The sequence below is a fragment of the Salmonella sp. 2020_1459 genome, assembly GCF_043847915.1.
Taxonomy (GTDB): Bacteria; Pseudomonadota; Gammaproteobacteria; order Enterobacterales; family Enterobacteriaceae; genus Salmonella; species Salmonella enterica.
The window spans coordinates 229032-344374 of record NZ_JBCMFA010000004.1 but is presented as its reverse complement, the minus strand read 5'-3'; the positions used below and the strand labels follow the sequence as shown (position 1 = coordinate 344374).

Annotated in this window: 102 protein-coding genes and 3 pseudogenes (1 of these 105 only partly in view); 51 read left to right on the top strand and 54 right to left on the bottom strand. The window is 52.0% G+C overall.

The genetic code is table 11. The annotated features are described in order from the left end of the window. Together ACH0VJ_RS13450 and yicI are read left to right on the top strand one after the other, a co-directional pair. Nucleotides 1-400, top strand: partial view of a glycoside-pentoside-hexuronide family transporter gene (locus ACH0VJ_RS13450; RefSeq protein WP_000834256.1) — the 3' portion only. It extends 983 nt beyond the left edge of the window; only the last 400 of its 1383 coding nucleotides appear in the window; its start codon lies beyond the left edge, outside the window; the stop codon is at nt 398-400. An 11-nt stretch (nt 401-411) separates the two neighbouring features. Continuing rightward, nucleotides 412-2730 (top strand): alpha-xylosidase, encoded by a 2319-nt coding sequence (gene yicI, locus ACH0VJ_RS13445; RefSeq protein WP_000703003.1) that lies wholly within the window; start codon nt 412-414, stop codon nt 2728-2730. Between the two features lie 102 nt (nt 2731-2832). Here yicI and ACH0VJ_RS13440 read toward each other — a convergent pair whose 3' ends face one another. Continuing rightward, nucleotides 2833-4542: an AsmA family protein gene (locus ACH0VJ_RS13440; RefSeq protein ID WP_000766665.1), complete on the bottom strand. Its 1710-nt coding sequence runs from the start codon at nt 4540-4542 to the stop codon at nt 2833-2835. Nucleotides 4543-4662: 120 nt separating this feature from the next. After that, on the bottom strand, nt 4663-6054 hold the full coding sequence (gene xanP, locus ACH0VJ_RS13435) for a xanthine/proton symporter XanP (protein ID WP_079833521.1): 1392 nt from the start codon (nt 6052-6054) through the stop codon (nt 4663-4665). A gap of 227 nt (nt 6055-6281) precedes the next feature. On the opposite strand from xanP, the gene gltS reads away from it, so the two are divergent. Next, nucleotides 6282-7487 carry a sodium/glutamate symporter gene (gene gltS / locus ACH0VJ_RS13430; RefSeq protein ID WP_395193035.1) on the top strand — a complete coding sequence of 402 codons (1206 nt, stop codon included), beginning with the start codon at nt 6282-6284 and terminating at the stop codon, nt 7485-7487. Between the two features lie 35 nt (nt 7488-7522). Here gltS and recG read toward each other — a convergent pair whose 3' ends face one another. The 5 genes from recG to gmk are packed head-to-tail and all read right to left on the bottom strand — an operon-like array spanning nt 7523 to nt 13387. Beyond that, nucleotides 7523-9604: an ATP-dependent DNA helicase RecG gene (recG, locus tag ACH0VJ_RS13425; RefSeq protein WP_000016742.1), complete on the bottom strand. Its 2082-nt coding sequence runs from the start codon at nt 9602-9604 to the stop codon at nt 7523-7525. 5 nt (nt 9605-9609) lie between these two features. After that, entirely contained in the window at nt 9610-10299 is a 690-nt protein-coding gene (gene trmH / locus ACH0VJ_RS13420) for a tRNA (guanosine(18)-2'-O)-methyltransferase TrmH (RefSeq protein ID WP_001068436.1), read from the bottom strand. Nucleotides 10300-10303: 4 nt separating this feature from the next. Then, nucleotides 10304-12415, bottom strand: a complete 2112-nt coding sequence (gene spoT / locus ACH0VJ_RS13415) for a bifunctional GTP diphosphokinase/guanosine-3',5'-bis pyrophosphate 3'-pyrophosphohydrolase (RefSeq protein ID WP_000280481.1) — start codon at nt 12413-12415, stop codon at nt 10304-10306. 18 nt (nt 12416-12433) lie between these two features. Beyond that, on the bottom strand, nt 12434-12709 hold the full coding sequence (rpoZ, locus tag ACH0VJ_RS13410) for a DNA-directed RNA polymerase subunit omega (RefSeq protein ID WP_000135058.1): 276 nt from the start codon (nt 12707-12709) through the stop codon (nt 12434-12436). A gap of 54 nt (nt 12710-12763) precedes the next feature. Next, the gene (gene gmk, locus ACH0VJ_RS13405) at nt 12764-13387 is read right to left on the bottom strand and encodes a guanylate kinase (protein ID WP_000046966.1); all 624 of its coding nucleotides are present in this window, start codon (nt 13385-13387) and stop codon (nt 12764-12766) included. A gap of 256 nt (nt 13388-13643) precedes the next feature. Here gmk and ligB point away from each other — a divergent pair, with 256 nt between their 5' ends. Then, complete coding sequence (gene ligB, locus ACH0VJ_RS13400; RefSeq protein ID WP_001241840.1) at nt 13644-15329, top strand: NAD-dependent DNA ligase LigB; 1686 nt, start codon at nt 13644-13646, stop codon at nt 15327-15329. Here the strand turns inward: ligB and ACH0VJ_RS13395 are convergent. Next, nucleotides 15326-15943, bottom strand: a complete 618-nt coding sequence (locus tag ACH0VJ_RS13395; protein WP_000924334.1) for a trimeric intracellular cation channel family protein — start codon at nt 15941-15943, stop codon at nt 15326-15328. The genes ligB and ACH0VJ_RS13395 overlap by 4 nt on opposite strands. A 250-nt stretch (nt 15944-16193) precedes the next feature. Continuing rightward, a complete protein-coding gene (locus ACH0VJ_RS13390; RefSeq protein ID WP_001082979.1) occupies nt 16194-17075 on the bottom strand; it encodes an HARLDQ motif MBL-fold protein in 882 nt (293 codons plus the stop codon). 73 nt (nt 17076-17148) lie between these two features. Between ACH0VJ_RS13390 and ACH0VJ_RS13385 the strand changes: the two genes are divergently transcribed. After that, nucleotides 17149-18051: a LysR family transcriptional regulator gene (locus ACH0VJ_RS13385; RefSeq protein ID WP_001050866.1), complete on the top strand. Its 903-nt coding sequence runs from the start codon at nt 17149-17151 to the stop codon at nt 18049-18051. 49 nt (nt 18052-18100) lie between these two features. Here ACH0VJ_RS13385 and ACH0VJ_RS13380 read toward each other — a convergent pair whose 3' ends face one another. Further along, nucleotides 18101-18964, bottom strand: coding sequence for a YicC/YloC family endoribonuclease (locus tag ACH0VJ_RS13380; RefSeq protein WP_000621352.1), 864 nt, complete (start codon nt 18962-18964; stop codon nt 18101-18103). 125 nt (nt 18965-19089) lie between these two features. Here ACH0VJ_RS13380 and rph point away from each other — a divergent pair, with 125 nt between their 5' ends. Next, entirely contained in the window at nt 19090-19806 is a 717-nt protein-coding gene (gene rph, locus ACH0VJ_RS13375; protein ID WP_001247078.1) for a ribonuclease PH, read from the top strand. Between the two features lie 78 nt (nt 19807-19884). Beyond that, entirely contained in the window at nt 19885-20526 is a 642-nt protein-coding gene (gene pyrE / locus ACH0VJ_RS13370; protein ID WP_000806167.1) for an orotate phosphoribosyltransferase, read from the top strand. 77 nt (nt 20527-20603) lie between these two features. Here the strand turns inward: pyrE and slmA are convergent, their stop codons facing one another. The 3 genes from slmA to coaBC form a co-directional block, all read right to left on the bottom strand. After that, nucleotides 20604-21200 (bottom strand): nucleoid occlusion factor SlmA, encoded by a 597-nt coding sequence (gene slmA / locus ACH0VJ_RS13365; RefSeq protein WP_000818607.1) that lies wholly within the window; start codon nt 21198-21200, stop codon nt 20604-20606. 107 nt (nt 21201-21307) lie between these two features. Further along, the gene (gene dut / locus ACH0VJ_RS13360) at nt 21308-21766 is read right to left on the bottom strand and encodes a dUTP diphosphatase (protein WP_000976078.1); all 459 of its coding nucleotides are present in this window, start codon (nt 21764-21766) and stop codon (nt 21308-21310) included. Beyond that, entirely contained in the window at nt 21744-22964 is a 1221-nt protein-coding gene (gene coaBC / locus ACH0VJ_RS13355; RefSeq protein ID WP_000050176.1) for a bifunctional phosphopantothenoylcysteine decarboxylase/phosphopantothenate--cysteine ligase CoaBC, read from the bottom strand. Before coaBC ends, dut begins: the two co-directional genes overlap by 23 nt. 175 nt (nt 22965-23139) lie before the next feature. Between coaBC and radC the strand changes: the two genes are divergently transcribed. From radC to mutM, 4 genes are all read left to right on the top strand, one after another. Next, on the top strand, nt 23140-23805 hold the full coding sequence (gene radC / locus ACH0VJ_RS13350) for a DNA repair protein RadC (RefSeq protein ID WP_000380129.1): 666 nt from the start codon (nt 23140-23142) through the stop codon (nt 23803-23805). 217 nt (nt 23806-24022) lie between these two features. Further along, nucleotides 24023-24259, top strand: a complete 237-nt coding sequence (gene rpmB / locus ACH0VJ_RS13345) for a 50S ribosomal protein L28 (protein WP_001519051.1) — start codon at nt 24023-24025, stop codon at nt 24257-24259. Nucleotides 24260-24279: 20 nt separating this feature from the next. Further along, the gene (gene rpmG, locus ACH0VJ_RS13340; protein ID WP_001051798.1) at nt 24280-24447 is read left to right on the top strand and encodes a 50S ribosomal protein L33; all 168 of its coding nucleotides are present in this window, start codon (nt 24280-24282) and stop codon (nt 24445-24447) included. Between the two features lie 97 nt (nt 24448-24544). Next, nucleotides 24545-25354, top strand: a complete 810-nt coding sequence (gene mutM / locus ACH0VJ_RS13335; RefSeq protein ID WP_001114507.1) for a bifunctional DNA-formamidopyrimidine glycosylase/DNA-(apurinic or apyrimidinic site) lyase — start codon at nt 24545-24547, stop codon at nt 25352-25354. Between the two features lie 27 nt (nt 25355-25381). Here mutM and coaD read toward each other — a convergent pair whose 3' ends face one another. Continuing rightward, nucleotides 25382-25861, bottom strand: a complete 480-nt coding sequence (gene coaD / locus ACH0VJ_RS13330; RefSeq protein WP_001171884.1) for a pantetheine-phosphate adenylyltransferase — start codon at nt 25859-25861, stop codon at nt 25382-25384. Nucleotides 25862-25869: 8 nt separating this feature from the next. Next, a complete protein-coding gene (gene waaA / locus ACH0VJ_RS13325) occupies nt 25870-27147 on the bottom strand; it encodes a lipid IV(A) 3-deoxy-D-manno-octulosonic acid transferase (protein WP_000891582.1) in 1278 nt (425 codons plus the stop codon). A gap of 408 nt (nt 27148-27555) precedes the next feature. Between waaA and rfaQ the strand changes: the two genes are divergently transcribed. The 10 genes and pseudogenes from rfaQ (at nt 27556) to ACH0VJ_RS13275 (ending at nt 36926) form a co-directional block, all read left to right on the top strand. Next, complete coding sequence (gene rfaQ, locus ACH0VJ_RS13320) at nt 27556-28626, top strand: lipopolysaccharide core heptosyltransferase RfaQ (RefSeq protein WP_001526672.1); 1071 nt, start codon at nt 27556-27558, stop codon at nt 28624-28626. Continuing rightward, nucleotides 28623-29747: a glycosyltransferase family 4 protein gene (locus ACH0VJ_RS13315; protein WP_001261582.1), complete on the top strand. Its 1125-nt coding sequence runs from the start codon at nt 28623-28625 to the stop codon at nt 29745-29747. The genes rfaQ and ACH0VJ_RS13315 overlap by 4 nt, the downstream gene beginning before the upstream one ends. Further along, nucleotides 29740-30537, top strand: coding sequence for a lipopolysaccharide core heptose(I) kinase RfaP (gene rfaP, locus ACH0VJ_RS13310; RefSeq protein ID WP_000229825.1), 798 nt, complete (start codon nt 29740-29742; stop codon nt 30535-30537). The genes ACH0VJ_RS13315 and rfaP overlap by 8 nt, the downstream gene beginning before the upstream one ends. Nucleotides 30538-30592: 55 nt before the next feature. Next, nucleotides 30593-30754, top strand: a pseudogene (locus ACH0VJ_RS13305) (glycosyltransferase family 8 protein); the annotation flags it as partial. 117 nt (nt 30755-30871) lie between these two features. Continuing rightward, nucleotides 30872-31951, top strand: a complete 1080-nt coding sequence (gene waaB, locus ACH0VJ_RS13300; RefSeq protein WP_000683981.1) for a lipopolysaccharide 1,6-galactosyltransferase — start codon at nt 30872-30874, stop codon at nt 31949-31951. A 5-nt stretch (nt 31952-31956) separates the two neighbouring features. After that, complete coding sequence (gene waaO, locus ACH0VJ_RS13295; RefSeq protein ID WP_000088477.1) at nt 31957-32970, top strand: lipopolysaccharide 3-alpha-galactosyltransferase; 1014 nt, start codon at nt 31957-31959, stop codon at nt 32968-32970. 17 nt (nt 32971-32987) lie between these two features. After that, on the top strand, nt 32988-34001 hold the full coding sequence (gene rfaJ, locus ACH0VJ_RS13290) for a lipopolysaccharide 1,2-glucosyltransferase RfaJ (protein ID WP_000376871.1): 1014 nt from the start codon (nt 32988-32990) through the stop codon (nt 33999-34001). Between the two features lie 22 nt (nt 34002-34023). Next, nucleotides 34024-34722: a lipopolysaccharide core heptose(II) kinase RfaY gene (gene rfaY, locus ACH0VJ_RS13285; protein WP_000582819.1), complete on the top strand. Its 699-nt coding sequence runs from the start codon at nt 34024-34026 to the stop codon at nt 34720-34722. 149 nt (nt 34723-34871) lie between these two features. Next, on the top strand, nt 34872-35681 hold the full coding sequence (waaZ, locus tag ACH0VJ_RS13280; protein ID WP_000536017.1) for a 3-deoxy-D-manno-oct-2-ulosonate III transferase WaaZ: 810 nt from the start codon (nt 34872-34874) through the stop codon (nt 35679-35681). Nucleotides 35682-35780: 99 nt separating this feature from the next. Continuing rightward, on the top strand, nt 35781-36926 hold the full coding sequence (locus tag ACH0VJ_RS13275; protein WP_000591830.1) for a lipopolysaccharide N-acetylglucosaminyltransferase: 1146 nt from the start codon (nt 35781-35783) through the stop codon (nt 36924-36926). A gap of 56 nt (nt 36927-36982) precedes the next feature. Here the strand turns inward: ACH0VJ_RS13275 and rfaL are convergent, their stop codons facing one another. Genes rfaL through rfaD form a run of 4 tightly spaced genes read right to left on the bottom strand, consistent with a single transcriptional unit; the run spans nt 36983 to nt 41171 of the window. Beyond that, nucleotides 36983-38197 carry an O-antigen ligase RfaL gene (gene rfaL / locus ACH0VJ_RS13270; protein ID WP_000958471.1) on the bottom strand — a complete coding sequence of 405 codons (1215 nt, stop codon included), beginning with the start codon at nt 38195-38197 and terminating at the stop codon, nt 36983-36985. 39 nt (nt 38198-38236) lie between these two features. Then, nucleotides 38237-39190: a lipopolysaccharide heptosyltransferase RfaC gene (rfaC, locus tag ACH0VJ_RS13265; RefSeq protein ID WP_001264617.1), complete on the bottom strand. Its 954-nt coding sequence runs from the start codon at nt 39188-39190 to the stop codon at nt 38237-38239. Then, nucleotides 39190-40236 carry an ADP-heptose--LPS heptosyltransferase RfaF gene (rfaF, locus tag ACH0VJ_RS13260; RefSeq protein ID WP_000699196.1) on the bottom strand — a complete coding sequence of 349 codons (1047 nt, stop codon included), beginning with the start codon at nt 40234-40236 and terminating at the stop codon, nt 39190-39192. Before rfaF ends, rfaC begins: the two co-directional genes overlap by 1 nt. A 2-nt stretch (nt 40237-40238) precedes the next feature. Then, entirely contained in the window at nt 40239-41171 is a 933-nt protein-coding gene (rfaD, locus tag ACH0VJ_RS13255) for an ADP-glyceromanno-heptose 6-epimerase (RefSeq protein ID WP_000587771.1), read from the bottom strand. Between the two features lie 202 nt (nt 41172-41373). Between rfaD and kbl the strand changes: the two genes are divergently transcribed. From kbl to ACH0VJ_RS13240, 3 genes are all read left to right on the top strand, one after another. Beyond that, nucleotides 41374-42570, top strand: coding sequence for a glycine C-acetyltransferase (gene kbl, locus ACH0VJ_RS13250; protein WP_001213800.1), 1197 nt, complete (start codon nt 41374-41376; stop codon nt 42568-42570). Between the two features lie 9 nt (nt 42571-42579). After that, the gene (gene tdh / locus ACH0VJ_RS13245) at nt 42580-43605 is read left to right on the top strand and encodes an L-threonine 3-dehydrogenase (protein ID WP_000645973.1); all 1026 of its coding nucleotides are present in this window, start codon (nt 42580-42582) and stop codon (nt 43603-43605) included. A 493-nt stretch (nt 43606-44098) separates the two neighbouring features. Continuing rightward, nucleotides 44099-45133, top strand: a complete 1035-nt coding sequence (locus ACH0VJ_RS13240; protein WP_000798193.1) for a glycosyltransferase — start codon at nt 44099-44101, stop codon at nt 45131-45133. On the opposite strand, the gene ACH0VJ_RS13235 is transcribed toward ACH0VJ_RS13240, so the two are convergent. From ACH0VJ_RS13235 to gpmM, 3 genes are read right to left on the bottom strand one after another with little or no spacing between them, the layout of a single operon-like run. Beyond that, nucleotides 45120-46082: a divergent polysaccharide deacetylase family protein gene (locus ACH0VJ_RS13235; protein ID WP_001135518.1), complete on the bottom strand. Its 963-nt coding sequence runs from the start codon at nt 46080-46082 to the stop codon at nt 45120-45122. The genes ACH0VJ_RS13240 and ACH0VJ_RS13235 overlap by 14 nt on opposite strands. Before the next feature lie 3 nt (nt 46083-46085). After that, nucleotides 46086-47345: a murein hydrolase activator EnvC gene (gene envC / locus ACH0VJ_RS13230; protein WP_232456357.1), complete on the bottom strand. Its 1260-nt coding sequence runs from the start codon at nt 47343-47345 to the stop codon at nt 46086-46088. 33 nt (nt 47346-47378) lie between these two features. Then, nucleotides 47379-48923 carry a 2,3-bisphosphoglycerate-independent phosphoglycerate mutase gene (gene gpmM, locus ACH0VJ_RS13225; RefSeq protein ID WP_000116576.1) on the bottom strand — a complete coding sequence of 515 codons (1545 nt, stop codon included), beginning with the start codon at nt 48921-48923 and terminating at the stop codon, nt 47379-47381. 247 nt (nt 48924-49170) lie between these two features. Between gpmM and ACH0VJ_RS13220 the strand changes: the two genes are divergently transcribed. The 5 genes from ACH0VJ_RS13220 to cysE all read left to right on the top strand — a co-directional run bounded on the left by ACH0VJ_RS13220 (nt 49171) and on the right by cysE (nt 52368). Then, entirely contained in the window at nt 49171-49602 is a 432-nt protein-coding gene (locus tag ACH0VJ_RS13220) for a rhodanese-like domain-containing protein (protein WP_001156179.1), read from the top strand. An 85-nt stretch (nt 49603-49687) separates the two neighbouring features. Beyond that, a complete protein-coding gene (gene grxC / locus ACH0VJ_RS13215; RefSeq protein ID WP_001273795.1) occupies nt 49688-49939 on the top strand; it encodes a glutaredoxin 3 in 252 nt (83 codons plus the stop codon). Nucleotides 49940-49982: 43 nt separating this feature from the next. Continuing rightward, nucleotides 49983-50450, top strand: coding sequence for a protein-export chaperone SecB (gene secB, locus ACH0VJ_RS13210; protein ID WP_000003370.1), 468 nt, complete (start codon nt 49983-49985; stop codon nt 50448-50450). After that, nucleotides 50450-51469 carry an NAD(P)H-dependent glycerol-3-phosphate dehydrogenase gene (gpsA, locus tag ACH0VJ_RS13205; protein WP_001076596.1) on the top strand — a complete coding sequence of 340 codons (1020 nt, stop codon included), beginning with the start codon at nt 50450-50452 and terminating at the stop codon, nt 51467-51469. Before secB ends, gpsA begins: the two co-directional genes overlap by 1 nt. Before the next feature lie 77 nt (nt 51470-51546). Next, nucleotides 51547-52368, top strand: coding sequence for a serine O-acetyltransferase (cysE, locus tag ACH0VJ_RS13200; RefSeq protein WP_001112114.1), 822 nt, complete (start codon nt 51547-51549; stop codon nt 52366-52368). Between the two features lie 82 nt (nt 52369-52450). Here cysE and ACH0VJ_RS13195 read toward each other — a convergent pair whose 3' ends face one another. Together ACH0VJ_RS13195 and ACH0VJ_RS13190 are read right to left on the bottom strand one after the other, a co-directional pair. Beyond that, entirely contained in the window at nt 52451-53761 is a 1311-nt protein-coding gene (locus ACH0VJ_RS13195) for an MFS transporter (protein WP_001092104.1), read from the bottom strand. Between the two features lie 73 nt (nt 53762-53834). Further along, entirely contained in the window at nt 53835-55031 is a 1197-nt protein-coding gene (locus ACH0VJ_RS13190) for an L-talarate/galactarate dehydratase (RefSeq protein WP_001218249.1), read from the bottom strand. 318 nt (nt 55032-55349) lie between these two features. On the opposite strand from ACH0VJ_RS13190, the gene ACH0VJ_RS13185 reads away from it, so the two are divergent. After that, the gene (locus ACH0VJ_RS13185; RefSeq protein WP_001537635.1) at nt 55350-56354 is read left to right on the top strand and encodes a LacI family DNA-binding transcriptional regulator; all 1005 of its coding nucleotides are present in this window, start codon (nt 55350-55352) and stop codon (nt 56352-56354) included. Nucleotides 56355-56420: 66 nt separating this feature from the next. Here the strand turns inward: ACH0VJ_RS13185 and trmL are convergent, their stop codons facing one another. From trmL to ACH0VJ_RS13150, 7 genes and pseudogenes are all read right to left on the bottom strand, one after another. Beyond that, nucleotides 56421-56894, bottom strand: a complete 474-nt coding sequence (gene trmL, locus ACH0VJ_RS13180) for a tRNA (uridine(34)/cytosine(34)/5-carboxymethylaminomethyluridine(34)-2'-O)-methyltransferase TrmL (RefSeq protein ID WP_000932335.1) — start codon at nt 56892-56894, stop codon at nt 56421-56423. A 64-nt stretch (nt 56895-56958) separates the two neighbouring features. Beyond that, a complete protein-coding gene (gene lldD / locus ACH0VJ_RS13175; RefSeq protein WP_000586991.1) occupies nt 56959-58149 on the bottom strand; it encodes an FMN-dependent L-lactate dehydrogenase LldD in 1191 nt (396 codons plus the stop codon). Then, a complete protein-coding gene (lldR, locus tag ACH0VJ_RS13170) occupies nt 58146-58922 on the bottom strand; it encodes a transcriptional regulator LldR (RefSeq protein ID WP_000636696.1) in 777 nt (258 codons plus the stop codon). The genes lldD and lldR overlap by 4 nt, the downstream gene beginning before the upstream one ends. Beyond that, a complete protein-coding gene (lldP, locus tag ACH0VJ_RS13165) occupies nt 58919-60574 on the bottom strand; it encodes an L-lactate permease (protein WP_001055309.1) in 1656 nt (551 codons plus the stop codon). The genes lldR and lldP overlap by 4 nt, the downstream gene beginning before the upstream one ends. Before the next feature lie 298 nt (nt 60575-60872). Further along, complete coding sequence (gene sadA, locus ACH0VJ_RS13160; protein ID WP_001079610.1) at nt 60873-65258, bottom strand: trimeric autotransporter adhesin SadA; 4386 nt, start codon at nt 65256-65258, stop codon at nt 60873-60875. A 43-nt stretch (nt 65259-65301) separates the two neighbouring features. Beyond that, nucleotides 65302-65985, bottom strand: a pseudogene (locus tag ACH0VJ_RS13155) (hypothetical protein). Nucleotides 65986-66473: 488 nt separating this feature from the next. Then, a complete protein-coding gene (locus ACH0VJ_RS13150; RefSeq protein ID WP_000665687.1) occupies nt 66474-66836 on the bottom strand; it encodes a YibL family ribosome-associated protein in 363 nt (120 codons plus the stop codon). Between the two features lie 289 nt (nt 66837-67125). Between ACH0VJ_RS13150 and ACH0VJ_RS13145 the strand changes: the two genes are divergently transcribed. After that, on the top strand, nt 67126-67335 hold the full coding sequence (locus tag ACH0VJ_RS13145) for a hypothetical protein (protein WP_001062558.1): 210 nt from the start codon (nt 67126-67128) through the stop codon (nt 67333-67335). 9 nt (nt 67336-67344) lie between these two features. Here the strand turns inward: ACH0VJ_RS13145 and mtlR are convergent, their stop codons facing one another. The 3 genes from mtlR to mtlA form a co-directional block, all read right to left on the bottom strand. Beyond that, nucleotides 67345-67935, bottom strand: coding sequence for a mannitol operon repressor MtlR (mtlR, locus tag ACH0VJ_RS13140; RefSeq protein WP_000193201.1), 591 nt, complete (start codon nt 67933-67935; stop codon nt 67345-67347). After that, nucleotides 67932-69080, bottom strand: coding sequence for a mannitol-1-phosphate 5-dehydrogenase (gene mtlD / locus ACH0VJ_RS13135; protein WP_023196722.1), 1149 nt, complete (start codon nt 69078-69080; stop codon nt 67932-67934). The genes mtlR and mtlD overlap by 4 nt, the downstream gene beginning before the upstream one ends. Nucleotides 69081-69310: 230 nt before the next feature. Further along, the gene (gene mtlA / locus ACH0VJ_RS13130; protein WP_000093290.1) at nt 69311-71227 is read right to left on the bottom strand and encodes a PTS mannitol transporter subunit IICBA; all 1917 of its coding nucleotides are present in this window, start codon (nt 71225-71227) and stop codon (nt 69311-69313) included. 533 nt (nt 71228-71760) lie between these two features. Between mtlA and ACH0VJ_RS13125 the strand changes: the two genes are divergently transcribed. From ACH0VJ_RS13125 to selB, 5 genes are all read left to right on the top strand, one after another. Then, the gene (locus ACH0VJ_RS13125) at nt 71761-72123 is read left to right on the top strand and encodes a DUF3302 domain-containing protein (RefSeq protein WP_000479641.1); all 363 of its coding nucleotides are present in this window, start codon (nt 71761-71763) and stop codon (nt 72121-72123) included. Between the two features lie 2 nt (nt 72124-72125). Next, on the top strand, nt 72126-73262 hold the full coding sequence (locus ACH0VJ_RS13120; protein WP_000364909.1) for an HlyD family secretion protein: 1137 nt from the start codon (nt 72126-72128) through the stop codon (nt 73260-73262). A 97-nt stretch (nt 73263-73359) separates the two neighbouring features. Beyond that, the gene (locus ACH0VJ_RS13115) at nt 73360-73968 is read left to right on the top strand and encodes a glutathione S-transferase (RefSeq protein ID WP_000766677.1); all 609 of its coding nucleotides are present in this window, start codon (nt 73360-73362) and stop codon (nt 73966-73968) included. Between the two features lie 98 nt (nt 73969-74066). After that, the gene (selA, locus tag ACH0VJ_RS13110; RefSeq protein ID WP_000200187.1) at nt 74067-75458 is read left to right on the top strand and encodes an L-seryl-tRNA(Sec) selenium transferase; all 1392 of its coding nucleotides are present in this window, start codon (nt 74067-74069) and stop codon (nt 75456-75458) included. Beyond that, on the top strand, nt 75455-77305 hold the full coding sequence (selB, locus tag ACH0VJ_RS13105; RefSeq protein ID WP_000582393.1) for a selenocysteine-specific translation elongation factor: 1851 nt from the start codon (nt 75455-75457) through the stop codon (nt 77303-77305). Before selA ends, selB begins: the two co-directional genes overlap by 4 nt. A 247-nt stretch (nt 77306-77552) precedes the next feature. Here selB and ACH0VJ_RS13100 read toward each other — a convergent pair whose 3' ends face one another. Further along, on the bottom strand, nt 77553-78434 hold the full coding sequence (locus ACH0VJ_RS13100; protein WP_001188268.1) for an ROK family protein: 882 nt from the start codon (nt 78432-78434) through the stop codon (nt 77553-77555). Nucleotides 78435-78602: 168 nt separating this feature from the next. Between ACH0VJ_RS13100 and aldB the strand changes: the two genes are divergently transcribed. Continuing rightward, complete coding sequence (gene aldB, locus ACH0VJ_RS13095) at nt 78603-80141, top strand: aldehyde dehydrogenase AldB (RefSeq protein ID WP_000183988.1); 1539 nt, start codon at nt 78603-78605, stop codon at nt 80139-80141. A 117-nt stretch (nt 80142-80258) separates the two neighbouring features. Here aldB and ACH0VJ_RS13090 read toward each other — a convergent pair whose 3' ends face one another. Beyond that, complete coding sequence (locus ACH0VJ_RS13090) at nt 80259-82214, bottom strand: glycoside hydrolase family 127 protein (protein WP_001101500.1); 1956 nt, start codon at nt 82212-82214, stop codon at nt 80259-80261. Between the two features lie 263 nt (nt 82215-82477). On the opposite strand from ACH0VJ_RS13090, the gene ACH0VJ_RS13085 reads away from it, so the two are divergent. Then, nucleotides 82478-83293 carry a helix-turn-helix domain-containing protein gene (locus tag ACH0VJ_RS13085; protein WP_000891816.1) on the top strand — a complete coding sequence of 272 codons (816 nt, stop codon included), beginning with the start codon at nt 82478-82480 and terminating at the stop codon, nt 83291-83293. 160 nt (nt 83294-83453) lie between these two features. Here ACH0VJ_RS13085 and araD read toward each other — a convergent pair whose 3' ends face one another. From araD to yiaK, 10 genes are all read right to left on the bottom strand, one after another. Further along, nucleotides 83454-84149: an L-ribulose-5-phosphate 4-epimerase gene (gene araD, locus ACH0VJ_RS13080; RefSeq protein WP_000893174.1), complete on the bottom strand. Its 696-nt coding sequence runs from the start codon at nt 84147-84149 to the stop codon at nt 83454-83456. Beyond that, nucleotides 84143-85003, bottom strand: a complete 861-nt coding sequence (locus tag ACH0VJ_RS13075) for an L-ribulose-5-phosphate 3-epimerase (RefSeq protein WP_001244035.1) — start codon at nt 85001-85003, stop codon at nt 84143-84145. Before ACH0VJ_RS13075 ends, araD begins: the two co-directional genes overlap by 7 nt. Then, a complete protein-coding gene (gene ulaD / locus ACH0VJ_RS13070) occupies nt 84996-85658 on the bottom strand; it encodes a 3-keto-L-gulonate-6-phosphate decarboxylase UlaD (protein WP_000089535.1) in 663 nt (220 codons plus the stop codon). The genes ACH0VJ_RS13075 and ulaD overlap by 8 nt, the downstream gene beginning before the upstream one ends. Continuing rightward, nucleotides 85655-87151: an FGGY-family carbohydrate kinase gene (locus tag ACH0VJ_RS13065; protein WP_000074079.1), complete on the bottom strand. Its 1497-nt coding sequence runs from the start codon at nt 87149-87151 to the stop codon at nt 85655-85657. The genes ulaD and ACH0VJ_RS13065 overlap by 4 nt, the downstream gene beginning before the upstream one ends. Before the next feature lie 3 nt (nt 87152-87154). After that, nucleotides 87155-88141: a 2,3-diketo-L-gulonate TRAP transporter substrate-binding protein YiaO gene (gene yiaO / locus ACH0VJ_RS13060; protein WP_000766341.1), complete on the bottom strand. Its 987-nt coding sequence runs from the start codon at nt 88139-88141 to the stop codon at nt 87155-87157. 11 nt (nt 88142-88152) lie between these two features. Then, complete coding sequence (gene yiaN, locus ACH0VJ_RS13055; protein WP_000301822.1) at nt 88153-89430, bottom strand: 2,3-diketo-L-gulonate TRAP transporter large permease YiaN; 1278 nt, start codon at nt 89428-89430, stop codon at nt 88153-88155. Nucleotides 89431-89432: 2 nt separating this feature from the next. Continuing rightward, nucleotides 89433-89906, bottom strand: a complete 474-nt coding sequence (gene yiaM, locus ACH0VJ_RS13050; protein WP_000832316.1) for a 2,3-diketo-L-gulonate TRAP transporter small permease YiaM — start codon at nt 89904-89906, stop codon at nt 89433-89435. 138 nt (nt 89907-90044) lie between these two features. Then, complete coding sequence (locus ACH0VJ_RS13045; protein ID WP_000794968.1) at nt 90045-90977, bottom strand: DUF4862 family protein; 933 nt, start codon at nt 90975-90977, stop codon at nt 90045-90047. Between the two features lie 23 nt (nt 90978-91000). Beyond that, nucleotides 91001-91465, bottom strand: coding sequence for a YhcH/YjgK/YiaL family protein (locus ACH0VJ_RS13040; protein WP_000576102.1), 465 nt, complete (start codon nt 91463-91465; stop codon nt 91001-91003). 11 nt (nt 91466-91476) lie between these two features. Then, entirely contained in the window at nt 91477-92475 is a 999-nt protein-coding gene (yiaK, locus tag ACH0VJ_RS13035; protein WP_000861182.1) for a 3-dehydro-L-gulonate 2-dehydrogenase, read from the bottom strand. A 229-nt stretch (nt 92476-92704) separates the two neighbouring features. Here yiaK and yiaJ point away from each other — a divergent pair, with 229 nt between their 5' ends. Continuing rightward, nucleotides 92705-93505: an IclR family transcriptional regulator YiaJ gene (yiaJ, locus tag ACH0VJ_RS13030; RefSeq protein WP_000081340.1), complete on the top strand. Its 801-nt coding sequence runs from the start codon at nt 92705-92707 to the stop codon at nt 93503-93505. Between the two features lie 116 nt (nt 93506-93621). Further along, a complete protein-coding gene (locus tag ACH0VJ_RS13025; RefSeq protein ID WP_001078810.1) occupies nt 93622-94095 on the top strand; it encodes a 4Fe-4S dicluster domain-containing protein in 474 nt (157 codons plus the stop codon). Nucleotides 94096-94131: 36 nt separating this feature from the next. Here ACH0VJ_RS13025 and avtA read toward each other — a convergent pair whose 3' ends face one another. Continuing rightward, entirely contained in the window at nt 94132-95382 is a 1251-nt protein-coding gene (gene avtA, locus ACH0VJ_RS13020) for a valine--pyruvate transaminase (RefSeq protein WP_000144379.1), read from the bottom strand. A gap of 173 nt (nt 95383-95555) precedes the next feature. Beyond that, nucleotides 95556-97583 carry an alpha-amylase gene (locus tag ACH0VJ_RS13015; protein WP_000761306.1) on the bottom strand — a complete coding sequence of 676 codons (2028 nt, stop codon included), beginning with the start codon at nt 97581-97583 and terminating at the stop codon, nt 95556-95558. A gap of 315 nt (nt 97584-97898) precedes the next feature. On the opposite strand from ACH0VJ_RS13015, the gene ACH0VJ_RS13010 reads away from it, so the two are divergent. After that, nucleotides 97899-98723, top strand: coding sequence for a protein bax (locus tag ACH0VJ_RS13010; RefSeq protein WP_001575119.1), 825 nt, complete (start codon nt 97899-97901; stop codon nt 98721-98723). A 60-nt stretch (nt 98724-98783) separates the two neighbouring features. Here ACH0VJ_RS13010 and xylR read toward each other — a convergent pair whose 3' ends face one another. Beyond that, nucleotides 98784-99962, bottom strand: coding sequence for a D-xylose utilization transcriptional activator XylR (gene xylR / locus ACH0VJ_RS13005; RefSeq protein ID WP_000459824.1), 1179 nt, complete (start codon nt 99960-99962; stop codon nt 98784-98786). Between the two features lie 362 nt (nt 99963-100324). Here xylR and xylA point away from each other — a divergent pair, with 362 nt between their 5' ends. The 3 genes from xylA (at nt 100325) to ACH0VJ_RS12990 (ending at nt 103729) form a co-directional block, all read left to right on the top strand. Further along, nucleotides 100325-101647: a xylose isomerase gene (xylA, locus tag ACH0VJ_RS13000; RefSeq protein WP_001149561.1), complete on the top strand. Its 1323-nt coding sequence runs from the start codon at nt 100325-100327 to the stop codon at nt 101645-101647. 99 nt (nt 101648-101746) lie between these two features. Continuing rightward, nucleotides 101747-103201 carry a xylulokinase gene (gene xylB / locus ACH0VJ_RS12995; RefSeq protein WP_000275308.1) on the top strand — a complete coding sequence of 485 codons (1455 nt, stop codon included), beginning with the start codon at nt 101747-101749 and terminating at the stop codon, nt 103199-103201. Between the two features lie 174 nt (nt 103202-103375). Beyond that, nucleotides 103376-103729 carry a YiaA/YiaB family protein gene (locus tag ACH0VJ_RS12990; protein ID WP_000340935.1) on the top strand — a complete coding sequence of 118 codons (354 nt, stop codon included), beginning with the start codon at nt 103376-103378 and terminating at the stop codon, nt 103727-103729. 22 nt (nt 103730-103751) lie between these two features. Here the strand turns inward: ACH0VJ_RS12990 and ACH0VJ_RS12985 are convergent, their stop codons facing one another. Then, complete coding sequence (locus tag ACH0VJ_RS12985) at nt 103752-104747, bottom strand: acyltransferase (RefSeq protein WP_001182573.1); 996 nt, start codon at nt 104745-104747, stop codon at nt 103752-103754. Between the two features lie 165 nt (nt 104748-104912). Here ACH0VJ_RS12985 and ACH0VJ_RS12980 point away from each other — a divergent pair, with 165 nt between their 5' ends. The 4 genes and pseudogenes from ACH0VJ_RS12980 to ACH0VJ_RS12965 form a co-directional block, all read left to right on the top strand. Then, the gene (locus tag ACH0VJ_RS12980) at nt 104913-105215 is read left to right on the top strand and encodes a YsaB family lipoprotein (RefSeq protein WP_000605591.1); all 303 of its coding nucleotides are present in this window, start codon (nt 104913-104915) and stop codon (nt 105213-105215) included. A 138-nt stretch (nt 105216-105353) separates the two neighbouring features. After that, entirely contained in the window at nt 105354-106265 is a 912-nt protein-coding gene (gene glyQ / locus ACH0VJ_RS12975; protein WP_001168551.1) for a glycine--tRNA ligase subunit alpha, read from the top strand. A gap of 9 nt (nt 106266-106274) precedes the next feature. Then, nucleotides 106275-108344 (top strand): glycine--tRNA ligase subunit beta, encoded by a 2070-nt coding sequence (gene glyS, locus ACH0VJ_RS12970; RefSeq protein WP_001291742.1) that lies wholly within the window; start codon nt 106275-106277, stop codon nt 108342-108344. A 464-nt stretch (nt 108345-108808) separates the two neighbouring features. Next, a pseudogene (locus tag ACH0VJ_RS12965) lies at nt 108809-109237 on the top strand (transposase); the annotation flags it as partial. Between the two features lie 198 nt (nt 109238-109435). On the opposite strand, the gene ACH0VJ_RS12960 reads toward ACH0VJ_RS12965, so the two are convergent. After that, nucleotides 109436-110206, bottom strand: a complete 771-nt coding sequence (locus ACH0VJ_RS12960; protein WP_000456879.1) for a DUF3800 domain-containing protein — start codon at nt 110204-110206, stop codon at nt 109436-109438. A gap of 1026 nt (nt 110207-111232) precedes the next feature. Between ACH0VJ_RS12960 and ACH0VJ_RS12955 the strand changes: the two genes are divergently transcribed. The 3 genes from ACH0VJ_RS12955 to ACH0VJ_RS12945 all read left to right on the top strand — a co-directional run bounded on the left by ACH0VJ_RS12955 (nt 111233) and on the right by ACH0VJ_RS12945 (nt 113144). Continuing rightward, on the top strand, nt 111233-112261 hold the full coding sequence (locus tag ACH0VJ_RS12955; RefSeq protein WP_023196719.1) for an HNH endonuclease signature motif containing protein: 1029 nt from the start codon (nt 111233-111235) through the stop codon (nt 112259-112261). 122 nt (nt 112262-112383) lie between these two features. Next, the gene (locus tag ACH0VJ_RS12950) at nt 112384-112671 is read left to right on the top strand and encodes a DUF1778 domain-containing protein (protein ID WP_000965889.1); all 288 of its coding nucleotides are present in this window, start codon (nt 112384-112386) and stop codon (nt 112669-112671) included. Beyond that, entirely contained in the window at nt 112659-113144 is a 486-nt protein-coding gene (locus ACH0VJ_RS12945) for a GNAT family N-acetyltransferase (RefSeq protein ID WP_000533909.1), read from the top strand. The genes ACH0VJ_RS12950 and ACH0VJ_RS12945 overlap by 13 nt, the downstream gene beginning before the upstream one ends. 371 nt (nt 113145-113515) lie before the next feature. Here ACH0VJ_RS12945 and cueP read toward each other — a convergent pair whose 3' ends face one another. The 3 genes from cueP to ACH0VJ_RS12930 all read right to left on the bottom strand — a co-directional run bounded on the left by cueP (nt 113516) and on the right by ACH0VJ_RS12930 (nt 115018). After that, complete coding sequence (gene cueP, locus ACH0VJ_RS12940) at nt 113516-114055, bottom strand: copper-binding periplasmic metallochaperone CueP (protein WP_000042973.1); 540 nt, start codon at nt 114053-114055, stop codon at nt 113516-113518. A 172-nt stretch (nt 114056-114227) separates the two neighbouring features. After that, on the bottom strand, nt 114228-114440 hold the full coding sequence (gene cspA, locus ACH0VJ_RS12935) for an RNA chaperone/antiterminator CspA (protein ID WP_000014594.1): 213 nt from the start codon (nt 114438-114440) through the stop codon (nt 114228-114230). A gap of 287 nt (nt 114441-114727) precedes the next feature. Then, complete coding sequence (locus ACH0VJ_RS12930) at nt 114728-115018, bottom strand: HTH-type transcriptional regulator (RefSeq protein ID WP_000455790.1); 291 nt, start codon at nt 115016-115018, stop codon at nt 114728-114730. Nucleotides 115019-115343: the final 325 nt, after the last annotated feature.

Genomic DNA, 115343 nt, shown 5'->3' with positions numbered 1-115343 from the left:
TGGCGTGTTGCACCAGTTAGTCACGCCTATCCAGTGGGTGATGATGTCTGACACCGTCGACTATGGCGAATGGTGTAACGGCAAACGCCTGACGGGGATCAGTTTTGCCGGCACGTTGTTCGTGCTGAAACTGGGTCTTGCCCTCGGCGGGGCGCTGATTGGCTGGATGCTGGCAGGCGGCGGTTACGACGCGGCGGCGAAAACGCAAAACAGCGCCACGATCAGCATCATCATCGCTCTGTTCACTATCGTTCCGGCCATCTGTTATCTGCTGAGCGCCGCGATCGCTAAACGCTACTACACCCTGAAAAGCCCGTTCCTGAAAACCATTCTGGAACAACTGGCGCAGGGCGCACACCGCAACGAACAAGAATTTACCCATAAAGAATTGCAGAACTAAAGGAACAGACTATGAAAATTAGCGACGGAAACTGGCTGATCCAGCCTGGCCTTAATTTGATTCACCCGGTTCAGGTGTTCGACGTTGAACAGCACGGGAATGAGATGGTGGTCTATGCCGCGCCGCGCGATGTCCGCGAACGAACCTGGCAACTGGATACCCCGTTGTTTACCCTGCGCTTTTTCTCGCCGCAGGAAGGAGTGATAGGTGTACGGATGGAACACTTCCAGGGCGCTTTGGATAACGGCCCACATTATCCGCTCAATGTCTTGCAAGATATCAACGTGGAGATGCAGAACAACGCCGAATTTGCCGAACTCAAGAGCGGCAGCCTGAGCGTGCGCGTCACCAAAGGCGAGCTCTGGTCTCTGGATTTTCTGCGCAACGGTGTACGTATCACCGGTAGCCAGTTGAAGAATAACGGCTATGTGCAGGACACCAATAGCGGGCGCAACTACATGTTCGAGCGTCTGGATCTCGGCGTGGGCGAAACCGTCTACGGGCTTGGCGAGCGTTTTACCGCGCTGGTGCGTAACGGTCAGACGGTGGAGACCTGGAACCGCGACGGCGGCACCAGCACCGAGCAATCGTACAAGAATATCCCGTTCTATATCACCAACCGTGGCTACGGTGTGCTGGTGAATCATCCGCAGTGCGTGTCGTTTGAAATTGGCTCCGAGAAAGTCTCCAAAGTTCAGTTCAGCGTCGAGAGCGAGTATCTGGAATACTTCGTCATCGACGGCCCGACCCCGAAAGACGTGCTGAACCGCTATACCCAATTTACGGGTCGTCCGGCGCTGCCGCCCGCCTGGTCGTTTGGCCTGTGGCTGACCACCTCATTCACCACCAACTACGACGAAGCGACCGTTAACAGTTTTATCGACGGTATGGCCGAGCGCAATCTGCCGCTGCACGTCTTCCACTTCGACTGTTTCTGGATGAAGGCCTTCCAGTGGTGCGATTTTGAATGGGACCCGGTGACTTTCCCCGATCCGAAAGGGATGATTCGCCGCCTGAAAGCGAAAGGGCTGAAAGTCTGCGTGTGGATTAACCCCTACATCGGCCAGAAATCCCCGGTTTTCCAGGAGCTGAAAGAGAAAGGGTATTTACTTAAACGCCCGGACGGCTCCTTGTGGCAGTGGGATAAATGGCAGCCGGGACTGGCGATTTACGACTTCACCAACCCGCAAGCCTGCGAATGGTATGCCGACAAGCTGAAGGGCCTGGTGGAGATGGGAGTGGACTGCTTCAAAACTGACTTCGGCGAACGCATTCCAACGGATGTGCAGTGGTTTGATGGTTCAGATCCACAGAAAATGCACAACCATTATGCCTACATCTACAACGAACTGGTGTGGAACGTGCTGAAAGAGACCGTGGGCGTTGAAGAGGCGGTGCTGTTCGCCCGTTCCGCCTCGGTGGGCGCGCAACAGTTCCCGGTGCACTGGGGCGGCGACTGCTACGCCAACTACGAATCGATGGCGGAAAGCCTGCGCGGCGGGCTGTCCATCGGCCTGTCAGGGTTTGGCTTCTGGAGTCATGATATTGGCGGATTCGAGAATACCGCGCCGGCGCATGTCTACAAGCGTTGGTGCGCATTCGGCTTGCTCTCCAGCCACAGCCGCCTGCACGGTAGCAAATCCTACCGGGTTCCGTGGGCCTATGACGACGAGTCCTGTGACGTGGTGCGCTTCTTCACCGAACAGAAGTGCCGGATGATGCCGTATCTGTATCGGGAAGCGGCGCGCGCCAACGAAGCCGGTACGCCAATGATGCGGGCGATGATGCTGGAGTTCCCGGACGATCCGGCGTGTGATTATCTTGATCGCCAGTACATGCTGGGAGATGCGGTCATGGTAGCGCCGGTATTTAGTGAAGCGGGCGACGTGGAGTTCTACCTGCCAGAAGGCCGCTGGACGCACCTGTGGCGCAACGATGAAGTGCAGGGCAGTCGCTGGCATAAACAGCAGCATGACTTCCTGAGCCTGCCAGTGTATGTGCGTGACAATACACTACTGGCGCTGGGCAACAATAGCCAGAAGCCCGATTACGCCTGGCATGAGGGTACGGCCTTCCAGTTATTCCATCTGGATGACGGCTGCGAAGCGGTCTGCGAAGTCCCTGCTACGGATGGTTCGACAATCTTTACGCTGCAGGCGAAACGCACAGGCAATACCATTACGGTGAGCGGCGAAGGCGAGGCGCGCAACTGGACGCTGTGTCTGCGTAATATTACGCAGATTAGCGGTACCAAATGCGGTTCATATGCGGGAAGTGAACTGGGCGTAGTGGTCACCCCGCAGGGAAATGAAGTGGTAATTACGCTTTAAATCTGAATCGCCGGATGGCGCCGTGAGCTGCGCTTATCCGGCCTACAAATGAGCAAGAACCGTAAGCCCGGTAAGCGCCATCGCCACCGGGCAAGCCCTCAATTACAGCGCTGGCTCCGTTGACGTAACTTCCCCGCCGGACACCACGCCCGCTTGCATCGTCTGTGTTATCTGCTGCTTTTGTGCGTTGACCGCGTGTAATTGCCCGTTTACCGTCGGTTTCAACGGCGCATCGGCCTGAATATTGCCGCTGGCTGTGAGCTGAATATTGCCATCGCCAGCAATCGGTAATGCCGGCCAGCCCCACTGTTGTAGCACATCCATTGGTACGCCGCGTCCGTTCAGGCTGATTTGCGTCTGACGCTGCGGCAGTTGCGATACGCTGGCAGTGGCTTCCAGTATCCCTTTTCCAGTAAACGCGCTCAGATCGCTGATGTTGACCGTGCTGGCATTAGCCGTCAACGACAGCGACGGGCGGCGCACGTCCACACGGTTAAAGGTTGCCGCTGCGGCGTTGAGGGTCGCATTGCCGCTCCAGACGCCCCATTGATGATGTTGTACCAGCTCCAGGTTTGCGCCGTAGCCGTCCAGGGCGGTGATTTGCCACGGGAAGGCCGGGTCGATATCAATCACCAGATTGCGGCTGGCGCTGAATTTTTTCAGCGTCAGGCTGTTCAACCAGTCGGGCAACGGCTTCATCCATAACTGCTTCCAGTTTTCCGGCAGCGTATACTCCAGCCCGGCGATAGCGGTATCGTCCAGAATAAGCGCTTTGCCTTCGCGTAACCAGGCGCCGGAAGTTCTGACCATACCGCCTTCCCAGCGGGTGGTGAACTGGCGTAGCGCAACGCCCTGTGGTGAAAATTCGGCGTTCAGGATTGGATCGAGCAAGTGCAGTGAGCCGTAAATAAACTCGCTGGCGTTCATCGATAATTTACCTTCCTGACTTTGCCAGTCTTCTTTGCGCAGAGTCAGATTGCGCAAACTCAGGTCAAGATCGGTGACTGCCCAGTCTGGTCCTTGCAGGCTGGAGTCCGTCACTTCAAGACGACCAATCTGCAAAGATGGAACCGTAGTCAGCGGCGCGAAAAACTCGCTCAGGGATTTATCGCTTTGTAACCGAATATCATTCAGCCGCAGATTTTCAACGACCCAACTACCATCAGCGTTACGTCGGGCGACGCCGGTTAACGCTCCGCGCGCCATATCGGCGCCGACGGTGTTTAACATCACCTGATTATGGTCGATACTGCCTTCAATAAGCACATTAGTGGCGGGAACGTCGTTTAACGTCAGCGAACCGGCGCTCAGTTGGATCTGGGCTTTATTGCCCAATACCCGACCGGCTTCGGGGCGCCAGGGCATAACGCCGCCGTTAACGCGCTGGGCGCTCAACCGCCATTCGCTGCCGGGACTATTGAGCGCCATATTGCGAAGTTGCAGGCGGTCGGCCTCAAACGGGAAAGGGGCGGTTTGCACTGAAATATTCAGCGTGCCGTCCTGTAACAGAATCGTGTCGACATGCAGCGGCGCGGTTAACTGGCGAATGCTCAGACCGATATCTACGGTTTTCGCGACCAGGGTAGCAGGCTGACCATCACGACCAAAGGTCACATTCTCCAGTAAAAGATGGGATGGGGCGGAAAAACGATGATCCATCACGTCGAATGTGAGGTGATAGCCGCTGTTCTCTGATACCCAGTTGCTGACATGATCTGCGCCCCAGCGCGTTTGCAGCAGAAAATAAAAGCCGAAAATCACCACTAAACAGGCGATCAGCACGTAGAGAAGCAACCTCCCAATCAATTTCATGGTCTTCCATCCCGTGAAATGTACATAGGGGATTTATGCACGATTTGCGTGCAATCCTCAAGACAGGAATGGTGAAAGAGCGTTACAGCAGCGGCGAATCGTGTCGCCGCCGCAGGGTTTTTACGGTTTTTCCGGCGGGAGAATCAGGTTCAGCACGATAGCCGTGATGCCGCCAGCGGCAATTCCGGATGAGAGCAGATTTTTCACCCATTCCGGCGCGAACTGCAGGATCTGCGGCTGTTGCGAAACGCCAAGACCCACGGCCAGCGACAGGGCGATGATCAGAATCGCGCGGCGGTTCAGCGGCTCACGCGAGACAATACGCACCCCGGAGGCGGCAATGGTGCCGAACATCACTAACGTGGCGCCGCCGAGCACCGGTTCCGGGATATGCTGCACAAAACCGCTTACCGCCGGGAACAGGCCGAGCACAATCAGCATCAGCGCGACGACAAATCCCACATAGCGACTGGCGACGCCGGTCAACTGAATGACGCCGTTGTTCTGACCGAAACAGGAATTAGGGAACGTATTAAATACCGCTGAAACAAATGAGTTCAGGCCGTTAGCCAGTACGCCGCCCTTTAGCCGTTTCATGTACAAGGGGCCGGATACCGGCTGCTCGGAGACATCAGAGGTGGCGGTGATGTCGCCGATGGTCTCCAGCGACGTAATCATAAAGACCAGCATCAACGGCAGTAACAGGTTCCAGTCAATGCCCAGACCATAATACAGCGGGGTCGGCACCATCAGGATGTCCTGTGAGACCGGCGCGTTATTCTCAGGCAACATGCCCATAAACCAGGCCAAAAGATAGCCTGCCGCCATGGCAATAACCAAAGAAGCCACGCGCAGGTAGGGATTACGCTGCCGATTCAGCAGGATAATAATGGCCAGGACGACGCCGGCCAGCAGCAGGTTTTTCGGTGCGCCAAAGGTGTTGTCGCTCATGGCGGCATAGCCGCCGCCGATGGAGGTTAGCCCCACCTGAATCAGCGACAGGCCAATAATCATCACCACTACGCCGGAGACTAACGGCGTGATAATCCGGCGCGCCAGATGTAGAATGCGAGAAAGCACCATCTCGGTGCAGCTTGCCAGCATCAGCGTGCCGAACAGCGCCGCCATCATCGTCGGGACGTCCGCGCCGCCGGTTTTCAGCGCGGTACCGCCCATAATCAGCGGGGCGACAAAGTTAAAACTGGTTCCCTGGACGGATAACAGCCCCGATCCTACCGGCCCCCACGCTTTGATTTGAATAATAGAGGCTACGCCGGAGGCGAACAGCGACATGCTGATAATGTGCTGCGTATCCTGCGCCGGTAAACCCAACGCCTGGCAGATTAACAGCGCTGGCGTGATTACCGCGACAAACATGGCCAGCAGATGCTGACAAGCGGCAAAAAGGGTTTGAGGGAGCGGCGGGCGATCTTCAAGACGGTAAATTAATTCGCTGTTTTGCGTCTGCGCAACCGGTTGCGCATCTGCCGGCTCGATGGCGTTAACGGACATCAGGGACATTCTCGTGGTGGAAAAGCGGTGATTTTATCTGACCAGATGGTAAAAGCAAACGATTGCGAGCGAATATTCTTAATATTTAAAAAAGATAAATGCACCTTTTTATATAACTTTTTGCCTTTTTCTGCTTAAAATCCATGCCGAAGACTCGCAAAGAGCTAAAAAACTGACTCAGGAAATGATTTGTGCGCACGTGTCACAGCGCACTACAGGAGCTTTAAATGTTTGAACTCGATACCTTATCGACCCTTGTCGCCGCCACGCTGGTGCTGCTACTGGGTCGCAAGCTGGTCCAGTCTGTCTCCTTACTGAAGAAATATACGATTCCGGAGCCGGTGGCAGGGGGGTTACTGGTCGCGGTTGCTCTGCTTGTGCTGAAAAAAAGCGTCGGTTGGGAAGTCAACTTTGATATGACCCTGCGCGATCCGTTGATGCTGGCGTTTTTCGCGACGATCGGCCTTAACGCTAACCTTGCCAGCCTGCGCAAGGGGGGACGCGTTGTTGGCGTCTTCCTGGTCGTCGTGGTCGGATTACTGCTGATGCAGAATGCCATCGGTATCGGCATGGCGAGTCTGTTGGGGCTGGACCCGTTAATGGGGCTGATTGCCGGGTCAATTACGCTGTCCGGCGGACACGGTACCGGCGCGGCGTGGAGTAAACTGTTTGTCGAACGTTATGGTTTTGCCAATGCCACCGAAGTTGCGATGGCATGTGCAACCTTTGGCCTGGTGCTGGGCGGGTTGATTGGCGGCCCGGTAGCGCGTTATCTGGTGAAACACTCCACCACGCCGGATGGAATGCCTGACGATCAGGCCGTGCCGACAGCCTTTGAAAAGTCGGATGTGGGCCGTATGATCACCTCTCTGGTGCTAATCGAAACCATCGCCCTGATTGCTATCTGTCTGACCGTGGGCAAAATCGTAGCGCAGCTACTGGCGGGAACGGTGCTTGAACTGCCGGTCTTCGTTTGTGTGCTATTTGTTGGGGTGATCCTCAGCAATGGCCTGGCGCTGGTGGGTTTTTATCGCGTATTTGAGCGTGCTGTTTCGGTGCTGGGGAACGTGAGTCTGTCACTGTTCCTGGCAATGGCGCTGATGAGCCTGAAGCTGTGGGAACTGGCGTCGCTGGCGCTGCCGATGCTGGCGATTCTGGTGGTACAGACCATCTTCATGGCGCTGTACGCGATCTTCGTCACCTGGCGCATGATGGGGAAAAACTACGATGCGGCGGTGCTGGCGGCGGGTCACTGCGGTTTTGGCCTGGGCGCAACGCCGACCGCCATTGCTAATATGCAGGCGATTACCGACCGTTTTGGCCCCTCGCATATGGCGTTCCTGGTGGTGCCGATGGTCGGCGCGTTCTTTATCGATATCGTCAATGCGTTGGTGATCAAGCTGTACCTGATGTTACCGATTTTCGCGCAATAAGGGTTTGTACGGCGGCATTAAAGCCGCCGTGCTCACTAGGCGTTGGAATAACGTTCGGTTTCCGGCATCCAGCGCTCAATCAGCGCTTGTGCCTGCTGCGGATAACGTTCGTGAATATGACGGGCAATACGCTGAACTTCGGGGATCATGGCTTGATCGCGCAGCAAATCAGCTACTTTAAATTCGGCGTTACCCGTCTGGCGCGTGCCCAGTAATTCCCCCGGGCCGCGAATCTCTAAATCTTTTTGTGCAATCACAAAGCCGTCGTTGCTGTCGCGCAATACCTGTAAACGCTTCTGCGCCGTTTTCGACAACGGCGATTTATAGAGCAGCACGCAGTGCGACGCGACCGCGCCACGGCCAACGCGTCCTCTGAGCTGGTGTAACTGCGCCAGGCCCAGTCGCTCCGGGTTTTCAATAATCATCAGGCTAGCGTTAGGAACATCGACCCCCACCTCAATCACCGTAGTGGCGACCAGCAGTTGCAGTTCGCCCTGCTTAAAGGCCTGCATCACCGCCTGTTTTTCGGCGGGCTTCATGCGGCCGTGTACCAGGCCGATATTCAACTCCGGTAACGCCAGCTTGAGCTCCTCCCAGGTGGCTTCCGCCGCCTGCGCTTCCAGCAGGTCTGACTCTTCAATCAGCGTACAGACCCAGTAGGCCTGACGGCCTTCGGTTGTGCAGGCGTTGCGCACACGATCAATGATTTCATGGCGACGGGTATCCGGAATCGCAACGGTAGTGACAGGGGTACGGCCCGGCGGTAGCTCGTCAATCACCGAGGTATCGAGATCGGCGTAGGCAGTCATCGCCAGGGTGCGAGGAATGGGCGTTGCGGTCATAATCAACTGATGCGGATGAAAGCCCTGCTGCTGGCCTTTTTCCCACAATGCCAGCCGCTGGTGGACGCCAAAGCGGTGCTGCTCATCGATAATGACCAGCGCCAGCCCGTTAAACTGCACCTGTTCCTGAAAGATAGCGTGGGTGCCGACAATCATCTGCACCTGACCGCTGGCAATAGCCTCTTGCTGCGCCTGACGCGCTTTACCTTTTTGCTTACCGGCCAGCCAACCCACTTCAACGCCCAACGGTTCGAACCAGTTGCGGAAATTATTTGCGTGCTGTTCAGCCAGCAGTTCGGTCGGCGCCATCAGCGCCACCTGCTTACCGTGGGCAATAGCGCGCAAGGCGGCAAGCGCCGCAACCAACGTTTTACCGGAACCCACGTCGCCCTGAACCAGACGCATCATCGGCACATCCAGCGCCATATCACGTTCGATCTCTGCTACCACCCGCGCCTGCGCGCTGGTGGGTTTAAACGGCAACGACGCCAGCAGCTTGTCTTTCAATATGTTGTTGGTACTTAGCGGCTGAGCGTGATAACGCTGCGCGCCTGCGCGAAGCGCCAGCATACTGAGATTATGCGCCAGTAGCTCTTCAAGAATAAGCCGCCGCTGCGCCGGGTGTTTGCCGGTTTCTAAATCGGCGAGCTGGAGCGTCGGCGGCGGGCGATGCAAGGTACGTAGCGCCTCCGGCAGGCTCATCATACCATGCGCCAGTTCCGGCGGCAGTAGTTCGGCAATGGCGCAGGTGTCGAGCAACTCCAGCGCCTGATCGGTAAGCTTGCGCAGTGTCGCTTGCTTCACGCCCTCGGTGGTCGGATAGACGGGGGTGAGCGTTTCCTGAAGTTCCGGCGTGCTGAGATCGCCCTGCAGGCGATATTCCGGATGGATCATCTCTGCGCCATACTTGCCGCGCTTCGCTTCCCCGTAGGCCAGCACACGTCGTCCCGTCGCCAGGCTGTTTTTCATCGCTGCGTTAAAATTGAAAAAGCGCATGGTAAGAATGCCGGAACCGTCGCTAATCTGGCAGGTCATCATCCGACGACCACCGAAAGTGATGTTACAGTTCAGCACTTCGCCTTCAACGGTGGCGTAGATGCCAGGTAGCAGTTCGCCAATGGGGTAGAGATGTGTACGGTCTTCGTAACGCAGAGGGAGGTGAAGCAGGAGGTCCTGCACGGTATGCAGGCCAATTTTCGCCAGTTTACTGCTTTGCGCTGCGCCGACGCCTGTCAGGGAATTGAGCGGAACAGCGTCTAACAAGCGGCCTGACATGGTGATTACCCTGCCGCCTGCATCGTCGCCCACCAGTCAGCATCGGCGTCGATTTCGCCCTGCTGATTGACGCGAGGATAAGGCAGACCTTTACGTTTAGCGACTTTCGCCAGCACCGGATAACCACCCTCAAACAGCAGGCGCTGCTGTTCATCTTCCGGCAACATGCTATTTTCACGCAGATACATGCCCGCGTTCTGCCGCTGGCGCTGGGCTTCATAAAGAATGAGCGCGGAGGCGACGGAAACATTCAGCGACTGTACCATGCCGATCATAGGAATGATGATATCCCGATCCGCCAGGTCTAATGCTTCCTGAGTAATACCGGTTTTCTCCTGACCCATCAGAATACAGGTCGGGCGCGTGTAATCAATCTCGCGAAAGTCTACGGCTTTATCAGAAAGATGGGTTGCCAGAATCTGCATTCCCCGTCCTTTCAAATGGGCTACCGCATCGCCAATGGTACGGTGAGTTTTCACCTGTACCCAACTGTTGCTGCCCGCCGCCGCGGAAGCCATGGTGCGCATCCGGCTACCTGGCCAGATAGCATGGACTTCATGGACGCCAACGGCATCTGCGGTACGAATGATTGCAGAAACGTTATGAGGTTTGTGGACTTGCTCCATGCAGACCGTGAGATCAGGCTGACGCCTGGCGAGCATTTCGCATATACGCGCATAACGTTTTGGATTCATAGCGCTAGTTTCGGTTACGGGTGACTTTAATAACGTCTGGCATCACGCGGATTTTGCGCATGATATTCGCCAGATGTACGCGATCGCGTGCGGTAAGGCGAATAAAGGTACTATAGACGCGACCATCTTTCTCTTCAGTATTCAGGCTTTGAATATTGGAGGTGGTGGTATTAATCGCCGCCGTCAGGTTAGCCAGCGCGCCCTGATGGTTAAACATTTCCACCTTGATTTCGGTAATGAATTCCTGCTCCGTCTCTTTGTCCCATTCGACCGCCATAAATTTCTCTGGCTCTTTCTGGTATCCACGGATATTACGGCAGGATTCATGGTGGATCACCAGTCCTTTACCTGGGCTTACGTGAGCGATGATCGGGTCGCCTGGGATCGGACGACAACACTTCGCAAAGGTGATAAGCACGCCATCCGCGCCTTTAATCGGCAGGTGGCCGTGATTCGATTGCGCAACGGTCGGCACCACGGCTTCGCCTTGCTGCAGATTTTTCGCGACCACTACGCTCATCGCGTTGCCGAGACCGATTTCCGCCAGCAGATCGTCAAGCGTTGCCAGCTTCATACGATCCAGTTCGCGCTGAATATTTTCCTGCGGAATTTCCGCCAGCTTACGACTGCCGCCTAAAGCATGGTTAAGCAGACGACGGCCCAGGCTTACGGAGTCATCACGTTTGAGGTTTTTCAGCAACTGACGAATTTTAGCGCGCGCTTTAGAGCTGACGACAAAGTTCAGCCAGGCGGCGTTGGGACGCGCGCCCGGCGCGGTAATAATTTCGACGGTCTGACCGCTGCTAAGCGGCTGCGACAGCGGGTAAGGCTGCCGGTCGACACGCGCGCCGACGCAGGCGTGACCGATGTCGGTATGCACTGCATAGGCAAAATCCACCGGCGTAGCGCCAGCGGGCAGCTCGACAATGCGTCCTTCCGGGGTGAAAACGTAAATCTCATCCGGGAAGAGATCGGATTTTACGCTTTCGATAAATTCAAACGAACTACCGGCGCTCTGTTGTAGCTCCAGCAGGCTCTGCATCCAGCGCTGGGCGCGGATCTGCGCCGTGGTGCTGGTCTCACCGTGTTCTTTATATGCCCAGTGCGCCGCAACCCCCATTTCCGCCATCTGATCCATGTCTTCGGTACGGATCTGGACTTCAACAGGAACGCCGTGCGGGCCGATCATCGAGGTGTGCAAAGACTGATAGCCGTTCGCTTTGGGAATGGCAATATAGTCTTTCACGCGTCCCGGACGCGGCTTATAGAGACTGTGCATCTGGCCGAGTACGCGATAGCAGGTATCGGAGTCATGAACGATCACGCGGAAAGCGTAAATGTCCATGATCGAGTGAAAACGCTGCTCTTTGAGCACCATTTTACAGTAGATCGAGTAAAGATGTTTTTCGCGACCGCTAACGCGACACGGAATTCCCGCCTCTTGCAAGCGTCCTTCGATTTCAGAGAGGATTTTTTGGATCATCTCCTTACGGTTGCCGCGCGCCGCTTTTACCACTTCTTTGATGACGCGGTAACGATTGGGATACAGCGCTTCAAAACCCAGCTCTTCCAGCTCGGTTTTAATGTGATGAATACCTAAACGGTGCGCCAGCGGGCTGTAGATTTCGAGGGTTTCACGGGCAATACGACGACGTTTATCCGGGCGTAACGAGCCCAGCGTGCGCATGTTATGGGTACGGTCAGCAAGCTTAATAAGAATGACGCGGATATCCTGCACCATCGCCATAATCATTTTGCGAAAGTTTTCGGCCTGCGCCTCTTTCTTATCGCGGAACTTGAGCTTATCAAGTTTCGACACCCCCTCTACCAGCTCGGCAACGCTTTTACCGAAAAGCTGTTCCATGTCCTGATAGGTGGCGGGGGTATCTTCAATCACGTCATGCAGCAGAGCGGCCATCAGCGTTTCGTAGTCGAGTTTCATCTCGGCCAGAATACAGGCCACCGCTACCGGGTGCGTGATATAGGGTTCACCGCTTGAACGTGTCTGGCCCTCGTGAGCGTCACGTGCAACGAGATACGCCTGCCGAAGACGCTTAATCTGGTCTTCCGGCAGGTAGGTTTGAATCAGTTGATTCAGGCTTTCAAACAGATACAAGGGCGACCCGCTTTGTGATTAACGACGACCTTCAGCAATAGCGGTAACGGCTTGTAATTCAGCGGCTTCCTGCTCTTGCTGTTCCTGGCGCTCGCGGACGTCGAGGATCTGGTTGTTAATCAGACCTTCTTCGATTTCGCGCAGCGCGATAACGGTAGTTTTATCGTTTTCTTCCGGTACCAGCGGATCCTTTCCGCCTACCTGCATCTGACGAGCGCGACGCGCGGCGACCAGTACCAGGTCAAAACGGTTACCAATTTTCTCTACAGCGTCCTGAACAGTTACGCGTGCCATACTTAAAATGCTCCACAGGTGAAGAAATGACTGGGCATGATACTGAAAGTGGGTTCAGTCTGCCAACAATTTGCTGATTAAAGCGTCATGACGCTGCTTTTGGCGGCTCATACGCAGACGTTCAGCGCGAATGATGGTTTTCAAGTCGCTTAACGCGGTATCAAAGTCGTCATTCACAATAAGATAATCATATTCGGCGTAATGGCTCATTTCTGCAACCGCTTGCGCCATTCGTTTGGCAATGACTTCTTCGCTATCTTGCCCGCGGCCGCGTAAACGGCGATCCAATTCGATCTTTGATGGCGGCAAAATAAAAATGCTGCGTGCTTGCGGCATCTTTTCGCGAATTTGCTGGGCGCCCTGCCAGTCGATATCCAGAAAAACATCAACGCCGGTTGCCAGCACTTGCTCAATGGTTTCGCGCGAAGTGCCGTAGTAATTGCCAAACACTTCCGCGTGCTCCAGAAACGCCTCCCTGCCAATCATGGTTTTAAACTCATCATGATTTACAAAGAAATAGTGCTCACCGTGCACTTCACCCGGACGCGGCGCGCGCGTGGTATGTGAAACGGAAACCTGAGTGTCATACAACGGTTGGGTTTTTAATAAAGCCTGAATCAGGCTGGATTTACCCGCGCCACTGGGGGCAGAAACAATATAAAGCGTACCTTGAGCCATGAGTATCTTACGTCTGTGATTATCGAAATAGAGCCTTGATACGGGCTTATTATACACATCGCCGTTATGCGACGTAGTCTTTGTCACACTTTTTGCGCCAGATTATTGCATTTTGCGTCCCTTTTTCCGCTTTTATCGCGTCGTTGCAGCAACCCACCAAAAAATCTGGAAAGCGGCTCGGATGGTGCATTTTTACCTGTCGGTTTTTATTCACTAAAGCGCTATACCTGCCGGGCAATGTGCGCAGGAGGTTGTGATGAGATTATGGAAAAGTATGGCGTGGGGAATTTTATTGTGGCATTCGCAGAGTGGGGCGCTTTGCCCGGCCTGGCCGCCAGCAAGGGCCGCTGAAGAAATCACCCGTTTACAGCAACAGCTCGCTGACTGGAATGACATCTACTGGAAACAAGGTGTTAGCGCGGTTGACGATAGTGTGTACGACCAGCTCAGCGCAAGGCTGGTTCAGTGGCAACGCTGTGTTGGTCAGGATGTTTCATCTACTCCGGTTTCACCGCCGTTAAACGGTACAACAATGCACCCTGTTGCGCACACGGGCGTACGTAAACTCGCGGACCGACAGGCGGTAGAACAGTGGATGCGCGGGCGCAGCGAGCTTTGGGTACAACCAAAAGTGGATGGCGTAGCGGTAACACTGGTTTATCAAAACGGTAAACTGGCCAGGGCTATCAGCCGGGGTAACGGACTACAAGGCGAGGACTGGACGCCAAAAATTCGCCTGATCCCCTCTATACCGCAGTCAACACAAGGCGCGCTTGCTAACGCGGTGTTGCAGGGCGAAATCTTTCTACAGCGCGAGGGACATATCCAGCAACGGATGGGCGGGATGAATGCGCGCTCGAAAGTCGCAGGAATGTTAATGCGCCAGGATAACGCCTCCGCGCTAAATTCGTTGGGTATTTTTATTTGGGCGTGGCCGGACGGTCCGGCAAATATGCCCGAAAGATTAAGCCAACTTGCTAAGGCTGGATTCAGTCTGACGAAGAAATATTCCCTGGTGGTAAAAGATGCCAGCGAGGTCGAGCGGGCGCGCCAGTCATGGCTGACGTCAGCGTTGCCCTTTGTGACGGATGGCGTAGTGATACGCATGGCTAAAGAGCCCGCGTCACAATACTGGCGACCCGGGCAGGGCGACTGGCTGGCAGCATGGAAATATCCGCCAGTAGCGCAGGTCGCGCAAGTGAGCGCTATTCAGTTCTCGGTGGGGAAAAGCGGCAAAATTACCGTAGTAGCGTCGCTTGTCCCCGTTATATTGGATGATAAGCGGGTTCAGCGGGTCAATATCGGTTCTGTGAAACGTTGGGAAGCGTGGGATATCGCGCCGGGCGATCAGATCCTGGTGAGTCTGGCCGGGCAAGGCATTCCCCGGCTTGATGAGGTCGTCTGGCGGAGTCGTGAGCGGAGTAAGCCTGTACCGCCTGATAGCCATTTCAACTCGCTGACCTGCTTTTACGCGTCGGCAACGTGTCAGGAACAGTTTATCTCCAGGCTGATATGGCTGGGGTCACGGTCGGCGTTGGGTCTGGACGGAATGGGTGAAGCCAGCTGGCGGGCCTTGCATCAGACGCATCGCTTTGAGCATATCTTCTCCTGGCTTACCCTGACGTCAGCGCAAATAGCCAACACGCCAGGCTTTGCTAAAGGAAAAAGCGAGCAGATATGGCGGCAATTTAACCTGGCGCGCCGGCAGCCGTTTACCCGCTGGATCATGGCGATGGATATCCCCTTAACGCAGGCTGCATTACAGGCCAGCGGCGATCGTTCATGGGAGCAGTTATTAATGCGAACAGAGCAACACTGGCGGCAGTTACCAGCGACGGGCGAGCGTCGTGCCGGGAGAGTCATCGACTGGCGGAATAATCTGCAGATCAAAGCGCTGAGCAGATGGCTGGCTGCTCAGCATATTCCCGGATTTGGGTCTTAGTGCCCTTCATGGCGGTAATAAAATACCGGCAGGCCAAGTTTAAGACGTAGCGCTAATAACCTTGCTGTAAAGCCAAACAGTAGCGTAGAGATAACGACGACATCCGGATTCATGACGTAATGTTGCAGCGCAATATAGAGCACCGCCGAGGCGAACGAAATGCCGGCATATAGCTCTTTTTGAAACACCAGTGGAATGCGTTTGCAGAACATATCGCGGAGCACGCCGCCAAAGACGCCAGTAGTGACGGCGGCCACCACGGCGATAATTGGCCCTTCGCCCATATCAAGGGCTATCTGAGCGCCAATAATAGAGAAAACCACCAACCCCAGCGCGTCAAGTACCAGGAAAAGCTTGCGTAAATAGGGCATGACGGGGGCAACAATGGTGGTCAATACAGCGGCAGTCGCCACAATAATGACATATTCGGGATGCTTCACCCAACCCAGCGGATAGTGACCGAGCAGAATGTCGCGAACCGAGCCTCCACCAATGGCGGTGGCGGTAGCAATAATAATTACGCCGAATGTATCCATGCGACGACGACCCGCAGCGAGTGCGCCCGTCATGGCCTCGGCAGTGATGCCAATTAAATAAAGAACGTGCAACAGCATGATTTCCCCCTAATTTACTGGGGGCGAAGATTAACGATTTGTGCGCTGTATCACGATTGAGATTTTCTAAGGCATTACACGATTAATAAATTTTAGTAATGATTTTAAATTTATGATTAATAATTATTTATTATAAATATCAATAAATTGAACATCATTTTTGTGGTTTATTGTATGCGAGGTTTTTCTGTTTTGACTTAGATAATTTAAAAGAACGGCGCCCTGGACGCGCCGCCGGTGAATCATTTCATTATGGCTGCTGTGCGGTAAGTTGTGTGATGAAGCGCTGGCGCGAGCGTTCCACATACTGTTGCAAGCCATTGGAATCAAAGAAAGCCTGTGTATCGCCGTTGCGAAGTTGCTGTCGTTTCTCCAGTAGCCCGAAGCGGTCACCTTTGTTGGCAATAAAGATATCAACATGCTGGGCGGCCAGTGTCTTAAAGCTGCTCTGAATATCAGTAACCAGGTCAGGGTAATTTTTGTTGTTAATCAGCAGATAGTCAGGTGTGGCGAGACTATCTGCGTAAATTAGCGTCTTGCCGTTGCGGAGCGTTACGCGCCAGGAGGTTGAGCCGGGTAGATGTCCAGGCGTGAATAGCGCTGTCACGGTTATCCCTCCGAGGCTGATGCTTTCCTGGTTGTGGATAATTTTATCGGTGGTGACGGGCGGGAAGGGGAGCGCATCGCCAAGCGCAAAATCCTCTCGTCCACCCCTCGCCATCTGATCGGCGTTGGGTTGGCTGGCGACCAATTGTGCGCCGCTCCACGCTTTCAAACGTGCCATGCCCCCCGCTTGATCCAGCCGCGCATGGCTGTTCAACAGATAGCGCACGTCTGTGAGGCGGAATCCTGCCGCTTCAATATTCGCTTTAATTTGCGGTGCGCTTTCATCCAGCCCCGCATCAATAAGAATATGCCCTGCCGGAGTGGTCAGCAGAATAGAAGAGAGATTTTTCGTACCGACATACCACACGCCTTCTGTGATTTGAAACGGCTTTATAGGCTTAGCCCACGCTTTAAACAGTGATAACGGAGGCGCGGGTGATAACGGTTGTGAAGGATCTAATGCCGCCATGGCAGGAAGTGCTGATGTTGAAAATATACATACAAGGAATAATGCATAGCGATTCATAATGTTCTCCTGATTGAAGCGCCCGCAGTATACCTGGCAGTAATTTAGCCAGGTTCAATAAGAGAGACGTTTAATGAACTTGCTGCAAATGGATATGAACCTGTTAAAAGTACTGTATGTGCTGCTGGAGACGAGCTCTACGGGGAAAACGGCGCAAAAGCTGGCTTTATCGCCTTCTGCGGTAAGTCATGCGTTAATGAGATTGCGCGATGCGCTAAACGACCCGTTGTTTCGACGGGAAGGGAACCGCCAGATTGCTACGCCTTATGCGCAGGCGCTGCGTGACAAATTGGCGCCTGTGTTTGTTTCGCTTAATGAGGAGCTGTTTGGCGATAAAGAGAACGGCTCCCGTTGTTTTCGGGTGGTACTTCCTCCCGCATTGAACGCGCTGCTTACGCCCGTTCTCGCAGAGAAAGGTCATCTTCATCAGGCGGTGATCGAGTGCCTTCCTTTTGCCCGCCGACCCTGGCGTGATGAACTGTTGGATAGCTCGGTTGATTTGGTGCTGGCAATTGGCGACCATCAAAAGCAGGTCAGCGCTCTGCATTACGAGCGGGTGGGGACTACGCGTTTGATCGCGGTTTATGGCGCGCCATTGCGTTCACGTCTGGAGAATGCCACAGCGTTGAATTTTGCTGATCTACAGCATTATCAACACATTTACTGTTTGCCGTGGACAAAAGAGAACAACGAACTGGACAGGCAGCAGGCTCGTGCCGGGTTTGAACGTCCGCTGGCGTTTGTTTGTCATGATTACAGTCAACTTGCGCCTGCTGTCCAGTCGGCGCCGCTAATGGCGATTGTACCGCGCCCCTGGTATGAAAATTTATCCGATAAGCGCGGTCTTTTTGTCCTGCCGCTTGCCGGGGAGCAGGCGGAAGGCGCTATTTTTATGCAGTATCGGGCTTCAACGGTAGAGTGGAAGCGACGCCTTATCGACGCTATTCGCCGGAAATTAAAAACGTACTACCGATAAACGCGAGAGCCCGCATAAGGCGGGCTCTGTGACATATTGAGCGCCAGAATTATTCAATATTCTGGATTTGCTCGCGCATTTGCTCGATCAACACTTTTAATTCAATAGCGGAGTTAGTTACATCCGCGTTGATGGATTTGGAGGCCAGGGTGTTCGACTCACGGTTAAATTCTTGCATCATGAAGTCCAGACGGCGACCTACCGCCTCTTTTTTCTTCAGAATGTTGTAAGTCTCTTTGACGTGCGCTTCCAGACGATCCAGCTCTTCCGCCACATCAATGCGTTGCGCCATCATCACCAGCTCTTGCTCCAGACGGTTGTTTTCCAACTGAACCTGAGCATCTTCCAGCTTCGCGACCAGGCGCTCACGCTGCCATTGCAGGATTTCCGGCATATGCGCGCGGACTTTCGCTACTTCGGCGCTGACGCCTTCCAGCCGTTGTTCAATCAGCGCTTTCAGCGCCTGGCCTTCCGTTTCGCGCGCGACGATAAAGTCATCCAGCGTACCGTCCAGTGCGGCTAAAATTTCTGCGGCAATCGCGTCCAGATCCTGCTCTTGCGCCGCCATGACACCTGGCCAGCGCAAAATATCAACCGGATTGATTTCCCCTTCGTCGCTCTGCATTTTGACCCAGTTTGCGGCGCTAACTAATTGTTTCGCGAGCTTTTCATTCAGAATAAGCTCGCCTTGCGCGCTGGCATCGGGTTCAAAACGCAGCATACATTCGACTTTGCCGCGCGTCAGGCGTGTACGAATGCGTTCGCGCACGACGGGTTCAAGACTACGGAACTGTTCCGGCAGACGAAAGTAAGTTTCCAGATAACGCTGGTTTACCGAGCGCATTTCCCAGGTCGCGCTACCCCATTCACCCTTGATTTCACGCCGGGCGTAGGCGGTCATACTGCGGATCATAGATGTTCCCGTTTTTAAAGGAGAGATGAGGGGATTATAGCTATCCAGGCCTTGTCAGGATAGGAATAACCATCGGAAGTCCGTATAATGCGCAGCCACATTCGTTTTAAGCCGGAGATCTCAATATGCGTCCAGCAGGCCGTAGCGCTAATCAGGTGCGTCCCGTAACCCTGACCCGTAACTATACAAAACACGCTGAAGGCTCGGTACTGGTCGAATTTGGAGATACCAAAGTGTTGTGCACTGCCTCCATTGAAGAGGGCGTTCCACGTTTTCTGAAAGGACAAGGCCAGGGGTGGATCACCGCAGAGTATGGCATGTTGCCTCGCGCTACCCATACCCGTAACGCGCGCGAAGCGGCAAAGGGTAAGCAGGGCGGCCGTACTATGGAAATTCAGCGTTTGATCGCGCGTGCGCTGCGTGCGGCGGTCGATCTGAAAACGCTCGGCGAATTTACCATTACGCTGGACTGCGATGTAATCCAGGCCGATGGCGGTACGCGTACAGCGTCTATTACCGGTGCCTGCGTGGCGTTGGCGGATGCGCTGAATAAATTGGTTGCCAACGGTAAGCTGAAAACCAATCCGATGAAAGGCATGGTGGCGGCGGTTTCCGTAGGCATCGTTAACGGCGAAGCGATCTGCGATCTGGAATATGTTGAAGATTCCGCAGCAGAAACCGACATGAACGTCGTGATGACTGAAGACGGCCGTATTATTGAAGTACAGGGTACCGCGGAAGGCGAGCCGTTCAGCCATGAAGAACTTCTCACTTTGTTGGCGCTGGCCCGAGGGGGAATTGAATCCATTGTGGCGACGCAGAAGGCGGCGTTAGAAAATTGATTTTAAGGCGACTGAAAAGTCGCCTTTTTTTTGTCCGTAAATTTCGTAAATGATGAAAGTAAGAAAAGGAGCGAATCCATGAAACCGTATCAGCGCCAGTTTATTGAGTTTGCGCTTAACAAGCAGGTACTAAAGTTTGGCGAGTTTACGCTGAAATCCGGGCGCAAAAGCCCCTATTTCTTCAACGCCGGGCTGTTTAATACCGGGCGCGACCTGGCGTTGTTAGGCCGTTTTTATGCCGAAGCGCTGGTGGATTCCGGTATTGAATTTGATCTGCTGTTTGGCCCCGCGTACAAAGGTATTCCGATCGCGACGACGACGGCGGTTGCGCTGGCGGAACATCACGATAAAGACCTGCCGTACTGCTTTAACCGCAAAGAGGCAAAAGATCATGGTGAAGGCGGGAGCCTGGTGGGCAGCGCGCTACAGGGCCGCGTGATGCTGGTGGATGACGTGATTACCGCAGGTACGGCGATTCGCGAGTCAATGGAGATTATTCAGGCGCACGGGGCTACGCTGGCTGGCGTACTGATTTCGCTGGATCGTCAGGAACGTGGCCGCGGCGAGATTTCCGCGATTCAGGAAGTGGAGCGCGACTATGGTTGTAAGGTTATCTCCATCATTACGCTGAAAGACCTGATTGCCTATCTGGAAGAAAAACCTGATATGGCTGAGCATCTGGCGGCTGTGCGAGCATACCGGGAAGAATTTGGCGTGTAAGCGAATTGCCCGGTGGCGCTTTACCGGGCCTATGTTTCTGTCGCCTGGATAAGGCGTGAGCCACTATCCAGTCAGCGTTACTGTAGCTGAGCGGCAATGAGCGGCCAGCGGGCGTCGAAATCGTCCGTTGGGCGGTATTTAAATTCGCTACGCACGAACCGTGAAAGCATACCTTCACAGAAGGCTAACAGTTGGCTTGCCAGCAGATTTTCATCCGTCGTGTAGCCTTCGCCTTCACGCATTCTTTTTTCTCGTAGCACCTGGCGGAGCTGCGCTTCGATGCGTTCAAAAAGCTGATTAATGCGCCCCTGCAGGCGATCCTGTTCAAACATCAGCGCGTGCCCGGTAAGAATGCGCGTCAGGCCAGGGTTGCGTTCGCCAAAACCCAGAATCAGCAACACAATCAGGCGCAAACGCGTGCTGGTGTTTTTTTCATCTTTTAAAATCAGATTGATACGGGTAATCAGACTATCTTCGATAAACTCAATCAGGCTATCGAACATGCGGGTCTTGCTGGGAAAATGGCGGTATAGCGCCGCTTCTGAAACGCCGACCGAGGCCGCCAGTTTTGCCGTCGTGATGCGTTGGCTTCCATCGCTGGATTCAAGCATCAGCGCCAGTGACTGAAGTATTTCTTCGCGACGATTCCTTTTCGCAGTTTGTTTTTCTGCCATGTTACAAAATACCCCTGAAAATAAGCACTTGCCAGGCGAGCACCCACGCTATAACCGCAAACTCAGCGCTTGCGGCAGTATTATGACGTTATGGGGATGCGTAAAATTTACTTACGGCCAGAATGACCGAAGCCGCCCTCGCCACGTTCGGTGGCGTCAAATGCTTCCACCAGATTAAATTCGGCCTGAACGACCGGAACAAACACCATTTGCGCGATACGTTCGCCCGGTTCAATGGTAAAACTGTCCTGACCACGGTTCCAGATCGAAACCATCAGTTGCCCCTGATAATCGGAATCAATCAGCCCGACCAGGTTGCCCAGCACGATACCATGTTTATGGCCCAGGCCCGAACGCGGCAACATGACTGCCGCCAGTGATGGATCGGCGATATGAATGGCCAGTCCGGTAGGTACCAACGTCGTTGCGCCAGGCGCCAGTTCTACGGCGTCGTCGAGACAGGCGCGCAGGTCAAGCCCGGCAGAACCAGAAGTAGCATAAGTCGGCAGCGGAAACTGCTGACCAACACGCGGGTCCAGAATCTTAACGTCGATTTTTTTCATCATAACGGGTCACGATCTCGTCGAGTAATAATTGGCCCAGGAGTTCTTTTCGCTCAAGCGGTAAGACTTTATCTCCATCCTGCCAGAAAAGGTGTAAAGCGTTTTTATCGCTATTAAATCCTTGATTTGAAAGTGAAACATCATTTGCACAAATCAGGTCAAGGTTTTTACGGATACGTTTTTGCCGGGCGTATTCTTCCACATTATTCGTTTCCGCGGCAAACCCAACAACATAGGGGCGATTGTCACTGAGTGCGGCCACCCCGGCGACAATGTCCGGGTTTTTGACCATTTTTATTAGTAATTCATCACCTTGCGCCGCCTGTTTTTTGATTTTTTCACTGGCGATAGTCTCTGCGCGATAGTCAGCCACGGCGGCGCAGCTAATGAAAATGTGCTGCTGTTGAACGGCGGCCTGAACAGCGGCTTCCATGTCCAGCGCGGTTATGACATCAACCCGTTTTACAAAAGGCGGCGTCGGTAACGAAACGGGACCGGAGACCAGCGTGACATTTGCGCCGCGACGCGCTGCGGCCGCCGCAATAGCGAAGCCCATTTTACCGGAGCTGTGGTTGGAAATATAACGCACCGGGTCGAGCGGTTCGCGCGTCGGACCTGCCGTAATCATGATATTAAGATGTCGCAAATCGTTGACGGCAGCGAAATGCGCGGCGGCCTTATCAACGATAACTAATGGGTCCAGCATTCGGCCTGGGCCTACGTCGCCGCACGCCTGACTGCCGCTATCCGGCCCCCAAATGAACAGGCCGCGAGAGGCGAGCACCTCCAGATTATGTTGCGTGGCGGCAGCGCGGTACATCTGTTGGTTCATGGCCGGAAGCACGGCCACCGGGGCTGGCGTCGCCAGGCAAATGGTGGAGACTAAATCATTAGCCATACCCGATGCTACACGGGCGATCAGGTCGGCGGTCGCGGGGGCAAGAATCACCAGGTCGGCCCATTTCCCCAACTCGATATGCCCCATCGCGGCTTCAGCGGCAGGGTCAAGCAGACTGTCGGATACGGGATAGCCCGACACTGCCTGTAAGCTCAGGGGGGTAATAAAGGCTTTTGCCGCCTCGGTCATTGCCACGCGCACGTCAGCGCCGCGCTCACGTAAACGGCGCACCAGCTCCGGCGTTTTATACGCAGCGATACCGCCGCTAACGCCGAGAACAATTTTTTTACCGGCCAGGCTCATCATGTCTTTCCTGTTGGGTGACTTTGAAAGGCGGCTATTTTATCACAATCTCTACGGCGTCGTGTCTTTGCCTGCGCTCCACTTTGCGAGGCGCTACGCAAGAACAAAATCGGGGCGTCGATCTCTCCCAAAGGCTGTGCCACTATGCCGCTTCCTTAAAAAAGGAGGTGCGCGTATGGATACGTTGGACGAATTATTACCGCGTGAAAAAATGCTCAGATCCGGCATTGCTTCCCTCAGCGACGTGGAGTTGCTGGCGCTTTTTTTACGTACCGGCACGCCGGGAAAAGATGTTATGACGTTGGCAAAAGAGATATTGCAGCACTTTGGGTCGCTGTATGGCCTGCTGTCGGCGGACTTTGCGCAGTTTCGTGGCGTAAACGGCATCGGCCTGGCGAAATTCGCGCAGTTGAAAGGCATTGCTGAGCTGGCAAGGCGCTATTACAGCGTGCGCATGAATGAGGAAAGTGCGTTGCTGAGTCCGGAAATGACGCGGGAATTTCTGCAAAGCCAACTGACGGGCGAAGAGCGTGAGATCTTTCTGGTGATCTTCCTCGATGCCCAGCACCGGGTGCTTCAGCACAGCCGCCTGTTTTCCGGCACGCTTAACCACGTAGAGGTGCATCCGCGTGAGATTGTTCGGGAAGCGATTAAACTCAATGCTTCAGCGGTCATTCTGGCGCATAACCACCCTTCAGGCTGCGCAGAGCCAAGTAAAGCAGATAAACTTATCACTGAGCGCGTGATAAAGTGTTGCCAGTTTATGGATATCCGGGTGCTCGATCACCTGATAATTGGGCGCGGAGAGTACGTTTCTTTTGCCGAACGCGGCTGGATTTAAGATTCTTTGCGCGATCCATCGGGATCTTTGTCTGTTCGGGACTTGAGCATATCGCCGGGTCAGCGTATACTACGCCACCTTTGAGAATCTCGGGTTTGGCATTTGGGCCTGGCAATCGAGAGTTCAATAGAACTGCGCGATGACCAGGCTGTAAAGCCTGACGAGGCGCCGATACCCCATACGAAGCTCGAGCTAATTTGATTTTTGGAGAATAGACATGTCCCGAGTCTGCCAAGTTACTGGCAAGCGTCCGGTGACCGGTAACAACCGTTCCCACGCACTGAACGCGACTAAACGCCGTTTCCTGCCTAACCTGCACTCTCACCGTTTCTGGGTTGAGAGCGAGAAGCGTTTTGTCACCCTGCGTGTATCTGCTAAAGGTATGCGTATCATCGATAAAAAAGGCATCGAAACAGTTCTGTCTGAACTGCGTGCCCGTGGCGAAAAGTACTAAGTACTAAGAGGAAATAAATCATGGCTAAAGGTATTCGTGAGAAAATCAAGCTGGTTTCTTCTGCTGGTACTGGTCACTTCTATACCACTACGAAGAACAAACGTACTAAACCGGAAAAACTGGAACTGAAAAAATTCGATCCAGTTGTCCGTCAGCACGTGATCTACAAAGAAGCGAAAATCAAATAATTCTCGCTTTGATGTAACAAAAACCTCGCTTCGGCGGGGTTTTTTGTTTTCTGGCCGTCCCCATATTAATGAGACCTGCCACACAGCCGGAGACGTTATGCCTGAATTACCCGAAGTTGAAACCAGCCGCCGGGGTATTGAACCCCATTTAGTTGGCGCTACTATCCTGCACGCCCATATCCGTAACGGCCGTCTGCGCTGGCCGGTTTCAGATGAAATTTATCGTCTGAGCGATACACCCGTCCTTAGCGTTCAGCGTCGTGCTAAATATCTACTGCTGGAGCTGCCTGACGGCTGGATAATTATTCACCTGGGGATGTCGGGAAGCTTGCGGATACTGCCGGAAGCGCTGCCGGCGGAAAAGCACGACCATGTCGATTTGGTGATGAGCAACGGCAAAATTCTACGTTATACCGATCCTCGCCGCTTTGGCGCCTGGTTATGGACCAAAGAGCTGGAAGGGCATAACGTACTGGCGCATCTGGGACCGGAGCCGCTAAGCGATGAGTTTAATGGCGAATATTTGCAACAGAAATGCGCGAAGAAGAAGACGGCGATTAAACCCTGGCTGATGGATAACAAGCTGGTGGTCGGCGTGGGGAATATCTACGCCAGCGAGTCGCTGTTTGCCGCTGGTATTCACCCTGACCGCCTGGCGTCGTCACTCTCGACAGCGGAGTGCGACCTGCTGGCGCGGGTGATTAAAGCCGTTTTGCTGCGCTCTATTGAACAAGGCGGGACAACGCTGAAGGATTTTCTGCAAAGCGATGGGAAGCCGGGCTATTTTGCCCAGGAGTTGCAGGTGTACGGGCGCAAAGGCGAGCCGTGTCGGGTATGCGGTACGCCGATAGTCGCAACGAAACACGCACAGCGCGCGACGTTCTATTGCCGTCACTGTCAGAAGTAAAATGCCAGGCCCGGCAAGGTAGGAAACTTATTTCAACTTATCCATTAGCGCCTGATGCACATTGTCCGGCAGAAAGTGGGTCACATCGCCCTGATGGCGCGCCACTTCTTTGACCAGCGACGATGAAATAAACGACCACTCTTTGGACGGCATCAGGAAAACGCTTTCCAGTTGCGGCATCAGATGGCGATTCATATGCGCCAACTGCATTTCATATTCAAAATCCGCCACCGCGCGCAGACCACGAATCAGGATATTCGCCTGTCTGTCGCGGGCGAAATTGGCCATCAGGTCGCTAAAGCCTACCACCTCTACGTTACCCAGGTGTGCGGTCGCTTTTTGCGCCAGCGCCACACGTTCGTCCAGGGTGAACATGGGTTTCTTGCCGGGGCTGGCGGCGATAGCCAGAATGACATGGTCGAACATCTGCGTTGCGCGCGTCACAATATCGAGATGACCGTTAGTAATCGGATCAAACGTACCTGGATAAATCGCCCGTTTTTGCATGACAGTCCTCAATGCGTTTTCGGTGGCAGATAAGGTTCCAGCAGTTGCAGCAGACGCTGGAGCGCGCCCTGATTTTGATACAGCACTTCAACTGCGTGACGTCCGTAGAAATTACGATAATCAGCGTCGGTCAGTAAAGAGGAAACTTCTTTTGCCAGCGTAGCCGCATCGGTAATCGTGATAAGTCCGCTCGCCTGATCCAGACGGGCGCAAATATCTTTAAAGTTAAAGGTATGCGGACCCATCAGTACCGGAATCGCATGAGCGGCGGCCTCCAGCGGGTTATGACCGCCGCGTTCAACCAGCGAACCACCAACAAAGGCGAGATCGGCAATGCCATAGAGCAACATTAATTCGCCCATGGTATCGCCTACCACGACCTGGGTGCTGGCGGACGGTACTTCGCCCGAAGAACGAGTGATGTAGCTTAACCCTGCCTGACGCACAAGATTGATAGCATCCGGGAAACGCTCCGGATGGCGGGGCACCAGAATCAGTAATAAATTCGGGAATTGATGTAATAACGCCTGGTGAGCGGCGATAACGATACTCTCTTCGCCATCGTGGGTGCTGGTGGCAATCCAGACCGGACGGTGCGGCGCCCACTGGCGGCGTAGCGTAACGGCTTTAGCCGCCAGCTGCGGCGTAACTGAAATATCAAATTTCAGACTGCCGGTGACCGTGACCTGATTGTTCTTCGCGCCCAATGCCACAAAGCGTTCGCCATCTTCTTCGTTTTGCGCGGCAATCAGGGTGATACGGCGCAAGAGCGTACGGACAAACTTGCCAAGCTTCGCATAACCCGCGGCGGAGCGGGCGGAAAGCCGCGCATTAGCGATAACCAGCGGAATATGACGTTTGTGCAGCGCAGCAATCAGATTTGGCCAGAGCTCAGTCTCCATGATCAATACCAGCTTAGGATCAATCTTATTGAGGAAACGATTGAGCGCATCGGGCAAATCATAAGGCAAGTAAACGTGCTGAACATCGTTGCCAAAGGCGGACTGGACGCGCTCCGAGCCGGTCGGCGTCATGGTCGTTACGGTAATAGGCAGATCGGGATAGCGATGACGTAGAGCGCGGACCAATGGGATGGCCGCCAGAGTTTCGCCCACCGAGACGGAATGCAGCATGATTCCGCCCGGTTTCAACGGACGGCGGTAGAATCCGTAGCGTTCACCCCAGCGCTTACGATAGGCCGGCGCTTTACGTCCACGCACCCAAAGCCGTATCCAGATCAGAGGCTGAATAAGGTAGAGAAGAGCGGTGTAAAGCAATTCGAGCATAGTAAATAGCTGACTTATGGATGTGCTGGGGATTCTATGTATTTAGCCTGGGCTTTACCATTACTTTTCCCATTTTTGCGCCAAATTGGCTCAGAAGCGAGGATTCCAGGCGCTGAACCCCATTATTTTTGCATTTTTACGCAATCCATTGAAATTTGCCGCCCTTGTCGCCCCAGACAATGGGAATGACCATTCACAAGAGGGGGATAAATTATTATCTCTTTGAATTTATGATTAAAAAAATGATTGTGTATAAAAATTATTCGTATCGGATTGCTGCGAAAGAAGTGTTACACTAGCGCATCTAAAATGAGTGCGGTATTAGCCATCGGGTTGCTGTGAAGCCTGGGGCGGTAGCGTGCTTTTTTCTGCTTATTTATCCGGACAATTTCAACCAAAGAGTCGCTTGTGGAAAAGCCATTTCGAAGAATTCTGATTATAAAAATGCGTTTTCATGGAGACATGTTACTTACCACCCCTGTCATCAGCACGCTGAAGCAGAATTATCCCGATGCAAAAATCGATGTGCTTCTTTACCAGAACACCATACCGATATTGTCGGAAAATCCGGAGATTAATGCACTCTACGGCATCAGTAACAAAGGCGCAGGAACAAAAGAGAAGATCAAAAACGCGCTATCGCTAATCAAAAAATTGCGTGCTAACTCGTATGATCTGGTCGTCAATCTCACCGATCAGTGGAGCGTGGCGCTTATTGTGCGTTTTTTAAACGCAAAAATAAAAATCTCGCAGGATTTCGGTAATCGTCAGTCTGCTCTATGGAAAAAGAGCTTTACGCATTTAGTACCTTATGCGGGAGAACATGCTGTTGAGCGCACATTATCCGCGCTAAAGCCGTTAGCGCTAAAACAGTATGTCACGGAAACCACCATGAGCTATCGCCCGGAACATTGGGAAAACATGCGACAACAGCTCAAACAACTTGGTGTGACCCGACAATATGTTGTTATTCAGCCTACGGCACGGCAGCTATTTAAGTGCTGGGATAATGATAAATTCTCGCAGGTTATTGATGCCGTGCAGCGCCGCGGTTATCAAGTTGTACTGACGTCAGGCCCGGCCGCAGACGAGATGGCCTGCGTGGATGCTATTGCACGCGGCTGTGAAACAAAACCGGTTACTGGTCTGGCGGGTAAAACTCGCTTTCCTGAATTGGGCGCGTTGATTGACCATGCGGATCTCTTTATCGGCGTTGATTCGGCCCCTGGTCATATTGCCGCAGCAGTCAAAACGCCGGTCATTTGCCTTTTCGGCGCGACGGATCATGTGTTCTGGCGTCCCTGGACCGACGACATCATTCAGTTTTGGGCAGGCAATTATCAGCCGATGCCTGAACGGCATGAGCTTGATCGTAATAAAAAATACCTTTCCGTGATTCCGGCTGAAGATGTTATCGCCGCGACGGAAAAAATGCTGCCGCATGAGGCACGCACCATAGATTTGGACAGCCTGCTATGAGAGTTGCCTTTTGCTTATATAAGTATTTTCCTTTTGGCGGTCTGCAGCGTGATTTTATGCGCATTGCCCAAACCGTGGCGGCGCGAGGTCATCAGGTTCGTGTTTATACTCAGTCATGGGAAGGGGAATGCCCGGATAACTTTGAATTAATCCGCGTGCCGGTTAAATCCCGGACGAACCACGGTCGTAACGCAGAATATTATGCCTGGGTGCAACACCATTTGCGCGACCACCCTGTCGATCGGGTGGTTGGATTCAATAAGATGCCGGGCCTTGATGTGTATTACGCCGCAGACGTGTGTTATGCCGAAAAAGTCGCACAGGAAAAAGGTTTTTTCTATCGCCTGACATCACGCTATCGGCATTATGCTGCTTTTGAACGCGCCACGTTTGAACACGGCAAGCAGACGCAACTATTAATGCTGACGAATAAGCAGATTGCTGACTTCCAAAAACATTATCAGACTGAAGCGGAGCGTTTCCATATTCTTCCTCCGGGGATTTACCCGGACAGAAAATATAGTCAACAGATCCCGAACAGTCGTCAAATTTATCGTCAGAAAAATGGTATCTCAGAACAGCAAAAATTACTGTTGCAAGTAGGGTCTGACTTTACCCGTAAAGGTGTGGATCGCTCTATTGAAGCGCTGGCATCGCTACCCGAATCTTTACGGCAAAATACGGTGCTCTATGTTGTCGGGCAGGATAAGCCGAAGAAGTTTGCAGCACTGGCTGAAAGAAGCGGCGTCGGCACGAATGTGCATTTTTTCTCCGGACGTAATGATATCGCGGAGTTAATGGCGGCAGCCGACCTTTTACTGCACCCAGCCTATCAGGAAGCTGCTGGTATTGTTTTGCTGGAAGCCATTACTGCTGGTTTGCCGGTGCTGACAACCGCGGTGTGCGGTTATGCACATTATATTGTGGATGCAAACTGTGGCGAAGCGATGACGGAACCTTTTCGCCAGGATGCGCTAAATGAGGTTTTACTCAAAGTGCTGACACAGCCTTCCTTACGCAACGCCTGGGCTGAAAATGCGCGGTATTATGCTGATACCCAGGATTTATACAGCTTACCGGAGAAGGCCGCAGATATTATTACAGGTGATTTAGATGGTTGAGCTGAAAGCGCCGTTAACCACACTATGGCGCGGTAAAGATGCTTTTGAGGAAGTGAAAACGTTACAGGGCGAAGTGTTCAGAGAGCTGGAGACGCGTCGAACATTGCGGTTCGAGCTGGACGGCAAAAGTTACTTCCTGAAGTGGCATAAAGGCACTTCGCTGAAAGAAATTGTGAAGAACCTGATTTCGTTACGTATGCCTGTTTTGGGCGCTGACAGAGAATGGCACGCTATTCATCGTCTACATGAGCTGGGCGTTGATACGATGCACGGCGTTGGTTTTGGTGAAAAAGGCGTAAACCCGCTAACCAGAACATCATTTATTATCACCGAAGATTTAACGCCCACCATTAGCCTTGAAGACTACTGTGCTGACTGGGCTGTTAATCCACCGGACGCGCAGGTGAAGTGGATGATCATTAAGCGTGTTGCGACTATGGTACGTAAAATGCACGCCGGGGGAATTAACCATCGCGACTGTTATATTTGCCACTTTCTTCTGCATTTACCTTTCACTGGTCGCGAAGAGGATTTAAAAATCTCCGTAATTGACCTGCATCGCGCGCAGATACGTCAGCACGTTCCCCTTCGCTGGCGTGACAAAGATTTAATTGGGCTTTATTTTTCTTCAATGAATATTGGCCTGACTCAGCGAGATATATTCCGGTTTATGCGTGAGTATTTCTCTCTCCCCCTGCGAGAGATTTTGCAAAAAGAATCGGGGTTGATTCACCAGGCGGATGTTAAAGCCGCTCGAATTAAAGAAAGAACAATAAGAAAAAATCTGTAATTATAATAATTATGCACTCAGTGAGTAATTTATGAGTGAGACAAGGATAGACAGAATGTCTGACATTAAAAGTTATATTTCAAACCAAAAAAACATAATTCAACATGATGATTTTTTTGGAAGAAGACTGGACATTGCTCTTTGCTTTGATCATGGTTTTATAATGCCAGCAGGTGTGGCAATATATTCCATTATCGAAAATAATAAAGATATTGACTACGCCTTAAAGCAAAAAGAGAGATGTCAGGTAAAAATTACTCTATAGGGTTATATTACTATTTTTGCTATTTAATATCTAAAGTCTTTAGATTAAGGTTTTAACTCTGGGGTATATATGAAAATAGCATTTATTGGCGAAGCGGTATCTGGTTTTGGAGGGATGGAAACCGTTATTAGCAACGTTATCCATACGTTTGAAAATAGCTCTCCGAAAATCAACTGTGAAATGTTTTTCTTTTGTCGTAATGACAAAATGGATAAAGCATGGCTAAAAGAGATTAAATATGCGCAATCATTCTCAAATATAAAATTAAGTTTCCTTCGTCGAGCTAAGCATGTTTATAATTTTAGTCAATGGCTGAAAGAAACGTCACCAGATATTGTGATATGTATTGATGTCATCTCATGTCTTTATGCCAATAAAGCACGAAAGAAAAGTGGTAAACAGTTTACTATTTTCTCGTGGCCGCATTTTTCGCTCGACCATAAAAAACATGCAGAATGTATAACGTACGCGGATTATCATCTGGCCATCAGTAGTGGTATTAAAGAACAGATGATGGCACGGGGTATCTCAGCGCAAGATATTAGCGTCGTTTATAATCCTGTCTCTATTAAAACAATCATTGTGCCGCCGCCTGAGCGCGATAAACCCGCTGTATTTCTCTATGTAGGGCGTCTTAAATTTGAAGGGCAGAAAAGAGTTAAAGATTTATTTGATGGCTTAGCTCGTACGACAGGGGAATGGCAGCTACATATTATTGGTGATGGCTCAGATTTTGAAAAGTGCCAGGCCTATAGTCGGGAGCTTGGTATTGAGCAGCGTGTGATCTGGTATGGTTGGCAAAGAGCGCCGTGGCAAGTCGTACAGCAAAAAATAAAAAATATCACCGCGTTACTACTTACCTCTGCGTTTGAGGGATTTCCTATGACCCTGCTGGAAGCAATGTCATATGGAATTCCGTGTATTAGTTCTGATTGTATGTCTGGCCCGCGCGATATGATTAAACCCGGTTTGAATGGTGAGCTTTACACCCCGGGGGCTATAGATGATTTTGTAGGACACCTTAATCGTGTTATTTCTGGTGAAGTAAAATATCAGCATGATATTATTCCCGGCACGATTGAGAGATTTTACGATGTGCTATATTTTAAAAATTTTAATAATGCGATATTCTCGAAATTACAAAAGTGATCACTATGAGCAGAAAATATTTTGAAGAAGAAGTCATTCAACAGACTTTAGATTATAACTATGCACAACATAGTGATGCTGATAAATTTAATATAGCTTATGGGATTGATAAAAACTTTCTTTTTGGCTGTGGTGTCTCTATTGCATCGGTTCTCCTTGCTAACCCAGAGAAGGCGTTAGCTTTCCATGTTTTTACCGATTTCTTTGACTCTGAAGACCAGCAGCGATTTGAGGCATTAGCAAAACAGTACGCTACGCAGATTGTTGTTTACCTAATCGACTGTGAGCGCTTAAAATCGCTACCCAGTACCAAAAACTGGACCTATGCAACATACTTTAGATTCATTATCGCCGATTATTTTTCAGATAAAACAGATAGAATACTTTATCTGGATGCAGATATTGCATGTAAGGGGAGTATTCAGGAACTTATTGATCTTAATTTTGCTGAAAATGAGATTGCGGCTGTCGTTGCTGAAGGCGAGTTGGAATGGTGGACTAAGCGCTCGGTTAGCCTGGCAACGCCTGGGCTGGTTTCTGGCTATTTTAATGCCGGTTTTATTTTAATTAACATACCTCTTTGGACCGCAGAAAATATCTCTAAGAAAGCGATTGAAATGCTAAAAGATCCGGAGGTAGTACAGCGCATAACGCACCTTGATCAGGATGTATTAAATATATTGTTAGTGAATAAAGCGCGTTTTGTTGATAAAAAATTTAATACACAATTTAGTCTTAACTATGAATTAAAAGATTCAGTTATTAATCCAGTCGATGCTGAGACTGTATTTGTTCATTATATCGGACCAACGAAGCCCTGGCATAGTTGGGGGGCTTACCCTGTGTCACAATATTTTTTACAGGCTAAGAGCAACTCACCATGGTCTCATTGTGCACTTTTAAATCCAGTCACTAGCCATCAGTTACGTTATGCGGCAAAGCATATGTTTAATCAGAAGCATTATACTTCGGGTGTAAATTATTATATAGCCTACTTTAAACGTAAACTTCTTGAATAAAACCCATAGGTGATGTAATGGATTCATTTCCTGAGATAGAAATAGCTGAATATAAAGTTTTTGATGAAAGTAATAATAATAATGATGATAACGTATTAAACATTTCTTATGGCGTTGATGAAAACTATCTTGATGGTGTGGGGGTATCAATCGCTTCAGTTATATTAAACAATAATATCCCGCTCGCTTTTCACATTATTTGTGATTCATACTCCCCGTGTTTTGTAAAATATATAGAGCGTTTAGCCGTACAGCATCACATAAAAATTTCTCTTTATCTTATTAAAGTAGAAAGCCTTGAAGTATTGCCTCAAACTAAAGTATGGTCGAGAGCAATGTATTTTCGTTTATTTGCTTTCGATTATCTCAGCAAGAAGGTAAATACACTACTTTATTTGGATGCCGATGTTGTATGCAAAGGATCTTTGCAAGATCTTCTACAACTTGATTTGACAGAGAAGATTGCTGCGGTCGTAAAAGATGTTGATTCCATCCAGAATAAGGTAAATGAGAGATTAAGAGCATTTAATTTACAAGGTGGTTATTTTAACTCCGGCGTGGTTTTTGTTAACCTGAAATTATGGCAAGAGAATGCCTTAACTGAAAAGGCATTTTTACTTCTGGCAGGTAAAGAAGCTGACTCTTTTAAATATCCCGATCAGGATGTTTTGAATATTCTCCTACAGGACAAAGTCATTTTTCTACCGCGACCGTATAATACCATTTATACTATCAAAAGTGAGTTGAAAGATAAGTCACATAAAAAATATAGCAATATAATTAATGATAATACTGTTTTAATTCATTATACGGGCGCTACAAAACCATGGCATGCCTGGGCAAATTATCCTTCAGTTATCTATTATAAAAATGCACGACTGAACTCGCCCTGGAAAGATTTTCCCGCAAAAGATGCGCGTACCATAGTCGAATTTAAGAAGCGATATAAACATCTTCTCGTGCAAGGTCATTATTTTAAAGGCCTTCTGGCTGGAAGCGCATATCTTTATCGTAAACTTTTCCACAAATAATTCTCTTCCCTAAATCTCCATTATGATTATTGAAAAAAAGGTTAAAAACTATACCGTCTTTGTCAAAAAAGACGGTGAAAAATACATTGAGATATTCAAAGATTTTCTATCTTATAATCATCAGGTTATTAAAGTCTTCCGTAATATAGAAGATACAAAAGTTGTACTGATTAATACAGACTACGGAAAATATATTCTCAAAGTATTTAGCCCAAAAGTAAAAAATACTGAACGCTTTTTTAAATCGTTAGTAAAAGGGGATTACTACGAAAAGCTTTTTCATCAGACAGATCGTGTGCGGCGTGAAGGGTTTGCGGCGCTTAATGATTTTTACCTGCTGGCGGAAATTAAAACATTACGCTATGTAAAAACATACGTGATGATAATTGAGTATATTGAAGGTATTGAACTTGTTGATATGCCAGAAATTTCTGACGAAGTGAGAGGAAAAATCAAACAGTCGATATATTCTCTGCATCAGCATGGTATGGTTTCGGGCGATCCCCATAAAGGTAACTTTATCCTGCAAGGCAATGAGATCAGAATTATCGATTTGTCCGGAAAAAGACCTTCCAGACAACGAAAAGCAAAGGATCGTATTGATTTAGAAAGACATTATGGTATCAAAAATAATGTGAGAGATATCGGATTTTACTTATTGATTTATAAGAAAAAACTTCGAAATTTCTTGCGTCATATTAAGGGTAAGGAAAAGCGCTGAGCAATGTAGCACGTTTGGTTTAATTTAAGGGGCTGACTGACTTTTATTTGCTGCAGCGTTATGACATACTTGAGAGAATTTGAGATGTAATATTAGTTATTGAATATAACATTTATTTATAGGTTGCATGATAAACATACGAGTTTTTTATGGGCAGCGTTAACTTCATAACTCACGCCGATGTTCTGCAACTTATTGCGAAAAGAACGGCTGAAGATTGTATTATTTTTCTTTCTGGTCCTACGTCCAGAAAGACGCCGCTGTCCTTGTTACGAATGAAAGATGTCATTGCAGTCAATGGTTCTGTTCAATATTTGCTAAACAATAACGTCAAGCCATTTTTGTACCTTCTGACGGATGTTCGCTTCCTCCATCGCCGGCGCGAAGATTTTTATAACTTTAGCCGTAACAGTCAGTTTACTATCGTCAATCTTGATGTGTACGAACAGGCTTCAGTGGATGATCAAAAATATATTGAAGAAAACTGTTTAATTATTCGCTCCTTTTATCGCCGAGAAAAAGGGGGCTTTTTAAAGAAAATTAAATTTAATATCCTCAAGCGGGTTCATAAAGCATTACTTATTTCAGTTCCTCTTTCGAAAAGAGGGCGACTGGCTGGATTTTGCAAGGATATCAGCATCGGGTATTGCTCTTGCCATACTATTGCTTATACCGCTATTCAAGTTGCCTATTCCCTTAAGTATGGTCGTATTATATGTTCTGGGCTTGACTTAACAGGGAGTTGCCCACGTTTCTATGACGAATCTACCAGCCCTATGCCATCTGAGCTTAGTAAAGACCTGTTTAAAATACTGCCATTTTTTACTTTTATGAGAAAAAATGTGAGTGATTTAAATATCTTTAATTTATCAGATGATACTGCAATTCATTACGATATTATTCCATATATTACAGCCTCGGAGCTTGAGGATGAAATATATTACGATAAAATTGTCTAGACACTAGATAAATCATTATTTTGCGTTGCTTCGGCACGCATTTCTTTTTCTATAACATTTCTTTTTCTATAAAGTTAACTATTCTGGATTATAGCTATTATGATTAAAAAAATCATATTTACTGTTACTCCTATATTTTCAATTCCTCCTCGTGGTGCGGCTGCGGTAGAAACCTGGATTTACCAGGTTGCAAAACGACTATCAATACCGAGTGCTATTGCTTGTATAAAGAATGCTGGCTATCCTGAATATAATAAAATAAACGATAACTGTGATATTCATTACATTGGCTTTAGTAAAGTTTATAAGCGTCTTTTTCAGAAATGGACTCGTCTCGACCCACTACCCTATTCCCAGCGCGTCCTTAATATTAGAGATAAAGTGACTACCCAGGAAGATAGCGTCATTGTTATTCATAATAGTATGAAACTGTATCGGCAGATCAGAGAGCGCAATCCGAATGCAAAACTGGTTATGCACATGCATAACGCGTTTGAACCAGAACTTCCTGATAACGATGCAAAAATTATCGTGCCCAGTCAGTTTCTTAAAGCGTTTTATGAAGAAAGATTGCCCGCCGCTGCTGTTAGTATTGTGCCTAATGGTTTTTGTGCTGAGACTTATAAAAGAAACCCACAAGATAATCTTCGTCAGCAATTAAATATTGCGGAAGATGCCACCGTTCTCTTATATGCCGGGAGAATTTCGCCTGATAAAGGCATCCTGTTGCTTTTGCAGGCGTTCAAACAATTACGTACCTTAAGAAGTAATATTAAACTTGTCGTTGTTGGCGACCCTTATGCAAGCCGCAAGGGTGAAAAAGCAGAGTATCAAAAGAAAGTACTGGACGCCGCAAAAGAGATTGGAACGGATTGTATTATGGCTGGGGGGCAATCTCCTGACCAGATGCATAACTTCTATCATATAGCCGATCTGGTTATTGTGCCATCTCAGGTTGAAGAAGCATTTTGCATGGTGGCTGTAGAAGCGATGGCAGCAGGAAAAGCGGTTCTTGCCAGCAAAAAAGGGGGGATTAGCGAATTTGTGTTAGATGGCATAACGGGCTATCACCTCGCAGAGCCTATGTCGAGCGACAGTATAATTAATGATATTAACCGTGCGCTTGCTGATAAGGAACGCCACCAGATTGCCGAAAAAGCAAAATCCCTGGTGTTTTCAAAATACAGTTGGGAAAATGTAGCGCAGCGTTTCGAGGAACAAATGAAAAGCTGGTTTGATAAGTGATTGAGTTCTGATGATGAAAAACGCGCTGATACCGTAATAAGTATCAGCGCGTTTTTTTATCTATTTCTTAGCGCCAGCAGAAAACCAGTAATGATACCAATTTGAGCAATATCGACCTGTTCAAAATTGCCACGAACGATATAAAAACCGACGAAAGATAAAAATAGCAAGAGATGAGCATTGTAGGGGCTTATCTCTACTTTCCTGAAGGTAGAGCTGGCTGTTTCCCTGATGATAGCGCCATATAAATAGGCCAGGCTCGCCAGACCTAATATGCCTGCACTAAACCAGATGTACAGAATGGTATTATGCGGACCGATAGATTCTTTAAAGGTCCACGTTGGATAATCGACAACGCGTTTATTATAAACACTATCATACACATCATTACCATAGCCGTAGCCCTTGATCGGGTTTTCCTGAATCAGTATCCACGCGGTGCCCTGCGTTCCGTTAGTATAACGATATGAGCTATCTGTCTGCTGTAATTTATACAGTAGTCGCTCCTGATCCGGTTTATGGCTTTGCTGAGTGATAACTAAAACGCCAGCAATAACCAGGATAGCAGCGCCAATTCCCATTAGTTTCCACTGGCGGTTCAAAATCGCCCATAAAACGCCCACCACTAAAACTGCCAGCCATGCTCCCCGCGACAAGGTGCCTAACATTAAAAATAAGTAGACGGCGCTCAGCGCAAAGAAAGCGAGTTTGAGCGATGTTTTTCTGAATAGCCAGATATTCAACAATGCCGGGAACAGAAATACCATTGAATCAGATATATGTCGATGGTCATAGTTTGTAAATGGCATCACCCCCCTGGAATAGTCCTGAATATAAAAGACAATTTCTACCAGCGAACGTAATCCTAAACTTGTTAAAAAGGAGAAAAGTACTATTTTCGCAACCGTTTCTTTTGTTTCATCTTTTAATAGTACGGGGATTAATAAAGTATATAATAAGAAACCCTCCAGTACCGTATTTTCAAATTCCTTGAAACTTTCTTTCATATCTGGCGATATGAGTATGGAATAAACAAGGATTAATGATAATACTGCTACGCTATAAAATACGCTATTTTTGAAAAGAGGAGAAAAACTTTTCGGTGAGCGTGAGACCTGATAAATCGCGGTGATAACCATAAGTATGATTATCAAATGTTTATAACGCGTAATACCATCCAGAAAATACGTAGCAACAAAAAGAAAAACCAGCGCTTTATTCCAGATCGGCTTCCATTTCTCTTTATTTAACGTTAATGATGTGGTTAGCATCTTTTCTCCACAATAGGTTTGGGATGAGACAGAGTCTCTTTAATGAATCTTTCCAAATACGCTTGTGGCATCTAAATTCGCCAGGTTCTGTTCTGGTGAGCAGCATGCCATTTGGTTCTTCCCATAACCTCCAATTAACCCAGGGTCCGTTGGGCCATATAGCGTAATATTCGGTCTGTCGAGCGCGGCGGTGAGATGGCTCAGGCCGGTATCAACCGATACGACAAATTTTGCGCCAGCCAGCACTCTGGCGACCTCCTCCAGGCTCATGCGCGGTAACACATCCACATAGTCAAAGCCTTCGGCCAGTCGTTTAGCCCGGGCCTCCTCATGAGGCGCGCCCCAGGGAAGTTTTATCCGTAATCCGGTGTTGCCCACCATACCGATAAGCTCGCGCCAGTTTGCTTCCGGCCAGTGTTTATCATCGCGGGTCGTGGCATGTAAAAACACCGCATACGGATCGCTAACCGCCTGCTGGCAATGCAGAAAATGTTTTGCGATGGCATAATCGCCCTGCGACTGCGGTTTATCGTATCCCAGGCTTTTGGCGAACAGCTCGCGCGTCCGTTCAACCGCATGTTGTTGCTTTGCGATATGGTGTTTACGGTTATAGAACAGGCTGGCCAGCGGTTCGCGGGCGGTACTCCAGTCCATACCGTGCTTTATCCCATGCGCCAGACGCGTCACCAGCGCCGCGCTTTTCACCAGCCCCTGCGCATCAATCACAGCGTCGTATTGGTATGCGCATACCGCCCGATGAAAGGCTGTGCGTTCCGCTTTAATGGGCGCGGAAAACCAGGCTTTGCGCCAACGGCGAATAGCGACGGGAATCACGCGATCGACAGCACTGTGCCAGGACGGAATTTGCGCAAACCCTTCTTCGACAACCCAATCAAATTGAATCCCCGGAATCGCCTGTTGCGCGTCGGTAAGCGCAGGCAGGGTATGTAATACGTCGCCCATCGATGATGTTTTAACGATCAAAACCCGCATTAAACGCCCTCTTCCGACAACAGCGAATGAAGCTCTTCCAGAACCCGCTGCGGCGTGATATCGATCAGGCTCTGGTGATAGCCTTGCGCCGTATCGCCTTTACGCACTTTGTGATAACCCGTAATGAGACGAATCACCCGGGCCTTATGAGACAGCGGTGGCGTGAAATCCGGGCTACTTGGGCCATACAAGGCGACCAGCGGGCGGTCGAGCGCCGCCGCGACGTGCATCAGCCCGGAATCGTTGGTGACGATGGCTTTACAGGCGGCTATCAGAATGACGGCCTGTTCCAGCTGGGTTTCCCCCGCCAGGTTGCGACACCATGCCTGCTGCTCGCTATTCAGCGCCGCCAGGATCTCATTTCCGGCTTCATGGTCTTTTGCCGAGCCAAACAGTACGACCTGGTACCCTTCGTTAATGAGCTGCTTTGCCAGTTCGGCGTAGTGATAGTGCGGCCAACGTTTTGCCGGGCCAAATTCCGCGCCGGGGCAAAAGCCGATCAGAGGACGTTCAGAAGATAGTGAAAAGTCGCTGCACATCAGCGACTTTTCACCCTCGCTAACCTGGAGCTGTGGCCAGAGTAGCGGCTGCGGCAGATCTTTCGCCGTGCGCATCACGCCCTTGTCATAGGCCAGCGCCACGTAGCGCTCCACCATCAGCGGCCAGGCGTCTTTATCAAGGACGCGCGCATCGTTCAGCAGGCCATAGCGCATTTCGCCGCGCCAGCCGGTACGGTGCGGGATATTGGCAAAGAAAGGAATCAGCGCCGATTTAAACGAATTTGGCAGCACCCAGGCGCGATCGTAGCGCTTCTCTCGCAGGCTATGGCCCAATCTGCGGCGCTCGCCGATTTCCAGCGCGCCGTGGCCCAGCGGCATGGGTATCGCCTCGTTAACTTCCGGCATACGCGATAATAACGGACGACACCAGGCTGGCGCCATCACGTCGATTATCGCCTGGGGATAGCGCGCTTTAAGCGTGCGATAGAGACTTTGCGACATCATCATGTCGCCCACCCAGGACGGGCCAATGACCAAAATTTTCATACTTACGCGTCGCGGTTCAGCCAGGCCATATACTCCGTGACGCCTTCGGCGACGGTCTTAAAGGGTTTGTCGTAGCCCGCGTTGCGCAGATTGGTTAAATCCGCCTGCGTAAACGCCTGATAGCGACCTTTCAGCTTATCCGGGAACGGAATGTATTCAATGCTACCTTTTTTATGGTATGCCAGCGTCGCGTCGGCGACGGCCTGGAAAGATTCCGCACGGCCTGTGCCCAGGTTAAAGATGCCGGACTTGCCGCTTTCCAGGAACCACAGGTTAACGGCGGCCACATCGCCCACGTAAACGAAGTCGCGCTTGAAGTTTTCGCTGCCTTCAAACAGTTTCGGGCTTTCGCCGTTGTTTAACTGTGTATTCAGATGAAATGCCACGCTTGCCATGCTGCCTTTATGGCCTTCACGTGGTCCATAGACGTTGAAATAGCGGAAACCGACAATCTGCGAGTTCGCTTCTGGCAGGATCTGGCGCACATATTCATCAAACAGGAATTTAGAATAGCCGTAAACGTTAAGCGGTTTTTCGTATTCGCGCGATTCGATGAAATCAGACGTGCGACCGCCATAGGTGGCGGCAGAAGAGGCATAGAGGAACGGGATTTCGCGCTCAAGACAATAGTGCAGCAGCTCTTTGGAGTATTGATAGTTATTATCCATCATATACTTGCCGTCCCACTCGGTGGTGGAAGAGCAGGCGCCTTCATGGAAAATAGCTTCGATATCGCCGAGCTCTTCTCCGGACATAATCTGGATCAGGAAATCTTCCTTATCCATATAGTCAGCAATGTTCAGATCCACCAGGTTTACAAACTTGGTGCCGTCTTTCAGGTTATCCACCACCAGAATATCGGTGATACCTTTATCATTCAGGGCCTTAACGATATTGCTGCCGATAAAGCCCGCGCCGCCGGTAACGATGATCATAACTGTAACCTTTGAATTATGGTGTCAGAGACTGTCTCAGACATGAATGCTCTTATCATAACACTATTCATCCATTCACTGATAACCCGTGAGGATACGCGTGATTTATGCTGCATTTTAAAGAAGTGATGACGCGTCATCTCGTATCAACGTATCGCTTTGGGTAATATGTGCTGAAATTTGCCCAGTCTGGAGAATCGCAATGCGTGGGGATTTTTACAAACAGTTAACCAACGATCTGGAAACCGCCCGGGTGGAAGGATTGTTTAAAGAAGAGCGCATTATTACATCTGCGCAGCAGGCGGATATCACCGTGGCGGATGGAAGCCACGTTATTAACTTTTGCGCCAATAACTACCTCGGGCTGGCGAATCACCCTGAGCTGATTAATGCCGCAAAAGCGGGTATGGACAGCCACGGTTTCGGTATGGCGTCCGTGCGTTTTATCTGCGGCACCCAGGATAGCCACAAAGCGCTGGAGCAAAAGCTGGCAAGCTTCCTCGGCATGGAAGATGCGATTCTGTATTCCTCCTGTTTCGACGCTAACGGCGGCTTGTTTGAGACGTTGCTGGGCGCGGAAGACGCCATTATCTCCGACGCGCTGAACCACGCGTCTATCATTGACGGCGTGCGTTTGTGTAAAGCGAAGCGTTATCGCTATGCCAACAACGATATGGCTGAGCTGGAAGCGCGGCTGAAAGAGGCGCGTGAGGCCGGCGCGCGTCATGTCCTGATCGCCACCGACGGGGTGTTCTCAATGGATGGCGTCATCGCCAATCTGAAAGGCGTCTGTGATCTGGCCGATAAATACGATGCGCTGGTGATGGTTGATGATTCTCACGCGGTAGGCTTTGTCGGCGAAAACGGTCGTGGTTCCCATGAATACTGCGACGTAATGGGCCGCGTAGATATTATTACCGGTACGCTGGGCAAAGCGTTAGGCGGCGCATCCGGCGGCTATACCGCGGCGCGTAAAGAGGTCGTTGAGTGGTTGCGTCAGCGTTCCCGCCCATATCTGTTCTCCAACTCCCTGGCGCCGGCGATCGTGGCGGCTTCTATTAAAGTGTTAGAGATGGTGGAAGCGGGCGCAGAACTGCGCGATCGCTTGTGGGCGAACGCCCGGCAGTTCCGTGAGCAGATGTCTGCCGCGGGATTTACGCTGGCAGGCGCGGATCACGCCATCATCCCGGTAATGCTGGGAGATGCGGTTGTCGCGCAGAAATTTGCCCGCGAACTGCAAAAAGAGGGCATTTACGTTACCGGTTTCTTCTATCCGGTCGTACCAAAAGGTCAGGCGCGTATTCGTACCCAGATGTCTGCGGCGCATACGCCTGAGCAAATTACGCGTGCGGTAGACGCGTTCACGCGTATTGGTAAACAACTGGGCGTGATTGCCTGAGGATGTAAGATGAAAGCGTTATCCAAACTGAAAGCGGAAGAGGGCATCTGGATGACCGACGTTCCGGAACCGGAAGCCGGCCATAACGATTTGCTGATTAAAATCCGTAAAACAGCCATCTGCGGTACTGACGTTCACATCTATAACTGGGATGACTGGTCGCAAAAAACCATCCCGGTTCCGATGGTCGTGGGGCATGAATATGTTGGCGAAGTGGTCGGCATCGGTCAGGAAGTGAAAGGCTTTAAAATTGGCGATCGCGTCTCCGGCGAAGGTCATATCACCTGTGGTCATTGCCGCAACTGCCGCGGCGGTCGCACTCACCTGTGTCGCAACACCACCGGCGTGGGCGTCAACCGTCCCGGCTGCTTCGCGGAATACCTGGTCATCCCGGCGTTCAATGCGTTTAAAATCCCGGATAACATTTCTGATGATTTAGCCTCTATTTTCGACCCGTTTGGTAATGCGGTGCATACGGCGCTGTCTTTCGATCTGGTCGGCGAAGATGTACTGGTATCGGGGGCGGGGCCAATTGGCGTAATGGCCGCCGCGGTGGCGAAACATGTCGGCGCGCGTCATGTGGTGATTACTGACGTCAATGAATACCGTCTGGAGCTGGCGCGTAAAATGGGCGTCACCCGCGCGGTCAACGTCGCGAAAGAGAGCCTGAACGACGTCATGGCGGAGCTGGGAATGACCGAAGGGTTCGATGTGGGTCTGGAGATGTCCGGCGCGCCGCCGGCGTTTCGTACCATGCTGGACACCATGAATCACGGCGGTCGTATTGCGATGCTGGGGATTCCGCCATCAGATATGTCTATCGACTGGACAAAAGTCATCTTTAAGGGCTTGTTCATTAAAGGTATTTATGGTCGTGAGATGTTCGAAACGTGGTACAAAATGGCGGCGCTGATCCAGTCCGGTCTGGATCTGTCACCGATTATCACCCATCGTTTCTCTATTGATGATTTCCAGAAAGGTTTTGACGCCATGCGTTCAGGCCAGTCAGGAAAAGTTATTCTGAGCTGGGATTAATATGTATATACCCAAAATAATTCGAGTTGCTTAAAGGCGGCAAGGGAGTGAGTCCCCAGGAGCATAGATAACTATGTGACTGGGGCGAACGACAAATCTGCCGGGAGCAGATTTGAACGTCGCGTGCGACGGCCCGTCAGGGCGAGGCCCATGGATGGGCCGAGTAATCCGTAGCCAACACATAAGCAACTTGAAGTATGAAGGGTATAGAGACCCGATAATTTTATCGGGTCTGATATACGTTTCATCGTAAAAGGTTGGTGTCATTCACCAACCTTTTTTGTTAGGGAAAATCTGGAAAGCCGTAAAGAATTGTCATAGACATCAAGCATTCGTAATTGCGCTTTACTCTTATTTTACTCGCTAACGTCACGCTCTACTCTGAGTTTTGTGCTTGCTTTTTACTGTAAAAATTAATTATGGCGGCTTAATAGTTTCTTAATAGAGCCACAGTATAAAGGCAGGGTAAATTAAGGTTTTTCTGGTAATCGTTATGAAAAATAGTAAAACCAAAGTGAGTATCATTATCCCGTTATATAATGCGGGAGCGGATTTTAATGCTTGCATGGCGTCGTTAATCGCGCAAACGTGGTCGGCGCTGGAAATTATTATTGTGAATGATGGATCGACGGATCATTCCGTTGAGATAGCAAAACATTACGCGGAACATTACCCACATGTTCGACTGCTTCATCAGGCCAATGCTGGCGCATCTGTCGCCCGTAATCTTGGCCTGCAAGCGGCGACCGGCGATTATGTCGCCTTTGTCGATGCGGATGACCAGGTCTACCCGAAGATGTATGAAACGCTGATGACCATGGCGCTTAACGATGATCTGGACGTTGCGCAGTGCAACGCGGACTGGTGCGTCCGAAAAACCGGGCACGCCTGGCAATCTATTCCGACCGATCGTCTGCGTTCCACCGGGGTATTAAGCGGACCGGATTGGTTGCGTATGGCGTTGGCCTCGCGACGCTGGACGCATGTTGTCTGGATGGGCGTTTATCGACGTGCGTTAATTACCGATAACAATATTACTTTCGCTCCCGGACTACATCATCAGGACATATTATGGTCGACGGAAGTTATGTTTAATGCCACGCGCGTACGTTATACCGAACAATCATTATATAAATATTTCCTGCATGATAATTCGGTAAGCCGTTTGCAAAGACAAGGCAATAAAAATCTTAATTATCAGCGGCATTATATTAAAATTACGCGATTATTAGAAAAGCTCAATCGTGATTATGCCCGTCGTATTCCGATTTACCCGGAATTTCGCCAGCAAATTACCTGGGAAGCGTTACGCGTTTGTCATGCGGTACGTAAAGAGCCTGATATTTTGACCCGCCAGCGTATGATTGCCGAAATTTTTACTTCTGGCATGTATAGACGGATGATGGCTAACGTCCGCAGCGCGAAAGCGGCTTATCAGACGCTGCTCTGGTCTTTCCGGCTGTGGCAATGGCGCGACAAAACCTTGTCGCACCGTCGTATGGCCCGTAAGGCGCTCAATCTGTCTTAGCGCTCACGTTTTTAGGCGCGGCGATTTTCCCCCAGCCTTGCCACTGGTGCTGAAACCAGGTAACCACGGAACTTTGCGTAATGCTCTCGCCGATGACGCTGAAAAAGCGCGTAGCGTAGACCGGTTGCAGCGGTTTTTTCGGCTTGCACATCTTCACGCCGCGAAAGGGATTGCGCGGCGCGTCAATTTTCTGCGGCGTTACACCAGGTCGGGACGTATCTACCTGCGGTTCGTTGAGCAGGCTGCCTGGACGTACCAGGGTGATATCCGCCGGCAGGCGATAAACCATCTGTTGCAGCACGCGAACCGTTGCGGGATGTGGATGACCAATCGCGATAGCGGAACCGTTGCGACGGGCCAGTTCGATAGCGCGATTAAACTGACGACGGATATCCGCCTCGTTTTGCGTATCGTCGAGGAACACTTTGCGCTTGATCACTTTCACACCCGTACCGGATGCCGCGCGCATCGCCTGGCTATTGCCAATCGTCATGCTGTCGAGAAAATAGAGATTGTAATGTTCCAGCGCCTGCATAACTTTTTGCATACCGAACAGGCTGGAGGTCATTGCGCTGCCCATGTGGTTATTAAGCCCGACGGCATACGGCACGTTGTTTACCGCCTCGCGGATAATGCGCTCGATCTCATCGCTGCTCATATCTGGTCGCAGCGTATCCTTCTCCAGCGGCTGTTTGCTTAGCGGCGCCATCGGCAGATGGATTAACACCTCATGCCCGCTATTGTGCGCTTTAGTTGCCATTTCGCGCGCGTGCGGCGCGTTGGGCAGTACGGCGACGGAGATGTTTGGCGGCAGCGCCAGAACCTGGTTTTCCGTGTGCGGGCGATAGCCAAAATCATCAATCACGATGGCGAGCTTGCCAGCGAAAACGGGATGTGCAAACGCCAGCAAAGTGGCCAGCGTGAGAATGGAGCGACGAAACTGAGGCAAAACTTATCTTCCCAACCACGGCTGTGGATTGACGGCCTGACCCTGGCGACGAATTTCGAAATAAAGCGAAGGTCTGCCCTGACCGCCGCTACTGCCCACAAGGGCGATAGGTTGTCCGGAGCGTACCTGCGCGCCTACGCTGACCAGCGCGCTCTGATTATAGCCGTAAAGGCTCATATCGCCTTTACCATGCTCCACGACCACCACCAGGCCATAGCCTTGCAGCCAGTCCGCCAGAATCACCCTGCCGTCGGCGATGGCTTTGACCTCGGTGCCTTCCGACGCGCCGATCACCATCCCCTTCCAACGTAGCTCACCCTGCAGCCGTTCGCCATAGCGATGCAATATCGGGCCGCGTACCGGCCAGTATGCCTGACCGCGAGGCGCGCCCAGACCGCCGGTGCGGGACATTAGCGAACGCTCGCTTTCCGTCGGCTTATAGGTGCTGCCTTTACGCGAGGCTTCCTGCTGCTTATCGCGTACCGCCTGCGCTTCGCGGGCTTCACGCTCCGCTCGCGCTTTGGCCGCCGCTTCCGCCCGCGCGATACTGTTGCGTAGGCGTGATTCGTTGGCGCGCAGTTCGCTTAACTGTTGCTGGCCTTGCTGAATAGACGACTCCAGTCCGGCAAGCGTTTTCTTACGTTCATTACGCGCCTGCTCCAGCTTCGCCTGCTGGGCGCGCTGTTCATACAGCAACGTTTGTTGTTGGCTTTGCTTCTCTTCCAGCTCGGCTTTTTGCGTGGCGACCTGTTCGCGAGTCTGTTTCAGTTCGGCGATAGTCTCCTGGCGCGCCTGGTTCAGATAGCCGAAGTAGGCCTGCAGGCGTTGCCCACGCTGGCTCTCTTCTCCGCTAAGAATAAGCTGAATGCCGGTGTGTTCGCCCTGGCGGAAAGCGGCGTCCAACTGCGCGGCAAGATTACGCTCCTGGCTGGCTTTTTGCTGCTCCAGTTTGGCAATTGAGGCGTTCATCTCATCAATTTGCGCGTTTAACTGATCCAGGGTGCTTTGCGTTTCGCGCAGCTTACGTGCTGCGGCCGAGATGGCCTCTTCCTGGGCTTTAAGTTGTGCCAGGAGGCTGGCGCGTTGTTGCTGCTGCTGGCGTACGTCGCGTTCTTTCGCGGCGATATCGGCCTGAATAGATTTGAGTTGATCGCGGTCATCCGCGTGGGCGGAAAAGGCGCACAACAATACGCCAGCGCTAAGTACGCTGGCGTAGAACAAAGGCCTGACTGAAAACGTTCTTGGTTTCACGGCCTGTTGAATGGTGTTAATCGCCTTTCCCCTCATGGGGAGGGATTATTCCACGATGAACAGCGGCTTACCAGTCATCTCTTGCGGGATTTCCATCCCCATCAGCGACAGCATGGTAGGCGCAATGTCTGAAAGTTTGCCGCCTTCGACCGCCTTCACGTTTTTCTCGCCGACATAAATCAGCGGCACCGGCAGGTTGGTGTGGGCGGTATGCGCCTGACCGGTCGCCGGATCGCGCATCTGCTCCGCGTTGCCGTGGTCCGCGGTAATCAACAGTTGTCCACCAACGGACTCAACCGCTTTTGTTACCTGTTCAATGCAGTTATCCAACGCTTCCACCGCTTTGATGGCGGCTTCCATCACGCCGGTATGACCGACCATATCGCCGTTTGGATAGTTACAAATGATGGTGTCGTACTTACCGCTTTCGATCGCCGCGACCAATTTTTCAGTCAATTCTGCAGAGCTCATTTCCGGTTGCAGGTCATAAGTGGCCACTTTCGGGGAGTTGATCAGAATGCGCTCTTCGCCAGCAAACGGTTCTTCTACGCCGCCGTTAAAGAAAAAGGTTACGTGCGCATATTTTTCCGTTTCGGAAATACGCAGCTGAGTTTTGTCGTTTTTCGCCATCCATTCGCCAAAGGTATTCGCCAGCGACGCTGGTGGGTAGGCAACGGCAGTTTTGATGTCGGCGGCGTATTCGGTCAGCATCACGAAGTTCAGATTAACCACTTTCTTACGCGCAAAGCCGTCGAAATCAGCATTAACGAAAGCGCGGGTAATTTCGCGCGCGCGGTCAGCGCGGAAGTTCATGAAAATCAGCGTGTCGCCGTCTTCCATCGCCGCATCAGCCTGGCCCTCGGCGCGGATAACGGTCGCTTTGACAAACTCATCGTTTTCATCACGAGCGTAAGCGGCCTGCAGGCCAGCCACAGCGGTATCTGCCTGGAATTCGCCCTGCGCCAGGGTCATCAGATCATACGCTTTTTCCACGCGATCCCAACGGTTGTCGCGGTCCATAGCGTAGTAACGACCGACGATAGACGCCACGCGGCCTTTGCCCAGCGCGGCGAATTTGTCTTCGAATTTTTTCAGCGAGGCTTCAGCGCTGCGCGGCGGCGTGTCGCGACCGTCGAGGAAGGCGTGCAGATAGATTTTTTCTGCGCCGCGTTCTGCGGCCAGTTCCACCATCGCCATAATGTGATCTTCGTGGCTGTGGACGCCGCCCGCGGACAGCAGACCCATAATATGAACCGCTTTACCGGCGTTTTTCGCCTGGTCTACCGCATTGGTCAGGACTGGGTTAGCAAAGAAAGTACGTTCTTTAATTTCAACGTCCAGACGCGTCAGGTCCTGATAAACGATGCGGCCTGCGCCCAGGTTAACGTGGCCCACTTCGGAGTTGCCCATCTGGCGGTCAGGCAGACCCACTTCCAGACCGGATGCGTCGATCAGGGTATGCGGACGTTTTGCCCACAGAGCATCCATCACCGGGGTTTTGGCGTTTAAGATAGCGTTATCCTGCTGTTCTTCACGGTAGCCGTAGCCATCCAGAATCACCAGTACCATAGGTTTTTTAGAAACCGACATTGCGACAACCTCATACTCAATAGACAAAATAATTGCGTAATTTTACTACAGCTGAATCGATAAAATAGCCTCAGAAGATCAAAGAAAGGGATCGCGCTGGCGTGAGAAGGCAAGTAATAGCGTGATTTTTTTTCGTAGCGCCCCGCAAAAATGCATTCCAGTGCACGCTCTGGCTGTATTTGCGCCACTGCACAGGTATACTCCTTTCCTGGTTTTTTAATCACTACGTCGGGAGTTGTTACCCCCCATGCAAGAAATTATGCAATTTGTTGGCCGTCATCCCATACTGAGTATCGCCTGGATTGCGTTACTGGTGGCGGTTTTATTTACCACGTTCAAAGGTCTGACTTCAAAAGTTAAGGTGATTACACGCGGCGAAGCCACGCGCCTTATCAACAAAGAGGACGCCGTTGTTGTGGATTTACGTCAACGTGACGATTTCCGTAAAGGCCATATCGCTGGCGCGACCAATTTGCTGCCGAGCGAAATCAAAGCCAACAATGTTGGCGAACTGGAAAAGCACAAAGACAAGCCGATTATCGTGGTCGACGGTTCTGGTATGCAGTGCCAGGAATCCGCTAACGCGCTGACAAAAGCCGGCTTTGAAAAGGTCTTTGTGTTGAAAGAAGGCGTAGCAGGCTGGAGCGGCGAGAATCTGCCTCTGGTGCGCGGTAAGTGATTACCCGTCGTTTTCATGGCGCAAGGGGAATGACTTGCCTTTGCGTCGACATGAAATCCATCGGGTAAAAAACAGGAGCGAAGTCATGGCCAATATTGAAATCTACACCAAAGCAACCTGCCCGTTTTGCCATCGTGCAAAGGCGCTGTTAAACAGCAAGGGCGTGAGTTTCCAGGAAATTGCGATTGACGGCGACGCCGTGAAGCGTGAAGAGATGATCAAACGTAGTGGCCGAACGACGGTTCCGCAAATTTTTATTGATGCACAGCACATTGGCGGTTGTGACGACTTGTATGCGCTGGATGCGCGTGGTGGACTGGATCCGCTGTTGCGTTAAGGCGTACTCAAGTATTTAAGGACAACACTAAAGGGTTTTACACATGTCAGAACAAAATAACACTGAAATGGCTTTCCAGATCCAACGTATCTATACCAAGGATGTTTCTTTCGAAGCGCCAAACGCACCGCATGTTTTCCAGAAAGATTGGCAGCCAGAGGTTAAACTGGATCTTGATACGGCATCTTCCCAACTGGCGGATGACGTTTATGAAGTTGTGCTGCGTGTTACCGTAACGGCTTCCCTGGGGGAAGAAACCGCGTTCCTGTGCGAAGTTCAGCAGGCCGGTATTTTCTCCATCAGCGGTATTGAAGGTACTCAGATGGCGCATTGCCTGGGTGCATACTGCCCGAACATTCTGTTCCCGTATGCTCGCGAGTGCATCACCAGCCTGGTTTCACGCGGTACGTTCCCGCAACTGAACCTTGCGCCGGTCAACTTTGATGCGCTGTTCATGAACTATTTGCAGCAGCAGGCTGGCGAAGGTACTGAAGAACATCAGGATGCCTGATGAACCAAAGTAATGCGTCAATGACAGTCATCGGTGCCGGCTCGTACGGCACCGCTCTTGCCATCACTCTGGCGAGAAACGGCCACCAGGTTGTCCTGTGGGGCCACGACCCAAAACATATCGCGACCCTGGAGCACGATCGCTGCAACGTCGCGTTCCTTCCCGATGTGCCTTTTCCCGATACGTTACACCTGGAAAGCGACTTAGCAACCGCGCTGGCGGCCAGTCGTAACATTCTGGTGGTGGTGCCAAGCCATGTTTTCAGCGACGTGCTGCGGCAGATTAAACCGCTGATGCGTCCGGATGCGCGTCTGGTATGGGCGACCAAAGGGCTGGAAGCGGAAACGGGGCGCCTGTTGCAGGATGTCGCTCGCGAGGCGTTAGGCGATCAAATCCCGCTGGCGGTGATTTCCGGTCCGACGTTCGCTAAAGAGCTGGCGGCGGGTTTGCCGACGGCAATCTCGCTGGCCTCAACCGATGAGACCTTTGCCGACGATCTCCAGCAACTGTTGCACTGCGGAAAAAGTTTTCGCGTCTATATCAATGCGGATTTTATCGGCGTGCAGCTTGGCGGCGCGGTGAAAAACGTGATTGCGATTGGCGCGGGGATGTCTGACGGCATCGGCTTCGGCGCGAACGCCCGCACGGCGCTAATCACGCGTGGACTGACCGAAATGTCGCGGCTTGGCGCAGCGCTTGGCGCCGATCCCGCCACCTTTATGGGGATGGCGGGTTTAGGCGATCTGGTGCTGACCTGTACCGACAACCAGTCGCGCAACCGTCGTTTTGGCATGATGCTTGGCCAGGGCATGGACGTTAAAGGCGCGCAGGATAAGATTGGCCAGGTGGTCGAAGGCTATCGCAATACGAAAGAAGTTCGTGAATTGGCGCACCGTTTTGGTGTTGAAATGCCAATAACCGAGGAAATTTATCAAGTATTGTATTGCGGAAAAAACGCGCGCGAGGCAGCATTAACGTTATTAGGTCGCGCCCGCAAGGAAGAGCTGAGTCGCCACTAGCCGTAAGGAACTGTTTGCATAAACGACCCAACCCGCACAGAACGGGTTGGTCGTTTTCTGCCCGTCTGGAGTAAGCCATGCCGTGTGAAGAACTGGAAATCGTCTGGAAGAATATTAAAGCTGAAGCCCGCGCTTTAGCTGACTGTGAGCCTATGTTGGCCAGTTTTTATCACGCCACGCTACTCAAGCATGAAAATCTGGGCAGTGCGCTGAGCTATATGCTGGCAAATAAACTGGCTTCGCCCATCATGCCCGCTATCGCTATCCGTGAAGTAGTTGAAGAAGCCTATGCCGCCGACCCGGAAATGATCGCGTCGGCAGCCTGCGATATTCAGGCCGTGCGCACTCGCGATCCGGCGGTGGATAAATACTCCACGCCGCTGTTATATCTGAAAGGCTTTCATGCGCTACAGGCCTACCGCATTGGTCACTGGTTGTGGAATAAAGGTCGCCGCGCGCTGGCTATCTTCCTGCAAAATCAGGTTTCGGTCTCGTTTCAGGTGGATATTCACCCGGCAGCGAAAATTGGCCGTGGGATTATGCTCGACCATGCCACCGGTATTGTGGTGGGGGAGACGGCGGTTATTGAGGATGATGTGTCGATCCTGCAATCCGTCACCCTGGGCGGTACCGGGAAAACGAGCGGCGATCGCCATCCTAAAATCCGCGAAGGCGTGATGATTGGCGCGGGCGCGAAAATTCTCGGCAATATCGAGGTGGGGCGCGGCGCGAAAATTGGCGCAGGTTCCGTCGTTTTACAGCCTGTCCCGCCGCACACTACCGCCGCAGGCGTTCCGGCGCGTATTGTCGGCAAGCCGGGCAGCGATAAGCCGTCGATGGATATGGACCAGCATTTCAACGGGCTACACCATACGTTTGAGTATGGCGACGGTATCTGAATTGCGCGGTACAACTAAAAAACGCTGTTCCGATGGAGTGCAATCCCGGAACAGCGGAGCGAAGAATTCGCAATGTGGACAATCAGGCTGCGGATGATGTCAGCGTGATGCGATCCAGCGGGCCGACGATAAACAGATATGAAATGAGACCAATAAGTCCCATCGAGCCAACGTATAAAATGGCAAAGTCGAACGACTGAGTATTGGCAAGAATCACGCCGATGACCAGCGGCGTAACGATGCTTGCCATATTGCCGCACATGTTAAATACGCCGCCGGCAATACCCAGAACTTCCTTCGGCGAGGTGTCGCTGAGTACGCACCAGCCCAGGTTACCAAACCCTTTGGCAAAAAAGGCCAGACTCATCGCCGCAATGACCACAAATTCTGAAGAGGTGTAGTTGGCGATCACTATTACGCAAGAGAGCAACATACCGCAGATAACAGGCAGCTTCCGCGCGACGGTAAGGCTATAGCCGCGTTTGAGCAGCCAGTCGGAGAACACGCCGCCGAGCAGGCCGCCAATAAAACCGGCAATGGCTGGAATACTGGCCACAAAACCGACTTTCAGAATCGACATGCCTTTCGCCTGGTACAGATAGGTCGGGAACCAGGTCAGGAAGAACCAGGTGATAGAGGTGACGCAGAATTGCCCGATATAAACACCGATCATCATCCGGTTAACACAGACGGTTTTAATCTGCGCGAACGTTATTTTCTGCGGCTCCTTTTTACAGCCCAGAGAGGGCTCGCCACCACCGCTACGAATATAGTCAATTTCCGCTTGATTAACTTTTGGATGGTGCATCGGATCTTTGACTTTCATTAACCAGAATATACCGAGCATCACGCCAATAGCGCCAATATAATAGAAGACAAAATGCCAGCTTAAATTATGCAGAATGATCGTCATTAGCGGGGTGATAATGCCCAGCGAGATATATTGCGCAGCCTGATAAACTGAAGTAACGAAACCTCGTTCATTATTGGGAAACCATTGTACGCTTAAACGACTGTTCGCCGGAAAGGCAGGCGCTTCAATCGCGCCCATCAGCAGACGTAGAATAACCAGTACAATTAATGGGCTGCCATACAGATAGATCGTTCCCTGAAACATGGTTACTAACGACCAGCCAATCAATGCGCAACCGTAAACCAGTCGTGAACCGTAGCGGTCTAATAGCCAACCACCGGGTAGTTGCATAATGACATAGGCGATACCAAATGAGGAGAAGGCCAGGCCCATCGCTTCCGGATCAAAACCTAATTCTTTACTCATTATTGGGGCAACTACGGATAGAGTTGCGCGATCCGCATAATTAAATACGGTAGCAAGAAATAAAAATATAAGAATGGTATGACGCACTTTTGTGCGCTTTATTATTGTGTTCATTATCTACTCCTCAGATAAGGGCAGAATGCATCCTGTAAGGTAAGAGAGGCGGGACGGATTCCCGCCAGTCGGGTTAAGGGCGTTTGCCAAATTCACATGTTAATTGTGTCCAGCGGCGCGCTTGTTCACTGAGCGTAAAACCCAGACCATGACGATCGGAAATCCACATGCGGCCATCGCGCAGCTCAAGTTGCTCGTTGAATAATGGGTTCAGCCACTCGAAATGTTCCAGCCACGGCTCCAGGGGATACGCTGCGGAAAGGTGCAGGTGTACTTCCATCGCAAAGTGCGGCGCCAGCTTACGCCCGTGTTTCGCCGCCAGATCCATAATCTTCAGGAAAGGAGAGATACCGCCGACACGCGGCGCATCTGGCTGAACGAAATCGCTGGCATTGCCCAGAATCAACTGCTCGTGTTCCCGGAAACTGGTCAGCATTTCCCCGGTGGCGATAGGCGTATCCAGCGCGGCAGCAAGCTGGGCGTGGCCTTCGATGTCGTAAGCATCTAATGGTTCTTCAATCCAGATAAGATTGAACTGTTCCATTTTACGCCCCATGCGGATAGCCGTTTCGCGATCCCACTGCTGGTTAGCGTCAACCATTAACGGGAACTCATCCCCAAGCGCTTCACGTACTGCGGTTAAGCGGCGAATATCCTCAGCGCAGTTGGGTTGTCCGACTTTCAACTTAATACCGCCAATGCCATTTTCGCGGGAAATCACCACATTTTTCAGCACTTGATCGAGCGGTGTATGCAAGAACCCCCCTGAGGTGTTGTAACACTGAACGGAGTCGCGGTGCGCGCCCAACAGTTTTGCCAGTGGCAGACCGGCACGTTTAGCCTTCATATCCCATAAGGCGATATCGATAGGGGAGATAGCCTGTACCGCCATCCCGCTACGCCCCACCGAGGCTCCGGCCCACAGCAGCTTGGTGTATATTTTGTCGATATCATTGGGATCTTCGCCCAGTAGATTATCGGCTATCTCTTTGGCGTGAGCATAAATACCCTGGCCGCCAGCACGTTTGGAGTAGCTAAAACCAACGCCCTCAAAGCCGTCGCGACTGCGGATTTCGGCAATGATGATTGCCACTTCGGTCAAAGGTTTCTGGCGCCCGGTCAGTACCTTCGCGTCACTCACTGGCGTCGCCAGCGGTAGAAACGCCAGTGATAGCTTCACCCATTCGATACGATCGCCGGTTTCTGCCGCGGTTCTGGTATTCGCCGCTTTTGCATACGTTACGGCGTCGGAATTCGCGCTTAAAGCCATTTTTTTTCTCCTGATAATCACAAAATGATTGCGCTAACATTTTTATTATTAAGCGAACGCAGGATCCAGAAAGTTGATGTTGATTTGAACATTTGATCACATATGTCGTATAAAAAGCAGGATTTATTGCAAAATGGATCACGATCCAAAAATATCTGGGGAAATGCATAATACAAAATGATGGCGCTATCATTTTGTAATGACTGAGCTTGATAAGCTACTGTATTTACGGCCTTTCCTGATGCGAAGCTGGCAATAGCCGCAGGCATGATGAATAATGCGCGGATAAATCAGCCAATCTTTGCAGGGGCATCAGACGTGAAAAGAACCAAATCACCTCGTGCGCCGACGCTGGAAGATGTAGCACGTAGCGCCGGGCTGTCTCCGATGACAGTCAGCCGGGCATTGAATTCGCCACAACTGGTTCGCCCCAAAACGGTTGAGAAAGTCATGCAGGCGGTTCGCGTCACAGGCTACATACCCAACGCGTTAGCCGGTGGTCTGGCGTCGCGACGGAGTAAATTAATCGCTGTCGTCGTGCCGCAAATTAACAACAACATGTTTGTCGATACCATCCAGTCGCTGAGCGATGAACTGGCCCGACGCGGATATCACATATTGCTGTGCGTGGCGGGATATACCGAACAAACGGAAGCGGAATTGGTGGCGACACTGCTTTCCCGCCGCCCCGATGGCGTGGTGCTTACCGGGATCCATCACACGATAGAACTGAAAAAGGTCATCCTGAACGCGGCTATTCCGGTGGTGGAAATTTGGGACTTAACGCCCACGCCGCTTGATATGCTGGTCGGTTTTTCCCATGAAAAAGTCGGGCAGGCGACGGGGGAGTATCTTCTGAGTAAGGGCTATCGTCGTCCCGGCTTGTTGTGGACTGCCGATCGCCGAGCCGCGCAACGTAAGCAGGGGTTATGTAGTGTTCTTCAACGCCACGCTATTCATGCCGTACCGCAGGTAGATGTCCCCCTTCCGGCATCGCTTTCGCTGGGGCGCAGCGGTTTAAGCCAGCTTTTTGACGAAGGGACGTTTGATGTCATTGTTTGCAGTTCTGATACCCTGGCACAGGGGGCGATGATGGAGGCGGAAAGCCGTGGTTTGCGCATCCCGCATGATTTAGCGGTTATTGGTTTTGGCGATCTTGATTTTGCCGCCAGCAATCGACCGTCAATTACTACCGTAAGCGTTGACAGACGCGCCATTGGCCAGCGCGCCGCTACGCTGTTGGCCGATCGTATTGAACAGAAACCGTGCGCAGAAGCTATTGTGGATATTGGCTTTCATTTGATTGAGCGAGAGTCCGCATAAACGGGAACATGCCATCGGGATCAGCCAGGCCGGATCAGGCGTTAGCGCCATCCGGCATTGAATATATTACGACCGCAATACCGCGCCGGGATATCCTAACTGGCGCCACGCTTCATACACCACCACCGACACCGCATTCGACAGGTTCATGCTACGGCTATCCGGCATCATCGGAATGCGAATCTTCTGCTCTTTAGGCAACGCATCGAGAATGCTGGCGGGCAGGCCGCGCGTTTCCGGGCCAAACATCAAATAATCGCCATCCTGATAGCTTACGGCGCTATGGGCGGGCGTGCCCTTTGTCGTCAACGCAAACAGGCGCTGCGGGTTTTCGGCGGCGACAAAGGCGGCATAATCGTGATGGCGCTGAACCGCGGCGAATTCGTGATAGTCCAGCCCTGCGCGGCGTAAGCGCTTATCATCCCAGGTAAACCCCATCGGTTCGATGATGTGCAGACGAAAGCCGGTATTGGCGCAAAGACGAATGATGTTGCCGGTATTCGGCGGGATTTCTGGTTCGAAGAGTACGATGTTAAGCATGATGCCCCCTTAAATGCGGGGGGCAGAATAGCAGAAATTTACCGGGCTCTCACGCGCCAGGCGTTCAGGCGGCATCGCCTTTGCTCATTGGCGCCAGCGCAGCGGGCAAACTTCTCCCCAGTTCCTGCACCAGTGAATCGCCACTGATTTCGCTAATGGATTTCGCGCCGGTCAGGGTCATGGCGACTTTCATCTCTTTTTCGATCAGGTCCAGCAGGTTGGCGACCCCCGCTTTTCCTGCCGTCGCCAGCGCGTAGAGATAGGCCCGACCCAGCAGTACGGTATCGGCCCCCAACGCAATCATACGCACGACATCCAGCCCGTTACGAATCCCGCTATCTGCCAGAATGGCGATATCGCCTTTCACCGCATCGGCAATGGCGGGCAGGGCGCGGGCGGAAGAGAGCACGCCATCGAGCTGGCGGCCGCCGTGATTCGACACCACGATACCGTCAGCGCCGAAACGTACCGCATCGCGGGCATCTTCTGGATCGAGGATCCCTTTGATCACCATTGGGCCGTCCCAGAATTCGCGTATCCACTCCAGATCTTTCCAGGAGATGGACGGATCGAAGTTATTTGCCAGCCAGCCGATATAGTCCTCAAGGCCGGTCGGTTTACCCAGATAGGCGGAAATATTGCCTAAATCATGCGGGCGACCGTTCAGGCCGACATCCCACGCCCATTTAGGGTGCATCACCGCCTGCCAGTAACGGCGCATGGCCGCGTTTGGACCGCTCATCCCGGAGTGGGCGTCACGGTAGCGCGCACCCGGCGTCGGCATATCCACGGTAAAGACCAACGTGGAGCAGCCCGCCGCTTTCGCTCGTTCAAGCGCGTTGCGCATAAAGCCCCGGTCACGCAGTACATAAAGCTGGAACCACATCGGGCGCTTAATGGTTGGTGCAACTTCTTCAATCGGACAGACGGAGACGGTGGAAAGGGTGAACGGAATGCCCTTTGCGTCTGCGGCGGCGGCGGCCTGTACTTCGCCGCGACGGGCGTACATGCCGCACAGACCTACCGGCGCTAATGCCACCGGCATCGACAACGTTTCGTTAAACAGGGTCGTTTCCAGGCTTAAATCGGACATATTTTTCAGCACGCGCTGGCGCAGAGCGACTTGCGACAGGTCTTCCACATTTCGGCGCAGGGTATATTCCGCATACGCGCCGCCGTCGATGTAGTGGAAGAGGAAAGGAGGCAACGTGCGCTGAGCTGCGGCGCGATAATCGCTGGCTGCTGAAATAATCATGATTTATTCTCCCTGGTCATCTCATTATGGTCGCCGGGCAGGCGGGTAATACGCGCCTGGCGGGCCTGGTCTTCATCAAATCGTTTAATCGTAGTGTGGACAAAACTGAGGTGCGCCATCATCGCTTTACGCGCGCCCTCGGCGTTACCGTCCAGAATGGCGTCCATCACTGCCTGGTGTTGTTCCGTCAGCTTTGAGAATACGGGCGGAACGAGATACATACGCTGGCGACTCTGTTTGACGGAGGATTGCAGGACGTCGAAGAAACCGCGCATCGTTTGCAACAGCACCACATTGTGCGAGGCTTCCGCGATCGCCAGATGAAAGCGCACGTCGGCCTGGGAGGCGAGATCCGGGTCTTCGCTGAGCGTCGCATCAAAGCAGAGTCTGATTTTCTCTTTGTCGGCAGCGGTGGCACGCATGGCGGCGTGCCAGGCTGTACTGGCTTCAATGGCGTGGCGGGCTTCCAGAATGTCGAAACTGTAGTCCGGATCGTTCGCCATCAGCATTTTCAGCGGTTGCACGATATTCTGTTCAGACCAGGTTTCGTGCTGCCAGCGGACAAATGTCCCGCCGCCGCGACGACTCACCAGCACGCCTTCGCTGACCAGCTTCGCCAGCGCTTCGCGTAAAGAGTTGCGTGATACGCCAAGCTGTAGAGCCAACTGGCGCTCGGCGGGCAATTTCATGCCCGCTTCCAGGTTTTGTTCTTCAATCAGCGCCCGCACGCGAGAGGCAATCTCGTCTGACAGGCGTTTTGGCATCACAATCACGGAATCATCCAGGTTAAAACATAGGCCTGAAGCGTAGTGATCACGCCCACCATACAGGTGAAGATCAGGCTGTGTTTGACGGTAAAACGGAACAGATCGGACTCTTTCCCTACCAGTCCCACCGCCGCGCAGGCGATGGCGATAGACTGCGGCGAGATCATCTTCCCGGTTACGCCTCCAGTGGTGTTCGCCGCCACCATCAGCACATCAGAGACGCCGATTTGCTGCGCCGCGGTAGCCTGTAGAGAGGCAAACAGCGCGTTAGATGAGGTGTCGGACCCGGTCAGGAAGACACCCAGCCAGCCGAGGAACGGCGAGAAGAACGTGAAGGCGCTGCCGGTGTGCGCCAGCGCTAACGCCAGCGTGGAGGAAAGCCCGGAATAGTTCGAGATAAACGCGAACGCCAGCACCATGCCGATGGAGTAAATCGGCAACGCCAGCTCTTTCAGCGTGCTGCCAAAGGTCTGGATTGCGGCTGAGGGTTTCATTTTCAGCCAGACGATAGACAACAGCGCGGCAAACAGGATTGCAGTGCCGGTGGCGGAGAACCAGTCAAATTTATACACCGCCGCGTAAGCGGTTGCTTCGTGTACGACCGGCGGCATACGGGCGACCAGTTTATCGAGATACGGTACCGGAACGTTAATTACCCAGTCATACAGCGCGCCGCCGGGGGCAAACAACGCTTTAAACGGCGGTACGCTCCAGAGAGTGACCGTGGCGGTCAGGAACAGAAACGGCGACCAGGCGCGAACAATTTGCCCTGTCGTATAGCGGGTGCGGGCCAGCGTCTGATCGACCTGCGACGCGCCCATATCGCCGAAGCGGAAGATGCGTACCGGCTGCCAGCGTTTGAGGAACAGCGTCAGACACACCAGAGACACCAGCGAAGAGATAATGTCCGGCAGTTCCGGCCCGATAAAGTTGGAGCTGAGATACTGGGCGATAGCAAACGAACCGCCAGAGACCATCACCGCAGGCCAGGTTTCTTTCACGCCGCGCCAGCCGTCCATAATCGCCATAATCCAGAACAGGACGATAATGGTCAGGAACGGCAACTGACGACCGACCATCTGACCGATTTCAAAGCTGTCCAGGCCCGTGACCTGTCCGGCAACCAGAATCGGGATCCCCATCGCGCCAAAGGCGACTGGCGCGGTGTTTACAATCAGGCACAGCCCTGCCGCATACAGCGGATTAAAGCCCAGACCCACCAGCAGCGCGGCGGTTATCGCCACCGGCGCGCCGAAACCCGCCGCGCCTTCAAGGAACGCGCCGAAGCAGAAGCCGACAATCAGCATTTGCAGACGTTGGTCGGGGGTAATCGACAGAATTGATGAGCGAATAATGTCAAACTGCCCGGTCTTGACCGAAATTTTATAGACGAAGACCGCGGCGATGATTATCCAGGCTATCGGCCATAGCCCGTAGAAGAAGCCATACACGACCGATGCCAGCGCGTGATCGACCGGCATTTTATAGAACAGCAGCGCGACGGCGAGCGCGATAACCACCGTCCACGAAGCGGCAACATAGCCTTTCAGCTTGAGTTTAATCAGGGCGAAAAAGAAGAACAGGATTGGGAGCGATGCGATCAGGCTGGAAAGCCAGATATTACCCGCCGGGTCATAGTTTTGTTGCCAGAGGTTCATTGCAGGTCTCCTGAGAACCACACGCATAATGGGATGAATCTTTGCTCATCTCGTTGGAGTCACATTATGTGTAAAAGTGGTCCTGCCAATATTGTTGTGTATGGATAATGACAACAAATAGTTAACTAAATGTTATTTATTGGCAACGGTATTGTAGAGTTAATTTAGTGAAATGTGAGTGGGTTGTGGTAACGGGTTAAAATTGGTAGGGCCAATTGAGGGGGGCGGGCAGCAAAGGGAAGTGAAAAGGCAATGGCATGATGCCATTGCCTTTGATGTCGGGAGTGTTGTTACTTCATTACCACTGGAAGCCCGCGCCAATGGCTGCAGAGTAATCGCCCTGGCTGTTGCTGGTTCCTTGCAGTTTATACACCCAGCCCCCGCTTTCACTTACCATGGAGACACCAATGGCGACGGCACTTTCACCATTAAACGTACCGCCAGCAATCGAGGTCATGTTGGCGCCCGGGGCGTAGGCTTGTGGCAGACCGGCCATCGCCATCGCTGAAGCGATACCGCCGCTCATCTTGTTTTCTACGCCTTTGATTTTGCTGTTCATTTCACCCATTTTCTGGTCGGTATAGGTGTTTGCTTCTTCGACGCTGCGTTTCAATTGCGCATAGTTAACCGCATCCGTATCATTCACCGCCGCTGAAACATTGCCGATCCGAGTGGTGCCGCCACTCCCGTCTCCCAGGTTGAGCACGCTATAGTTAACCGAGCCATCTGCATTGGTTTCATAACGCACGGAGCCTGCTTCTGAGGCTTTCAGTTGCGCCACATTAACCGCGTCAGTGTTGTTCACCCCTGCGGCAACGTTGGTAATACGGCGTTGTTGAGTAGAAGAGCCGACAGACACAGTATTAGCTTCATCTGCGACGGAATTTGTGCCTAACGCCACGCTGTTTTCAGCGGCAGCAATAGAGCCAGAGCCAATCGCGACGCTGTCCGCACCCTGGGCATTTGCATCTGCGCCATCGGTGTTGGTCTTGAAGTACTTGGTGCTACCGGTAGTGACGATATCGCCAATACCATTTTCGATATTGGTGACGCGGGTATCCAGATTCGATACCTGAGTATTCAGGTTAGTAATGCTCTGGGTATTCCTGGAAACCTGCGCGTCCGTTACTTTCAATTGACCAACGTTAACGGCATCGGTATCTGCCGAACCCGCCGCGACGTTAGTGATCTGACGTTGACCGTCTTCACTGCCGACAGAGAACTCACCGACAGAGTTCTGCGGTGTGTCCATGTTGTAGGCGGTGTAGTCAGTCTGTGCGCCGCGAGTGGTCTGAGAACCATTACCCATTGCAATACTGTTTGCATGATTGGCGCGTGCGTTAGAACCGATAGCAATCCCGTTGATGGCATCAGCCATCACCAGTGTATTCAGACCAATACCAATACCTGCATCAGCATTGACGATGGTCTTCGCACCCATTGCCAGTGAGTCAGTTCCGACAGCCAGTGAATCTTCTTCCGTTGAGTTTGCGTGGTAGTACTTGGTCGGTGTAGTAGTGACCGCACCAATGGCATTTTGTAACTGACGAACTGTTACCGCATCTTGCGCTTCAGAGCCGTCAGCAACGTTGGTAATTTGACGATAGCTTTCTCCATCCGTCCCCAATGACAACGCGCCCAGCAACTCTCTGTCTGTTGTATTGTAGCCAATGACGACGCCATCGCTTGTTACGCTCGTTGTTTGTATACCTGATGAAATCGCGCGGTTAGAGGTGGAGCCACTGCCCAAAGCGATACTGCCCTCAATGCTGCTGCTGCTGTTTTGGCCAAGAGCCAGACTGCCAACGCCAGAGGCGACGGCGTTGTAACCCACTGCCGTTGCGCCGTTACCCGTTGCGTATGCATCCTGGCCTTCAAGCCCGTTATCATTCGTACGGATGTATTTCACGCCGGTACCATTTTCCGTGATATAGGTTTCGCTGGTATCGCCGGCTAGTTGGCTAATAGATTCATTATACTGAGAAATCAGCATGTTAGTTTCATAGAGCTGAGAGCCATTAACAGCGTCAGTACTGTCACTGGCGATTTCACCTGCAGCCACATTGGTTATCTTATTGGTACCGCTGGTACCGTGGCTGGCGCTGAACGCGCCTTCTTCGTCATCCCAGCTCAGTGCATCGGTACCAAGATTGGTGATGGACGTATTGATATCCGCGATAGCAGAGGTGTTTTGATCCACCTTCTGGTTGGTTTCATACAACTGTGAGCCGTTTACCGCGTCTGTACTGTCCTCAGAAAGCGCCCCGGCGGCGACATTGGTTATTTTACTGGTGCTTCCACCGTGGTTTGCGCTGAAAGCGCCGATGTCTTCGTCCCATAACAGAGCGTTATCAGTGAGGCCGGTAATGGACGTATTAATGTCGGAGACAGAAGTATTCAGGTTCTCAATCGCGGTGCTGTTCTGAGTGATGTTAGTGGTATTGGCGGCGATATCGGTCGTGTTCTGATCCACTTTTTCGTTGGTTTCGAACAGCTGCGATCCGTTAACGGCGTCGGTACTTTCTTCAGACAGCTCTCCGGCAGCAACGTTGGTGATTTTGTTTGTCGTACTACTTCCGTGGCTGGCAGAGAACGAACTCGTTGTCTCATTCCAGCTCAGGTTGTCAGAGCTAAGATTGGTGATGGACGTATTAATATCTGCGATAGCAGAGGTGTTTTGATCCACCTTCTGATTGGTTTCATACAACTGGGAGCCGTTCACCGCGTCTGTACTGTCCTCAGAAAGGTCCCCGGCGGCGACATTGATGATTTTACTGGCGCTTCCGTTGCGGTTAGCGTTGAATGCGCTAGTGTCAACATCCCACAGCAGGGCATCGTCAGTGAGCGTGGTGACGGAATTGCTCAGGTTGTTGATGCTGGTGGTGTTGGTGGCGATATCAGTGGTGTTCTGATTGATGCTGGTTGTATTGGCAGCGATATCCGTGGTGTTCTGAGACACATTTTCGTTGGTGGCAAACAGCTGAGAGCCGTTAACGGCGTCGGTGCTGTCCGCAGCCAGGGTACCCGCCGCCAGATTGGTGATTTTACTGTCGCTTCCGTTGTGCTTAGCGCTGAATGCGCCAGTGTCAGCATCCCAAAGCAGGGCATCATCGGTAAGGCCGGTGATGGAATCGCTCAGATTGTTGATATTGGTAGTGTTGGTGGCGATATCAGTGGTGTTTTGATTGATGCTGGTGGTGTTGGCAGCGATATCCGTGGTGTTCTGAGACACATTTTCGTTGGTGGCAAACAGCTGAGAGCCGTTAACGGCGTCGGTGCTGTCAGCGGCCAGGGTACCCGCCGCCAGATTGGTGATTTTGCTGTCGCTTCCGTTGTGCTTAGCGCTGAATGCGCCAGAGGCTGCATCCCAAAGCAGGGCATCATCGGTGAGCGTGGTGACGGAGTCGCTCAGACTGTTGATATTGGTGGTGTTGGTGGCGATATCAGTAGTGTTCTGATTGATGCTGGTCGTATTGGCGGCGATATCAGTGGTGTTCTGGTTAATGCTGTCGGTATTAGCGGTAATATCGGCAGTGTTTTGGTTGATGCTGTCGGTATTGGTGGCGATATCAGCAGTGTTCTTATCCACTTTCTCATTTGTATCAAACAACTGAGAGCCGTTAACGGCATCGGTGCTGTCCGCAGCCAGGGTACCCGCCGCCAGATTGGTGATTTTGCTGGCGTTTCCCGTGTGGCTAGCGCTAAAGGCGCTGATGCTTTCATCCCACAACAGCGCGTCTTCGGCTAATCCTGCGACAGAGGCCTCTGTGTTAGTGATAGAAGTGTTAAGTGCGCTTAATGCGCTGCCTACGTTATTGTAGATGCCTGTGCCTACCTCGTAGAGAGGCGCATTCACTGTACCATCAGAATTAACGGAAGCTCCTCCGCCGAGTCGGTCGGCGACGGATTGACTTAAAGAATAAATTTGCGCACCTGTAACGGCATCGGTACTGGTGGAATTGATGTCGCCTTTAGCAACGTAGGTGATCTGCCGCTGAGTGGTGCTGTTACCCACGGCGACGGAATTGTCTTCTTGGGCGACAGAGCCCGAGCCAAGGGCAACTGAGTTGGTGCCTATCGCTTTTGCGCCATTACCAAATGCAGCGCTGTCGTCGCCGCTCGCAGTAGCTTGATAACCTAATGCAGAGGAAGTTGCTCCGCTCGCGACAGATCTATAACCTAATGCAACCGAGTTTGCGCCGCTCGAATTGGCATACACGCCCATTGCCATTGAATAACTTCCACTGGCTGAGGATGAGGCACCCATTGCAATGGCCCGGTCACCAGCTGAAACCGATTTTACGCCAAGCGCTAACGAAGAGTCGCCGGTGGACTGGCTGTAGGAACCAATGGCGGTACTCCATTTCCCCATCGCGGAGGCTTTATAACCCATTGCGGCGCTTGCGCCATCAACGTTGGTGTAAGTATTGGCTGTGGCATCGGTACCAATTGCAATCCACCCTTTTCCTCCAGTCTGGGTACCCGTTGGAGTAACGCCGTCGCCTGTATCGTTTCCTGCGTTGGCCAGTGCATCCGCAGAAACCATAATGCTGCTAAGACCGATGAGTGCGGAAACCGCCAGCTTTCTGCGGCCGTTTTTTTTGCCGCGGCTTTTTGCGGTTTCGCTGGTGACAACAAATGTTCCCGTAGCGGCATTCCAGAGGACTTTAAATATTCTATTCATGAATGAGTAATTTCCTTTTCTAAAATAATTGTATCAATGGCTATTATTTTTTTGGCTTCTTTTTTGTATCGTTAATAGGTTGTATGCTGTCGAATATGACATTCTCCATGTCAATACCTATTTTTAGATACTTAAGATTATTGGGCGATACGCCTTTTAATGTTAGCGTGACGTTTGTCCATGCTCCCGGTAAGAGTTCGATTGTCGAGTCCATTTTCGTGTTGAGCAGGAGTTGTTTCCAGCGAGGCAGATCTTTTGCCTCGGAAGGTTTTTTCGTACCCCATGTCATATTAAACGCAAGGTTTGATACCGGAATGCTGAGTAAGTTAACTAAATCAAGATGAATAACACTTCCATTATCTATTGGCTCAATAGATAGAATACGCCCGGCTAATCCGATATTGCCGTTGTTAATAATAAAATAGTGCGTTTGTGATGGGTCCAGTTCTGTATAGTCGAATAGCCGTTGTTTGCGTTCAACGCGGCCAACGACTTCGGTGACCTTTTTGGTTGTGTTGATAATCGTAGCTTGTTGTTTTTCTAACAGATTTATCTTTGCTTCTTGTTATTTTTGTTGTTTTTCTAACAGGTTTATCTTTGTTTCTTGTTCTTTTTGTTGTTCTTTCATTTCTTCAACAAGGTGTTTATCTGCGAAGTAATCACAACCAGATAAAAAGAATGTGAATCCCAACGCAAGCAGGGGGATAAATTTTCCATTTTTGTGCATATGAAATATCCTTGTTAATAATTTATATAATATAAATAGTTAACCTGTTATTTATACAACTAGCTCATCATTCAGCGAGTATTGCCAATAACTCATTAACGTATGGTTAGAATGAAAACATTCGTCGCTTCTATAGAAGCGCGCAAAAACCCGACGTTATTTATCAATTGCTCATAGCAATGCTTTATAAAAATATAATTATAATGTTTATGTATGGGGATTTTTTTCAGGGATGATAATGTTATTTAATTTTGCGGGTCAATCATATTCTGCGGGGTATAAGAAAAGGGGATGAAAAAAATTCATTGTATAAATACAAACAGGCATGATAGTGGAATTTTTCATCCTGAAAAAGCAGGGACTACCGTTAAAAATGAACTTGTATATAAGCGGTGTAAATACTTCCATGAAAAATTCGGAATATAGCCCGATGCTCTCAAGACACCCTCCGTACAACGGGTGTCCTGAGAGCCTGGGATGCGGAAGGTTTAGAACTCGCTCTTCGCGAAGCCTGTCATCTCTTTGAGCCCCATTTCCCGGCCCAGCGCCGTCATCGGGTGGACCACGATCAGGCCGCGTACGCTTTTTTTGAGTTTGCCCATATCGGCCTGCTCTTTTTTAGTGATCGCGCGGCGAAACGGCAGGTTCATCAGCTTCTGCGCTTCTTTACTCAGTTTCTGGCTGTGTACTTCGCGCAGACGGATAATTTCTGCTTCCAGCGTCTCTTTTTCTTTTTCCAGCTCCGCGTATTTATCGGCGGATTCAACCAGAGAGAGACCTGCCTGCTGGTGGCGAATAGCGTCAAGACGATCGCTCAGGCGTTTAATTTCGTTTTTTTCGACTTCTTTCATGGGATAGCTTCTGATAGAAATGGGATAGATATCCTATAGTATGCGCGCAGTGAGTGATTCTTCACAACTCATGACGTAAAGATAATCAATTACGGTAAGTATTACATCGCTAATTATTTATTTATCTCATTGATAATAAAGTATTTTTTTCGAAAGAAAAGATGAAGCGCCTTTTTGCCGACAAGAAAAGCGATTAAGCACATTTTCCTCAATGACAACGCTAAATTGATCCTAAACTCAAATAAGCGACCGCGGGAGTCAGACGCGGGTCCCACATGGAGGATCTATCATGGCAAAAATAGGTGAGAACGTACCACTTCTTATTGATAAAGCCGTCGATTTTATGGCGTCCAGCCAGGCGTTCCGTGAATACCTGAATAAAACGCCGCCGCGTGATTATGTTCCTTCCGAGGTGCCGTCGGAGAGCGCGCCCATTTATTTGCAGCGTCTGGAATATTACCGGCGGCTGTACCGACCAAAAGAAGAAGAAAGAGGTTAACGGCGGGATTTACTTTTGAAAGGCCTTTTTTAAGCTGATTTTAGAAATCAGCTCGGTCAGAGAGAGGACCATCGTCGAACGCACCGCCTGCTGGTAGCGCTGAATTTGCATGGCGTATAGCGCCGCGTCGGACGTATCAAAATGCGGCGGCGGCGGTAGCGCCATGACGCAGTGCAGTTCGCCAAACGGCCCGAGGATTTCATCGTCGGTAAAGGCGTACTCATTGCCATCGTGATTCAGCTCTTCGCGCAGCGCCATTAACAGCTCCGCATCTTCATATTCGGTGCGGCTGAGTACGCCCAGGCCATAGATAAGTTTCAGACGTACCGAAAGATCGCCCAGCGGCCCGTCGCCGTCCAGCAACGGTTCCACAGCGTATTTCACGGCATAGTCGTCTTTGCGAAACACCTGGAGCACCAGAATGTTCACCGCCTCGGTCAATAACTCGACGGCGGTAATCAGGAAGCTCCGTACGGTTTTGCCAGCATTCAGACGCTCAAGCACACGATTTTCAAAGGCCTGGGTTTGTTCCATTATTGCCTGCATATCTGACAATCTGTTATTTGGGCGCAGGCTAACCTGCGCCGGATTCTGCGTCATTTGGTCGCGTTATATGCGTTAACCGCCTCCGCCACCACATCGCTATTGGCATCCAGCCCGGAAATTTGCGCCAGCGCGGCCTGCGGGCCTTCTTCGGTAATCAGAGCCGCTAACTCCTGCGCCTGCGGATCTTCATCACTACGGAAATGCATCGCCGCCGCGATCCCTTTGACCAGATTCACATGCGGCAGACCATATTCCAGGGTGCCAAGCAGCGGTTTGATCAGACGGTCGCCCGCGCTGAGTTTGCGTAGCGGCTGACGACCTACGCGTTCGACGTCATCTTTCAGATACGGGTTTTCAAAACGACCGAGGATTTTCTGAATGTATGCCGCATGTTTGTCGGCATCAAAACCGTAGCGTTTGATCAGCACCGCGCCGCTTTCTTCCATCGCGCCTTTCACCACCGCACGAATACTCTCATCGAGAATAGCGTCGCGAATGGTCTGATGACCGGCTAATTTGCCGAGGTACGCGGTTATAGCATGACCTGTGTTCAGCGTGAAGAGTTTACGTTCGACAAATGCCATCAGGTTATCCGTTAACTCCATCCCCGGGATGTTTGGCAACGCGCCTTTAAACTGGGTTTTATCGACGATCCACTCGCTGAAGGTTTCTACCGTCACTTCCAGCGGATCGTTGGTCGCAGAAGCAGATGGCGGCACAATACGGTCAACGGCGGAATCGACAAAACCGACGTGCTGTTCAACCCAGGCTTTATCGCCATCCGCCAGCGCGTTCATTACGTGGCCTTTCAGCTGCGTGGTGCCGCGCACCATATTTTCACAGGCGATGATATTCAGCGGGGCATCCACGCCCTGCGCCTTACGTTTTACCAGCCCTTTAGCGATGGCCGGAGCGATACGCTCAAGCACAACCGGACCCACGGCAGTAGTGATTAAATCAACGTGGGCAATCAGGTCGACAACATCATCGCCGATGCTGCTGACAGCGTTGACGCCGGAAACCGTATCAACCTGCTCATTTTCACCCACAACATGAACCTGATAGCTATGACGGGCATTCAGGGCATCGAGTACGACCTGGTTTACATCCGCAAACGTCAGTTGTATCCCCGCGTCAGCCAGCAGTTTGCCGATAAAGCCACGACCGATATTACCTGCGCCAAAATGTAATGCTTTCATAGTATTAACCTTCATTAATGTTTTTACCCGAGAGGGCTGGGGTGAGGGACTGCATAGATTTCCCCTCAACCTAACCCTCTCCACAAGGGAGAGGATATCGCCTTCATATTTCGAACTGCAGATGCGTTGGCTCTCCTCGCTCACCCCAGTCACGTACTTATGTACGCTCCTGGGGATTCACTGCGTTGCCGCCTTCCTGCAGCTCGAACTATTTTGGGGATACTTAACTGTTAAGCTTTTTTACCTGCCAGCAGTTCCAGCACTTCATCTACGCTGGTGGTATGGGCCAGACGTTCGATCACGGATTCATCATCCAGCGCGTTGGTCAGGCTGGTGATGACCTGGATGTGCTCATTGTTACGTGCGGCGATACCAATGACCAGACGGGCAATATCGTCTTCTTCTTCACCGAAGCGTACGCCTTCCGGATACTGGCAGAACACCACGCCGGTTTTCAGCACGCGGTCTTTAGCTTCTACTGTACCGTGAGGTACTGCGATGGATTCACCGAGGTAAGTCGGCGTCAGCTTTTCGCGGTCCAGCATCGCCTCGACGTATTCCGGCTCAACATAGCCGCCTTTCACCAGTTGTTCACCGGCAAAGCGAATCGCCTCTTCTTTGTTAGCGGCTTTACGGCCCAGGAAGATATTCTCCGCACCCAGTTTGAACAGGTTGTTATCACCTTCCTCAAAGCTGTCTTTCAGATGGTCGCGTACTTTCTCTTCATTAGTATTGTGGCGCTGTGCAGCAACCAGACGTTCGGTCAGGCTGGTGTACAGGCCGCTATCCAGGAAGTTGGTCAGCGAAATATGCTGCGCCTGCGGTACCTGACGCATCGCGCGCTCGGTAAGGTCACGGTGAGTAATGACCAGATCCACATCCGGCGGCAGATTGTTAATGGCGCTGTTGGTGACGGAGATCTGGCTCAGGCCCGCATCCTGTACTTTCTTACGCAGTACCCCTGCGCCCATCGCGCTGGAACCCATACCGGCATCGCAAGCCACGATGATTTTACGCACATGGCTCAGGTCGTTGGTCACGTCGCCAGCCGCCAGCGGAGAGGCGCCTTTAGATTCCGCTTTCATGTCCTGCATACGACGGGTGGCCGCTTCAATGTCATCTTCTTCTTTCACTTTGCTGGTTTTCAGCAGAATTGCAGAAACCACGAAGGAGACCGCCATTGCCGCCACGATGGCAGCGATGTTAGCGAAGTAAGCGCCTTTTGGCGTCATCGCCAGTACGGCCAGAATGGAGCCAGGAGACGCCGGAGAGACCAGACCGCCGTTCAGGATGGTCAGGGTGAATACGCCAGTCATACCGCCAAGGATAACGGCCAGGATCAGACGTGGGTTCATCAGCACGTACGGGAAGTAGATCTCATGGATACCGCCCAGGAAGTGGATAATTGCCGCGCCGCCCGCAGACTGTTTAGCGCTGCCGCGACCGAAGAACATGTACGCCAGCAGGACGCCCATCCCTGGACCCGGGTTAGCTTCAATCAGGAAGAAGATGGATTTACCCATCTCATGGGACTGCTGGATACCCAGCGGTGAGAAGATGCCGTGGTTAATCGCGTTATTGAGGAACAGGATTTTCGCCGGTTCAACAAAAATGGACGCCAGCGGCAGCATATCGTGCGCCACCATGAAGTTAACGCCCGCCGCCAGAATTTTGGACAGGACTTCAACCGCCGGACCAATACCGAGGAACGCCAGGATGGCGAGGATCATACCGATGATGCCAGCGGAGAAGTTGTTCACCAGCATCTCAAAACCGGATTTGATCTTACCGTCTACCCAACTGTCGAATTTCTTAATGCAGTAGCCGCCTAATGGACCGGCGATCATCGAGCCGAGGAACATCGGCATATCCGCGCCGACAATAACGCCCATGGTAGTGATAGCGCCCACTACGCCGCCGCGTTCGCCGCCAACCAGACGACCGCCGGTATAACCGATGAGCAGCGGCAGCAGGTAGGTGATCATCGGACCAACCAGTTTCGCCAGCGTTTCGTTAGGCAACCACCCTGTTGGAATAAATAATGCGGTGATAATACCCCACGCGATAAACGCGCCGATATTAGGCATCACCATATTGCTGAGGAATCGACCAAAGCTTTGCACTTTGATCTTAATATCGGATGACATAAAAACACCCCTTCTTATGTTGCTGTCGCGCAGGCTGAAAGCCCGAGGTTTGTTAATGTAGCGGCAGAGGTAGCCGGACCCTGTAGTGTAGATACTGCGCAATCTGGCACTGAATCGTTCAACTGTCCAGTCGACGGTCTTTTATGTGATATTCGTCACGTAAATATAGGGTGTATGGCGTTAGTTAATGTGATTTTAATCACAAAATAACGGTACAAAAAAACATCACAGTGCAATAATTCGCTGCAAATGAGGATTAAATGTGAACTGATTCACATTTTTGGTTTTGCTGTTTGTTGAATTTTTGTGATGTGGATCGCAAATTATTTTCATCTGGATTTGAGCAGATGTGATCTGCGGCAGGTTCTACCCCCGACATTTTTTATTGCAAAACAAAGCAACTTCTCACCAGAAAAAATATTTATTTTGTGGTATGGCGAAAACCCCAAACTGCAGTTATGTTCAAAACATCAGCCAGGGTGCATACGGCTGCCGGCATAAAAAACTCTAATTAGTGTGAATTCGAGGCAGGCATGTTTCTAAATTATTTCGCATTGGGCGTGCTGATCTTCGTTTTTCTGGTTCTGTTTTACGGAATCATCGCCATTCACGATATTCCCTATAACATGGCTAAAAAACGTAACCATCCCCATGCCGATGCCATCCATACTGCGGGATGGGTGAGCCTGTTTACTCTTCATGTTATTTGGCCGTTCCTGTGGATCTGGGCCACGCTCTACCAGCCTGAAAAGGGATGGGGAATGCAGTCACACATCACACCGACCGGAAAGGAGTCAGACCCTGAGATTGCCGCGCTGGCAGCGCGAATCTCCCAGTTGGAAAAAAGACTGGATGGGGAGAAAAAAAACGATAACTCCACCTTTCCGGAGATTTAATCATGGATTTGTTGATAGTCCTGACCTATGTGGCCTTTGCCTGGGCCATTTTTAAAATATTCCGTATTCCGGTAAACCAATGGACGCTTGCTACCGCTGCATTAGGTGGGGTGTTCATTGTTGCGGGATTGATTTTATTAATGAACTATAACCACCCGTATACTTTTACGGCGCAAAAAGCGGTTATTTCAATTCCGGTCACTCCGCAAGTCACAGGAATTGTTAGTGAGGTAACAGATAAAAATAATCAGCTAATTAAAAAAGGTGATGTGCTGTTTAAGCTCGATCCGGTACGGTATCAGGCGCGTGTCGACAGGCTGCAGGCTGATCTGGTTACCGCTACGCACAACATCGACAACCTGAAAGCACAGTTGTCGGAAGCGGTCGCCAATACCACCCGTGTATCTGCTGAACGTGACCGTCTGTATAAAGATTATCAACGCTATTTGAAAGGCAGTCAGGCGAAGGTTAACCCGTTCTCTGAAAGCGATATCGATAACGCTCGGCAAAACTATCTGGCACAGGATGCGCTGGTCAAAGGCTCGGTTGCAGAACAGACGCAGATTCAGAGCCAATTAGACAGTATGGTCAACGGTGAGCAATCTCAGGTTGCGTCCCTACGTGCCCAGCTTGCCGAGGCTAAATACAATCTTGAACAGACGGTAGTTCGTGCCCCCAGCAACGGTTATGCCACGCAGATTTTAATTCGTCCGGGGACTTACGCAGCAGCATTACCTTTGCGTCCGGTAATGGTGTTTATTCCTGAACAAAAACGGCAAATCGTGGCGCAATTCCGCCAGAACTCGCTGTTGCGCCTTAAACCAGGCGATGAAGCGGAAGTGGTGTTTAACGCGCTGCCTGGTCAGATTTTCACCGGCAAGCTGACCAGTATTCTTCCTGTCGTTCCGGGTGGTTCTTATCAGGCGCAGGGCGCATTACAGTCCTTAACGGTGGTGCCGGGTACCGATGGTGTGCTGGCCACGATTGAGCTGGATCCGAATGCCGATGTGGATGCGCTGCCGGACGGTATCTATGCCCAGGTCGCAGTCTATTCCGACCATTTCGCCCACGTGTCGGTAATGCGTAAAGTACTGCTGCGCATGACCAGTTGGATGCATTACCTTTATTTGGATCATTGAGACCGTCATCACCTGCCATTTTCAGTGACCTGAGCCATACTAAGCGGTGCCCCACTATCATTGGGCACCGCTTTTTTGTTGGCAAAAAGGACCCGGCATGAAACTCATTGGCAGCTATACCAGCCCTTTTGTGCGTAAAATTTCGATTCTGTTACTGGAAAAGGGCATCACCTTCGAATTTGTGAATGAACTTCCCTACAACGCGGATAGCGGGGTGGCGCGCTATAACCCGTTAGGTAAAGTACCCGCGTTGGTCACCGATGCGGGCGAGTATTGGTTCGATTCGCCGATCATCGCGGAATATATTGAACTGCTGGATATCGCGCCAGCGATGCTCCCGCGTGACCCGATGGCAGCGCTTAAAGTTCGCCAGCTTGAAGCGTTGGCTGACGGCATTATGGATGCAGCGTTGGTTTCTGTACGCGAACAGGCGCGTCCGGCGGCGCAACAATCGGAAACGGAACTGCTGCGCCAGCGGGAAAAAATCAACCGCAGCCTGGATATGCTCGAAAGTTATCTGAGCGACGGGACGCTAAAAACGGATACGGTCAATCTGGCGACTATCGCGATTGCCTGTGCGGTAGGCTATCTCAACTTCCGCCGGGTCGCGCCTGGCTGGTGTGTTAGCCGCCCCCACCTGGTCAAACTGGTCGAAACGCTTTTTCAACGCGAAAGCTTTGCCCGCACCGAAGCGCCAAAGGCTTGACGCGCATTATGTCCGCCTGAGCAAACTCACGTTACAATCCCCCTTATGTCGATATCCCTCTCCCGCCAGGAGAGGGCCACCAACAGCCAGGCATTTTCATGACAAGCGAAACGCGTACACTCTACAGCCAGCTTCCTGCTATCGATCGTTTATTGCACGATAGCGCCTTTCTTTCTCTGCGCGATCGGTATGGCCATACCCAGGTGGTTGATCTGCTTAGGCGGATGCTTGACGACGCGCGCGACGTCATCCGGAATACGCAAACGCTTCCCGACTGGTACGCAGACTGGGCGCAAGAGGCGAAACTCCGGCTGGAAAATGCGGCGCAAAGCGCGCTGCGCCCGGTGATTAACCTGACGGGGACGGTGTTGCACACCAATCTTGGCCGCGCATTGCAGGCGCAAGAAGCGATTGAGGCGGTAACGCAGGCGATGCGCGCGCCGGTGACGCTGGAATACGATTTGGATGGCGCCGGGCGGGGGCATCGCGACCGGGCATTGGCGACGCTGTTATGCCGTATCACCGGGGCGGAGGACGCCTGTATCGTCAATAACAATGCGGCGGCGGTATTGCTGATGCTGGCAGCGACCGCCAGCGGCAAAGAGGTGGTGGTTTCGCGTGGCGAGCTGGTCGAAATCGGCGGCGCGTTTCGTATTCCGGATGTTATGCGCCAGGCGGGCTGTACGCTGCATGAAGTAGGCACCACCAACCGGACGCACGCGAAAGATTACCGTCAGGCGGTAAATGAAAATACCGGGCTGTTGATGAAGGTGCATACCAGTAATTACAGCATTGAGGGCTTTACCAAAACGGTAGAGGAAGCGGAACTGGCGGAAATCGGGCGAGAGCTGGATATTCCGGTGGTGGCGGATCTGGGCAGCGGTTCGCTGGTGGATTTAAGTCAATATGGCTTACCCAAAGAGCCGATGCCGCAGCAGCTCATTGCCGCAGGCGTCAGCCTGGTAAGCTTCTCCGGCGATAAGTTGCTGGGCGGGCCGCAGGCCGGGATCATCGTCGGCAAAAAAGCGATGATTGCCCAACTGCAAAGCCATCCGCTGAAACGCGCCCTGCGTGCGGATAAAATGACGCTGGCGGCGCTGGAGGCAACGTTACGTCTGTATCTGCACCCGGAAGCGTTGGCGGAGAAATTACCCACGCTGCGTCTGTTAACCCGCAGCGAAGCGTCGATTCGCGAACAAGCGCAGCGGTTACAGGCGCGGCTGGCGGCACGTTACGGCGATGAATTTGCGCTGGAGGTTAAACCCTGCCTGTCGCAAATCGGCAGCGGTTCATTACCGGTAGACCGCCTTCCCAGCGCCGCCATGACCTTTACCCCGCACGACGGGCGCGGTAGTCGGCTGGAGGCGCTGGCGGCCCGCTGGCGCATGCTGCCTGTACCGGTCATTGGCCGAATTTATGATGGCCGTTTATGGCTGGATATGCGCTGTCTTGAAGACGAAAGCCGGTTTATGGAGATGATGCTGAAATGATTATTGCAACTGCCGGACACGTAGACCACGGTAAAACGACGTTGCTCCAGGCGATTACCGGGGTCAATGCCGATCGCCTGCCGGAAGAGAAAAAACGCGGGATGACTATCGATCTGGGCTACGCCTATTGGCCGCAGCCGGATGGTCGTGTGCTGGGCTTTATCGATGTGCCTGGGCATGAAAAATTCCTCTCTAACATGCTGGCGGGCGTAGGCGGTATCGATCACGCTTTGCTGGTGGTCGCCTGTGATGACGGCGTCATGGCGCAAACGCGCGAGCATTTACAGATCCTACAACTGACGGGTAATCTCCAGCTCACCGTCGCGCTGACCAAAGCCGATCGCGTGGACGAGGCGCGTATCGGTGAAGTACGTGAAGAGGTACTGGCGGCGCTCGACAACTATGGCTTCGCCGATACCGTTTTATTTGTCACCGCCGCCAATGAAGGACGCGGTATTGCAGAACTTCGCGCTCATTTACAGCAGCTTCCTGCACGTTCGCACGCCGCGCAGCATCGCTTCCGCCTGGCTATCGACCGTGCGTTTACGGTGAAAGGGGCGGGACTGGTGGTGACCGGAACGGCGCTGAGCGGAGAGGTAAACGTGGGCGATACGCTATGGTTGACCGGCGTTAATACGCCGATGCGCGTACGAAGTCTACACGCGCAAAATCAGCCCACTGACCATGCGTATGCCGGGCAACGTATTGCGCTCAATATTGCGGGCGATGCGGAGAAGGAGCAGCTTAACCGCGGCGACTGGCTGCTTTCCGATGCGCCGGTGGGGGAGGCTTTTTCCCGGGTGATCGTTTCTCTGGCGCTTCATGCGCCGCTTTCCCAATGGCAACCGCTACATATTCACCATGCTGCCAGCCATGTGACCGGTCGCGTCTCTTTGCTGGAAGGCGGGCTGGCCGAGCTGATCTTTGATACGCCGTTGTGGCTGGCCGATAATGACAGACTGGTGCTGCGTGATATTTCCGCACGTGCCACCCTTGCCGGCGCACGCGTGGTGACGCTTAAGGCGCCGCGTCGCGGTAAACGTAAGCCAGATTATTTGCACTGGCTTTCAACGCTTGCCGCCGCGCAGGACGATAGCGCGGCGTTGGCCATTCATCTGGAACGCGGCGCCGTCAACCTGCCGGATTTCGGTTGGGCGCGTCAGCTTAATCCTCTCGGTATGCGTCAGCTTATTGAGCAACATGGTTTTATCCAGGCCGGAGACAATCTGTTAAGCGCGCCCGTCGCCGCCCGCTGGCAGCGTAAGATTCTTGATACGCTGGCGACCTACCACGAACAGCACCGCGATGAACCGGGGCCGGGACGCGAGCGTTTACGCCGCATGGCCCTGCCGATGGAGGATGAAGCGCTGGTTCTGATGCTGATCGAGCGGATGCGCGACGACGGCCTGATTCATAGCCATCACGGTTGGTTGCATCTGCCGGATCATAAAGCGGGATTTAGCGATGAGCAGCAGGCCGTCTGGCAAAAAGTTGAACCGCTATTTGGCGATGAGCCCTGGTGGGTACGCGATCTGGCGAAAGAGACCGGAACGGAAGAACAATTTATGCGGCTGGTGCTGCGGCAGGCGGCGCAGCAAGGCATCATTACCGCGATCGTAAAAGATCGGTACTATCGTAACGATCGGATTGTCGCTTTCGCCAATATGGTCCGCGAGCTGGATCAAGAGAGAGGATCAACGTGTGCGGCGGATTTTCGCGACAGGCTGAATGTAGGGCGGAAACTGGCCATTCAGATCCTTGAATATTTTGACCGGATTGGATTTACACGACGTCGTGGGAATGATCATTTATTACGTGATGCGTTATTATTTCCGCAAAAAGAATGAAATGGTTAAATTAAATAACAAATGAAGCAATACAATTATTGCGTTGCTTTTTATTTTTCTGGCTTCTTAAAATAGCCAGCGTGAACCTGTTATCAGAATAATTTTGCCCGTATTCTTTGCGCCTTATTCAGGCGACTCACGATGAGATTGTGGAACTTTATCGCACGGCGATGTAACGCCTTTGCCCGGTGGCGCGGACGCTTACCGGGCCTGCGTAGACGATGCAGGCCGGATAAGGCGTAACTCGTTAGCTTCGGGCGAGCTTTTGCTGCGCCAGCCAGACGGCGCCCAGCCTGCCCGCCTGATTTCCCAGTTGGCAGGGCTGAATCGGCACCTGGAGCGCCTCCCACATTTCAAACGTTTCAAGATGCCGCGTCAGGAGCGGGTAGAGCTTTTCCTGTTCGCTTATTCCTCCGCCGATCAGCATCACGCCCGGATCAAACATAGAGATCACGCTGTAAACGCCGCGTGACAGATAACGCGCCCAGTCATTGACCGCTTCACGCAGATGAACATCGGTCGCCATTCGTTCGAAGATCACATCCGCAGGCGGCATCTCTTCGGCGGGCAGCGCCAGCGCCTGGCGGCACGACGCCATTAATCCGCTGGTTGACGCGATTTTATGCATACTTTCGCCATTGTTCCCGACCGGCATGACGCCGAATTCACCGGCATGGAAATGTGCGCCGCGATACAGTTCTCGTCCGACGATAATACCGCCGCCAATGCCGGTTCCAATGGTAATACAGACCAGATTGTCATAATGCTGCCCGGCACCTCGCCACATTTCGCCCAGCGCCGCACAGTTCGCGTCGTTCTCCACGACCAGCGGCAGATCGGTCAGCCCGCTGAACAACTCCATCAGGTTGACGTCATCCAGGTAAGCCAGCGCGCCCGCTTTTGCCGCATGACCGTTATGGGGATTAATATGGCCGGGGAAACTAACCCCGATTGCCGCAATGTCATAGTCCTGTTGGCAACGCGCCACCACATCCTGCCATTTGCGGGTAAACGTGGAGGCGTCCTCTGGCGTATCGAATTGATGATGGGTTAATTCTTCGCCGTCACTGTTAATCACGCCATATTTGACGTGAGTTCCTCCCACATCAATACCGATATATTGCTGCATAGTGTTCTCCGTACGTTAAACAGGCACCTGTTTAGTATGGCTAAAACCAGACGGAGAAACGTAAAGGAAAGTAATTCGTGATTGCTGTCGTAAAGCGGGAAATCATTGGCGAAAAATTCACCAGCACCGTCTACCCTTGTGGAGTACCTTTACAATAAGGAGTTGGTCATGACGAACAATCCCCCTTCAACACGTATTCAGCCAGGTGAATACGGGTACCCACTGAAGTTAAAAGCCCGCTATGACAATTTTATTGGTGGTGACTGGGTTGCGCCCGCCGACGGCGAATATTATCAAAACCTGACGCCAGTGACCGGCCAGCCGCTATGTGAAGTCGCTTCCTCCGGTAAAAAAGATATCGATTTAGCGCTCGACGCCGCGCATAAGGCGAAAGATAAGTGGGCGCATACGTCAGTACAAGACCGTGCCGCTATCTTGTTTAAGATCGCCGATCGGATGGAACAAAACCTCGAACTGTTGGCGACAGCGGAAACCTGGGATAACGGTAAACCGATTCGTGAAACCAGCGCTGCCGACGTACCGCTGGCGATCGATCATTTCCGCTATTTCGCCTCCTGTATACGTGCGCAGGAGGGCGGGATTAGCGAAGTTGATAGCGAAACCGTGGCCTACCATTTTCACGAACCGCTTGGCGTCGTGGGGCAGATAATCCCGTGGAACTTTCCGTTGTTGATGGCAAGCTGGAAAATGGCGCCAGCGCTGGCGGCGGGTAACTGCGTGGTGCTTAAACCGGCACGCCTGACGCCGCTTTCCGTTCTGCTGTTAATGGAAGTCATTGGCGATCTGTTACCGCCGGGCGTCGTCAACGTCGTGAACGGCGCGGGCGGCGAGATTGGCGAATATCTGGCGACCTCGAAACGTATCGCGAAGGTGGCGTTTACCGGTTCGACGGAAGTGGGTCAACAGATCATGCAGTACGCCACGCAGAATATTATTCCAGTGACGCTGGAGTTAGGCGGCAAGTCGCCCAATATCTTCTTCGCCGACGTGATGGATGAGGAAGATGCGTTCTTTGATAAAGCGCTGGAGGGATTTGCCCTGTTTGCCTTTAACCAGGGCGAGGTGTGTACCTGTCCAAGCCGTGCGCTGGTCCAGGAGTCCATCTATGAGCGCTTTATGGAGCGCGCTATTCGCCGGGTAGAGAGCATTCGCAGCGGGAACCCGCTAGATAGCGGTACACAGATGGGGGCGCAGGTCTCCCACGGCCAGCTTGAGACTATCCTCAATTATATCGATATCGGTAAAAAAGAGGGGGCCGATATTCTGACCGGTGGGCGACGCAAGGAGCTGGATGGCGAACTTAAAGAGGGCTATTACCTTGAGCCTACCATTCTGTTTGGTAAGAACAATATGCGCGTCTTTCAGGAGGAGATCTTTGGCCCGGTGCTGGCGGTAACCACCTTTAAAACCATGGAGGAGGCGCTGGAAATCGCTAACGATACGCAGTATGGCCTCGGCGCTGGCGTCTGGAGCCGCAACGGCAATCTGGCCTATAAGATGGGGCGCGGCATTCAGGCCGGGCGCGTATGGACCAACTGCTATCACGCCTATCCGGCACATGCTGCGTTCGGCGGCTATAAGCAGTCGGGCATCGGGCGCGAAACGCATAAGATGATGCTGGAACACTACCAGCAAACCAAGTGCCTGCTGGTGAGCTATTCCGATAAGCCGCTGGGGCTGTTCTGACGTAAGAGGTAATGCCCGATGGCGCTGCGCTTATCGGGCCTACAAAAATTCATCGCAATATACTGATATTGCAAATCTTGTAGGCCGGATAAGGCGCAGCCGCCATCCGGCACAGTATTACCGCTCGTTAACCCAAATCCGCATTTCGCCCTCGCCACGGTTGGCCCAGCTAAACCACGGAATGAACGTTAGCGTCTGCGGCTGGCGCGATGATGGCGCGTTGTCGTAATGCCACAACGCCTGATGCTGCGCATCTGGGGCGCTTTGCTTCTCGCCTTCAGCCTGAATCAGCATCTTATGCGCAAAAAGCCCTTTGCCCTCAAAGACCCGGAACTCACTCTCTTTCGGTAACCACAGATTATGCAGTTCTTCGCCGTTATCGGCCTGCTCAAGGCAATAGACCAGCGGCCCGCGCTGAATGGCGACCTTACCGGCGACGTGACGCGCCAGCGGATTGCCATACACGCGGCGAACCGGCATCGGCAGCGTCAGGGTTATCGTATCGCCCTCCTGCCAGGTCCGACGGATATGCAGATAACCTTTGCGAATATCCTGCTCCACTTCCAGCCCGTTGAGCGTCACTTTTGCCTCAGGGCACCAGTCCGGCAGGCGTAGCGCCAGCGTGTGACGTACCGGCTGCACAGAGTCGATGGCAATCTTCACCTGCTCATGCCACGGGTAGTTCCCGCCAATCCGCAGTTTGAGCGCGCCATTTTCAACGGGTACTTCCAGGCTGTTACCCACGTACATATTGATATACAGCGCATCCGCACGCGGCGTGTAGATGTAGTGACCGAGAGAGGTGAGCACGCGGGCGATGTTCGGCGGGCAGCAGGCGCAGCCAAACCAGCGCTGGCGGATGGGCTTAACGTGATCGTAAATATGGTTGAATTTTAACGATCTTGGATGCACTTCCAGCGGGTTGACGTAGAAGAAATGCTTGCCATCGAGCGCCATACCGCCGAGGACGGTGTTGTACAGCGCGCGCTCCATCACGTCGGCGTACTGACTATCGGCTTCCATTTCCAGCATCCGGCGGGCGAACATCATCAGGCCGATTGAAGCGCAGCTTTCCGCATAGACCGAATCATTCGGTAAATCGTAATCGCTGCTAAAGGCTTCCCCACTGCTCTGTGAACCGATGCCTCCGGTGATATACAGCTGACGCTGCGCCATATTTTTCCACAGACGCAGGCAGTCCTGGCGTTTGCCTTCATCGTTGCTCAGGCGAGCGAGATGCGCCACGCCAGTCATCAGATAGACAAAACGTACCGCGTGACCAATGGCCGTCTGCTGCTGCGAAATTGGCAGATGCGCCTGGCTGTAGGCTTTGTCTTTGACCATCCACGCCGGGCCGTAGGTATGCCAGTAAGAGGTTTGGCCGCGTTTTTCGTACTCTTCGTCGTAGAAGTGCGGTTGGGTGCCGCGCTGTCCGATAAAGTAGCTTGCCAGCGCCATATAGCGCGGCTGCTCTGTTACCTCATACAGACGCATCAGCGCCAGCTCAATTTCCGGGTGGCCCGGATAGCCGTGCAGCTGATTTTCGCCAGGGCCGAAAGTGCTGTCGATATGATCGGCCAGGCGACAAACGACGTCTAGCAGCCGACGCTTACCGGTGGCCTGAAAGAAGGCGACGCCTGCTTCAATCAGATGCCCGGCGCAATAAAGCTCGTGGCACTCCGCCAGGTTGCTCCAGCGTTCTTGCGGGGCTTTTGCCGTAAAGTACGTATTGAGATAGCCATCGTCACACTGCGCGGCGGCCACCAGTTCAATCACCTCATCGGCGGTTTTCTCAAGCGCGGGATCGGGCTTCTGGCACAGTGACCAGGCAACCGCTTCCAGCCATTTCGCCACGTCGCTGTCCTGAAAGACCATGCCGTAAAAGTCGCCCGTCTGCTGGCCTGCGGCAATGCGGAAATTTTCAATGGCATGGCTGGGTTCAGCCTCTGGAATACGATCGTTTAACGCATCCCACTGGTAAGGAATAACCACATCGCGAACCAGTTGTTGATACTGTCCGAGGAACGGATCGCTGACCGTCAGTTTATGCAGATCGACTTCCAGTACGTTCATTTCGTGCTCCTTAAGGCTGTAGAGGTCATAGATATTCCTCGCTGACGGGGTATTTTATGGCAGTAATTTTTATTTTCGCGTTATGACCTGATTCATTTTGCCCAGATAGCGGTGAGCGACAAGGCGATAAAAGAGTAAAAAAAGATGACGATTCCGACCCGTATTTAAAAATGTGAGATGGATCGAGTGAAATGACTATTTTTAGTTAATAATCAAAAGGTAATATGAAATACGGTGCTGAATGTGCGGGAAATGACATATTAATGCTCGAACTATCCATGACATTACCGATTAAAGTCCAAAACGGCGGATTATTTATTTCTCGCGGCATTGGGCGTCATCCTGCCAGGCGTCTGCAATCGTGGGAAATTATATTTGTGGAAAAAGGCTGCCTGAAAATTCAGGAAGAAGAATGTGTTTTCTGTGTCGAAGCCGGGGAAAGCCTGTTGCTTTGGCCGCATCGCCGCCATATTGGCGTTGAGGAGTTTCCCGCCGATCTTAAATTTTACTGGCTCCATTTTGAGGTCAAAGCGCCGGACAGCGACCCGCGCTGGCTGACGCATCTTTCCGTGCCGCAGCATACCCAGGTTGCCGATCCGCAGGCGCTGATTGCGCTTTTTCGCCAGTTTATGAACGAGCAGGAAAAGCACCAGCGCAGCCCGGCGCTGGAGTTCATCGTGCTGCTGATTTTGCAGCAGCTCACCGTTGACGCCCGGCAGAATGAAAACGCCGAGGCCGCTGGCGTGTCGCTGGCCTGGAAAGTGCAGCAGCTGATTCGAACGCACTATCACCTGCCGCTTTCCAGCTCGGTTCTGGCGAAAGAACTGCATTGCAATGTGGATTATCTGGGACGTGTTTATCGGCGGGTATTTCACCTTACGCTAACGGAAGCCATCCACCGCCAGCGGGTGCGCGAGGCGGAAAAGTTGCTGATTAGCGACGCGCGTTCGTTAAAAGAGGTGGCGGAGCGGTGCGGTTTTAATGACGTTGGTTACTTTCGCCAGATCTTCCGCAAGCACACCGGCCTGACGCCTACCGCCTGGAAGCGGCGCTACAGTAAGGAACACGTTAATTCTTGAGTATAATCTTTGGCCCTCTGACAACGCGGTTGCAAACTGAATGCCCGATGGCGCTTTGCTTATCGGGCCTACAAGAGTTCATCACAACGTATTGATATTGCACATCTTGTAGGTCGGATAAGGCGCAGCCGCCATCCGACACAGGCTGTGACTGCCGGTATTACTGCCCGTAATAGGCATTCGCGCCATGTTTACGCAGATAGTGCTTATCGAGCAGTTCAGGCTGCATATCCGGCAGCTGGGGGGCCAGCTGGCGCGAGAACAGCCCCATATAGGCGCACTCCTCAAGCACCACGGCGTTGTGGACGGCATCGGCGGCATTTTTACCCCAGGCAAACGGGCCGTGTGAATGAACTAATACCGCCGGGATTTGCGCCGGATCCAGACCGCGCTCTTCAAAGGTTTTAATAATCACCTCGCCGGTCTGATACTCGTACTCGCCGTTAATTTCCTCAACGGTCATCAGTCGGGTACAGGGGATCGCGCCATAGAAATAGTCGGCGTGGGTGGTGCCCCAGGCGGGCAGATCGAGCCCGGCCTGCGACCAGATCGTCGCATGGCGGGAATGGGTATGCACGATCCCACCGATCTGCGGATAGCGGCGATAGAGCGCCAGATGGGTCGCGGTATCGGACGACGGTTTTTTGTTGCCTTCAACGACCTTACCGCTGGCGATCTCTACCACCACCATATCGTCGGCGGTCATCACCTCATATTCAACGCCGGAAGGCTTGATGACCATCAGTTTGCGCGTCTCATCGACCGCGCTGACGTTGCCCCAGGTAAAGGTGACCAGCCCGTGCGCCGGAAGCGCCAGGTTGGCCGCCAGCACCTCGGCTTTCAGTTGCTCTAACATGTGAAACCTCCTTCCTGCATCCGTGATTCAATCCAGCGGCGGGCCTGGATAATTTCCAGCACCGGCTCGCTGGCTTTCTCCGTCCACATCTCAATCAAAAATGAACCGCGATAGTTCAGCTCATGCAGCGTTTTGAAGATGCCGACAAAATCAACGCATCCTTCGCCAAACGGCACGTCGCGGAACTGGCCGGGGCTGTCACCGGTCACCGGCAGCGTGTCTTTCAGGTGGATAGCGGCGATACGGTCGATACCCAGCTTCAGCTCGGCGGTCACGTCGTTCCCCCAGGCGCTGAGGTTGCCGACGTCTGGATAAACGGTGAACCACGGTGACGAAAGCATCTCGTCCCACTTTTTCCACTTGCTGATGGAGTTCATAAACGCGGTATCCATGATCTCCACCGCCAGCATCACCTGCGCCGCTGCGGCCTGTTCCACCGCCCACGCCAGCCCTTCGGCGAAACGTTGCTGGGTGCCTTCGTCGTGCTCTTCGTAATAGACGTCGTAACCTGCCAACTGGATGGTGCGGATACCGAGATCGCGCGCCAGGCGAATGGCTTTGGTCATGATTTCACGCGCCCGCTGGCGTACCGCTTCGTCGCGGCTGCCAAAAGGGAAGCGACGATGGGCGGAGAGGCACATCGACGGGATGGCGACGCCGCTTTCCAGCATCGCGTTCACCAGCGAAGCGCGTTGGGCCGAGGTCCATTCGAGGCGCGAAAGGCGTTCATCCGTTTCGTCCACCGACATCTCGACAAAATCAAAACCGCAGCTTTTTGCCAGCACCAGCCGCTCAGGCCAGCTGAGATCCTTCGCCAGCGCTTTCTCGTAAATACCTAATGGATGATTACGCATGCTTTTCTCCCCAAATGGCGTCAATTTGGGCGTGGAATTCGGCGGCGACCTGCGCCGGATGGGCGGCACCTGCCAGCGCGCGTCCGGCGATAAATGCCTTGACGTTAATGTCGCGGAACAGCGGCAGATCCGCTGGGGTAATGCCGCCGGTAATTGACAGTTCAAGGCCAATGTCGGACAGCGCCTTCATGCGCGCCAGATCCGCTTCGCCCCACTGCTGCCCGCTGGCCTGCGCATCGCGTCCGCGGTGGTAAATCGCCTGGCGAACCCCGACGTGATACCAGTCTCGGGCGTCGTCCAGCGTCCAGTTGCCGAACAGCTCCATTTGAATTTCACCGCCACAGGATTGCGCGACGGCATGGCCTTTCTCGACGGTCGCGAGCGGCGCGGCGCAGATGATAGTCATCCAGTTAGCGCCAGCGCTAAAAGCCTGCTGCGCCAGGGTTTCACCGGCATCGGCCACTTTCCAGTCGGCGACGATGATTTTTTCCGGGCACTGCGCTCGCAGGGCTTTCACCGCGCTAAGGCCTTCGGTTAAACAAAGGATGGTTCCGGCCTCAACGATATCGACATGATCCTGTAGCAGGGCGACATCGCGTTGGGCTGCTTCCAGACTGGTGTGGTCGAGCGCCAGTTGCAGTAATGGTCGGCTCATAATGCGTGCTCCTTAATACGGGCGTGATAGCCCTGTAGTGCTTCAATCAAATCCTGGTATTGGCGGTATTTGCGCTGGTAGAGGGCGTGTGCGGTCATGTCCGGCAGCAGCGTGCGCACCGGGTGCTGCAGGTCGCGTTGGGCCTCGCGGAAATCGCGATATACGCCGGTGCCGACGCGGGCAGCCAGCGCCGCGCCGAAGCAGCCGGTCTCCTCCACCTGCGGCAGCTCGATGCGTAAACCGCTGACGTCCGCCAGCATCTGCATCCAGACGTCGGAGTGGGCCGGGCCGCCGGTAACGCGCAGGGCGCAAACGTCGGTAAAGCGTTCACGCATGCGGTTGAGGTGGGTCATATGGCTGAACACCACGCCTTCATAAATCGCCTGCAGCAGGTGGGCGCGGGTGTGCAGCGCCTGCATGCCGTAAAAGCCGCAGGTCATCTCCAGCCCGGCATTGCTGCCGTAGAGAAACGGCAGAAAAAAGAGGTCGCTACCGGCTTTCGGCAGGCTGGCGACCGCCTGGTTGATCTCGTCAAAAGAGAGGTCGCCCCACTGGGCGGTAAACCATTCGAGGTTGCCGGAGGAGGTCGGGCTGGCTTCGTGAACGATATACTGCCCGTCATTGACGTAGCGGCCATAGACGTAAGGATGGGCCTCATGGTCGCGCAGACCGTGAGCGATGCCGCTGGTGACGGCCCAGGTACCCATCACCGCATTGAGCGTTGATTCATCCTCAATACCGGCGCAAAGGGCGGTGGAAACCACATCAAACAGGCCGCCGACGACGGGGGTACCCACCGCCAGACCGGTGATGGCGGCTGCCTGAGCGGTGATCTCCCCGCAGATTTCGGCTGAACCCACCACGGGGGGCAGCGCGCTGTCGATTTCACTGATGCCCAGCCACTCGGTCAGAAGCGGGTCGTACTGGCCCGTCGCCATGTTGTAGAGGTTGGACTCGGAGATGTTGCTCTCCTCACAGCCTTTCACGCCGGTTAAGCACCAGCGCAGATAGTCATGCGTCATCATGACGCAGCCTATCTGCGCGTAGCGCTGCGGCTCATTCTCTTTTACCCAGCGTAAAAGGGAGACCGGATGCCCGGTCCACAGGGTTTGCCGAGTCAGCGGGTAGAGTTTTTGCGGAACCGCTTCTTTTTGCCAGCGCTGGACAATTTCCATGGCGCGACGGTCGGAAGAGAGTATCGCTTTACCTAATGGCCGATCGCTTTTATCTAACAGGAACAGGCCCTTACCCTGAGCGGAAATACCCAGACCGCGGATTTGTGAGCCGCTCACCCCCGTGTGCGCCAGCAGTTTGCTGATGACCGAGCCGCACTGTTGCCACAGTTCGGTCATATCGCGTTCAACCCAGCCTGGCTGCGGGCTTAAAGCGTGCAGCGGCAGGCGTTGCACCGCTACTTCCCGGCCTGCGCCATCGTACAACCCGGCTTTTAGCCAACTCCCACCACAATCTAACCCCAGCCAGTAATTGCTCATGACTTATTGCACCTCGTCCACGGCTTTCAGGAGGTCAGCGCCCTGCGGGTTGTCTTTCAGGAACATATCGCGCACCTGGCTGCCCAGCGCATCGCTGAAGGCTTTACGGTCGATATCGGTCAGGACTTCAACTCCGGCTTCTTTCATGCCATCGATAATTTTTTGCTGATCTTCGGCGACCAGTTTGCGCTGATAGTCACCCGCTTCTTTAGCGGAACTCAGCAGTGCCTCCTGGAGCTGCGGGCTTAAAGCGTCGAATTTGGCTTTATTGATCACCAGCAGCAGAGGCGAATAGGCGTGATGAGTGAGGGAGAGGTATTTCTGTACCTCATAGAATTTCGCTGACCACACGACGTTGATAGGGTGTTCCTGGGCATCAATCGTACGGGTTTCGAGGCCGGTATAGACTTCGGAGAACGGCATCGGAATAGGGTTCGCGCCGAAGATTTTAAAGGCCGCGATATTCATTGGGCTGTTGTTAGTGCGGATTTTTAAGCCTTTCAAATCGCCCGGCGTTTTTACCGGCGCGCGGGAGTTGGTGACGTCGCGCCAGCCGTTTTCCCAGTAGGCGAGGACTTTTAACCCTTTTGAATCGAGTGATTTTTTCAGTTCATCGCCGACTTTGCCGTCGAGCGTTTTATGCGCATGCGCGGTATCGCGAAACAGGAAGGGGACATCAAGTAAGTTGAATACAGGGGCCAGGCCGGTGAAATTGTTCGAACCGGACATTTCCATATCAATGGTTCCGCCGCGCACCCCGCTGATCATTGCCTGGGCGTTACCTAATGTGCTGTCAGGAAAGAGTTTTAGCGTTAATTCGCCGTTAGTTTTTTCTTTTAATAGTTCGTTAAATTTTTTCGCGGCAATATGTTGGGAGTCAGTTTGCGGTGTTTCATAACCAAAACGTAAAGATTGCGCCGCCAGAGACGACACGCTGAAAACCGTCAGACCAGCTATCAATAATGAACGAGCAATAACGTGTAATTTCATAATATTATCCTTTAATTAATCCATTTAAGCGGTGTGATAATTAGCTCGGGAATAAAAATAAATAAAACCAGCAGCGACATCAGGACGACAACGTAAGGGAATACGCCTCTTACCGCGTCATCAAATTTCAATTTTGCTACCCCGGAAATAACGTTGAGGACGTTGCCAACGGGCGGTGTGATTAATCCAATAGAGCAGTTAATAATGAACATGACGCCGAAATAAATCGGGTCAATATTGGCTTCTTTAACTAATGGCAATAATACAGGGGTAAGAATTAACACCGTTGGCGTCAAATCCATCACCATACCGACGACCATAATTGAGATCATAATGACGATAAATAAGAGTCGCGGAGAGTCGACCAGCGGCTGCAGCAAATCTGACACCATCATGGGTAATTCCGCGATCGTAATCAGCCAGGCGGATACCTGGGCCGCGGCCACCAGAAACATGACGACTGACGTCGTTTTGGCGGCATTGACCAGCACGTGGTAGAGACTGGAAAACGTTAATTCCCGATAGATAACCACGGCGACAAAGAGGGCGTAAAAGGCGGCAACCGCCCCTGCCTCCGTTGGCGTGAAAAGTCCGGAACGGAAGCCGCCGATAATAATCACCGGTAAAAACAGCGCCCAGATACCTGAAACCAATGATTGCCAGATTTCACGCGGTGTTGCTTTAGGCTGAGAAGGGAGATTTAATCGCCCGGCCTGCCACCACCAGGTGAGCATAAGCGCCGCGCCCATCATGATGCCCGGTGCGATCCCGGCCATAAACAGCTTGCTGATCGACAAGCCGCTGGAAACGCCGAAGATAATAAAAGGAATCGAGGGTGGAATAATTGGCGCAATGATCCCGCCGGAAGCGATTAACCCAACGGAGCGGTTGATCGGGTAGTTTGCGGAGCGCATCATCGGCACCAGCAGCGCGGCGACCGCAGCGGTATCTGCTACCGCAGAGCCGGAAAGGCTGGCCATAATCATTGCCGCAATAACGCCCACGTAGCCCAGGCCGCCGGGTTTATGGCCGACCAGCTTCATCGGCAGGTCGACAATTCGCTTTGACAGGCCGCCCGCGTTCATGATTTCACCGGCCAAAACAAAAAAGGGAATAGCCAGCAGGGAGAAACTGTCCGCGCCGTTAACCAGGGTTTGCGCCATAATCTGCACGTCAAACATATCCAGGTATGCCATCAGAGCAGCGCCGCAAAGCAGCAGCGACCAGGCGATGGGTAAACCTATCGCGATCCCGCCGAGCAGGCAGCAGAGAAATATCACCACGGCCATGATTAGGCTCCTTGCTGTGGTTGTTGAAAGGAATCGTTACGCGTTATTAAGTGATAAAGCCGACGCAGCTCGATTAACGCGATGGCAACGCTTGTGGGCAGACAGGCGATATACATCAGGCCGATCGGTAAACCGAGGATTGGCGAGTGATCGCTCCAGTCCTGCAACGCTTTTTGCAGGCTGCCCCAGCCTAATGCGAGGCATAACAATAAAATCAGCGAATGTGTCAGCAGCGAGAGTCGACGCTGATTCGCTGGCGAAAGTTTTTCCACCACAAAAGTGACCTGAACGTGAGCGTTATCCATAAATGCAACAATGGCGCCAATAAATGTCAGCCATACAAATAGATAACGTGATAGTTCATCTACCGACAAAATACTGCTCTCAAAACCGTAACGTAAAATAACGTTAATAAATACAATGCAGGAAAGTACGGCAATTAATACCGCAAGTATGCCCTCAAGTACCCGCTTCATAACGACTCCATCAGGTTATAGAAACTTATTTCTTTCGATGCTGAATAGTGGAACTTAATTTCTTATGTTTGGTTTATATTAGGTCGGCGCAACGTTGAGTTGCAGACCGAGAATTAAGGTGATGATGTTTAATTCAGGTTAGCGGCGTGTGGCCTTTTTCATCATGTTAATACCATCGCGTAATATATTTATGCGGTGATTAATATCGGCGCTGGCATTGATTTCCAATAATTTAATACCGGTAAACTGCAACAGTTCGGGAGCTGCGGCGGTAATCTGTTCTTTAACATGTTTCTCCGTCATCAGACTTTGTGGACAGAAAGGTGCAAACGGAGCATGGAGGTCCTGCCATTCGCCGTATTCTCCATCCAGCGTTGTACCGGAGAACATCAGCGCCCCGAGTTTTCCAGCCTGTTTGGCCTGCTGCGTGTGGATCAGCGGTAGAGAGGTATCCCGCCCTTCAATAGCCGAGCGCGCCCAGTTAATGCAGACGCTTATGTCATAGTCGGCAATAGTTTCCAGTACGTTTACCAACGGTAAGAATCCTTTGCGCGGTGCGGGGCCGGTCATCGCGTCGCAGTGTTCAAGCACCAGGTCGCAGGACCAGTCCCAGTTGGCAATCTCTTTTAATGAGCACGCAAAGGCGTCGGTTGCCTGCGCCACGTTCGGATTGCCCGCCAGAGGAGCGGCATGAAGCTCAAGGGCTATGACTTTGCCGGTATTGTTCCCATTGATTTTATTGATCTTCTGATGCAGATGACGATAGTACTCCACGCAGGCTTTACGCTGTTCCTCGTCACTGGACGCTAATCCAAAACCGCCGTTTTCGCTACGGCGGCGCATGGTTTCCATTATCGCGGTGACCACGATTTGCCAGTTCCCTGGTGTATGGCGCAATAACCACTCGTCGCCGAGCGGGTGAAGATGTTCAAGACAAGGCTGCTCCAGCCCCCGGATATCCGGAGTATCAGAGAGTTGCCGCCAGAATTCCGTCTCTTCCTCTTCACTCTTCTGGTGAAATGAGGGTGCACAAGGGTACGCACCGATAATATAACCGGTATTATTTTTCATTTTGTGCTCCAGTAAACTCTATTTTATAAAACGTCTATGGCGACTTTTACGACTATTTTCCGTATCGGCGTAGCAATGCTTTTATTACAACCGGGACGATGAACATCCTGCGGGAAAAACAGGGCATAACTTCCCGGTATCATTTCAATGAATGATTCATGTTCACTGTCGTGATAAAAAATAATATCGCGCTGTTCTAATAATGACTCGCTGATTTGATTATTACCGGTATCAATGGCAACCCCAATTGTCTCTTCGCCCCATGCCAGAAACTGAATATCCAGATAGCGGCGATGGACTTCCGGACGATTTTCAGCAGCATCGCGGGTGGTCATATCGATAATCTGCGCGAAGATATTTTTGCCGTCGATTTCCACTACGCCAGGTTCCAGCGTGCGAAAGTCCGTATTGCGCAGGAAATCGAGCGCCTGCTCTATGGCCGACGGTAGCCGGCACGGATTAGGCTGCGCAATATGTCCAAAAATCATGATGTGGCTCCTTACAGCGCCTGAATTTTGGCCCAGACGCTGTCGTCAATGGTGATACCGTGACGGCGGTTGTCATCCAGCAATTTGGTAAATTCGTGGCCGGGCAGCCGAATCGCGACGTTGTCGTCGGCGCGTTCAGCAGTGGTGATGAAATCCATAATCCGCTGCAGTTTGGCATCGCGGGTTGCGCCATCGATCAGCTTATCCACTTCTATGGCGATGAAAATCTGTGAGACGCCATACTCATCGCTGTTTTCCTGGGTCACTTCGGCAACGGAAGAACCGTTAGAAAGCAGGGTGGCAATCATGTCCAGCACAATCGACAGACCAGATCCTTTCCAGTAACCCATTGGTAAAATGCGGCGATTTTTCTCGATAACGCCCGGTTCTTTGGTCAACTGACCGTTATCGTCGAAACCGCCATCCACCGGCAGTTCGCGGCCCGCCAGACGGTTAACTTCTAACATTCCGTAGGAGAACATCGACATCGACATATCTACCATCGTGATCGGCGTAGACGGGATGGCGACGATCAGCGGATTGGTACCGATACGGCACTCTTTCGCCCCCCACGGCGGCATGACGGCGATGGAGTTGGTCCAGCAAATGCCGATATAGCCTTTTTCCGCCGCCTGCCAGCCGTAGCTGCCGCCGCGCATCCAGTGGTTAGCATTACGTAACGCCACCAGGCCAATACCATGATCGGAAGCCAGCTCGATGGCCCGGTCCATCATCTTTTTCGCCGTCAGGTTGCCGATAGCGCGCTGAGCATCCCACTGTTCGATGGCGCCGAGGCTGGTAACCCGCTGCGGTTTAGCATCAGGAATAATGTCGCCGTTATCCAGTTGCTGGATGAAGCGGGGAAAACGGTTCACGCCGTGGGAATAGACACCGGACTCGGTGGTGCGAGCGAACATTTCCGCGCAGGCGTCGGCGGTATCTTCCGCAATATTCCGCGACCGCAAGACGCGGTAGAAGGCCCCTTTTAACTCTTCGAAAGCTACTTTCATCCCTGTTCTCCTGGTCGATTGTCAGAAATTTTAGTATGTTTTTTTATCGATAAATTTCATAATACGAAATGTAGTTCCAAATATATAGATCAAAAATTGACATGGCAACGCCAGAGAAGGTTTTTAAAAACGATTAAAATCATCGGGTTATGTTTTTTATGCTGATATCGTGAACTGTAACACACTTTGAGCTACCATCTGATCGCCCAAGAAAGGAGAGAGTTTTCTGATGAGCCAGAACAACGATAAAGAGAAGCCTGCGGGGAGTCAGAGCCTGTTTCGTGGCCTGATGTTGATAGAAATTTTGAGTAACTACCCGAACGGTTGCCCACTGGCGCACCTGTCGGAGCTGGCGGGGTTGAACAAGAGTACCGTCCATCGTTTGTTGCAGGGGCTTCAATCCTGCGGATATGTGACGCCAGCGCCGGCGGCCGGGAGCTACCGTCTGACGACAAAGTTTATTGCCGTCGGCCAAAAAGCCCTGTCATCGCTGAATATCATCCACGTTGCGGCACCGCACCTTGAGGCGCTCAACCTGACCACCGGCGAGACGGTGAATTTTTCCAGCCGTGAAGATGACCACGCTATCCTGATTTATAAGCTGGAACCGACCACCGGTATGCTGCGCACGCGTGCCTACATTGGCCAGCATATGCCGCTGTACTGCTCGGCGATGGGGAAAATTTATATGGCGTTTGGTCAGCCGGATTATGTGGCGTCTTACTGGGAAAGCCATAAAGATCAGATCCAGCCGCTGACTCGTAATACCATTACCGATTTACCAGCAATGTACGATGAGCTGGCGCAAATTCGTGAAACCAGCATGGCGATGGATCGCGAAGAAAATGAACTGGGCGTTTCCTGTATTGCTGTGCCTGTGTTTGATATTCACCATCGAGTGCCTTACGCCATTTCTATTTCACTGTCGACGTCACGGCTAAAACAGATCGGCGAGAAAAATCTGCTCAAACCGTTGCGTGAAACCGCACAGGCTATCTCTAATGAGCTGGGATTTACCGTTCGCGAATAAGACAGCTCGCCAGGTTTTATCAGGCATCTGACAAAATTTGTCCGTTTGCGTAGTGGGATCAAAGCGGCGGGGAATGGCTCTCTGGCATTCTGGCGTTTTAACGCAGGGGGAGAACAATGAACCGGTTTATTATGGCGGATGCGTCGGCGTGTATCGGGTGTCGTACCTGCGAGGTCGCCTGCGTGGTGTCGCACCAGGAACAGCAGAATAGCGCGGCGGTGATGACGGCGGACTTTGTGCCGCGTATCCGGGTGATAAAAGAGGATAGCTTCACCACGGCCACGGTCTGCCATCAGTGTGAGGACGCGCCGTGCGCGAATGTCTGCCCGGTACAGGCGATTCGCCGTGATCGGGGGCATATCTTCGTGACGCCATCGCGCTGCATTGGTTGTAAAAGCTGTATGCTGGCTTGCCCATTTGGTGCGATGACCGTGGTGGCGTCCGCGTCAGGCGCGCAGGCGATTAAATGCGATCTTTGCTGGCATCGGGAAGCGGGGCCGGCGTGCGTGGAAGCCTGCCCGACCAGTGCGTTACAGTGCGTTGACGCAGCACGCGTGCAGCGCCAGCGCCTCTATTCTCAACCTTTCTGAATGTCGTTCCGGCCTGCATGATGGCCGGAATAGCCGTCAGCCTTCACGCCAGGCGCGTTCAATCTCTTCTGCCAGAATTTTTACGCCCGCCTCGATTTTATCCGGTTCAGGCACGTAGTTCATCCGCATACACTGGTGTGTGTGCGGCCAGGGTTTATCCAGCCCGGGAAAGAAATAGTGGCCCGGCACCATCAGCACGCCGCGCGCTTTCAAGCGTTGATAGAGTAGCTCGGTGGTAATCGGCAGATCTTTAAACCACAGCCACAAAAATATTGCGCCTTCCGGTTTATGAATCAGGCAGCGTTCTTCGGATAAATAGCGACGAATGATCGCGATAGTCTGTTGAACGCGCTGATAGTAGAAAGGTTTGATAACCGTTTCCGACAGCCGCAGCAGATCGTTACGCTTAATCATTTCGCACATCATCGCCGGACCCATGCCGCCGGGCGCAAGGCTGATGATGCCGTTCATGTTGGCAATGGCGGAAATCGTCTTATCATTGGCGATGATAATCCCGCAGCGGGAACCGGGCAGCCCCAGCTTTGAGAGGCTCATGCATAGGATAATATTAGGGTTCCACAGCGGGCGCGCCTCGCTAAAGATAATGCCCGGAAACGGTACACCGTAAGCGTTATCAATCACCAGTGGGATGTTGTGCTGATTCGCCAGTCTGTCCAGCTTCATCAGCTCTTCGTCGGTGATAACGTTACCGGTTGGGTTGGTCGGGCGCGAGACGCAAATCATCCCCGTTTCTTCGCCGATGTGCAGATGCTCAAAATCGACGTGATACTTAAACTGGCCTTCCGGCAGCAGCTCAATATTCGGGCGCGCCGAAACGAAGAGGTCGTCTTCCAGACCGGAATCCGCATAGCCGATGTATTCCGGCGCAAGCGGGAATAGTACCTTTTTCGTACTGCCGTCGGCGCGACGTCCGGCGAAGAGATTAAATAAGTAGAAAAACGCGCTCTGACTGCCATTTGTCAGCGCAATATTCTGTGGTTCGATATCCCATCCCAGCGTTTCACGTAGCAGTACGGCCAGGGCATTCAGTAGCGCCGTTTTTCCCTGGGGACCGTCATAATTACAAAGCGCATCAGCGGCTTTGCCGCTTTCTACCATATCTGTCAGTAGCGTCTGGAAATAATCCTGCATTGCAGGGATATGTGCCGGGTTACCGCCGCCAAGCATGATGGCGCCTGGCGTGCGTAAGCCGTCGTTGAGATCCTCCATCAGGCGGGTAATGCCTGAATGGCGGGTAAATTTATCGCCGAAAAGTGAAAATGTCATAACGGGTGATCTATCGAACTGTCTGTCAAAGTGGATAACCATAACGCTACAAATGGCGGGGCGCAAATGGGGGTCAGGCGGTAGTGTTGATGTTTTATGCTACAAATTTTTATCAGGTTAGTTTTTTATTTTGAAGGGGCTACCGGTACGCGAGGAGACCGGTAGCGCCACGATTAGCGGCGGCCCGCCCAGACGACCATCACCGTATCGTCGCCGTACTGGCGTACAAAACCGTACCCGTGTTTTAGCGTCAGCGTGGTTTGTTGGCCTGCGCCGATGGCGGGATGTCTGGCGCGGAACTGGCTAATACGCTGCCAGTGCGCGACGGCTGCGGCTGACTTTCCGCTCACGTCCTGCCAGTTCATATCTGAACGGGTGCCTTGCAGCGGGTCGGAGCCGGTGGGGCCGAAGGGACGAGCGGATTCATCGCCGTAAAAGATCTGCACCGCGCCCGGCGAAAGCAGCAGCAGTTCCGCCGCCTTATCACCGCCCTCACGGAAAAGGCGCGTATCATGCGAGGAGAGGTAACTTAATACGTTGAAATCCTGCATTTTATCCGCCATCTGCTGCCAGACTGGCCCCATTTCCGCCAGGCAATCGACCGCTTTCGCCGCCTGCTCCTGATAATCAAAATTGATCATCGCGTCGAAACCATAGCGATAATAATCACTTTTCATGACGCCGTGGCCCCACGCTTCGCCAGTCATCCAGAACGGGCTATCATCCAGCGCTTTGTCCGGATTGGCCTGCTTCCATTCATGTAACGCCGCGCTGGCCTGGGCTTTTAGCTGTTGCCAGGCAGGAAGCTCAACATTTTTGGCAGTATCGACCCGGAACCCGTCAATGCCGTAATCATGCACCCACTGGCTTAACCAGTGAGTCAGATAATCCCGTGGCGTATAGCCTTCAATGAACTTTGCTTTAGTACCGGGTTTGTTGGCATAGAACGCGGGTAGGCCGGAAGGCGTGGTAGATTCCGTTTTTATATCCGGCAGGAAGGCCAGCGACAGGGTTAAATCGTCAAATCCCGGACTGTCGTAGTCGCCAATATCGGTACGAATCCACTTTTTCCCCCACCATTTTTCCCAGGCGGCGCTGTCGCTGAAGTTGATGTAGTCGTTAAAGCTGTGCCAGCTTTGTCCGGCGGCGGGTCGCCAGTTTGTCCAGCGATCGCCGAGAATTTTTTGCCGTTCCGCGCCGGATAAATAGAGCGCGCCGAACTGATACTCCTGCATATCCGCCAGCGTGGCGTAACCGGCATGATTCATTACTACGTCAAATAAAATACGGATGCCGCGCTGGTGCGCGCCGTCGACCAGCGCGCGGAGATCGGCTTCGCTGCCCATATTGGCATCCAGCGTCGTCCAGTCCTGAGTGTAATAGCCGTGATAGGCGTAATGAGGAAAATCGCCTTTTGTTCCGCCGCCGACCCAGCCGTGGATCTGTTCAAACGGCGAGCTTATCCACAAGGCGTTCACGCCTAATTGCTGTAGATAGTCCAGTTGACTCGTCAACCCGCGCAAATCGCCGCCGTGGAAAGTGCCAATCTCTTGCATACCATCCTTATGGCGACCATAGCTGTGGTCGTTGGTTGCATCGCCATTGCGAAAGCGATCCGTAAGCACAAAATAAACGGTGGCGTTGCGCCAGTTAAAAGGCGCTGATGCATGGGTTTCCGCGCGTTCCAGCAATAAAAGCCCGTGGCTGTCGGCAGGTTGCAGCGTGATTTGCCCGTTTTGGACGGTATCGGTTTGACCACTGTAATAATCGCGCACTACCGTCCCTTCCGGAAAGGTTTGGCGAACATCCAGCGTGAGCGGCGAACCATCCCAGACGGGACACTGGTAGGCGAGCTGCGCGGTGCGTTCAGGTTCAGTTTTTATCGATAACAACAGGGTCGGCGTACCGGAGCGGGTATCTACCGTTATCGTATAGTCGCCATCTTTAAACAAACGCCATTGCGGCGGCGCGCCTTCGCAGGGTTTTAACGACAACATCTGGTTGAGTTTTATGGCGCCGGAGGGCTGCCAGCACTGCTGGTCAATATGGAGCGTTAACGCGCGTGTACCTTTTGTTAATGCAGCATGGCTGGTAAAGCGCCCGGTTTCCTGCGTCGAGAACGTCGGAAAACCGGGTGAGGTCCATGATGAGGCGATCGCGATACCGGGTATCAGCGTCAGAGCGAAGGCGGCAAGTTTCATCACGCTATCCTTTGTGGGCAATATTCATCAGCTTGCCTGGTTTTTAGGCGAATGAACTCCTCCTCAGCAGAGAGTCGCGCAGGAAGAGGCGCGAGGGTGAGCGACGAGGCGCAAAAAAACGCCTCTATTTGCGATAAGCATCACATTTTATTGGCATTATTGCTGCCTGTTATCGTTAATAGTTGACATAGTTTCGGATTAAGACTATTCCCTGAGGTGCTTTTTAAGCCTATTTTTGCTAGAATTTGGGGTTCAAACCTTAACTTCGTGAAAAATAAAAGGTGTTGGAATGTATCAATCCGACCAGGAGACCTAATGATATTGACTCCCATGCGACGATATGGGGCAATGATTCTTATGTTACTCACCATCGCATTTTCGGGTGAGGTGCTGGCAAAGACGCACGCAACACAAACGAGTCAAAAGTCCCACATAACTGAGACAAGTTATAAACAGGTTAGCAGTAAACAAGAGTATTCTCGCAATAGTGCAAAGAGCAGTTCACTTCCTGATTTGCGAAAATACCCTTCCGGAACCCCCAGAAAAAAAGCGTTTCTCCGGACCGTTATGCCTTACATCACCAGCCAAAATGCCGCGATTACCGCGGACCGTAATTGGCTGATCTCAAAACAGTACCAGAACCGCTGGTCGCCGTCTGAACGCGCGCGTATGAAAGATATCGCGAAGCGCTATAAAGTGAGCTGGTCCGGCAACACGCGTCGTATTCCGTGGAATACGTTGCTGGAGCGCGTCGACATTATCCCAACCAGCATGGTGGCGACGATGGCGGCGGCGGAAAGCGGCTGGGGAACCTCTAAACTGGCGCGTAGTAACAATAACCTGTTCGGCATGAAGTGCACGAAAGGGCGTTGTACCAATACGCCGGGTAAGGTGAAAGGTTACTCGCAATTCGCGTCGGTTGAGGAGTCGGTGAGCGCGTATGTCGCCAACCTGAACACGCATCCGGCTTATTCCTCTTTCCGCAAGTCGCGCGCCCAACTGCGTAAGGCGGATCAGGAAGTCACCGCCACGGCGATGATTCATAAGCTGAAGGGTTACTCTACCCAGGGGTCGCGCTATAACAACTACTTGTTCGCGATGTACCAGGACAACCAGCGTCTGATCGCCGCGCATATGTAATTCTGTGTGCCGGATGGCGCTACGCTATCCGGCTTACAAGGCGTCTGTAGGCTGGATAAACTACAACAACGCTTCACTATGCTGGTCGCGATACTCCTTAGGCGTAGTGACGTACTCCTTTTTAAACACCGAATAGAAATATTGCAGTGACGGGTAGCCGCACATTTGCGAAATTTCGTTTATCGCCAACGTGGTAGAAATCAACAAACTACGCGCTTTTTCCAGCTTTTCGGCGTGGATCAGCGCATGTATCGTCTCGCCAACTTCTTCCTTAAAACGTTTTTCCAGGTTTGAACGTGAAATCCCAACCGCGTCCAGCACCTGCTCGACTTTAATGCCCTTACAGGCATGGTTACGAATAAAGTGCATCGCCTGGATAACCGCCGGATCGGTCAGGGAGCGATAGTCTGTCGAGCGGCGCGCAATGACGCGCACCGGCGGCACCAGAATGCGCTGTAACGGCATCTCTTCGCGCGCCAGCAAACGGTGCAGCAGTTTCGCCGCCTGATAGCCCATTTGCCGCGCCCCCTGCGCGACGGAGGAAAGCGCGACGCGCGACAGGTAACGGGTTAACTCTTCGTTATCAATACCGATAACGCAAAGTTTTTCCGGCACCGGAATATGCAGGTGTTCACAGGCCTGCAATACGTGACGGGCGCGGGCATCCGTTACGGCAATGATGCCGGTTTGCGGCGGCAGCGTCTGAAGCCAGTCGGCGAGGCGATTTTGCGCGTGCTGCCAGTTTTCCGGCGCGGTTTCCAGCCCCTGATAGACTACGCCGCGGTATTTTTCCTCGGCGACCAACTGGCGAAAGGCGTATTCCCGTTCCGCCGCCCAATGTTTGCGGCTGGAGTCGGGCAAACCGTAAAACGCGAAGCGGTTAACGCCTTTTTCTTTTAAATGCAGGAAAGCGCTTTCAACGAGCGCATGATTATCGGTGGCGATGTAATGAACGGCGGGATAATTTTCAGCAAGATGGTAAGAACCGCCGACCCCGACAATGGGTACGTCGACATCGGCTAATAATTGCGCGATATCGTCATCATCGTAATCGGCAATAACGCCGTCGCCTAACCACTCTTTAATGTTATCGATACGGGCACGGAAATCTTCCTCAATAAATATATCCCATTCGGATTGCGAGGCTTGTAAATATTCACCCACCCCCTCCACTACCTGACGGTCATAGGCTTTATTCGCGTTAAATAACAGAGTGATGCGGTGACGTTTATCAAACATGAGGATATATCCTGCAAAAGTGAACCTGGACTCATGGATACTATCAAAACGGCTGACATAACGGTCTGGCGAATGATGACAAATTATTTTGCGCCTGAAACGTTATGCGAAATTCATCACAGCAAACGGCGGATGACAATTGTCATTTCTTATCTATATATTACGGTTTTTTGTTTATTTGCCAGGATTCGATCGCGATCGCTTTTTTCTTCTGTGGTTTTCAGCGTTTTTTTGAGAGCCAGAGCACATTTGGGGATTCTCTTAATAGCGGTGTGAAATAACGTAATTGAGCAATAAATCAGGAAATTCCAGTATGACGTTATGTCGTTTACTTGCCGTCTTATCTGATTATGGAGCTCACTATGCAGGCTTATTTTGACCAACTCGATCGTGTTCGCTATGAAGGCCCTCAATCGACTAACCCGCTGGCATTTCGTCATTACAATCCCGACGAGCTGGTTTTAGGTAAACGTATGGAAGATCACCTGCGTTTCGCGGCCTGTTACTGGCATACCTTCTGCTGGAACGGCGCGGATATGTTTGGTGTAGGCGCGTTTAATCGTCCGTGGCAGCAACCGGGCGAAGCGCTGGAGCTGGCGAAACGCAAAGCGGACGTGGCGTTTGAATTTTTCCACAAACTGAATGTGCCTTTTTATTGCTTCCATGACGTGGATGTGTCGCCGGAAGGCGCGTCGTTGAAAGAATATAAAAACAACTTCGCGCAGATGGTGGATGTGCTGGCGGCGAAACAGGAGCAGAGCGGCGTAAAACTGCTGTGGGGAACGGCGAACTGCTTTACCAACCCGCGCTATGGCGCAGGCGCCGCCACTAACCCGGATCCGGAAGTCTTTAGCTGGGCAGCGACGCAAGTGGTTACGGCAATGAACGCCACGCATAAACTGGGCGGCGAAAATTACGTGCTGTGGGGCGGGCGCGAAGGTTATGAAACGTTGCTGAATACCGATCTGCGCCAGGAACGCGAACAGATTGGCCGCTTTATGCAAATGGTGGTTGAGCACAAACATAAAATGGGTTTCCAGGGCACGCTGCTGATTGAACCGAAACCGCAGGAACCGACAAAACATCAGTATGATTATGACGTTGCAACGGTCTATGGCTTCCTCAAACAGTTCGGCCTGGAAAAAGAGATCAAAGTGAACATTGAGGCGAACCACGCGACGCTGGCGGGCCATTCGTTCCACCATGAAATCGCGACCGCTATCGCGCTGGGTATTTTTGGCTCCGTTGACGCCAACCGCGGCGATGCGCAACTGGGCTGGGATACCGATCAGTTCCCGATTAGCGTTGAAGAGAACGCGTTGGTGATGTACGAAATCCTGAAAGCGGGCGGATTCACAACGGGCGGTCTCAACTTCGACGCCAAAGTTCGTCGCCAGAGCACCGATAAATACGATCTGTTCTACGGTCATATCGGCGCGATGGATACGATGGCGTTGTCGCTGAAAATCGCCGCGCGTATGGTTGAAGACGGCGAGCTGGATAAACGCGTGGCGAAGCGCTATGCCGGCTGGAATGGCGAGCTGGGGCAGCAGATTCTGAAAGGACAACTCTCCTTAGGCGAACTGGCGCAGTATGCGGAGCAGCATAATCTGGCGCCAGTACATCAAAGCGGTCATCAGGAGCTGTTAGAAAATCTGGTTAACCGTTATCTGTTTGATAAATAACTCTATCTACCGGGCGACTCCGCGTTAGCCCGGCCTGTAGTCGTGATTAGCCCGGTAAGCGTAGCGCTGCCGGGCGCTTTCAGTAAAGGAACCCACACTATGTATATCGGGATCGATCTTGGTACATCGGGTGTAAAAGCTATCCTGTTGAATGAGCAGGGCGATGTGCTGGCTACGCATACTGAAAAACTGACCGTATCGCGTCCGCATCCCTTATGGTCGGAACAGGAACCAGAGCAGTGGTGGCAGGCGACGGATTGTGCGGTTAAAGGTTTAGGTCGGCAACAGTCGTTAAGTGGCGTCCGGGCGTTGGGCATCGCCGGACAAATGCATGGCGCGACATTACTTGATAGCCGTCAGCAGGTTCTGCGACCAGCGATTTTATGGAATGACGGACGCTGTAGCGAAGAGTGCGCCTGGCTGGAGAAACAGGTGCCGCAGTCGCGAGCGATAACCGGTAATCTGATGATGCCCGGTTTTACCGCGCCCAAATTAGTCTGGGTGCAGCGCCACGAACCGGATATTTTCCGCCAGATAGACAAAGTTCTGCTGCCGAAAGATTTTCTGCGGCTGCGAATGACGGGCGTCTTTGCCAGCGATATGTCGGATGCGGCGGGAACGATGTGGCTGGACGTGAAAAAGCGCGACTGGAGCGACGTTATGCTCAACGCCTGTCATTTAACCCGACAGCAGATGCCAGCGTTATTTGAAGGTAGTGACATTACCGGAACGTTGCTGCCAGAGGTCGCCAGCGCATGGGGAATGCCAGCAGTACCTGTGGTGGCGGGCGGCGGCGACAATGCGGCTGGCGCGGTCGGCGTAGGAATGATCGATGCCGGACAGGCGATGCTCTCACTTGGAACATCGGGCGTCTATTTTGCCGTCAGCGACGGCTTTCTGAGTAAACCGGAGAGCGCAGTACACAGTTTTTGCCATGCGCTGCCGGAACGCTGGCATTTAATGTCTGTAATGTTGAGCGCCGCCTCTTGTCTGGACTGGGCGGCTAAACTCACCGGGCAGAAGAACGTCCCGACGCTGATTGCCGCCGCGCAGCTGGCGGATGAGCATACCGATCCGATCTGGTTTTTGCCGTACCTGTCCGGCGAGCGCACGCCGCACAATAATCCGCAGGCAAAAGGCGTTTTCTTTGGTTTAACCCATCAGCATGGCCCGGCGGAACTGGCGCGGGCGGTACTGGAAGGCGTGGGATATGCTCTGGCGGATGGCATGGATGTGGTTCACGCCTGCGGCGTCAAACCCGCCAGCGTGACGCTTATCGGCGGCGGGGCGCGCAGCGAATACTGGCGTCAGATGCTATCTGATATTAGCGGGCTACAGCTTGATTATCGTACTGGCGGCGATGTGGGGCCAGCGCTGGGCGCGGCGCGTCTGGCGCAAATTGCGGTGAATAAACAGACTCCGCTCGCCGATGTATTGCCGCAGTTGCCGCTGGAGCAGGCGCATTATCCTGATGCGCAGCGTCATACGGTTTATCAACAACGTCGTGAAACCTTCCGTCGACTTTATCAGCAGCTGTTGCCGTTGATGTCCTAAGTCAGAATGCCTTTCGGTTTTGGCCGAAAGGCATTTCCCGTAAATATTAATTCTATTGAATTATATCGAAGTAAGTATGTGTGTTTTCTGATTTTTATATTATTGCTGGGCAGGCGCCTTTTTCATCGCTATTTCTTCGCTTAATGTGTCTCACACAACCACAAGGAGAGTGAGATGGACGATCACGTTGCGCGCAGGAAACGGATATTCGGCCTGGGAATGTTAGTTGTCGGTGCAGTGGTATACCTGGTGGGACTGTGGCCAGGCTGTCATACATTAAGCGAAAAGGGATATTTTTTTGCGGCAATCGTCATGTGTGGTTTTCCAGTCTTAATTCGCCAGGAACACACGGGAAATGGCCGCTTGCTTTCTCGTTGCAAATCTTTGCTGTTGCTTGGCATCGGCATGGTCGCGGTCGGCGTATTTAACCTGGCGCTGGCGGGCGCGCTGAAAATACTGTGTCTGGTGGCACTGGGGGTCAGTATATATGGAACCGATCTTTACGCTTCCTACAGTGATGATGAATGATGGCCGGAGCCATCATTATCGTTTAGCTAACCCATTTCCGTTTATCAATACGCTGTAACAGCATGGAAAGTAGCAGGCTTCCTGTCACCGTCGCGGCAAAAACCCACACGATGTCTAACGGCGGCCAACGTTTTAACTCCAGACCATTAGTACGTAGCGCATGGATAATCAGCGCGTGGAAACCATAAATACCCAACGAGTGGCGGGAGATAAGCCCCAGTCCAGGTAACGTCCGCGCATTCAGCTTATTTTTAACTACCGTGAACAGTGAGACGGCGCAAATAAACACCATGGGACCGCAATACAGATACCAGGTATCGGCAAAATTTCCGCGCCAGCGTAATTCATGCAATGTGCCGCGAGAAATAACAAATACCGCGATGATGAACAGGGCAGTGCAGATAAGCGTCAGCGATGGCTTTTGCGTCTCCATCATTCCAATGGCGCGGCCCAGGATACCGTAGAGAATGTAGTAGAACGTGTCGCCGCTGATATACAGATTGATGGGCAACCATTCAACGCCGCCAATTTTTTGCGGCACAGTATTTGGGTTAGCAATAATACCAATGACCACCATCAGCGTCAGGAGCATTTTGCCGCTCACGTTTTTTACCTGGATTAATGGCGATACCAGGTAGATCACCGCAATCGCAAAGAAAAACCACAGGTGGTAAAACACGGGTTTTTGCAGCGCATTTTTTAGCGAAAGCTCGACGTTGATCGAAGTAAAAAGTGAAATGTAAGCCAGGGCGACAACGCTGTAAAAGATAAGGCACAGGGCGATACGTAAAAAATGCCGCGGTTGCGCGCAGCGCTCGCCAAAAAAAAGATAGCCTGAAATCATAAAAAACAGGGGAACGCTAACGCGCGAAGCCGAATTCAGGACATTCGCAATATCCCAGTTTAGCGGGCTGACGCTGTGGGCGTTGGTGATGTACCACGTTGTAGTATGGATCATCACTACCATTAAACAGGCGATCCCTCGCAGGTTATCAATCCAGTTAATTTTAGGCTGCATCAGTTCCTCAGCTTCCGTTTGAATAGAGTTCCAGCGCGGTGGCTCACTGGAAAAATCCGACTTTCTACGCTACATCTTGTGATGGCGTAAGGAGATTCGCACAATGTTTCTGTTACCCACAAACCTTAATAATAAGACTGACCAGCAAACCAGACGGTAATAAAAATGATAATGAAGTATTTCTGTACTGTGATGATAGCCATCGCTCTGGTGGGATGCACAGCGACACCGCCACCGACGCAAAAAGCCCAGCAGAGTAAAGTGAGCCCAAGACGCACGCTGGATATGGAAGCATTGTGTAAAGCTCAGGCGGCGCAGCGTTACAACACTGGCGCACAGAAAATTGCTGTTACCGGCTTCGAACAGTTTCAGGGGAGCTATGAGATGCGGGGTAATACCTTCCGTAAAGAGAGTTTTGTCTGCTCTTTTGATGCAGATGGGCAGTTTTTACATCTTTCTATGCGGTAAAAGCCGCGCCTGGTGAGGTGTGATGCCGCGAAATCCGGCAATTTTCGCTAAACAAACCGGTTTCATACTGTATATCTCGCATCCAGCGGGTATACTGGCTCCTTCCTTTAAATCCACACGTATCCAGCACGAAATAATATGCAAAAGTTTGATACCAGGACCTTCCAGGGCTTGATCCTGACCTTACAGGATTACTGGGCTCGCCAGGGCTGCACCATTGTTCAACCATTGGACATGGAAGTCGGCGCGGGAACTTCTCATCCAATGACCTGCCTGCGCGCGCTGGGGCCAGAGCCGATGGCGACTGCCTATGTGCAGCCTTCTCGTCGTCCGACCGATGGCCGCTACGGCGAAAACCCGAACCGCTTACAGCACTACTATCAGTTCCAGGTAGTGATTAAGCCGTCTCCGGACAACATTCAGGAGCTGTACCTCGGTTCTCTGAAAGAGCTGGGTATGGACCCGACCATTCACGACATCCGTTTCGTGGAAGATAACTGGGAGAACCCGACGCTGGGTGCCTGGGGACTCGGCTGGGAAGTGTGGCTGAATGGCATGGAAGTGACGCAGTTCACCTACTTCCAGCAGGTCGGCGGCCTGGAGTGCAAGCCGGTGACCGGTGAAATCACCTACGGTCTGGAACGTCTGGCGATGTATATCCAGGGCGTGGACAGCGTTTACGACCTGGTCTGGAGCGATGGCCCGCTGGGTAAAACCACCTACGGCGACGTGTTCCATCAAAACGAAGTGGAGCAGTCCACCTATAACTTTGAATACGCCGATGTGGATTTCTTATTCACCTGCTTCGAGCAGTATGAGAAAGAAGCCCAGCAGCTGCTGGCGCTGGAAAACCCGCTGCCGCTGCCGGCCTACGAGCGTATTCTGAAAGCCGCCCATAGCTTCAACCTGCTGGATGCGCGTAAAGCTATCTCCGTCACCGAACGTCAGCGCTACATTTTGCGTATTCGCACCCTGACCAAAGCAGTGGCAGAGGCTTATTATGCTTCCCGTGAAGCCCTCGGCTTCCCGATGTGCAACAAAGACAAGTAAGAGGCGGCCATGTCTGAGAAAACTTTTCTGGTGGAAATCGGCACTGAAGAGCTGCCACCAAAAGCACTGCGCAGTTTGGCTGAGTCCTTTGCTGCGAACTTCACTGCGGAGCTGGATAACGCCGGCCTCGCGCACGGTAACGTTGAATGGTTTGCCGCCCCGCGCCGTCTGGCGCTGAAAGTGGCGAATCTTGCTGAATCTCAGCCCGATCGCGAAGTCGAAAAACGTGGTCCGGCGATTGCTCAGGCGTTCGACGCCGAAGGCAAACCGAGCAAAGCGGCAGAAGGCTGGGCGCGCGGCTGCGGGATCACCGTTGATCAGGCCGAGCGTCTGAAGACCGACAAAGGCGAATGGCTGCTGTATCGTGCCCACGTGAAGGGCGAAAGTACCGAAGCGCTGGTGCCGAACATGGTAGCCACCTCGCTGGCGAAACTACCGATCCCGAAACTGATGCGCTGGGGCGCGTCTGACGTCCACTTCGTGCGTCCGGTGCACACCGTGACCCTGCTGTTGGGCGATAAGGTCATTCCGGCGACCATCCTGGGTATTCAGTCTGACCGCGTCATTCGCGGCCACCGCTTTATGGGTGAGCCGGAGTTCACCATTGATAGTGCCGATCAGTACCCGCAAATTCTGCTGGAGCGCGGTAAAGTCATTGCCGACTACGAAGCGCGTAAAGCCAAAATCAAAGCGGACGCCGAAGAAGCAGCACGCAAGATTGGCGGTAATGCCGACCTGAGCGAAAGCCTGCTTGAAGAAGTAGCCTCGCTGGTGGAATGGCCGGTAGTATTGACGGCGAAATTCGAAGAGAAATTCCTCGCCGTGCCTGCCGAAGCGCTGGTGTACACCATGAAGGGCGACCAGAAGTATTTCCCGGTTTATGACAACGCGGGCAAGCTGCTGCCGAACTTTATCTTCGTCGCCAACATCGAGTCGAAAGATCCGACCCAGATTATCTCCGGTAACGAGAAAGTGGTGCGTCCGCGTCTGGCAGATGCTGAATTCTTCTTCAATACCGACCGTAAAAAACGTCTGGAAGACCATCTGCCGCGTCTGCAAACCGTGCTGTTCCAGCAACAGCTGGGCACGCTGCGCGACAAGACCGACCGTATTCAGGCGCTGGCGGGCTGGATTGCCGGTCAGATTGGCGCTGACGTCAACCACGCCACTCGCGCGGGCCTGCTCTCCAAGTGCGACCTGATGACCAACATGGTCTTCGAGTTCACCGACACCCAGGGTGTGATGGGGATGCACTACGCGCGTCACGATGGTGAAGCGGAAGATGTGGCTGTGGCGCTGAACGAGCAGTATCAGCCGCGCTTTGCCGGTGATGATCTGCCGTCTAACCCGGTGGCCTGCGCGTTGGCGATCGCCGATAAGATGGACACTCTGGCGGGTATCTTCGGTATCGGTCAGCATCCGAAAGGCGACAAAGACCCGTTTGCGCTGCGTCGTGCCGCGCTGGGCGTGCTGCGCATCATCGTTGAGAAGAACCTCGCTCTTGATCTGCAAACGCTGACCGAAGAAGCGGCGCGTCTGTATGGCGACAAGCTGACCAATGCCAACGTAGTCGATGATGTGATCGATTTTATGCTGGGTCGCTTCCGCGCCTGGTATCAGGATGAAGGTTACACCGTCGACACTATCCAGGCGGTACTGGCGCGTCGTCCGACCCGTCCGGCAGATTTCGATGCGCGTATGAAAGCGGTATCGCACTTCCGTACCCTGGAAGAAGCCTCTGCGCTGGCGGCGGCGAACAAGCGCGTCTCCAACATCCTGGCGAAAGCCACTGAGCCGCTGAACGATATCGTCCACGCCTCCGTACTGAAAGAAGCGGCGGAAATTGAGTTGGCCAGACATCTGGTTGTGCTGCGTGATAAGCTTCAGCCGTACTTTGCCGATGGTCGTTATCAGGAAGCGTTGATTGAGCTGGCTGCTCTGCGCGCGCCGGTGGATGAATTCTTCGAAAATGTCATGGTTAACGCGGAAGAGAAAGATATCCGTATCAACCGCCTGACGCTGTTGTCGAAACTTCGCGAACTGTTCCTGCAGGTTGCAGATATTTCGTTACTGCAATAAGCGTTCAGTTAAATAAAAAAAACCTGCTTTCGGGCAGGTTTTTTTATAACGTAAATAGTATTAGTTGATTCGCTAATAATTCTGTAACTCATAGACGCGGTTATTTCTATTGATTGGCAAGAAATATTTCAGGAATACATTAACGCTGGCGGTACGGATATTGGCGTTAGAATAGCTGCGGGTGCTTGAGACTGTTTGTCTCAGGTATTCACCAAAAGGCAGACAGAGAAAATCCCCACCTGACTATACCCAAAATAATTCGAGTTGCTTAAAGGCGGCAAGGGAGTGAGTCCACAGGAGCATAGATAACTATGTGACTGGGGTGAGCGACAAATCTGCCGGGAGCAGATTTGAACGTCGCGTGCGACGGCCCGTCAGGGCGAGGCCCATGGATGGGCCGAGTAATCCGTAGCCAACACATAAGCAACTTGAAGTATGAAGGGTATATAAATCAAAAGTGCACTGCGCCCATTATTGATCTCTTCAATAACGAAGCGATCTCCTGCAGTATTTCAGAACGTCCAACCATGCCGATGATCGATGACATACTCATGAAGGCATTTGCCAGACTTGATGCGGGTACCAATCCGGTTCTTCATTCAGATCAGGGCTGGCAATACCGTCATTGATGGTACCAGTATCAGTTACGAGAGTTTGGCATCATCCAAAGTATGTCCCGCAAAGGCAACTGCCTTGATAATGCCTGTGCAGAATTTTTTTTCGGCACTTTAAAATCAGAAAGTTTTTACACCAGTAAATTTAAGGATATTGATGAACTTAAGATAGCTATTGAGGATTACATACGATACTACAATACCCGACGAATTAGCCTTAGATTTAACGGACTCAGCCCGGTTGAATACCGCCTAAAGAGCTATCCAGGCAGAAATTAACAAGGTCTGTACAGGGATGCTATCAGGAAACCTGAACGTTGGTGGATACGCTCACGTAAATGTCTGCTATGAGCGAGGAGCGGACATTTAAATATTTGTTCCAGTGGCCAAATTTAGTGCACTACTACAGTATCGGTTGACACCTATCCTTTAAATCTGGTCGGCCTATGCATAAACAATCGATTTTTGAAGTCAAGGTTAGGACAGCTCTTCCCGCTTAACCAATGGAACGCTGTAATCAGGTCGAATACTCTTTGAACCCGGCATAGCTCGCATTTCTTGCGGGAAATGCCAGATATTAAAATCCTTATTCGGGAATGTATCGTAATGGAAAAAATCCCAGCCAAGCAGAGCAGCCATACGTTCAAAGGCAAGCTCCTTAGCCACTGATAGTTCTAGCCGAGGATTAAGGTACTTTAAGTACCCAGAATTCACAGCTCCGGTCAGAATGTCGACAACCTGTAATCCAAGATGATGCTTAGAGTCGTGCATCGTCACAGACTTAATCAGCTTCTTCATCCCTGCCCTAGCCAGCATGTTGTTAGCAACAATACCTGTCACTTCATCGTTCTTTTTGTATTTATCAATCTTCTGGTCGATGATCACCTCAACGTCACTCTTAATCTGCTTAGCAACGTTCTTAACGAGCATTGTGTACGTCTGGTAAAAAGCCAACTCCCTGTCCGTCTGCCAGTTGTTGTAAATGTTCTTAACTACAACAATTGAGTGGAAGCAGCACGAGTTCTTGAGCACCATAGCCAGCAGCTCAATGCAGATGTTTGCCTGCCCTGCACTGTTCTTAATCTTGGACCACTTCAACTCACCGACAATCCCGTACTTATCTTTTAATTTCTGGACGCGCTCATTGAAGATGTGTAACGTGTCTTTACGCACACACAGCAAACCAATGCCATAACAGCGGTCACTCCCTGTCGTACCACTCTCATCACCAAAAGCCACGTATTCCATACAAATACCCACATAAAATTAAATGGGTATTTTATGCTCAACCCAAGCGACAGACAATGTTTGTGGGTCTACTCAAGAGCCTTTAGGTATCTAGTGTATCCATACGCTCGCACAATCTACTCACGGCACTTGACGGGCAGGACGAAGGTCTTATATGAGCGAGGAGTAAAAGTTGATATGCAAGCAGCACAGCACTATGTGGCTGTTTATTGTTCTGACGCCACTGGTGGAAGAGATGTTCTTGCCTTCGAAATCAATTTTTCAATTCCTTCCAGAGGAATGTTCTCTTCGTAACAGGTCAAAAATAATTCGTGAGTAATATCAGAAAAGAAGATCTCTGCAACTTGCCGTAAAGGAGATGTCTCGCTGACGTATAACTCTAGGTACATGCTATCACGCAATAGGGGTTCTACGCCGGCCCCCCAGATTTTTCTGCGGCCTATAAGGGGCCGCTTGGAAAACGAAAGTTATCCCGCGTCAAGCCTGTTTTTTAGGGCGCCAGAATTTTACAAGCTGCTTTGAGCGAGTAACTGTAGTGACCTGCATTTATAAATGCTCAGGCCCGCATTTATCGCGTCATTTTTACCCACAATACCTGCATCTACCCGGGTGACCAAACCCGGATTAACTGCAAATGAACCTACATTCGAACACTTCGACCTGCATTTCATTTTGACGAACCCACTTTATTTGTGACCAGCGGTTGTTCCATTAACTCAGCGGTCATCGTTGTTTCTGGTCTTTGATTCCTGTAATGACTAACTGCACTCAGCGCACCAGCGCCCATCAGCCCCGCTCGCCGACTGGCAAAGTATCCAGAAATCGAACGTTTTGTGGAACCCAACAGCCACGATTTTCAGTTGCAGATATTGCGGGTGGGCGATCAGCTAATCGTAAATGCAGGTCGAACCGATTTCAAATACAGGTCACTACATTTATCCTTACGGCAATTGTTGGCAGGAATAAGTTGGCAAGGTCGATCTCGAAGGGGTGGACTGGAAAAAAAGCTGGTTGAGGTGGATTAAAATGACTATGGAAGTTCACGGGTTTATTATTTCGTCTCCGTTCGTGTTCGTCTGCGATGGTAAGGTTTATCGCAGCCAATCGGGGAAAAACTGGACGGTCATATTTAGCCGTTATGGTACGCAAGCCTGGGGGAATGATACCTATGCTTCCCAGCGCGTTGACCGTGCCTGCCCGCCAAATCGTAACGAAGAAGTTCGTTTGGCTTTCCGTGGCGCAGTTATGCGCCACTTCAAGCTGAACTACACCCAAATTGAGGCGTTCTTCCAGCGTCAGATCGACGAGGGCAAGCAAATCCTGGTTGAAGGAAATTCGGTTAAACGCCATGTGGGTGGCCGTAGCAGCTACAGCACAGGCAGTAGCAGCACGACTGTATCTGCTCCCGCGCCCGCTCCAGTCAAAAAGGAATCCCCCCATCCGGCGCTTAAACATGGTTGCCCAGCGAGTCGCTTGGAAGAATTCCTGGCCTGGGAAAAAGCGCACCTTGGGATTTTGAATCGTGTCAAAATGCCCCAGCGCGTTGCCATGTTCTTGGGAACTTGGGAAGAACCGAAAGCGGTCGAACCTGAACCCGTGGTGGTCGAAGAACCCCAGGCTGAAGAACCGCAAGCCGAACGGTCGCTGGCTGAAGAACGCGAACACAAAGAAGATGTACCGTTCTATGGCCGTCGCCGTCGTGATCAGGGGAAATTCCGTGAAGATGTGATGCTTAACTGCGGTGGCCGTTGCGTCTACACGAATGCCATTGCGGTACGCTGTGAAGCCGCGCACCTTAAAGCCCACGCTCGCAAAGGTGGCGCGAGCTTTAAAAACGGTCTGCTGCTGCGCGCTGATATCCACAAGCTCTTTGACGCGGGACTATGCGCCATCGATCCACACACGCTTAAACTCTGGTTTGCGCCAGACCTGGTAAAAAAAGACGCAGATCTCGCGGCCATTGATGGGATAACGATGCGCAAAACGCTGCTCCCTATCAACAAAGACAATATCGAAGGCCGCTGGGATGCCTTCGTTAAGATCTTGCTGGCATGATTAACTGGTCACAAACGTCCGCTTCTGGCACAAAGCGAACATCAGTATTCAAAAAATGAAAAACGACGACTTGATGTATATCGTTTGCTATACATGGTGGTTATGCTATGCTTGTAAAGCAAATGCTATACAAAGGGTGTCTCATGAAATCAGATGTTCAACTTAACCTTAGAGCTAAGGAATCGCAGCGGGCGCTCATTGATGCAGCTGCGGAAATCCTTCACAAGTCACGTACAGATTTCATTCTGGAAACGGCCTGCCGGGCTGCCGAGAATGTGATCCTTGACCGCCGTGTATTTAACTTTAACGATGAGCAATATGAGGAGTTCATTAATCTGCTTGATGCACCGGTCGCAGATGATCCCGTTATCGAAAAACTGCTGGCAAGGAAACCTCAGTGGGACGTGTAACAGCACCAGAACCTTTGTCCGCTTTTCATCAGGTAGCTGAGTTCGTCAGCGGTGAAGCTGTGCTCGATGACTGGTTGAAGCAAAAGGGCCTCAAAAACCAGGCTCTCGGAGCGGCCAGAACATTTGTAGTGTGCAAGAAAGACACGAAGCAAGTAGCCGGTTTTTACTCTCTGGCCACCGGTAGCGTCAACCATACAGAAGCGACAGGCAACCTTCGGCGTAACATGCCAGATCCCATCCCTGTCATTATACTTGCCCGTCTTGCTGTCGATCTCTCATTCCATGGAAAAGGGCTTGGTGCTGATTTACTTCATGATGCAGTGCTTCGTTGCTATCGGGTTGCCGAGAATATTGGTGTACGTGCAATCATGGTTCATGCACTTACCGAAGAAGCCAAAAATTTCTACATTCACCATGGTTTCAAATCATCACAAACTCAGCAGCGAACTTTGTTCCTTAGGCTCCCTCAATAGAATGCAAAGACTGTTACGTTCAAACCGCTATAAGCGATAATTTGATAGAACGTCTAAGGTTAGATTCAGGAAGAATACGACGAACAAAATATTGATGAGACAGGAATCCGCGTGATGCAAGAAAGCAACGGAATGGATAATTCGATTGCGGACAATGTTATTTAGTTATAGCCAGAAACAAAAAAGAGCCCATGTATTAAATGGACTCTTTCGCTGATGCCTCGGTTAATCTGTCCAGGTTTTTGGGGTCAGTACAAAGTGAGCCCACCTCTGCCATTCTTGTGGCGTTATGCATTCTCAAGGCACTCTGTTAATTTTATCTTGTTGGCGTTTTATAGGCCCGATAACCCATTATGTTATCGGGCATTTTTTTAACGTAATGGTAATTCCGTCAGACAGGTCTGGCTGTCATCTCTGGTGGCAATGGCATGTGACGCCGTTTTACCGTTGTAGCTTACTTCGAGCGTCCCTTCCATATTGCGCGGTAACCAAACACCGATAAATCCGTTTCGATAGCTTTGCATCTCTTTTTGTACGATGACAGCGCCTTTACTGTCTGTCACTTTTACAGTGAACGGTTTATTCGGCATTTCTCCCTGACAGCCGGAAAGGCTGTGGTTAAAACAGGGGTGTGTCCGCCATTCATAGGGCGCAAAAGAGAGATAGAATTTGTCGCCTAACGGCAGCGTATAAATCTGCTCTCCGTCAGATAATTTGAGCTCGGTACTGGTAATCGACGCGGAGTAAGGCAAAGGACGGCTCTGCGGCGTCTGATCAATCGTATCCACGATCTGCTCAACCGTTTTTCCCGCCAGCCCATGTTGCGCCAGAAAAGCGGATTCTGAGGATGCCGCAAGCGCGGAGCCGCTGGCGCATAAACCCAAAAGTAATAACCATGATGGTTTCGACATAACTTCAATTCCTTGTGAACAATCTCCTTACCTACTATAGGGGTTCCCCTAAGGGAAAGGTCAAAGGGACACAGGGTAAAGTAATGCAAAGTTATGCTGGGGGAGAGGGGGAATTGGAATAAAAAAAATCCCCGCCATCAGGCAGGGATTCAAAATTCTGAGCTTTTTAAGCTTACAGGCTGGTTACGTTGCCAGCTGCCGGGCCTTTAGCGCCGCTTTCGATGGTGAAGGAAACTTTCTGACCTTCGTCCAGAGATTTGTAACCATCGTTCTGAATAGCGGAGAAGTGTACGAACACGTCTTTAGAACCGTCATCAGGAGTAATAAAGCCGAAGCCTTTATCAGCGTTGAACCATTTTACGATACCAGTCATTTTACCGGACATAGTGTATTACCTTTTAAAAAATAAGTGTGCCTTTCGGCGTTATGGCGTGCTTTACAGATTTTTTAAGCGTTAAGGAAATGCGCACTACGAGGGGTATCTAATGGATAACTCTTGAAGGGACTTGCCTTACTAAACTGCTTTAATGGTCTGTACGTCAAACCGTTGAGCACATTAACTCATGTAATGCCGGGCGATGCAACTTTTATTTTACTTTATTTCTCCAGGTCAGGAATCGGGCGGGGAAAACGGTCCTTACGCAGGACCGTTAAAACAGAAAGGGGTAAAAATTACTCCATCAATTGCTTACTTAAGCGTGGGTTCGCCTGTATCAGGCGCATCAATTTGAGCTCTGCTGGCGTGGGTTTTTCGCGTTTCGATTCCCATTCCTGAACCATGGCAACCGTTACGCCCAGCGCTCTGGCGAATTCATCTGTTTTTAGTCCCGTCCCTCTCCGTAACTGTTCAAATTCGGTAAAAGGATTGGGTTTTTGCGTCAGGGTGATCTTTCGCGTTTCATCTTTAAAAACAATTTGTTCCAGGCTGCTCAGCAGCTCAAACATCGGATCTTTATATTCCATTGAGAACTCCTGTAAATCACACAGCGGGATCGTGAAGTGCATCGAAGCCTCTTAAGAATAGTCGGGAAACTTGCGGGTGGGGGGCGACGCGCCGCCAGGAAGCGCTATCGATTCGTTTCGATGCCTTACGCTACGCGACTTTTAGGACGCTAACAATTTGATCCAGGAAGGTATATCCGTCTTTCAGAAAATAATTGTAAAGATTAAAAAAATATTACATCCCCCGCTGGAAAGCTTTCTTGCCGCGTTTTTTATCGCAGTGTCAGGCCAAAAATTAACAATAAAATAACAAATTAAGCATTGATGCAGATAAACATAATTTTCC

Excerpts from the sequence above, each read along its gene's own strand:
- yicI (WP_000703003.1), top strand. The coding sequence starts at position 412 with ATGAAAATTAGCGACGGAAACTGGCTGATCCAGCCTGGCCTTAATTTG.
- ACH0VJ_RS13440 (WP_000766665.1), bottom strand. The coding sequence starts at position 4,542 with ATGAAATTGATTGGGAGGTTGCTTCTCTACGTGCTGATCGCCTGTTTA.
- xanP (WP_079833521.1), bottom strand. The coding sequence starts at position 6,054 with ATGTCCGTTAACGCCATCGAGCCGGCAGATGCGCAACCGGTTGCGCAG.
- gltS (WP_395193035.1), top strand. The coding sequence starts at position 6,282 with ATGTTTGAACTCGATACCTTATCGACCCTTGTCGCCGCCACGCTGGTG.
- recG (WP_000016742.1), bottom strand. The coding sequence starts at position 9,604 with ATGTCAGGCCGCTTGTTAGACGCTGTTCCGCTCAATTCCCTGACAGGC.
- trmH (WP_001068436.1), bottom strand. The coding sequence starts at position 10,299 with ATGAATCCAAAACGTTATGCGCGTATATGCGAAATGCTCGCCAGGCGT.
- rpoZ (WP_000135058.1), bottom strand. The coding sequence starts at position 12,709 with ATGGCACGCGTAACTGTTCAGGACGCTGTAGAGAAAATTGGTAACCGT.
- gmk (WP_000046966.1), bottom strand. The coding sequence starts at position 13,387 with ATGGCTCAAGGTACGCTTTATATTGTTTCTGCCCCCAGTGGCGCGGGT.
- ligB (WP_001241840.1), top strand. The coding sequence starts at position 13,644 with ATGAGATTATGGAAAAGTATGGCGTGGGGAATTTTATTGTGGCATTCG.
- ACH0VJ_RS13395 (WP_000924334.1), bottom strand. The coding sequence starts at position 15,943 with ATGCTGTTGCACGTTCTTTATTTAATTGGCATCACTGCCGAGGCCATG.
- ACH0VJ_RS13390 (WP_001082979.1), bottom strand. The coding sequence starts at position 17,075 with ATGAATCGCTATGCATTATTCCTTGTATGTATATTTTCAACATCAGCA.
- ACH0VJ_RS13385 (WP_001050866.1), top strand. The coding sequence starts at position 17,149 with ATGAACTTGCTGCAAATGGATATGAACCTGTTAAAAGTACTGTATGTG.
- ACH0VJ_RS13380 (WP_000621352.1), bottom strand. The coding sequence starts at position 18,964 with ATGATCCGCAGTATGACCGCCTACGCCCGGCGTGAAATCAAGGGTGAA.
- rph (WP_001247078.1), top strand. The coding sequence starts at position 19,090 with ATGCGTCCAGCAGGCCGTAGCGCTAATCAGGTGCGTCCCGTAACCCTG.
- pyrE (WP_000806167.1), top strand. The coding sequence starts at position 19,885 with ATGAAACCGTATCAGCGCCAGTTTATTGAGTTTGCGCTTAACAAGCAG.
- slmA (WP_000818607.1), bottom strand. The coding sequence starts at position 21,200 with ATGGCAGAAAAACAAACTGCGAAAAGGAATCGTCGCGAAGAAATACTT.
- dut (WP_000976078.1), bottom strand. The coding sequence starts at position 21,766 with ATGATGAAAAAAATCGACGTTAAGATTCTGGACCCGCGTGTTGGTCAG.
- coaBC (WP_000050176.1), bottom strand. The coding sequence starts at position 22,964 with ATGAGCCTGGCCGGTAAAAAAATTGTTCTCGGCGTTAGCGGCGGTATC.
- radC (WP_000380129.1), top strand. The coding sequence starts at position 23,140 with ATGGATACGTTGGACGAATTATTACCGCGTGAAAAAATGCTCAGATCC.
- rpmB (WP_001519051.1), top strand. The coding sequence starts at position 24,023 with ATGTCCCGAGTCTGCCAAGTTACTGGCAAGCGTCCGGTGACCGGTAAC.
- rpmG (WP_001051798.1), top strand. The coding sequence starts at position 24,280 with ATGGCTAAAGGTATTCGTGAGAAAATCAAGCTGGTTTCTTCTGCTGGT.
- mutM (WP_001114507.1), top strand. The coding sequence starts at position 24,545 with ATGCCTGAATTACCCGAAGTTGAAACCAGCCGCCGGGGTATTGAACCC.
- coaD (WP_001171884.1), bottom strand. The coding sequence starts at position 25,861 with ATGCAAAAACGGGCGATTTATCCAGGTACGTTTGATCCGATTACTAAC.
- waaA (WP_000891582.1), bottom strand. The coding sequence starts at position 27,147 with ATGCTCGAATTGCTTTACACCGCTCTTCTCTACCTTATTCAGCCTCTG.
- ACH0VJ_RS13315 (WP_001261582.1), top strand. The coding sequence starts at position 28,623 with ATGAGAGTTGCCTTTTGCTTATATAAGTATTTTCCTTTTGGCGGTCTG.
- rfaP (WP_000229825.1), top strand. The coding sequence starts at position 29,740 with ATGGTTGAGCTGAAAGCGCCGTTAACCACACTATGGCGCGGTAAAGAT.
- waaB (WP_000683981.1), top strand. The coding sequence starts at position 30,872 with ATGAAAATAGCATTTATTGGCGAAGCGGTATCTGGTTTTGGAGGGATG.
- waaO (WP_000088477.1), top strand. The coding sequence starts at position 31,957 with ATGAGCAGAAAATATTTTGAAGAAGAAGTCATTCAACAGACTTTAGAT.
- rfaJ (WP_000376871.1), top strand. The coding sequence starts at position 32,988 with ATGGATTCATTTCCTGAGATAGAAATAGCTGAATATAAAGTTTTTGAT.
- rfaY (WP_000582819.1), top strand. The coding sequence starts at position 34,024 with ATGATTATTGAAAAAAAGGTTAAAAACTATACCGTCTTTGTCAAAAAA.
- waaZ (WP_000536017.1), top strand. The coding sequence starts at position 34,872 with ATGGGCAGCGTTAACTTCATAACTCACGCCGATGTTCTGCAACTTATT.
- ACH0VJ_RS13275 (WP_000591830.1), top strand. The coding sequence starts at position 35,781 with ATGATTAAAAAAATCATATTTACTGTTACTCCTATATTTTCAATTCCT.
- rfaL (WP_000958471.1), bottom strand. The coding sequence starts at position 38,197 with ATGCTAACCACATCATTAACGTTAAATAAAGAGAAATGGAAGCCGATC.
- rfaC (WP_001264617.1), bottom strand. The coding sequence starts at position 39,190 with ATGCGGGTTTTGATCGTTAAAACATCATCGATGGGCGACGTATTACAT.
- rfaF (WP_000699196.1), bottom strand. The coding sequence starts at position 40,236 with ATGAAAATTTTGGTCATTGGCCCGTCCTGGGTGGGCGACATGATGATG.
- rfaD (WP_000587771.1), bottom strand. The coding sequence starts at position 41,171 with ATGATCATCGTTACCGGCGGCGCGGGCTTTATCGGCAGCAATATCGTT.
- kbl (WP_001213800.1), top strand. The coding sequence starts at position 41,374 with ATGCGTGGGGATTTTTACAAACAGTTAACCAACGATCTGGAAACCGCC.
- tdh (WP_000645973.1), top strand. The coding sequence starts at position 42,580 with ATGAAAGCGTTATCCAAACTGAAAGCGGAAGAGGGCATCTGGATGACC.
- ACH0VJ_RS13240 (WP_000798193.1), top strand. The coding sequence starts at position 44,099 with ATGAAAAATAGTAAAACCAAAGTGAGTATCATTATCCCGTTATATAAT.
- gpmM (WP_000116576.1), bottom strand. The coding sequence starts at position 48,923 with ATGTCGGTTTCTAAAAAACCTATGGTACTGGTGATTCTGGATGGCTAC.
- ACH0VJ_RS13220 (WP_001156179.1), top strand. The coding sequence starts at position 49,171 with ATGCAAGAAATTATGCAATTTGTTGGCCGTCATCCCATACTGAGTATC.
- grxC (WP_001273795.1), top strand. The coding sequence starts at position 49,688 with ATGGCCAATATTGAAATCTACACCAAAGCAACCTGCCCGTTTTGCCAT.
- secB (WP_000003370.1), top strand. The coding sequence starts at position 49,983 with ATGTCAGAACAAAATAACACTGAAATGGCTTTCCAGATCCAACGTATC.
- gpsA (WP_001076596.1), top strand. The coding sequence starts at position 50,450 with ATGAACCAAAGTAATGCGTCAATGACAGTCATCGGTGCCGGCTCGTAC.
- cysE (WP_001112114.1), top strand. The coding sequence starts at position 51,547 with ATGCCGTGTGAAGAACTGGAAATCGTCTGGAAGAATATTAAAGCTGAA.
- ACH0VJ_RS13195 (WP_001092104.1), bottom strand. The coding sequence starts at position 53,761 with ATGAACACAATAATAAAGCGCACAAAAGTGCGTCATACCATTCTTATA.
- ACH0VJ_RS13190 (WP_001218249.1), bottom strand. The coding sequence starts at position 55,031 with ATGGCTTTAAGCGCGAATTCCGACGCCGTAACGTATGCAAAAGCGGCG.
- trmL (WP_000932335.1), bottom strand. The coding sequence starts at position 56,894 with ATGCTTAACATCGTACTCTTCGAACCAGAAATCCCGCCGAATACCGGC.
- lldD (WP_000586991.1), bottom strand. The coding sequence starts at position 58,149 with ATGATTATTTCAGCAGCCAGCGATTATCGCGCCGCAGCTCAGCGCACG.
- lldP (WP_001055309.1), bottom strand. The coding sequence starts at position 60,574 with ATGAACCTCTGGCAACAAAACTATGACCCGGCGGGTAATATCTGGCTT.
- sadA (WP_001079610.1), bottom strand. The coding sequence starts at position 65,258 with ATGAATAGAATATTTAAAGTCCTCTGGAATGCCGCTACGGGAACATTT.
- ACH0VJ_RS13150 (WP_000665687.1), bottom strand. The coding sequence starts at position 66,836 with ATGAAAGAAGTCGAAAAAAACGAAATTAAACGCCTGAGCGATCGTCTT.
- ACH0VJ_RS13145 (WP_001062558.1), top strand. The coding sequence starts at position 67,126 with ATGGCAAAAATAGGTGAGAACGTACCACTTCTTATTGATAAAGCCGTC.
- mtlR (WP_000193201.1), bottom strand. The coding sequence starts at position 67,935 with ATGACGCAGAATCCGGCGCAGGTTAGCCTGCGCCCAAATAACAGATTG.
- mtlD (WP_023196722.1), bottom strand. The coding sequence starts at position 69,080 with ATGAAAGCATTACATTTTGGCGCAGGTAATATCGGTCGTGGCTTTATC.
- mtlA (WP_000093290.1), bottom strand. The coding sequence starts at position 71,227 with ATGTCATCCGATATTAAGATCAAAGTGCAAAGCTTTGGTCGATTCCTC.
- ACH0VJ_RS13125 (WP_000479641.1), top strand. The coding sequence starts at position 71,761 with ATGTTTCTAAATTATTTCGCATTGGGCGTGCTGATCTTCGTTTTTCTG.
- ACH0VJ_RS13120 (WP_000364909.1), top strand. The coding sequence starts at position 72,126 with ATGGATTTGTTGATAGTCCTGACCTATGTGGCCTTTGCCTGGGCCATT.
- ACH0VJ_RS13115 (WP_000766677.1), top strand. The coding sequence starts at position 73,360 with ATGAAACTCATTGGCAGCTATACCAGCCCTTTTGTGCGTAAAATTTCG.
- selA (WP_000200187.1), top strand. The coding sequence starts at position 74,067 with ATGACAAGCGAAACGCGTACACTCTACAGCCAGCTTCCTGCTATCGAT.
- selB (WP_000582393.1), top strand. The coding sequence starts at position 75,455 with ATGATTATTGCAACTGCCGGACACGTAGACCACGGTAAAACGACGTTG.
- ACH0VJ_RS13100 (WP_001188268.1), bottom strand. The coding sequence starts at position 78,434 with ATGCAGCAATATATCGGTATTGATGTGGGAGGAACTCACGTCAAATAT.
- aldB (WP_000183988.1), top strand. The coding sequence starts at position 78,603 with ATGACGAACAATCCCCCTTCAACACGTATTCAGCCAGGTGAATACGGG.
- ACH0VJ_RS13090 (WP_001101500.1), bottom strand. The coding sequence starts at position 82,214 with ATGAACGTACTGGAAGTCGATCTGCATAAACTGACGGTCAGCGATCCG.
- ACH0VJ_RS13085 (WP_000891816.1), top strand. The coding sequence starts at position 82,478 with ATGCTCGAACTATCCATGACATTACCGATTAAAGTCCAAAACGGCGGA.
- araD (WP_000893174.1), bottom strand. The coding sequence starts at position 84,149 with ATGTTAGAGCAACTGAAAGCCGAGGTGCTGGCGGCCAACCTGGCGCTT.
- ACH0VJ_RS13075 (WP_001244035.1), bottom strand. The coding sequence starts at position 85,003 with ATGCGTAATCATCCATTAGGTATTTACGAGAAAGCGCTGGCGAAGGAT.
- ulaD (WP_000089535.1), bottom strand. The coding sequence starts at position 85,658 with ATGAGCCGACCATTACTGCAACTGGCGCTCGACCACACCAGTCTGGAA.
- ACH0VJ_RS13065 (WP_000074079.1), bottom strand. The coding sequence starts at position 87,151 with ATGAGCAATTACTGGCTGGGGTTAGATTGTGGTGGGAGTTGGCTAAAA.
- yiaO (WP_000766341.1), bottom strand. The coding sequence starts at position 88,141 with ATGAAATTACACGTTATTGCTCGTTCATTATTGATAGCTGGTCTGACG.
- yiaN (WP_000301822.1), bottom strand. The coding sequence starts at position 89,430 with ATGGCCGTGGTGATATTTCTCTGCTGCCTGCTCGGCGGGATCGCGATA.
- yiaM (WP_000832316.1), bottom strand. The coding sequence starts at position 89,906 with ATGAAGCGGGTACTTGAGGGCATACTTGCGGTATTAATTGCCGTACTT.
- ACH0VJ_RS13045 (WP_000794968.1), bottom strand. The coding sequence starts at position 90,977 with ATGAAAAATAATACCGGTTATATTATCGGTGCGTACCCTTGTGCACCC.
- ACH0VJ_RS13040 (WP_000576102.1), bottom strand. The coding sequence starts at position 91,465 with ATGATTTTTGGACATATTGCGCAGCCTAATCCGTGCCGGCTACCGTCG.
- yiaK (WP_000861182.1), bottom strand. The coding sequence starts at position 92,475 with ATGAAAGTAGCTTTCGAAGAGTTAAAAGGGGCCTTCTACCGCGTCTTG.
- yiaJ (WP_000081340.1), top strand. The coding sequence starts at position 92,705 with ATGAGCCAGAACAACGATAAAGAGAAGCCTGCGGGGAGTCAGAGCCTG.
- ACH0VJ_RS13025 (WP_001078810.1), top strand. The coding sequence starts at position 93,622 with ATGAACCGGTTTATTATGGCGGATGCGTCGGCGTGTATCGGGTGTCGT.
- avtA (WP_000144379.1), bottom strand. The coding sequence starts at position 95,382 with ATGACATTTTCACTTTTCGGCGATAAATTTACCCGCCATTCAGGCATT.
- ACH0VJ_RS13015 (WP_000761306.1), bottom strand. The coding sequence starts at position 97,583 with ATGAAACTTGCCGCCTTCGCTCTGACGCTGATACCCGGTATCGCGATC.
- ACH0VJ_RS13010 (WP_001575119.1), top strand. The coding sequence starts at position 97,899 with ATGATATTGACTCCCATGCGACGATATGGGGCAATGATTCTTATGTTA.
- xylR (WP_000459824.1), bottom strand. The coding sequence starts at position 99,962 with ATGTTTGATAAACGTCACCGCATCACTCTGTTATTTAACGCGAATAAA.
- xylA (WP_001149561.1), top strand. The coding sequence starts at position 100,325 with ATGCAGGCTTATTTTGACCAACTCGATCGTGTTCGCTATGAAGGCCCT.
- xylB (WP_000275308.1), top strand. The coding sequence starts at position 101,747 with ATGTATATCGGGATCGATCTTGGTACATCGGGTGTAAAAGCTATCCTG.
- ACH0VJ_RS12990 (WP_000340935.1), top strand. The coding sequence starts at position 103,376 with ATGGACGATCACGTTGCGCGCAGGAAACGGATATTCGGCCTGGGAATG.
- ACH0VJ_RS12985 (WP_001182573.1), bottom strand. The coding sequence starts at position 104,747 with ATGCAGCCTAAAATTAACTGGATTGATAACCTGCGAGGGATCGCCTGT.
- ACH0VJ_RS12980 (WP_000605591.1), top strand. The coding sequence starts at position 104,913 with ATGATAATGAAGTATTTCTGTACTGTGATGATAGCCATCGCTCTGGTG.
- glyQ (WP_001168551.1), top strand. The coding sequence starts at position 105,354 with ATGCAAAAGTTTGATACCAGGACCTTCCAGGGCTTGATCCTGACCTTA.
- glyS (WP_001291742.1), top strand. The coding sequence starts at position 106,275 with ATGTCTGAGAAAACTTTTCTGGTGGAAATCGGCACTGAAGAGCTGCCA.
- ACH0VJ_RS12960 (WP_000456879.1), bottom strand. The coding sequence starts at position 110,206 with ATGGAATACGTGGCTTTTGGTGATGAGAGTGGTACGACAGGGAGTGAC.
- ACH0VJ_RS12955 (WP_023196719.1), top strand. The coding sequence starts at position 111,233 with ATGACTATGGAAGTTCACGGGTTTATTATTTCGTCTCCGTTCGTGTTC.
- ACH0VJ_RS12950 (WP_000965889.1), top strand. The coding sequence starts at position 112,384 with ATGCTATACAAAGGGTGTCTCATGAAATCAGATGTTCAACTTAACCTT.
- cueP (WP_000042973.1), bottom strand. The coding sequence starts at position 114,055 with ATGTCGAAACCATCATGGTTATTACTTTTGGGTTTATGCGCCAGCGGC.
- cspA (WP_000014594.1), bottom strand. The coding sequence starts at position 114,440 with ATGTCCGGTAAAATGACTGGTATCGTAAAATGGTTCAACGCTGATAAA.
- ACH0VJ_RS12930 (WP_000455790.1), bottom strand. The coding sequence starts at position 115,018 with ATGGAATATAAAGATCCGATGTTTGAGCTGCTGAGCAGCCTGGAACAA.